Source organism: Dulcicalothrix desertica PCC 7102, from assembly GCF_003991905.1.
Lineage (GTDB): Bacteria > Cyanobacteriota > Cyanobacteriia > Cyanobacteriales > Nostocaceae > Dulcicalothrix > Dulcicalothrix desertica.
The window spans coordinates 115,344-230,686 of the sequence record NZ_RSCL01000010.1; the positions used below are offsets into that span (position 1 = coordinate 115,344).

The 115,343-nt window shown below is 38.6% G+C and carries 92 protein-coding genes and 1 tRNA gene; 44 read left to right on the top strand and 49 right to left on the bottom strand.

The annotated features are described in order from the left end of the window. Nucleotides 1-112: 112 nt before the first annotated feature. Together DSM106972_RS21590 and DSM106972_RS53650 are read right to left on the bottom strand one after the other, a co-directional pair. Nucleotides 113-592: a GxxExxY protein gene (locus tag DSM106972_RS21590; RefSeq protein WP_127082649.1), complete on the bottom strand. Its 480-nt coding sequence runs from the start codon at nucleotides 590-592 to the stop codon at nucleotides 113-115. A gap of 128 nt (nucleotides 593-720) precedes the next feature. Further along, complete coding sequence (locus tag DSM106972_RS53650; RefSeq protein ID WP_127082650.1) at nucleotides 721-930, bottom strand: hypothetical protein; 210 nt, start codon at nucleotides 928-930, stop codon at nucleotides 721-723. Nucleotides 931-1,150: 220 nt separating this feature from the next. Between DSM106972_RS53650 and DSM106972_RS21600 the strand changes: the two genes are divergently transcribed. Both DSM106972_RS21600 and DSM106972_RS21605 read left to right on the top strand, forming a co-directional pair. After that, nucleotides 1,151-3,022 carry a bifunctional serine/threonine-protein kinase/formylglycine-generating enzyme family protein gene (locus tag DSM106972_RS21600; RefSeq protein WP_127082651.1) on the top strand — a complete coding sequence of 624 codons (1,872 nt, stop codon included), beginning with the start codon at nucleotides 1,151-1,153 and terminating at the stop codon, nucleotides 3,020-3,022. Between the two features lie 165 nt (nucleotides 3,023-3,187). After that, nucleotides 3,188-4,927, top strand: coding sequence for an ABC transporter ATP-binding protein (locus tag DSM106972_RS21605; RefSeq protein WP_127082825.1), 1,740 nt, complete (start codon nucleotides 3,188-3,190; stop codon nucleotides 4,925-4,927). A gap of 41 nt (nucleotides 4,928-4,968) precedes the next feature. Here DSM106972_RS21605 and DSM106972_RS21610 read toward each other — a convergent pair whose 3' ends face one another. Then, on the bottom strand, nucleotides 4,969-5,724 hold the full coding sequence (locus DSM106972_RS21610; RefSeq protein WP_127082652.1) for an SDR family oxidoreductase: 756 nt from the start codon (nucleotides 5,722-5,724) through the stop codon (nucleotides 4,969-4,971). Between the two features lie 334 nt (nucleotides 5,725-6,058). Further along, on the bottom strand, nucleotides 6,059-6,607 hold the full coding sequence (locus DSM106972_RS21615; RefSeq protein WP_127082653.1) for a P-loop NTPase family protein: 549 nt from the start codon (nucleotides 6,605-6,607) through the stop codon (nucleotides 6,059-6,061). Nucleotides 6,608-6,844: 237 nt separating this feature from the next. On the opposite strand from DSM106972_RS21615, the gene DSM106972_RS21620 reads away from it, so the two are divergent. Next, nucleotides 6,845-7,051 carry a DUF6887 family protein gene (locus DSM106972_RS21620; protein WP_127082654.1) on the top strand — a complete coding sequence of 69 codons (207 nt, stop codon included), beginning with the start codon at nucleotides 6,845-6,847 and terminating at the stop codon, nucleotides 7,049-7,051. Between the two features lie 108 nt (nucleotides 7,052-7,159). On the opposite strand, the gene DSM106972_RS21625 is transcribed toward DSM106972_RS21620, so the two are convergent. The 3 genes from DSM106972_RS21625 to DSM106972_RS21635 all read right to left on the bottom strand — a co-directional run bounded on the left by DSM106972_RS21625 (nucleotide 7,160) and on the right by DSM106972_RS21635 (nucleotide 10,311). Then, nucleotides 7,160-8,398, bottom strand: a complete 1,239-nt coding sequence (locus DSM106972_RS21625; protein WP_127082826.1) for a DUF4336 domain-containing protein — start codon at nucleotides 8,396-8,398, stop codon at nucleotides 7,160-7,162. A 66-nt stretch (nucleotides 8,399-8,464) separates the two neighbouring features. Next, nucleotides 8,465-9,100, bottom strand: coding sequence for a DUF1294 domain-containing protein (locus DSM106972_RS21630; protein ID WP_127082655.1), 636 nt, complete (start codon nucleotides 9,098-9,100; stop codon nucleotides 8,465-8,467). Between the two features lie 263 nt (nucleotides 9,101-9,363). Continuing rightward, on the bottom strand, nucleotides 9,364-10,311 hold the full coding sequence (locus tag DSM106972_RS21635; RefSeq protein ID WP_127082656.1) for a ChaN family lipoprotein: 948 nt from the start codon (nucleotides 10,309-10,311) through the stop codon (nucleotides 9,364-9,366). A gap of 114 nt (nucleotides 10,312-10,425) precedes the next feature. Here DSM106972_RS21635 and DSM106972_RS21640 point away from each other — a divergent pair, with 114 nt between their 5' ends. Continuing rightward, a complete protein-coding gene (locus tag DSM106972_RS21640) occupies nucleotides 10,426-11,385 on the top strand; it encodes an MDR/zinc-dependent alcohol dehydrogenase-like family protein (protein ID WP_127082657.1) in 960 nt (319 codons plus the stop codon). On the opposite strand, the gene DSM106972_RS53655 is transcribed toward DSM106972_RS21640, so the two are convergent. The 4 genes from DSM106972_RS53655 to petP form a co-directional block, all read right to left on the bottom strand. Next, complete coding sequence (locus DSM106972_RS53655) at nucleotides 11,372-11,659, bottom strand: hypothetical protein (RefSeq protein WP_127082658.1); 288 nt, start codon at nucleotides 11,657-11,659, stop codon at nucleotides 11,372-11,374. The two genes, DSM106972_RS21640 and DSM106972_RS53655, sit on opposite strands and share 14 nt — an antisense overlap. Before the next feature lie 217 nt (nucleotides 11,660-11,876). After that, nucleotides 11,877-12,860, bottom strand: coding sequence for a chlorophyll synthase ChlG (gene chlG, locus DSM106972_RS21650; RefSeq protein ID WP_127082659.1), 984 nt, complete (start codon nucleotides 12,858-12,860; stop codon nucleotides 11,877-11,879). A 102-nt stretch (nucleotides 12,861-12,962) separates the two neighbouring features. Further along, complete coding sequence (locus DSM106972_RS21655; protein ID WP_127082660.1) at nucleotides 12,963-14,063, bottom strand: Get3/ArsA fold putative tail anchor-mediating ATPase NosAFP; 1,101 nt, start codon at nucleotides 14,061-14,063, stop codon at nucleotides 12,963-12,965. Nucleotides 14,064-14,205: 142 nt separating this feature from the next. Beyond that, nucleotides 14,206-14,397, bottom strand: coding sequence for a cytochrome b6f subunit PetP (petP, locus tag DSM106972_RS21660; protein WP_127082661.1), 192 nt, complete (start codon nucleotides 14,395-14,397; stop codon nucleotides 14,206-14,208). A 133-nt stretch (nucleotides 14,398-14,530) separates the two neighbouring features. On the opposite strand from petP, the gene DSM106972_RS21665 reads away from it, so the two are divergent. The 8 genes from DSM106972_RS21665 (at nucleotide 14,531) to DSM106972_RS21700 (ending at nucleotide 25,294) form a co-directional block, all read left to right on the top strand. After that, nucleotides 14,531-15,382, top strand: a complete 852-nt coding sequence (locus DSM106972_RS21665; protein WP_127082662.1) for an ABC transporter permease — start codon at nucleotides 14,531-14,533, stop codon at nucleotides 15,380-15,382. Nucleotides 15,383-15,487: 105 nt separating this feature from the next. Beyond that, nucleotides 15,488-16,765 (top strand): ABC transporter ATP-binding protein, encoded by a 1,278-nt coding sequence (locus DSM106972_RS21670; protein WP_127082663.1) that lies wholly within the window; start codon nucleotides 15,488-15,490, stop codon nucleotides 16,763-16,765. Between the two features lie 33 nt (nucleotides 16,766-16,798). Then, nucleotides 16,799-17,851, top strand: a complete 1,053-nt coding sequence (locus DSM106972_RS21675; RefSeq protein WP_127082664.1) for a class I SAM-dependent methyltransferase — start codon at nucleotides 16,799-16,801, stop codon at nucleotides 17,849-17,851. Between the two features lie 92 nt (nucleotides 17,852-17,943). Continuing rightward, entirely contained in the window at nucleotides 17,944-19,428 is a 1,485-nt protein-coding gene (locus DSM106972_RS21680) for a glycosyltransferase family 4 protein (RefSeq protein WP_127082665.1), read from the top strand. Next, the gene (locus tag DSM106972_RS21685; RefSeq protein ID WP_158632859.1) at nucleotides 19,404-20,414 is read left to right on the top strand and encodes a CgeB family protein; all 1,011 of its coding nucleotides are present in this window, start codon (nucleotides 19,404-19,406) and stop codon (nucleotides 20,412-20,414) included. The genes DSM106972_RS21680 and DSM106972_RS21685 overlap by 25 nt, the downstream gene beginning before the upstream one ends. A gap of 3 nt (nucleotides 20,415-20,417) precedes the next feature. Continuing rightward, nucleotides 20,418-21,392, top strand: coding sequence for a CgeB family protein (locus tag DSM106972_RS21690; protein WP_127082667.1), 975 nt, complete (start codon nucleotides 20,418-20,420; stop codon nucleotides 21,390-21,392). Nucleotides 21,393-21,674: 282 nt separating this feature from the next. Further along, a complete protein-coding gene (locus DSM106972_RS21695) occupies nucleotides 21,675-24,290 on the top strand; it encodes a glycosyltransferase (protein WP_127082668.1) in 2,616 nt (871 codons plus the stop codon). A 74-nt stretch (nucleotides 24,291-24,364) separates the two neighbouring features. Continuing rightward, entirely contained in the window at nucleotides 24,365-25,294 is a 930-nt protein-coding gene (locus DSM106972_RS21700) for a glycosyltransferase family 2 protein (RefSeq protein ID WP_127082669.1), read from the top strand. A gap of 246 nt (nucleotides 25,295-25,540) precedes the next feature. Here the strand turns inward: DSM106972_RS21700 and DSM106972_RS21705 are convergent, their stop codons facing one another. Next, the gene (locus DSM106972_RS21705; RefSeq protein WP_127082670.1) at nucleotides 25,541-27,124 is read right to left on the bottom strand and encodes a DEAD/DEAH box helicase; all 1,584 of its coding nucleotides are present in this window, start codon (nucleotides 27,122-27,124) and stop codon (nucleotides 25,541-25,543) included. Nucleotides 27,125-27,252: 128 nt separating this feature from the next. Beyond that, nucleotides 27,253-28,587, bottom strand: coding sequence for a 30S ribosomal protein S12 methylthiotransferase RimO (gene rimO, locus DSM106972_RS21710; RefSeq protein ID WP_127082671.1), 1,335 nt, complete (start codon nucleotides 28,585-28,587; stop codon nucleotides 27,253-27,255). A gap of 824 nt (nucleotides 28,588-29,411) precedes the next feature. On the opposite strand from rimO, the gene btpA reads away from it, so the two are divergent. The 4 genes from btpA (at nucleotide 29,412) to DSM106972_RS21730 (ending at nucleotide 34,758) form a co-directional block, all read left to right on the top strand. After that, entirely contained in the window at nucleotides 29,412-30,284 is an 873-nt protein-coding gene (gene btpA, locus DSM106972_RS21715; protein ID WP_127082672.1) for a photosystem I biogenesis protein BtpA, read from the top strand. A 108-nt stretch (nucleotides 30,285-30,392) separates the two neighbouring features. Then, nucleotides 30,393-31,430 carry a vitamin K epoxide reductase family protein gene (locus tag DSM106972_RS21720; RefSeq protein WP_127082673.1) on the top strand — a complete coding sequence of 346 codons (1,038 nt, stop codon included), beginning with the start codon at nucleotides 30,393-30,395 and terminating at the stop codon, nucleotides 31,428-31,430. A 321-nt stretch (nucleotides 31,431-31,751) separates the two neighbouring features. Further along, entirely contained in the window at nucleotides 31,752-33,947 is a 2,196-nt protein-coding gene (locus DSM106972_RS21725) for a CHASE2 domain-containing protein (RefSeq protein WP_127082674.1), read from the top strand. Nucleotides 33,948-34,512: 565 nt separating this feature from the next. Then, nucleotides 34,513-34,758 carry a hypothetical protein gene (locus tag DSM106972_RS21730; protein ID WP_127082675.1) on the top strand — a complete coding sequence of 82 codons (246 nt, stop codon included), beginning with the start codon at nucleotides 34,513-34,515 and terminating at the stop codon, nucleotides 34,756-34,758. Nucleotides 34,759-34,783: 25 nt separating this feature from the next. Here DSM106972_RS21730 and nadB read toward each other — a convergent pair whose 3' ends face one another. The 3 genes from nadB to DSM106972_RS21745 all read right to left on the bottom strand — a co-directional run bounded on the left by nadB (nucleotide 34,784) and on the right by DSM106972_RS21745 (nucleotide 37,880). Continuing rightward, a complete protein-coding gene (gene nadB / locus DSM106972_RS21735) occupies nucleotides 34,784-36,436 on the bottom strand; it encodes an L-aspartate oxidase (RefSeq protein WP_186538698.1) in 1,653 nt (550 codons plus the stop codon). A 115-nt stretch (nucleotides 36,437-36,551) separates the two neighbouring features. After that, entirely contained in the window at nucleotides 36,552-36,992 is a 441-nt protein-coding gene (psbU, locus tag DSM106972_RS21740; protein WP_127082677.1) for a photosystem II complex extrinsic protein PsbU, read from the bottom strand. Nucleotides 36,993-37,250: 258 nt separating this feature from the next. Continuing rightward, on the bottom strand, nucleotides 37,251-37,880 hold the full coding sequence (locus DSM106972_RS21745; RefSeq protein WP_411675326.1) for a DUF3120 domain-containing protein: 630 nt from the start codon (nucleotides 37,878-37,880) through the stop codon (nucleotides 37,251-37,253). 404 nt (nucleotides 37,881-38,284) lie between these two features. Between DSM106972_RS21745 and DSM106972_RS21750 the strand changes: the two genes are divergently transcribed. The 3 genes from DSM106972_RS21750 to DSM106972_RS21760 all read left to right on the top strand — a co-directional run bounded on the left by DSM106972_RS21750 (nucleotide 38,285) and on the right by DSM106972_RS21760 (nucleotide 43,653). Continuing rightward, the gene (locus DSM106972_RS21750; protein WP_127082679.1) at nucleotides 38,285-39,196 is read left to right on the top strand and encodes an undecaprenyl-diphosphate phosphatase; all 912 of its coding nucleotides are present in this window, start codon (nucleotides 38,285-38,287) and stop codon (nucleotides 39,194-39,196) included. A gap of 145 nt (nucleotides 39,197-39,341) precedes the next feature. Continuing rightward, nucleotides 39,342-40,664, top strand: a complete 1,323-nt coding sequence (locus DSM106972_RS21755; protein ID WP_127082680.1) for a TIGR03279 family radical SAM protein — start codon at nucleotides 39,342-39,344, stop codon at nucleotides 40,662-40,664. Nucleotides 40,665-40,869: 205 nt separating this feature from the next. Next, nucleotides 40,870-43,653 carry a family 10 glycosylhydrolase gene (locus DSM106972_RS21760; RefSeq protein ID WP_127082681.1) on the top strand — a complete coding sequence of 928 codons (2,784 nt, stop codon included), beginning with the start codon at nucleotides 40,870-40,872 and terminating at the stop codon, nucleotides 43,651-43,653. 107 nt (nucleotides 43,654-43,760) lie between these two features. Here DSM106972_RS21760 and DSM106972_RS21765 read toward each other — a convergent pair whose 3' ends face one another. The 7 genes from DSM106972_RS21765 to DSM106972_RS21795 all read right to left on the bottom strand — a co-directional run bounded on the left by DSM106972_RS21765 (nucleotide 43,761) and on the right by DSM106972_RS21795 (nucleotide 49,736). Continuing rightward, nucleotides 43,761-44,519, bottom strand: coding sequence for a HEAT repeat domain-containing protein (locus tag DSM106972_RS21765; protein WP_127082682.1), 759 nt, complete (start codon nucleotides 44,517-44,519; stop codon nucleotides 43,761-43,763). Between the two features lie 116 nt (nucleotides 44,520-44,635). After that, complete coding sequence (locus DSM106972_RS21770; protein WP_127082827.1) at nucleotides 44,636-45,112, bottom strand: GNAT family N-acetyltransferase; 477 nt, start codon at nucleotides 45,110-45,112, stop codon at nucleotides 44,636-44,638. Nucleotides 45,113-45,286: 174 nt separating this feature from the next. Further along, entirely contained in the window at nucleotides 45,287-45,496 is a 210-nt protein-coding gene (locus DSM106972_RS21775) for a DUF8624 family small hydrophobic protein (protein ID WP_127082683.1), read from the bottom strand. Between the two features lie 95 nt (nucleotides 45,497-45,591). After that, nucleotides 45,592-46,005, bottom strand: a complete 414-nt coding sequence (locus tag DSM106972_RS21780; protein ID WP_127082684.1) for an ABC transporter permease — start codon at nucleotides 46,003-46,005, stop codon at nucleotides 45,592-45,594. A 13-nt stretch (nucleotides 46,006-46,018) separates the two neighbouring features. Further along, nucleotides 46,019-47,302, bottom strand: a complete 1,284-nt coding sequence (locus DSM106972_RS21785; protein WP_127082685.1) for an AmpG family muropeptide MFS transporter — start codon at nucleotides 47,300-47,302, stop codon at nucleotides 46,019-46,021. A 586-nt stretch (nucleotides 47,303-47,888) separates the two neighbouring features. Next, nucleotides 47,889-48,194: a hypothetical protein gene (locus tag DSM106972_RS53660; RefSeq protein ID WP_233787905.1), complete on the bottom strand. Its 306-nt coding sequence runs from the start codon at nucleotides 48,192-48,194 to the stop codon at nucleotides 47,889-47,891. Nucleotides 48,195-48,260: 66 nt separating this feature from the next. Further along, entirely contained in the window at nucleotides 48,261-49,736 is a 1,476-nt protein-coding gene (locus tag DSM106972_RS21795) for a DNA phosphorothioation-associated putative methyltransferase (RefSeq protein WP_127082686.1), read from the bottom strand. 268 nt (nucleotides 49,737-50,004) lie between these two features. Here DSM106972_RS21795 and DSM106972_RS21800 point away from each other — a divergent pair, with 268 nt between their 5' ends. Both DSM106972_RS21800 and DSM106972_RS21805 read left to right on the top strand, forming a co-directional pair. Then, nucleotides 50,005-50,583: a Uma2 family endonuclease gene (locus tag DSM106972_RS21800; protein ID WP_186538700.1), complete on the top strand. Its 579-nt coding sequence runs from the start codon at nucleotides 50,005-50,007 to the stop codon at nucleotides 50,581-50,583. Between the two features lie 433 nt (nucleotides 50,584-51,016). Continuing rightward, nucleotides 51,017-52,357: a DNA sulfur modification protein DndB gene (locus tag DSM106972_RS21805; RefSeq protein WP_127082687.1), complete on the top strand. Its 1,341-nt coding sequence runs from the start codon at nucleotides 51,017-51,019 to the stop codon at nucleotides 52,355-52,357. Between the two features lie 65 nt (nucleotides 52,358-52,422). Here DSM106972_RS21805 and DSM106972_RS21810 read toward each other — a convergent pair whose 3' ends face one another. From DSM106972_RS21810 to dndC, 4 genes are all read right to left on the bottom strand, one after another. Continuing rightward, on the bottom strand, nucleotides 52,423-52,755 hold the full coding sequence (locus DSM106972_RS21810) for an acyl carrier protein (RefSeq protein WP_127082688.1): 333 nt from the start codon (nucleotides 52,753-52,755) through the stop codon (nucleotides 52,423-52,425). An 85-nt stretch (nucleotides 52,756-52,840) separates the two neighbouring features. Further along, on the bottom strand, nucleotides 52,841-53,224 hold the full coding sequence (gene dndE / locus DSM106972_RS21815; RefSeq protein ID WP_127082689.1) for a DNA sulfur modification protein DndE: 384 nt from the start codon (nucleotides 53,222-53,224) through the stop codon (nucleotides 52,841-52,843). A gap of 294 nt (nucleotides 53,225-53,518) precedes the next feature. Further along, entirely contained in the window at nucleotides 53,519-55,519 is a 2,001-nt protein-coding gene (dndD, locus tag DSM106972_RS21820; protein WP_127082690.1) for a DNA sulfur modification protein DndD, read from the bottom strand. Nucleotides 55,520-55,740: 221 nt separating this feature from the next. Continuing rightward, the gene (gene dndC / locus DSM106972_RS21825; RefSeq protein ID WP_127082691.1) at nucleotides 55,741-57,393 is read right to left on the bottom strand and encodes a DNA phosphorothioation system sulfurtransferase DndC; all 1,653 of its coding nucleotides are present in this window, start codon (nucleotides 57,391-57,393) and stop codon (nucleotides 55,741-55,743) included. A gap of 279 nt (nucleotides 57,394-57,672) precedes the next feature. On the opposite strand from dndC, the gene DSM106972_RS21830 reads away from it, so the two are divergent. After that, complete coding sequence (locus DSM106972_RS21830) at nucleotides 57,673-59,268, top strand: DGQHR domain-containing protein (RefSeq protein ID WP_127082692.1); 1,596 nt, start codon at nucleotides 57,673-57,675, stop codon at nucleotides 59,266-59,268. Nucleotides 59,269-59,612: 344 nt separating this feature from the next. On the opposite strand, the gene DSM106972_RS21835 is transcribed toward DSM106972_RS21830, so the two are convergent. From DSM106972_RS21835 to argF, 8 genes are all read right to left on the bottom strand, one after another. After that, on the bottom strand, nucleotides 59,613-60,086 hold the full coding sequence (locus tag DSM106972_RS21835) for a DNA phosphorothioation-associated protein 4 (RefSeq protein ID WP_127082693.1): 474 nt from the start codon (nucleotides 60,084-60,086) through the stop codon (nucleotides 59,613-59,615). Nucleotides 60,087-60,213: 127 nt separating this feature from the next. Further along, nucleotides 60,214-60,864, bottom strand: a complete 651-nt coding sequence (locus tag DSM106972_RS21840; protein WP_127082694.1) for a Uma2 family endonuclease — start codon at nucleotides 60,862-60,864, stop codon at nucleotides 60,214-60,216. Beyond that, a complete protein-coding gene (locus DSM106972_RS21845; protein ID WP_127082695.1) occupies nucleotides 60,854-62,929 on the bottom strand; it encodes an AAA family ATPase in 2,076 nt (691 codons plus the stop codon). The genes DSM106972_RS21840 and DSM106972_RS21845 overlap by 11 nt, the downstream gene beginning before the upstream one ends. Beyond that, nucleotides 62,926-63,141: a hypothetical protein gene (locus tag DSM106972_RS21850; protein WP_127082696.1), complete on the bottom strand. Its 216-nt coding sequence runs from the start codon at nucleotides 63,139-63,141 to the stop codon at nucleotides 62,926-62,928. The genes DSM106972_RS21845 and DSM106972_RS21850 overlap by 4 nt, the downstream gene beginning before the upstream one ends. A 421-nt stretch (nucleotides 63,142-63,562) precedes the next feature. Next, nucleotides 63,563-63,784 carry a hypothetical protein gene (locus DSM106972_RS53665; protein WP_127082697.1) on the bottom strand — a complete coding sequence of 74 codons (222 nt, stop codon included), beginning with the start codon at nucleotides 63,782-63,784 and terminating at the stop codon, nucleotides 63,563-63,565. 54 nt (nucleotides 63,785-63,838) lie between these two features. After that, the gene (locus tag DSM106972_RS21860) at nucleotides 63,839-65,350 is read right to left on the bottom strand and encodes a DNA phosphorothioation system restriction enzyme (protein ID WP_127082698.1); all 1,512 of its coding nucleotides are present in this window, start codon (nucleotides 65,348-65,350) and stop codon (nucleotides 63,839-63,841) included. A 275-nt stretch (nucleotides 65,351-65,625) separates the two neighbouring features. Further along, entirely contained in the window at nucleotides 65,626-66,234 is a 609-nt protein-coding gene (gene lexA / locus DSM106972_RS21865) for a transcriptional repressor LexA (RefSeq protein WP_073623552.1), read from the bottom strand. 340 nt (nucleotides 66,235-66,574) lie between these two features. After that, nucleotides 66,575-67,495, bottom strand: coding sequence for an ornithine carbamoyltransferase (gene argF / locus DSM106972_RS21870; protein ID WP_127082699.1), 921 nt, complete (start codon nucleotides 67,493-67,495; stop codon nucleotides 66,575-66,577). Nucleotides 67,496-67,878: 383 nt separating this feature from the next. Here argF and DSM106972_RS21875 point away from each other — a divergent pair. Further along, nucleotides 67,879-67,950, top strand: a tRNA-Thr gene (locus tag DSM106972_RS21875). 206 nt (nucleotides 67,951-68,156) lie between these two features. Here the strand turns inward: DSM106972_RS21875 and DSM106972_RS21880 are convergent. Continuing rightward, nucleotides 68,157-69,293 (bottom strand): cob(I)yrinic acid a,c-diamide adenosyltransferase, encoded by a 1,137-nt coding sequence (locus DSM106972_RS21880; protein ID WP_127082700.1) that lies wholly within the window; start codon nucleotides 69,291-69,293, stop codon nucleotides 68,157-68,159. A 266-nt stretch (nucleotides 69,294-69,559) separates the two neighbouring features. Between DSM106972_RS21880 and fraC the strand changes: the two genes are divergently transcribed. The 3 genes from fraC to DSM106972_RS21895 all read left to right on the top strand — a co-directional run bounded on the left by fraC (nucleotide 69,560) and on the right by DSM106972_RS21895 (nucleotide 72,206). Beyond that, complete coding sequence (gene fraC / locus DSM106972_RS21885; protein WP_127082701.1) at nucleotides 69,560-70,120, top strand: filament integrity protein FraC; 561 nt, start codon at nucleotides 69,560-69,562, stop codon at nucleotides 70,118-70,120. Between the two features lie 70 nt (nucleotides 70,121-70,190). Further along, nucleotides 70,191-71,276 (top strand): septal junction protein FraD, encoded by a 1,086-nt coding sequence (gene fraD / locus DSM106972_RS21890; protein WP_127082702.1) that lies wholly within the window; start codon nucleotides 70,191-70,193, stop codon nucleotides 71,274-71,276. Between the two features lie 150 nt (nucleotides 71,277-71,426). Then, the gene (locus DSM106972_RS21895) at nucleotides 71,427-72,206 is read left to right on the top strand and encodes an ABC transporter permease (protein ID WP_127082703.1); all 780 of its coding nucleotides are present in this window, start codon (nucleotides 71,427-71,429) and stop codon (nucleotides 72,204-72,206) included. Nucleotides 72,207-72,248: 42 nt separating this feature from the next. Here DSM106972_RS21895 and DSM106972_RS21900 read toward each other — a convergent pair whose 3' ends face one another. Together DSM106972_RS21900 and DSM106972_RS21905 are read right to left on the bottom strand one after the other, a co-directional pair. Further along, the gene (locus DSM106972_RS21900) at nucleotides 72,249-72,917 is read right to left on the bottom strand and encodes a pentapeptide repeat-containing protein (protein ID WP_127082704.1); all 669 of its coding nucleotides are present in this window, start codon (nucleotides 72,915-72,917) and stop codon (nucleotides 72,249-72,251) included. 785 nt (nucleotides 72,918-73,702) lie between these two features. Beyond that, a complete protein-coding gene (locus DSM106972_RS21905; RefSeq protein WP_127082705.1) occupies nucleotides 73,703-74,476 on the bottom strand; it encodes a superoxide dismutase in 774 nt (257 codons plus the stop codon). A gap of 150 nt (nucleotides 74,477-74,626) precedes the next feature. Here DSM106972_RS21905 and DSM106972_RS21910 point away from each other — a divergent pair, with 150 nt between their 5' ends. Next, complete coding sequence (locus DSM106972_RS21910; protein ID WP_127082706.1) at nucleotides 74,627-75,844, top strand: serine hydrolase; 1,218 nt, start codon at nucleotides 74,627-74,629, stop codon at nucleotides 75,842-75,844. 34 nt (nucleotides 75,845-75,878) lie between these two features. On the opposite strand, the gene DSM106972_RS21915 is transcribed toward DSM106972_RS21910, so the two are convergent. Next, entirely contained in the window at nucleotides 75,879-77,060 is a 1,182-nt protein-coding gene (locus DSM106972_RS21915) for an aldo/keto reductase (protein ID WP_127082707.1), read from the bottom strand. Between the two features lie 361 nt (nucleotides 77,061-77,421). Between DSM106972_RS21915 and DSM106972_RS21920 the strand changes: the two genes are divergently transcribed. Further along, nucleotides 77,422-77,649, top strand: a complete 228-nt coding sequence (locus DSM106972_RS21920) for a hypothetical protein (protein WP_127082708.1) — start codon at nucleotides 77,422-77,424, stop codon at nucleotides 77,647-77,649. 78 nt (nucleotides 77,650-77,727) lie between these two features. Here DSM106972_RS21920 and rpiA read toward each other — a convergent pair whose 3' ends face one another. Continuing rightward, the gene (gene rpiA, locus DSM106972_RS21925) at nucleotides 77,728-78,438 is read right to left on the bottom strand and encodes a ribose-5-phosphate isomerase RpiA (RefSeq protein WP_127082709.1); all 711 of its coding nucleotides are present in this window, start codon (nucleotides 78,436-78,438) and stop codon (nucleotides 77,728-77,730) included. 167 nt (nucleotides 78,439-78,605) lie between these two features. Here rpiA and DSM106972_RS21930 point away from each other — a divergent pair, with 167 nt between their 5' ends. Continuing rightward, nucleotides 78,606-79,283, top strand: coding sequence for an S-layer homology domain-containing protein (locus DSM106972_RS21930; RefSeq protein WP_127082710.1), 678 nt, complete (start codon nucleotides 78,606-78,608; stop codon nucleotides 79,281-79,283). A gap of 127 nt (nucleotides 79,284-79,410) precedes the next feature. On the opposite strand, the gene DSM106972_RS21935 is transcribed toward DSM106972_RS21930, so the two are convergent. Continuing rightward, a complete protein-coding gene (locus DSM106972_RS21935; RefSeq protein ID WP_127082711.1) occupies nucleotides 79,411-80,928 on the bottom strand; it encodes an NACHT domain-containing protein in 1,518 nt (505 codons plus the stop codon). A 366-nt stretch (nucleotides 80,929-81,294) separates the two neighbouring features. On the opposite strand from DSM106972_RS21935, the gene DSM106972_RS21940 reads away from it, so the two are divergent. The 3 genes from DSM106972_RS21940 to DSM106972_RS21950 all read left to right on the top strand — a co-directional run bounded on the left by DSM106972_RS21940 (nucleotide 81,295) and on the right by DSM106972_RS21950 (nucleotide 90,631). Then, nucleotides 81,295-83,640, top strand: a complete 2,346-nt coding sequence (locus DSM106972_RS21940; protein WP_127082712.1) for a tetratricopeptide repeat protein — start codon at nucleotides 81,295-81,297, stop codon at nucleotides 83,638-83,640. Between the two features lie 411 nt (nucleotides 83,641-84,051). Further along, nucleotides 84,052-86,136 carry an AAA-like domain-containing protein gene (locus DSM106972_RS21945; protein ID WP_127082713.1) on the top strand — a complete coding sequence of 695 codons (2,085 nt, stop codon included), beginning with the start codon at nucleotides 84,052-84,054 and terminating at the stop codon, nucleotides 86,134-86,136. A 79-nt stretch (nucleotides 86,137-86,215) separates the two neighbouring features. Next, nucleotides 86,216-90,631: a WD40 repeat domain-containing protein gene (locus DSM106972_RS21950; protein ID WP_127082714.1), complete on the top strand. Its 4,416-nt coding sequence runs from the start codon at nucleotides 86,216-86,218 to the stop codon at nucleotides 90,629-90,631. Here DSM106972_RS21950 and DSM106972_RS21955 read toward each other — a convergent pair. From DSM106972_RS21955 to DSM106972_RS21965, 3 genes are all read right to left on the bottom strand, one after another. Next, nucleotides 90,559-91,554, bottom strand: a complete 996-nt coding sequence (locus tag DSM106972_RS21955) for a M48 family metallopeptidase (RefSeq protein WP_127082715.1) — start codon at nucleotides 91,552-91,554, stop codon at nucleotides 90,559-90,561. The genes DSM106972_RS21950 and DSM106972_RS21955 overlap by 73 nt on opposite strands. 83 nt (nucleotides 91,555-91,637) lie before the next feature. Beyond that, complete coding sequence (locus tag DSM106972_RS21960) at nucleotides 91,638-92,105, bottom strand: hypothetical protein (RefSeq protein WP_127082716.1); 468 nt, start codon at nucleotides 92,103-92,105, stop codon at nucleotides 91,638-91,640. A 31-nt stretch (nucleotides 92,106-92,136) separates the two neighbouring features. Then, entirely contained in the window at nucleotides 92,137-92,340 is a 204-nt protein-coding gene (locus tag DSM106972_RS21965; protein ID WP_127082717.1) for a hypothetical protein, read from the bottom strand. A 472-nt stretch (nucleotides 92,341-92,812) separates the two neighbouring features. On the opposite strand from DSM106972_RS21965, the gene DSM106972_RS21970 reads away from it, so the two are divergent. After that, entirely contained in the window at nucleotides 92,813-93,085 is a 273-nt protein-coding gene (locus tag DSM106972_RS21970) for a hypothetical protein (protein ID WP_127082718.1), read from the top strand. A gap of 106 nt (nucleotides 93,086-93,191) precedes the next feature. Here the strand turns inward: DSM106972_RS21970 and DSM106972_RS21975 are convergent, their stop codons facing one another. From DSM106972_RS21975 to lepA, 3 genes are all read right to left on the bottom strand, one after another. Next, entirely contained in the window at nucleotides 93,192-93,626 is a 435-nt protein-coding gene (locus DSM106972_RS21975) for a hypothetical protein (RefSeq protein ID WP_127082719.1), read from the bottom strand. Between the two features lie 88 nt (nucleotides 93,627-93,714). Then, a complete protein-coding gene (locus DSM106972_RS21980) occupies nucleotides 93,715-93,900 on the bottom strand; it encodes a hypothetical protein (RefSeq protein WP_127082720.1) in 186 nt (61 codons plus the stop codon). A 122-nt stretch (nucleotides 93,901-94,022) separates the two neighbouring features. Beyond that, nucleotides 94,023-95,834, bottom strand: a complete 1,812-nt coding sequence (lepA, locus tag DSM106972_RS21985; protein ID WP_127082721.1) for a translation elongation factor 4 — start codon at nucleotides 95,832-95,834, stop codon at nucleotides 94,023-94,025. 896 nt (nucleotides 95,835-96,730) lie between these two features. Here lepA and DSM106972_RS21990 point away from each other — a divergent pair. The 6 genes from DSM106972_RS21990 to DSM106972_RS22015 all read left to right on the top strand — a co-directional run bounded on the left by DSM106972_RS21990 (nucleotide 96,731) and on the right by DSM106972_RS22015 (nucleotide 104,293). Then, a complete protein-coding gene (locus DSM106972_RS21990; protein WP_127082722.1) occupies nucleotides 96,731-97,897 on the top strand; it encodes an acyltransferase family protein in 1,167 nt (388 codons plus the stop codon). Between the two features lie 245 nt (nucleotides 97,898-98,142). Beyond that, on the top strand, nucleotides 98,143-98,379 hold the full coding sequence (locus tag DSM106972_RS21995; protein WP_019489176.1) for a hypothetical protein: 237 nt from the start codon (nucleotides 98,143-98,145) through the stop codon (nucleotides 98,377-98,379). Between the two features lie 180 nt (nucleotides 98,380-98,559). Beyond that, nucleotides 98,560-100,281, top strand: a complete 1,722-nt coding sequence (locus DSM106972_RS22000; RefSeq protein WP_127082723.1) for a GAF domain-containing sensor histidine kinase — start codon at nucleotides 98,560-98,562, stop codon at nucleotides 100,279-100,281. Nucleotides 100,282-100,404: 123 nt separating this feature from the next. Then, complete coding sequence (locus tag DSM106972_RS22005; RefSeq protein ID WP_019489174.1) at nucleotides 100,405-100,635, top strand: NifU family protein; 231 nt, start codon at nucleotides 100,405-100,407, stop codon at nucleotides 100,633-100,635. 106 nt (nucleotides 100,636-100,741) lie between these two features. Continuing rightward, the gene (locus tag DSM106972_RS22010; RefSeq protein ID WP_127082724.1) at nucleotides 100,742-102,976 is read left to right on the top strand and encodes a glycoside hydrolase family 57 protein; all 2,235 of its coding nucleotides are present in this window, start codon (nucleotides 100,742-100,744) and stop codon (nucleotides 102,974-102,976) included. Nucleotides 102,977-103,216: 240 nt separating this feature from the next. Beyond that, a complete protein-coding gene (locus DSM106972_RS22015) occupies nucleotides 103,217-104,293 on the top strand; it encodes a serine/threonine-protein kinase (protein WP_127082725.1) in 1,077 nt (358 codons plus the stop codon). 179 nt (nucleotides 104,294-104,472) lie between these two features. Here DSM106972_RS22015 and DSM106972_RS22020 read toward each other — a convergent pair whose 3' ends face one another. Then, nucleotides 104,473-105,945: a Fic family protein gene (locus DSM106972_RS22020; RefSeq protein ID WP_127082726.1), complete on the bottom strand. Its 1,473-nt coding sequence runs from the start codon at nucleotides 105,943-105,945 to the stop codon at nucleotides 104,473-104,475. Nucleotides 105,946-106,219: 274 nt separating this feature from the next. Between DSM106972_RS22020 and DSM106972_RS22025 the strand changes: the two genes are divergently transcribed. The 5 genes from DSM106972_RS22025 to DSM106972_RS22050 all read left to right on the top strand — a co-directional run bounded on the left by DSM106972_RS22025 (nucleotide 106,220) and on the right by DSM106972_RS22050 (nucleotide 113,360). Beyond that, nucleotides 106,220-107,377, top strand: a complete 1,158-nt coding sequence (locus DSM106972_RS22025) for a HesA/MoeB/ThiF family protein (RefSeq protein ID WP_127082727.1) — start codon at nucleotides 106,220-106,222, stop codon at nucleotides 107,375-107,377. Between the two features lie 30 nt (nucleotides 107,378-107,407). Next, nucleotides 107,408-107,962 carry a tetratricopeptide repeat protein gene (locus tag DSM106972_RS51495; RefSeq protein WP_127082729.1) on the top strand — a complete coding sequence of 185 codons (555 nt, stop codon included), beginning with the start codon at nucleotides 107,408-107,410 and terminating at the stop codon, nucleotides 107,960-107,962. After that, on the top strand, nucleotides 107,962-108,594 hold the full coding sequence (locus DSM106972_RS22040; RefSeq protein ID WP_127082730.1) for a hypothetical protein: 633 nt from the start codon (nucleotides 107,962-107,964) through the stop codon (nucleotides 108,592-108,594). The genes DSM106972_RS51495 and DSM106972_RS22040 overlap by 1 nt, the downstream gene beginning before the upstream one ends. Before the next feature lie 668 nt (nucleotides 108,595-109,262). Next, the gene (locus DSM106972_RS22045) at nucleotides 109,263-111,278 is read left to right on the top strand and encodes a WD40 repeat domain-containing serine/threonine-protein kinase (RefSeq protein WP_127082731.1); all 2,016 of its coding nucleotides are present in this window, start codon (nucleotides 109,263-109,265) and stop codon (nucleotides 111,276-111,278) included. Nucleotides 111,279-111,407: 129 nt separating this feature from the next. Next, nucleotides 111,408-113,360, top strand: a complete 1,953-nt coding sequence (locus tag DSM106972_RS22050; protein ID WP_127082732.1) for an ATP-binding protein — start codon at nucleotides 111,408-111,410, stop codon at nucleotides 113,358-113,360. A gap of 357 nt (nucleotides 113,361-113,717) precedes the next feature. On the opposite strand, the gene DSM106972_RS22055 is transcribed toward DSM106972_RS22050, so the two are convergent. Then, the gene (locus DSM106972_RS22055; protein ID WP_127082733.1) at nucleotides 113,718-114,887 is read right to left on the bottom strand and encodes a glycosyltransferase; all 1,170 of its coding nucleotides are present in this window, start codon (nucleotides 114,885-114,887) and stop codon (nucleotides 113,718-113,720) included. Nucleotides 114,888-115,343 lie beyond the last annotated feature (456 nt).

A 115,343-nucleotide genomic window follows, 5' to 3' on the forward strand; every position in this document is an offset into this window, starting at 1 on the left:
GTAACGGATGGGTTGTTCGCTTGGTTGTGGGGTGTGCTTGACAACGGATGAATTGTTTTTTGAATGTCACCCGTTGAAGTGTCTGCTGTTTAAGTTATTGCAAGCTTTTTTGCTATGAGCTTTGTCCTTGTTGTAATTGTTGACCAGTTTGGTGAGGTGTCCAGAGATAGGGTTGTATTTCTTGCTGCCAGTTGTCTAATGACTTTGGGGGTAGTATTCGCTTGTATTCTAAACGCTTCCTCCCAAAGTTTAGCAATAAACCTACTTTTGCGTGTGTAGCTGCTAAATAAGCAATTGTTTGTGCTATTTCCTTGTCTCCTAATGGATGAGAAAATGCTTTATCCTCAACAACTACACACTCATTGACCCAATGGTCAAGATACAATCTTCCTAACCATATTTGATCATCATAAATTTCAATATGATATTCTTCTTCTACAATTAACCCAGCTTCACACATCTCTTGAGTAAGCGCGCGCTGATAATGTATCTCCTTTAAACCACAAATCATCCTACGATGAACACGCATTGCGGCGCCGATAATAGCATAGGTAATATCTTGATGTGGGATATTAGTAAAAGTTTTTTCCATTTTTTATAATATCTTTATGCATTCTTAAAATACAACTATATAAACATTGACAAACCCTAGCATTTCCTAAATATATCAAATACAAAAAGTGCCAATTGCTTATAATCACTGCTTAGTACTAAAGTATTTTAAGTATTAGACAATGGCAATATATAAAAAATATTTTGTAACAAATCGAAAACGAATAAATCAAAGTAAATCTCACAGCCCCATCCGTTACATCCGTTACATCCGTTACATCCGTTACATCCGTTACATCCGTTGCCAATCACACCCCATAGTTGTACCTGATAAACCCATCCGTTACATCCGTTACATCCGTTGCCAATCCTTGACAAAACTTACCCTATTAAGGTAATATTCGCCCTATAATTCCAATAAAAGTGCCCATATTAAATTGATATTGTAAAGGAAATTGTTAAACTCTAATTACGGATAAATTAATAGGTAAAAAATATTTAATCGTACTTAGAAAAACTTCAAATTTAAACAATACACAAACACTTTCAAAATCATGATATTGGGGCTAACTTTGGACGATGCAACATCTCAATAACCATGCGAATCTGCCAAAATCCCAATTGCTCAAATCCATTTAACGCAGACGGTAATCGGTTTTGCACGACCTGCGGACATAGCAACTTTGGTGACTTGTTAAGAAACCGCTTTCGCGTTATCCGGTTGTTAGGTGAGGGTGGTTTTAGCAGGACATATTATGCTGAAGATGTTGATAGACTTGATGGTTCCTGTGTCGTCAAGCAATTTGTACCCCAAGTTCAGGGAACTGCCTCACGTGCAAAAGCTGCACAGTTATTTAAAGAGGAAGCGTTTAGATTATATGAACTAGGTGAAAATCATCCTTCTATACCTAGATTACTCGCTTACTTTGAACAAGGCGCCAGTTTGTACTTAGTGCAAGAATTTATTGAGGGAGATACTCTACATAAAGAGCTTCAAAACACTACATATACTGAAGCTAAAATTCGCCATGTTTTAATAGATATTCTACCTATACTTGATTTTGTCCATTCGCGCAACGTTATCCACCGAGATATTAAGCCCGAAAATATTATACGTCGTTATAGTGATAAAAAATTAGTGTTAATTGACTTTGGTGGCGCCAAACAAATCACTCAAACAAGTTTAGCTCGACAAGCAACAGTAATTTATACAGTAGGTTATGCATCAAGCGAGCAAATGGCAGGTTTTGCTTGTCATGCAAGTGACTTATATTCATTAGGTGTAACTTGTATACGTCTTTTAACACAATGCTTACCCTATCAAGATGCATATGGTAATATAACTGACCCTCTTTATGATGCAATTAATGCACATTGGAGATGGCGAGAATACGCAAAAACCAAAAATATCCAAGTCAGTGAACAGCTAGGATATATTCTTGATAAATTACTTAAACATGTAGTGCGAGAAAGATACCAAACAGCAGTAGAAGTACTACAAGATTTAAACAGTAATAACTTTAAAAGTTTGTTTGGAATGACCACTGTTCCTCAACTTGAGACAGCGCAAATACCCTCTCAAACAATATCAACTCCTCGCTCGAAATCAACCGAATCAAATTTATACCCAGAGTTCCACATTTTTGATTTTGATGTTGTTACATTAGATACACAAGGTCGAATAATTGAACGTACACGAGCAAACGCGCGTTTCTTTACCGAAGATTTAGGTAGTGGTGTTTTCTTAGAAATGGTGTCAATACCTGGTGGTAACTATATGATGGGTTCAATAGATGGTGAGGGTGATGCTGACGAGCGTCCCCAGCATAATGTTCAAGTCGAACCAATCTGCATCGGCAAATACCCAGTAACACAAGCGCAATGGCGTGCCGTCTCAAATCTACCTAAAATTAATCTATCACTAAACCCACATCCATCTAAATTCAAAGGCGCCAATCGTCCAGTAGAAAACGTATCTTGGCACGAAGCACAAGAATTTTGCGCGCGTTTGCATCAAAAAACCGGACGTAAATATCGTTTGCCAAGCGAAGCAGAATGGGAATATGCTTGTCGAGCAGGAACAACCACACCCTTCCACTTTGGAGACACGATTACCCCCGACCTAGCAAACTGTGGTAACAGTGAAACAAGAATGTTTGAATTTGAAACCAAAACCAAAATCCGTAAAGAAACAACTCCCGTCGGTAGCTTTGAAGTCGCAAACTCCTTTGGACTATACGACATGCACGGTCAAGTATGGGAATGGTGCGCTGACCCTTGGCACAATAATTATGTAGGGGCGCCGACCGATGGTAGTGTATGGGAATGGCAGGGAGACAAAAATCGTCGAGTATTGCGCGGAGGTTCATGGAGCTTTAGTCCCGTACTATGTCGTAGCGCTAGTCGCAGTTGGAACGAGTCAGACGGTGGTTTACGAATATGCGGTTTTCGAGTCGTAGTAAGCTTGTAATTTCAATGTTTTCTTGTGGGGTGGGCATCCTTGCCCGCCCTGAATATTGACGGTTCGGGATGCCCGTTCCACAAGAAGAGGGCTAATTTTTGTTTTAGGCTAGCCTATCAGAAACTACTCTTCATCTGGTAGCGTCTTAGAGAATAAAATATAGTGTGTGGTGTGGTGAAAAGCTCGAACCGTTCTAATTATTGGCAACTTCTACCGTATATACGTCCTCAATGGCGCCATATTGCCACGGGATTTATTGGTATTTTAGGTTATGTTCTCGCTACTTTAACTTTAATGCATCTGGTGCAGAAACTATCGGCGCCTTTTGGTAATGGTAACGTTGTTGCTATTGCTGAACTTGCTGGTATTTTGGGAGGTGTGTTTCTTGTACGCGGTTTCTTTCAGTCAGTGCAAGATATTTACATGGCAAAGGCGGCGCTGCGAGTATCTTTTAATCTACGTAAAAATGTATATGGGCACTTGCAGAAGCTTAATTTGAGCTATTTTGAGACTGCAAAAGCTGGTGATTTATCTTACCGCGTTACTGAGGATGTTGATAGAGTTGGCGAAGCGGTTCACAAGCTATTACATGATTTTATTCCCTGTGCGTTGCAGCTAGTAGCGATTCCCATATATATGGTGTATCTTAGCTGGCAATTAACATTGGCAACTTTATTAGTTGTACCAATTATGTTGGTGTTGATTGCTTGGTTTGGAGAAAGACTACAAAAATACTCGCGTCGTAGTCAAAACCAAGTATCAGATTTATCAGCGATTTTAACCGAAGTTTTTAATGGTATTAGAATAGTTCAAGCTTTTGCTGCGGAAGCATACGAAATTGCACGGTTTGGTAAGGAAGCAGAAGTTGCTATGCGCGCCAAGTATTCTACGGAGCGTTTGAAAGCTATTCAAGTACCAATTGTCGGATTTTTACAGGCTTTAAGTTTCTTATTGTTACTTTTCTTTGCAGCTTGGCAAATTTCTGCTGGTAATTTAACTACTGGAAAGTTTTTTAGCTTTCTAAGTGGCGCCGCATTATTAATAGACCCTGTAGGTCACACCACAACCAACTATAATTTATTCAAAGAAGCCGAAGCATCGGTAGATAGAGTATTTGAGTTAGTAGCTATTAAACCCGCAGTTGAAGAAAAACCCAATGCTGATATTCTCCCCACAGTTAGCGGTAAAGTTGAATATCGTCGCGTGTCTTTTGCTTATAAACCAAATGAACCTGTTTTAAATAATATTAGTTTATTAGCATATCCAGGTGAAGCAATTGCACTAGTTGGCGCCAGTGGCTCAGGTAAAACAACTTTTGTAAACTTGTTGCCGCGTTTCTATGACCCTCAAAGCGGTGATATATTTATCGATGGTGTCAATATTCGTGATGTGACATTAAATAGCTTGCGGCGCCAGATAGGTATAGTTCCCCAAGAAACTACAATGTTTTCTGGAACAATTGCTGAAAATATAGCTTTTGGACAAGAGACTTTTGATATGCAAGCTGTAGAGAATGCAGCTAAAATAGCCAATGCTCACCAATTTATCAGCCAAATGCCTGATGGTTATTATACTGTGGTTGGTGAGCGTGGTGTTAATTTATCAGGGGGACAAAGACAACGTATCGCTATCGCACGTGCAGTTCTCCTTGACCCACGTATTCTTATTCTCGATGAAGCCACATCCGCATTAGACTCAGAGTCAGAAGCTTTAGTACAAGAAGCACTCGAAAGATTAATGGAAGGGAGAACAGTATTTGTTATTGCCCACAGATTATCTACTGTGCGGAAAAGCGACAGAATATTAGTTCTAGAAAAAGGGCAAATTGTTGAATCTGGAACTCATGAAGAGTTATTAGATATTCAAGGACGCTACGCTAATTTATATACAAAACAATTTAGTGTATCAAGGTGAATTTAATCCTCCCAACTCTAGGGTCTGGGGGATTTTAATATTTACTGGGCAACAAAACCACCATCTATAGTTAACGTATGTCCAGTAATAAAAGATGATTGCTCTGAAAGTAGCCAAACAACAGAATTCGCAACTTCGTCAGGTGTACCAACACGTTTCATCGGATGCATGTTGTTTAGGTGTTCAATAAATTGTGGGTTAACTTCGCCTGCGCGCGTAACCATGTCTGTTTTAATTACACCTGGGCAAACTGCATTAATACGAATTTTTTGCGAAGCATATTCGACTGCTAAAGATTTGGTTAAACCGATGACAGCGTGTTTACTTGCACAGTAAATAGGTATTGTAGGACAGCCTATTAATCCTGCTGCTGATGCAATGTTAACAATTGCTCCTTTCCCATTTTCGAGCATGTAGGGAATCTGGTGTTTCATGCACAACCAAACTCCCTTGACATTTGTATTAATTACCTCGTCAAAAACTGTCTCTGTTTGCTCGCTTAAAGGAGTTGGTACTTGTTCAATACCTGCATTATTACAAGCAAAATCTAAGCGCCCATAATAAGCAACTGTTTTTTCTACTAATCTTTGTACATCCGCTTCTTTACTGACATCTGTTTGTACAAATATACCGTCTCCACCAGCTTCTTTAACTAGCTGAATTGTTTCTTCCCCCTCAGAAATACGACGACTTGCTGCCACTACTATGGCGCCTGTACTTGCTAAAGCTATTGCACAAGCTCTTCCAATTCCTGAACTGGCGCCTGTTACGATTGCAACTTTATCTTTTAAAAACATAATTTTAAAGAATTTGTAAAAATTTGACACTGTAGAGACGCGATATATCGCGTCTTTAGATCATTGATTATTTACACCTAATAAATTATTTATCAGTAAAAAGGCTACTAAAGCAATAGTTCTTTTGGTAGATACAATTATGAAATATTAATGGTATTGTCCATGCCAAGATAAATTTGAATATAGTTCTAGCCTTTGGACTCGCAGAAGTTACGAATTTTAATTGTTAAAGATGACTATACCTGCGTTTTTTGGCTGGCGCCTAACTAGAGCAACAGTCATGTTTTTGCCATAAGCTATTTATTTACTGCGTCCATTTTACCACGCGCGCATTTTATAGTCGCGGTTGCTGAGTGCTATTGAGATTATCATTTCCAATTAATTCAAAAAATTGCGAAATCTGTTTAGCCGAGCGAAAATGATAAACAGTTTTGATGCTTTGAGCTTGCTTGATATACTCACGATATTTTGGAGTCAAATGTTTATGACATAACCAAAGTACGCGGTAGCTGAGTAGTGAACTCTTTAATACTGGACTATTTTCAGGCCATCCTTCTGGTGGTTTAAAGTAACCTGTAATTAGTCGTTTTGTTACCCACCAGAAATGTACATATAGTGGAAAATCGACAAAAACTAGACTATCTGCCTCGTTCAGTTGTTGCCAGATGGTTTCCATGCAACCAAACCCGTCAATAATCCATCGGTCAGTAGCTAAAATTTGTTGATGGGCGCGCTTAAAGTCTTCTTGTGCAATCTCAGTGTCCCCTTCAGGATTTTTTATCTTGTCCAAGACGTAAAGTGGCAAACCAGTGATTTCTGATAACCTCTTGCTTAAAGTTGATTTTCCACCTCCAGCATTGCCAAACACCGCGACTTTTTTCATATAGTTACTTAAATTTCAAAATCTTAACGCATGGAAAGCCAGCAAAATATCTCTGTGTTCTCCGCGTCTCTGTGGTAAATGCTTCATGTCAATTAGTTTTTGTGCGTAAGACGAATAAACCACAAAGGTCACAAAGAAATCTATTAAGAAATCCATTATATCTAATGGCATAACCATAGTTTGCTTAGATAAAGTTACTATAGTGATAAATGCTCAATGAAATGTGGAGGTTTATAGATGAAACCTAATTTTCAAGAAATGAGCTTACTTGAAATCCGAATGTATGTTTTGGAACATCCAGATGATATGGAAGCTATTCGGTTTTTATTTCATCATCCTAGTTTGAAGTGGAAAACTATGCCTCGACTATTTAAAGAAGATGGCTCGCCTATAGAAGAAAATATTTTTATTGCAGAAGAAGAAATTCGGCGCCGTCTTTTTTAGGCAGTTAAAAAAATACATAACTTTTTCTTGTGGGGTAGGCCTGACTGCCTGCCCTGAATGTTGGACGGGCAAGGATGCCCGTTCCACAAGAGATAAGTGTAACAAACATTAAACTTTTTCTTTGGGTGGGGTAGCTACACCACGTTGGACGAGATTGGCTTCGAGTTCTTTAATAAATTTAAAGTCTTCTTCTACTAAGGGTTCATCTGCACATCCAAATGCTTGACTTGTGGAAGAATTTTGTTCGAGGAAGGCGAAGCTGTTGCGGAATTCGTGCGGTGTTGTTTGAATTGGTGAGTCAAAATGACAGGATATTATACGTGCGAAGTTCCATGTGGCTATTTTGTCTGCCCAGTCGAGTACTTGCTTCGGCGCCTGTGGTAAAATCAATGTTTGTAAAATGGGTGCGACAAATGGGCGCCCATAACCACGCAAAGCATTAAAAGATTCTTGCCAGTTGTCTTTCCACCGAAATGGAAAAAAACCGAAGTATGCTTTTCTAGATTTATCGGGTGCTTTTAAAGCATCGCGCAGTGACTCCCATGTTCCAGCTACTTGCAAAGCACTCGGACGGAAGTAAATTCCAAATAGTGCAATACGCTGCCATCCTTTGCGACGGTTTGCTGCGTTGTCTTCTATAACTTCAGTTGCATTATCTCGCGCGTGGAACAACAAAGCATATGGGTCTAGTTGAACTATTTCTGGTGGGTCTTCAGAAATAGATAATGCACAATCTGTTACAAGCAATGTGCGTGAGTTTTTATGAAACATTGCGACTTCGACGAAAGAACCACGTCCCAGGTTTATATCTAGCACCGTATAATCAAAATCGTCTTTAAAAGGCGCCATTTCTACATTAGTTGGTAGTTCCTGAGTTCTTTTTTGAGGAAACCCTAACCAACCAAGCGGTAAATTAAACGGAAAACTCCATTGGTGAGGGGCAACAAATACTTGTGCTGTAGGAAAACATCGTGCGAAGGGGCCGACAAATACTTTATGCTCTAAACCTGAACTGGTTGGTAATATTATGTATTTAACATCACCATGCTTCGCTACTATCTCATTAACCATACGGACGCATTCACGAGTTGGTGCCACAGGTGCATATACAAGAAGACCACCCGCTTTTAACTTTACAACCGTCATCCTAATTGGTGTAATCGTGTAAAGAATGCCATGAAGCTGGTCGAATGTCCAAATCGTATCTTTTATAACTTCGTTCTTTACAGTTCGGCGCCTGCCGTAAGGATAAAATGGTACGGCAAACCAAAATGGCCAAGACCAATCTTTAGAATCTTCGCTTTTAGATATTTGAGATTTTAAACTAAACTTATCTTGCCCTGTCATCATTGCCTTTGCTCAAACAACCACCTACTATCTATATTTCTATTTCTAGCAAAAGTTTATGGGTGGCTATCTTAATAAAGATTTACCAAAAAGCAGCCATATTAACCAAAGCGTGTAATGAATTACAACAATTGTCCAGAATACAGCCTGATATGAACTTTTACTGCTTTTGTGGTGTAGAGTTTGTTGAGCTATAAATCCTCCAAACCATCCACCTGTTAGTTCAAATAGATGTAAGGTATTTTCTGGAGTTCTCCATTTTCCTTTTTGGGCACGAGATTTATCGTCCGCGTACAGCCCGAAAGTCAATAAACTCATTACAGCATAAAGAATGAGTGGGAACACAATAGTAGTTGTTAATGCAAAATGGACTGCCCCAAATAACGGTATGCTAGATACTAAGATTGTTTTGAATACTGGGACTTTAGATAAAGACCTGGTTTTAAATGCACCTTTGCTATTAGAAGATACTGCGTTGGGTGTTCCACTCTCAATGTAAGCTTTGCTTGCACGAAGTTTTCCGCCTTTTTCTGGTACAACGTAATAGTAAATAGTATCACCTGCTACTGGGCGCCGATTTGTGTCTTTTAGTTCAGAGATGTGCAGAAAGACTTCTTTGCTACCGTCAGCAGGTTGTATAAATCCGAACCCTCGGTCATCTTTCCACCTTATCAGTTGTCCTTTTTGTAAACCGGGTTTCATGTACAAACCTTACGTGACGTATAATATCTCAAGCAACAAACTTCAATAACTGCCTAATTAGCAGCGTCAAATTGCCTAGCCACTTATTATACTCAAAAGTTTCTGAACAATACTTGAGATGCTACCCTGCGGGAAAACTGCGTTAACGTTCCTCAGCATGACAATAATGATTAATATAATACCTGAGATGCTACCCTGCGGGAAAACTGCGTTAACGTTCCTCAGCATGACAATAATGATTATCAATTTAATATATTACTTTTCTATTGGCGCCAGATAAAGTCAGCTATTTGCTTGTTACTGGGTAAGCTATCATCGTTTGGTGGACTTAATAATATTGAATGTTGAGTTATTTGTTTACCTTGCAGGCGCCGTTCTACACGACTAGGAATACCATAATCGTATACGATGTGTCCTTGTCCAGCTAAAACTACTACTTGATAATCGCGATTACTTTTTACGAAGTTGGCAATGCTTTCTGCCATTGTCTCATCCCATAGAACTTGGGCAAGAAAAAATCTTTCTGTACTTTTGCTATTTCCATGTCCCGCACTTTGATGCGCTTTAAATGCCGCTAAAACCATTTTGCGGTATTCTTCGGGAGAGGTGCGAATTTCTGAAAATGGTGGTATCTGCTTGCGTTCTTCGGGTGTTAAGCTTTCTAAACCTTGATGCGAAACTTTACGGGTAATTTCTGAGGGAGTGTTTGTTGCTATAACTGGTATTTTGTTCTCTTTCGCAAATCTAACTATGGGTGCGTATAATTCCCAGTTAAAACCCCAGCGTTGTTCATACTCTGTTTGCTTGACTAGCTCTGCTTCAGTTATCTTACCTGCTAGGTACTCATTGATAACGTTTTGGAAGGGACGCTGAAACATTTCCATTGCTATGGCAATTTTCTTGTTTCGTTTATGTAGTTCTTGAATAATTTTTAATTGGTTTTCATGGTCTTTAGCGCTATCGTGCGTTTCTCCTAGATATATTACGTTGGCTCGCGCAATTTGGGAAACTAGTTGAGTAACGCTGTTAACGCATTTACTTAGGGGAAAACGAGTTTCACAGGTTTTTGCATTTTCTTGTAAGGCGCCTGCTGGTAAAGTACAAAGTACAAAGCATCCTAGTGTTAGGGCAAATACTCGCGTTAAGTAGAGTGTAAAGTGCTGAGTGCTGAGTGCTGAGTGCTGAGTGGTAAGTGTGAAGCTTTTCTTCATTTTGTGCTACCGTTTAGAATAAGCATATAAGTAAATGCGCGCAATTTGCTACTTTAGTGCTAAAAGAAATTTGGTTTATAAAACTCAGCACTCAGCACTCAGCACTTTATACTTATGAAAGGACTTTGGTTAGAAAATCAACAGCTTGAACTACGTACTGATATACCAGTTCCTGAAGCTGCTTCAGAGGAAGCTTTGGTGAGGGTATGTAAAGCGGGTATATGTAACACTGACCTTGAATTGACGCGCGGTTATTATCCTTACAGTGGTATTTTGGGTCACGAGTTTGTGGGCGTCGTTGAGCAAGGACCCGATAATTTAATTAATAAAAGGGTTGTTGGCGAAATTAATGCTGCTTGTGGAAAGTGCCGTTATTGTCTCAAAGGAATTCCAACTCATTGTGAAAATCGCACGGTATTAGGTATTGTCAACCGTAACGGCGCCTTTGCTGATTATTTATCTTTACCTGTAGCAAATTTACATCTAGTTCCCGATAATGTTCCGACAGATGTGGCAACGTTTACTGAACCTGTTGCAGCAGCTTTGGAAATTCAGCAGCAAATCTCAATTTCTTCTGATGATAAAGTATTGGTTGTAGGGGATGGTAAATTAGGACAATTGGTTGCTCAAACACTAGCGCTTACTGGTTGCGATTTGTTGGCTATTGGGCGCCATGCCGATAAACTTGCTAATTTAGAAGCTAAAGGTATTAAAGTTGGCTATGCTGATGACGTACAAACACGTAGCTTTGATATTGCCGTTGAATGTACAGGTAATAGTGCAGGCTTTGATATCGCTCGTCGCGCTTTACGTCCGCGCGGAATATTAGTATTAAAAAGCACTTATGCAGGTAATCTTAGCTTAGATGCTTCTGCTTTGGTTGTTGATGAAATAACTCTAATTGGTTCACGTTGTGGTCCATTTGCACCAGCACTTGAACTGTTAGCAACAGAAAAAATAGATATTAAACCGCTCATTCATTCAATATTTCCTCTGGATGAAGGAATTACTGCATTTGAACAAGCGAAAACAAAGGGTGTTATGAAGGTTTTACTCGAAATTAGTAAAACATAGGATTTGTCTTGGGTTGATAATCCATACAACTAATCGCTTCTTCAGTGCTTGCGATAGAAGGATGAATAGTACATTTGAGTCGATAGTCAGCAGTAAAATATTGGCAACCAGTGCAGGGTATTTGATGCATCTGCTTTGCGGCCGATACACTATCACGTGCAGTTGTCCATAGACTCCATATCGCGAGTATTATAAAGCTCCAGGCGCCTACAAAGCAAATGGGGACGAGAAAAGGTTGAATGTGCCTAATTATGTTTAGAATTATTTGTAACACAGCAATATTTAGGTGAGTAGTTCTGAATACAAGCGCTTGACATACGTACTATGTAAACTGGATTATATATTTTTAACTTCCCACTAAAGAGAGATTGTCGTAATTTGTAATTTTTTAGAATTTATATACAAAAATATATACAAAAATGTAGAGACGTTACATGTAACGTCTCTACACAATCATGAATTACATCAATGATTCAAAGCAAGCCTAAAAACTACAATCCCGCATGACCAATTGCAATACCTGTCACCAACATCCCCAGAACGAGGAACGGTTGCGCTGATGCTTGGTATTTTACGTCGTTCTTTAATGGGTCACGTAAAAAGTACATGTCTTGGAATGTAATTTGCGGTATTACAAGCAGTAACAAAATTGCTGCGTAGAGTTGTTGATGAATAGAAATAAGGTAAACTGCAATTCCAGCTTGGAATATATCAATCATCAACACGCAAATCCAAGCGGCAGTTTTGGTACCAAACATTACTGGCAGCGATTTTAAACCGAGTTTGGCATCTCCTTCTACGCTCTTGAAGTCGTTGACTATGGCAATACCTAAGCCAGCTAAACTATAGAACATAGTCAAAACAATTATTTGCCAGTGCAGTTCGCCAAATAATGCATGACCTGTACACCAAGGAAATGTTATGTAACTGGCGCCAAGTGCATAGCTACCGAGCCAACCATTTTGTTTTAACTTTAAAGGTGGCGCCGAGTAGATATATGAAATAATGGCGCCTATAACGGCAATAGTTGTAATTGTAGGATAACTATTACCTGCCCATTTATCGAGAGCAAACGCTAATACCAAACCTGCTATTAACAATACCCAAATTTGCGTCAATACCTGGGGTATAGAAATTGCTCCAGAAGGTATGGGACGATAGGGTTCGTTTATTGCGTCTATTTCTCGGTCGTAATAATCATTTGTTATTTGACAATATCCTGCCATCAGTGGTCCCGATAGCAACATACAAGTCAATGACTTAAGAACGTTTTCCACTGTCCATGTAAATTCACCACTAGAAGCGGCGCCGCATATAACACCCCAAATTAAGGGTATCCACGTAATCGGCTTCATTAATTGCAGGCGAATTTTCCATATCGAACTTTCACCAGATGCGGCGCCTTTCATGCCCAGCAATTGTCTGGCTTTAGCACTACGGTCTTCAGTAGATGGGGTAATCGGTGTTTCTGACATAAGCTGTAATAAATAATTAGGAGTTAGGAGTGAGGAGGCGCGGAGTGAGGAGTTATTTTCAACTCAGTACTCAGCACTCAGCACTCAGCACTCATAACTTTCTTAAAATGAGATTATCAAATAACCATTCTGGAATTTGGCGCCAGTTATAGGTTTTCCACTCAATGGAGGTGGCAAAAGTATATTCCGACGCTGGTCTCCTGCTTCTATGGTTACTTCTGGACCATACTGAGTTAGTTTAACTTGCTTTTTGTCGAATCCTGGCAAAAATAAACGTACTTGACGGGCACCTGTATCTATTTCCATTGGACGAGGTGCAAGTGTTGCTTGCGCTACGAAGTCGGGTAATGTGTCTATCATTGATTGCCACTGCCCTTCGGTCGCATCGTTGACTGTGGTAATAGTTAAAGGCTCAAATTCTTCTTGTAAAGTTGGATTAGAAACGGCGCCTGTAAGTATAACACCCCCTATAGTTAACCCTATTAACTGTGCGCTACCCCATAAGTAACGGGCAGATGCAATTTCAACTGGGTCATCGTTTGTCACCAAAAAAGCAGCTATTCGCTTTGGGTCGGCAAGTGCAGCTTTACCCTTATCGAGTAAGTTATTTGCCATGTTGGTGGGTTGCGAAAAGTTATCTGATGTCCAGTTGATATTAAAGAATGTGCTGATTAAAGGTTGAATTAAAGGTGATTCAGAAATAGCTTTGCCTAAATCAGAGTTAACAAATAACTGTCTAAAGCGTCGCACGTACCAACTTAATGATTCAGGTAAACCGAGTAATCGTAAAGTTGTAGAGTCACCAGTACCATCGTAAACAATGGTATCATATTTACCGCTTTCATCGTACTGCCGTACTGCGTTGAGAGCCAAAGCTGCATCCATTCCTGGTAATACGGCAAGTTCTTGACCGTATACCTCTTTTAGGAAGGGTGTTCTGAGATACTGCGCTTCCAGTTTTTTTACCTCTTCCCAACTGCTTTCAAGTAGCGTACTAGCATGAAATTGCACTGCTTGTAAGTTAGGTGCAACTTCTTGAGGTTCGTTAGATAAAGTTGTTCCCAAAAGAATTTGCATAGCTGGTTCTGAATTTCCAGCTAAAAGTACACGCTTACCCTCACGCGCTTGTTTCATTGCAGCAGCAATTGCAATTTTAGTCCGCGCAGTACTGCTTTTACCTAAAAATGTTAATATCAATGCCATTGAAATAATTCCTATACTCGTAAATGTAGTGCAGCACTCACAACTTAGCACTCTTAATGCGCCTGTTCACTTCCCCCAAAGTTGTAAACCCGTCGTAGAGACGTGATTAATCACGTCTCTACATACGATGTTTCTCGCGCTTCTACACGACTTTGAGTTCATCCTCAAAGAACCAAGTAGAATAATTGTCATCAAACAACACTACAACACCAACACCCATACCATCCGTTATTTTGTAACCTTGAATTAAGCCAGTTTGTCCTAATTTCGCAGCAGTTGCAGCGCTAACGCGGTCGCGTAAACGATATATCTTTACTCTTTGTCCGATTTCCATGCCAAATATATAAACTAATGCAGTAAACCAAGACTCAGTTTATACGAATCTGCGACAATATAGGAACTTGTAATGATAACTAGCGTTCATTCGAGAAAAAAGCTTAGGTGTGTGTGAGGACTAGGAGATAATTATGGAAGTTCAGCGTATTAGTGGCAAACTTAAAAAGTTAAAGCGTTTGCTGCCTGTTAACGAGAAGTTTCTGGCAAAATATGATTTGCTACGAACGCTGGTAAGACGTGATTTGGAAGCACGCTATAAAGGTTCTGTGCTAGGAAATCTTTGGCCCCTATTAAATCAACTATCACAGCTATTAATTTATACATATGTCTTCTCGTTTGTACTTAAAGTCAAACTAACTCTCAAAGCTTTGCCTGATAATAACTTTACTTTTGGTTTGTGGTTGTTTGCTGGTTTGTTGCCTTGGATTGCTTTTTCTAGTGGTTTAGTACAGTCAGCAAACTCAGTAGTTGGACAGCCTAATTTAGTCAAAAAAGTTGTATTCCCGCTGTCTTTGCTGCCTTTAGTGCCAATTTTGTCATCTTTTATCGAAAGCTCTTTTGGTTTGATGATATTGATTGTATTCGTCGCTTTTACTTCTCATACCTTACATGCGACTTTGGCACTGTTGCCTTTGGTATGGTTGACGCAGTTGCTTTTAACCGCAGGAATAGGTTATTTAGCTGCTGGTTTAACTGTATTTTTACGAGACATTCCACAAAGTTTAGGTGTATTATTAAACATTTGGATGTACGCAACACCAATTATTTACCCTGCCACAGCAATTCCCGAAGGACTGCGAACTTGGATATTTTGGTTAAATCCAATGACCGCAATTGCCGAATTTTACCGTGATATCGTTTTAAATGGTGAAGTTAAGCACTGGGGAGAGTGGGGAGTTGCGACGACGATATCCTTTGTATTATTTTGCTGCGGATTGTGGGTTTATCGGCGCCTGCGTCCTGCCTTTGCGGATGTGTTGTAATTTCGTAGAAAAAGGAAAAAGGTAAACGGAAGTAGGACAGCGATGTCCTTTTCTTTTTGCTTTTTTCTTCAAATAATAGTTATATAGTCATCAAGGTATTGGTTAATGAGTGAGGAAATCGCAATTTCACTTCATTCTGTATCCAAGTGCTATAAGCGTTACGCACGTCCAATGGATAGACTTCAGGAATTATTATTGCCCCACTCCAATAAAGTTCAGGAGTTTTTCGCTTTGCGCGATATTAACTTGGATATCCCCAAAGGTCAGACAGTGGGAATTATTGGACGTAACGGTTCGGGTAAAAGCACAATGCTACAAATTATCGCTGGAACTTTGACCCCTACTACAGGAGAAGTGGTAGTTAAGGGTAGAGTCTCAGCGCTGTTGGAGTTAGGCAGTGGTTTTAACCCAGAATTTACAGGAAGACAAAATGTATTTTTTAATGGCAGGTTACTAGGGTTGAGTCAAAACGAAATTGACTCAAAGTTTGATGATATTGCTGGGTTTGCTGATATTGGTGATTTTATCGACCAACCTGTAAAAACTTATTCTAGTGGAATGTTTGTTCGTTTAGCGTTTGCAGTTGCAGTAAACGTTGACCCCGAAGTACTTATTGTAGATGAAGCGCTAGCTGTAGGTGATATTGTGTTTCAGCACCGTTGTATGCGACGAATGCGTGCGCTTATGGACTCTGGTGTGACTACACTATTTGTATCGCATGATTCCGGCGCCATTAAAACGTTATGTAACTCAGCCATTATGATTCATGATGGACAAATATATAGCAAAGGGGCGCCTAACGATATCACAATTACATATCTCAAATTATTAACAGACTTAGAATTAGGCATATCAGCAACCGAGTCTAAACAAACGCAGCAAGAAGAGAAATGTAATAAAGATACAACTATCGCACGTAGAGGAAGCGGTAAAGCCAGAATTGAATCAGTAAAAATGCTTAATCATTTGGGTGAAGATGCTGGTGAAACACCCGTGTTTGGCTTTAATGAAGAAGTAACGCTAGTTGTAGAAATAAAAGCGAATGAAAAACTCCTTAGCTGTATTTTAGGCTTTTATATTTGTGATAAAAACGGTAACGAGATTATTGGAACTAATACCTTTGAAGAAAATGTCAAAATCGATAAGCTAGAATTTAGACAACGAGTCGTTGTCAATTTTAAGTTTAAATTACCACTAAGACCCGCTTCGTATAGTTTAACTGTTGCAGGCGCCGAAAATAACGAAGCCTTAACTTTCGATTGGGTTGATAACGCAATGGTGTTTCAAGTTTTACCACCAAAAACAGGCAAACAAATTTATGCTCTAATTGACCATCCTATTAATGTAACTATTTGTACACCTTGTAGGTTGGGTTCCACGTAGCGCAACCCAACATTTATATATTTAAAAAGTATTATGGAAAAATATAAAGACTTGATTAAAGATTATCCTTCTTTTGATGGATTAACTGAGGAAGCTCTTGAGGATAATACCAGTTTAAAAAAGACATTACATTTCATTGGTAAGAACAAACGTGTAGTTGATTTTGGCTGTGCTACAGGTTATTTAGCTCAGTTACTTAAACATAATGGTTGTGTAGTTACAGGAGTAGATTATAATCAAGAAGCAGCTCAAGAAGCAGAAAAGTACTGTCAAGAAGTTATAATTGCTGACTTAGATTTTACCAGCATCACAGAAATATTCCCTAACCAAAAGTTTGACGTTGCTGTTTTTGGAGATGTTTTAGAGCATCTCCGTAACCCTTGGAAAGTCTTAGAAGATACAAAGAATATATTACAGCCTGGTGGCTATGTAGTTGCTTCTATCCCAAATATTGCTCATGGAGCTATTCGTTTAGCTTTACTGCAAGGTAAATTTGAATATACACAGTTTGGTATATTAGACAATACACATTTAAGATTTTTTACAAAAAAGACTATAAAACAATTGTTTGAAACAACAGGATATTTAGTTAAAGGAATTGATAGAACAAAATTAGATATTTTTACAGACGTTCATCTCGTTCCCTCTTTTCAGCGTGATGATTTCCATCAAGAAGTTATTGCCCAAATTGAACAAGATGAGGAAGCAGACACTTTACAGTTTGTTATTCAAGCATTTCCTTGTACAGTTGAAGACAAGTACATGATATTAGAAAAACAGTATACTTGCTTAAACGAGCAATATTCCCAGCTTCTTGAAAAAAATCAGCAACTAGAGTCTCAATTAAAATATACACAGTCAGAACTAGCACTCACAGAGTCTATATTACAAGAATTGCAGCAAGCTCGAACAGAAGCAATTACTGAACAAGCACAATCTTCGGTAAAAATAGATATTTTAAATTCTCAAATTCAACAAAAAGAGTCAATGCTACAAGACCTTGAGTATATGATTGTGGCAATGCAAACCAGTAAATTTTGGCAATTACGTGAAAAATGGTTTAAAATAAAAAGTTTTTTCAAGTAAAATAAATAAAAATATTACTGTTTACTGTCCATATTTTTGTATATGTAAATATATATAGAATTCATCATGTAGAAATAGCAAAATTGTTCGTAATGAACTTATTATTTGTCATACATAACTGGGTTGGTTATGCTCCACACGGAGGTACGGAAGTTCACGCTATAACTTTAGTTGAAGCATTAGCACAGACTGAAAATAATCAAGTGTACGTATTATTTCCTGACACGAAAACAGCTAGTGACTGCAATAATTATATATTATTCAATATAAAAAATAAAACTTTCAAGCAAATAAACTTAAGTTACCCTGTCACTTCCGATTGTTACTCACATCAAGAATTTTTCGCTAAGTTTGAATTCATACTTTTACAACAAAACATTGATATAGTTCACATTTTTCATCTAATTAGATTTCCTCTAAATACACCATTAATTGCCAAAAAAGCTGGTGCCAAGGTAATTATTTCTGTTTTTGATTACTATTTAATATGTCAACAATTTAATTTTTTGACAGAAAATAAAATTTTTTGTAATTATCCAAATATTACTATATCAACTTGTGATTTATGTTTAAAGCAAAATTTTAATTCTCAAGCAGGTACGCAAAATACCCGAAGAAATACAATCTCACAAATACTCTACTACGCTGATGCTGTCCACTATTTGTGTCACGACCAATATAATCGATTTATTATAGCTTATCCATATTTACAAGACAAACTTAACTTAATAATGGGTTTAGGCATCGGCGCCTTTTTTACAGAGCAAGATATACCCAATAAGTTAAATAACTTTGCATTACCTTTAAAAGTCGCTTGTGTAGGTAACTTTGATACGAACAAAGGAGCAGAATTAATTATACAAATTATCGATTACTATCAATCCACACAGCAAAATATTGAATTTCATATATATGGAGATGTTCGTTATCCTTACTCAGACATTTTACCATCAGCAAATAAAAATGTTAAAGTGCATGGACAATACACTCCTGAAGAATTACCGAACCTACTACAACAATGTCATATTGCTTTATTTGCCTCAATATGGCCTGAAACTTTTGTATTAGCTTTATCCGAAGTTTGGTCATGCGGCTTAATTCCAGTGGCGCCTAATATCGGAGCATTTCGTGAGCGAATTACTCATGGTAAAAACGGATTCCTTTACGAATTGACAGATTATGGTTCAATTATCACAATATTAGACAATTTTCTAAAAATGACTACAGAAAGTTTCCTCAATTTACTCAAACAAGTTAGTAAAGTACAATACCCCTCCTTAGAATCTAATATTAATCAATATTTAGCACTCTACACCCATATACAAAAAGCAAAATATGAACTTAACACTCTAGAACTACTATCGCGCGTCATTATCGAAGAACACCATATAGAAACCCGTCATATAGAAACATACCTAGAAATCCAACAATTACCAGACCCACAACAACCTATTCCTCCTATTCCTGAAAATAAACATCTTTTATATAAAGCATGGCAATACTACAAACAACAAGGATTACTCTCCACAATCAAACGCAGCGTGAATTACACTTGGCAACGGATACAAAAGATATAAATCAACCATCCGTTACATCCGTTACATCCGTTGCAAATTTTATCCTTCATTTTATTTGGATGCTTCCAGAACACTTAGATAGTAATCAACACATTCGTAAAATGCTGATATCAGAAGCAACACAATGTTATTTTACAATTCAATTTTATCAGAGCGAAACTTATCTAGACGAAGCACGTAAAACAAAACAACCAGATTTAATATTATTATTTGGCTCATTCTATAAACCCAATACAGATATATACAACCTCATCACACAAACAATTCGTTACTTAGGAACTCGTGTCGCTGCTTGGATAACAGAAGACCCTTATGAGTTTGATTGTAATTACTTATTACCAAAACTAGTTGATTTTGTATTTAGTAACGACAAAAACTCATGTAACTATTATCATTCTCAAAATGTTTACCACTTACCCTTAGCATCTGCATCTAATACATTAGAACCACTGACAGAACCTGAATGGGATTTTGTATTTTGCGGTGTAGGGTTTCCGAACCGTATTGATATTATCGAAGGATTGCAAGACATCCTGAAAAATTACTCAACATTAATTATCGGGTCAAATTGGTCAAAACAAATTACCGAAAACTTTTTCACACGTACTCAAGTTGATTACGACGAACTAATATCAATTTATAGAAATAGCAAAATAGTCTTAAACCTATCACGAAACCATAACATCGCAAACCACATCTATGAAATAGTACCATCCACAGTGGCGCCGAGAACATTTGAAGTAGCAGCAATGGGAATATTTCAACTAGTCTTCTTCGACCGACCAGAAATACACGAATATTTCACCGAAGAAGAAATAATAACCTTTAGCAGCAAACAAGAATTTGCATATCTAGCAGATAAATACATAAACAACCCTCAACTACGCCATAGCATAGCTAACAAAGCCAAACAAAAAGTAGATAAAGAACACCTATATAGACACAGACTACAAACACTAGTCCAACAAGTCCTCAATAATCTCTAATTCATGATAAATCGTATATTAATCCACAACACCAAAACAACAAATAACAATTACCACCTACTCCACTCCCTATGGCAAGCATTTAAAGAAACATCACTACAAATACAAATATCCCAACCACAAACACTACAGCTATTCATCAAAAACTTCCAACCCGAACTCATAATATGCTTCGGAGGAGAACAAATATCACCAACAATTGAACACCTCAAACTCCCTAACACCAAATGGATATTATGGACAACAGAAGACCCGTTTGAAATAAACTTTAACAAACAAATCGCAAAACACTTTGACATTGTACTAACATCAGACAAAGCCAGCCAAAACTTATACAGCCATCCTCATTGTTACTACCTTCCCTTCGCAGCATCCAAAAACTGGTTTTATCATCCAGTAATCAAACAACCCTCAAAACTACTATACGATTTAATTTTTATAGGTACAGCTTGGCCCAACCGTATTAGCTTCCTCAAAGAACTAATAAGCTTACTCAAACAAAACCATCTTACCAGTAGATTTATACTGCCAACAAATTCTCACATACCTCAAGACACACTATCAGATATAGACATTATCAAATTTGAACGTGACTTTCGACTGGCGCCTACTGACTTAGCCAACCTGCAAAACCATTCATTATTTGCGCTAACACTATTTCGAGACTTTTCCGGTGACGGCAACCCAAGACCCCAAAGTTCACCAACCAACAGATTTTACGAAACAGCCCTAGCTGGCACAGGACAGATAATTGTATCAAATGACATCAGCATACCAGAATTTTACCCAGAAATAAAAGACCATATTTTTCAACTACAAAACGCGCACGAAATAATAGATACAATAACCTACGTAAAAGAAAACTTTGAAATTAGGAATTGCGCGGCTTCATCTGTCCAGCAATTTGTTATAGATAATCACTCTTATTTACATCGAGTTAGAGAATTACTAAAGATAGTTGATAGTTTAAATAGCTAACATTTTATACAGTGATACTTTATACTTAATTAAAGCTCTTAGATTTAGAGCATTGAGCATCCTGATATCAATAATTTTTCAAGAATAAATAGTCAACCATTAAATAAATTTTATATCATTTTGATCCCCCCTAACCCCCCTTAATAAGGGGGGAACAAGATAAAAAGCCTTTCTTAAAAAAGGGAGAACTAGAGTTAATAGCAAAATAACTCTTAGCCCCCCTTATTAAGGGGGGTTGGGGGGATTAAACCCGCAGTTAAAGAACTATAGGAATTAATACAAATGGTTAGTGAATTTGAGGCAAAGCAAACACAAACTCAATTACGCACAACCCAGCTAGAATTAGAACACATCAAAGCGCAGTTACAAGCAACACAAGCCGAATTAGCACAATCACAGGGACTCGTATCCTGGATGCAGACGAGCAAGTTTTGGAAACTTCGTCTTCAATTCATAGAATCAAGAAATAAAATTAAACAAGTTCAACAAAAATTACAAGCAATATTACTTAAGAAACATTTTATACAAAATCAACTAACATCAACATCATCAGATATAAACTTTTATCATATCAACTTACCTCGCTATATACCAGAAAAGCCCACAGTATTACTAATAGTTGAAGAAACTTTACCGCAGTGTTTTCGCTATCGTGTTCAGCAAAAACTCGAACAATTACAAGCATTAAAATATCAAGTTAGTTGGGTGTCTTGGCGCCATTACAAACAAGCACAAGCGCAGTTACATTTTTGTCATATTGCCATATTTTATCGAGTCCCAGCATTTCGAGAAGTAGTAGAGACAATTAAATACGCAAAATCACTTAATAAAATTGTATTTTTTGACATCGATGACTTGATATTTAATGGTGATGCATACCCCGAACCATACGAGAACCTAGTAGGACAAGTATCACCCGATGAATACGAAGGTTTGGTGCAAGGAGTTAAATTTTACCGTGAAGCATTAACATTATGTGATTATGCCATCGCTTCTACTCCTGCACTTGCTGAAGAAATGGAACGTGTGATTGGTGAAGGCGCCGTTTGGTGTCACCGCAATGCAATTGACAGCACGCTACTGCAATTTATGCACACGCAGTCTCCTAAAATCACACGCGCTTACATATCGATTTTTTATGGCAGTGGTACAAAAACTCATGATGCTGATTTTTTAATAGCGGCGCCAGCAATTGCCCGCATCATGGAAAAATACCCAAACGTTCGACTAACTATAGTCGGATATCTAACGCTTCCAGATTTATTGGCGCCTTACCAAGATAGAGTAGACCGAATTGGACTATTGAGTAATCTAGAAGTGTATTGGGAATTTCTTTGTCAAGCTGATATAAATATTGCACCACTCAAATCAAACCTGTTTAACGACTGTAAAAGCGAAATCAAATGGTTAGAAGCAGCAATATTAGGAGTTCCTTCGGTTGTCACTGATACCAAAATGTATCTAGAAGTTTTACAAGACGGTGAAGATGTTTTAATTGCCTCTACACAACAAGAATGGTTTGAGAAACTTGACCAAATGATAGGTGACAGCCAATACCGTCTTTATATTGCACATCAAGCAAAACAAAAAGCCTTACGGGAGTATCATCCCACTGTAATGGCAGAAAATTTCCAAATTATTCTTGAAAACGCAATCTTAGAAGCAGTATCACAACACCGTGCAATACAAAAGCAAACTAAGACAAAATTACTATTTGTCAATGTCTTATATCCACCTCAAGCCCTAGGTGGAGCAACAGGTGTAGTCAAAAATATAATTGACACCCTAAAAGAAAAATTTGATGACCGTTACGAAATTTCTGTTTTTACCTACGACTTACACAACCCCAACGGTTATGAACTATGTGAATACCTTCAAGACTCAATTCACGTTACCCGTCTAAGTTTACCTCCCTATCCCGATATCGACTGGCGCTATCAAGACCAAAGGGTATACGAAATTTTTTCTCAATACCTTAAATTAACGCAACCAGACTTAATACACTTCCACTGTATACAGCGACTAACTGCATCAGTTCTCGAAGCCGCTAGTGACTTAAACATTCCTTCCATCGTTACCGTACATGATGCGTGGTGGATATGCGACCACCAATTTATGCTCGACCGTGATGGAGTCGAAAGGAATTTTCACCAAAATGACCCTTTAGTAGTCGCGCGTTACGCTGATGATTTAAATAAGTCACTTGCTCGGCGCCGCTACTTAGCACAACAGTTAAACCGTGCCAAACTAATCCTCGCCGTTTCTGACTTTCAAGCTTCCTTATATAGTCTTAACGGTTTTACTCAAATTCAAGTCAACCGCAACGGCATCAAACCCTTACCAGTTCTAGCGCGAACTCCATCAAAACGCATTCGCTTAGGTTTCGCTGGTGGAATTTGTGTCCATAAAGGATATTACTTTCTCAAAGAAGCCATCATAGCAGCAAATCTTTATAAAACAGAAGTCACAGTAATTGACTTATTTATAGACTCAGGTTTACCAAGACATGAAACCTGGGGTAGCACTCCAGTTCAATTGATACCAAAGCTGCCACACGAAAGAATGGCTGACTTTTATAGTCAAATTGATGTTTTAGTGGCGCCGTCATTATGGTCAGAAAGCTTTGGTTTAATCACGCGCGAAGCCACTTTAGCAGGAGTCTGGGTAGTCGCTTCCAATAAAGGTGGACTTGCAGAAGATATTTGTCCAGGTATAACTGGAGACATTTTTTCTCCTGACGATATAAATGAATTAATTGAGATTTTAAAACGAATTGAACAGGCGCCTGAAAAATACCAGAAGCAACTTGTACCTAATACTCAACACATACGAAGAATCGAAGAACAAATAAACGAACTAGAAACAATTTACGAATCTATCGTTTTAAATCATTCGTAACAAACCCAAATGTAGAGACGCGATTAATCGCGTCTCTACATCGCGTCTTATTTTATTAAAAAATAATCCAAAACGTGAAACAAATCAAAGTTTTAGTATACATTACAGCTTACGAAGATAATCAAGCTGTAAAAACTTGCGTTAGAGCTATTCAAAATCAATCATTTCCAATTGATAAAATTTTTATTATAGATAATTCCCGTATTGAGCCTGTTTCACTTAGTAACTCAAAAAATATTATTATCGAACGTCACCCAGAAAATATAGGTATCGGCGCCGGATTGAATATAGCTTTAAATTTAGCACAAGCTCAAGGATATGATTTTTTATGGGCTTTCGACCAAGATAGTGTACCTGCACCAGATTGTCTAGAGATACTTTTAGAAGCGCATCAAAGATTATCTGGACAATATGAAATTGGTATTATTGCTCCAACTGCAATTGATGTAAAAACTAATACTGTTGTTGAAGGCGCCGTATTTGCAAAGTACCGTTTTATTGGATGCCAACACATAAATCAAATAGACTTTTACAAATGTGACGCTCCCATTACCTCTGGCTCATTAATTTCTATAGAAAAAGCTAAAACAATTTCTCCTCCACGTGCCGAATTATTTATTGACGGAATAGACCTCGATTATGGACTGCGATTGAGATATAAAGGTTATTCTAATTTGATTATTACTAAAGCTACCATGCAGCATAACTTTGGTAATCCCTTAGCTGTCAAATTTTTATATAAAAAATATTATATACATAAATACTCTGTGCTACGCCATTACTACATTTGTCGTAATCACACATATTTAGATATTAAATACGCTCAAGGATGGTATCGTTTATTAAGTTTAAAATATCGCATTAAATACACAATTTGCACTGTTGTTAAAATTGTGTTATTTGATACCGAACAAAGACAGCTTAAGGTTTGTGCTTGTTTGGTAGGAACTTATCAAGGTTTGATAAAACAACTAGACAAAACATTAATTGACCCAATTAAGTAAAATACAAAGATTTAAAAGTTTTAAGTAACTTTTACAATAAACCTCTTGTAATAAACTTCTTGTGGGATGGGCATCGCAAGCCCTGTCCCTCTTCACAATCTAAATTAGTCTATCAAAATAAAAACATGGAAGCATGCTGCACCGCTAATCCTATCTAAGAAAGACCAAACCGGAAAAGCTTTGCAGCAGGCTGATGTTTTTAATTAGTGTAGGATGCGCCCTTTATTTAAAGAGGGCGCCTAAAAGCTATGAAGAAGCTGATTCTTGAGCAGCGCTAACAGAACCTATTTTCTTACCTGATGCTGCTGACTCACGACGAGGGGAAGAAGAACCTCCTTTAAGTTTGGGTTTAACGGAACGTCCACCTTCGCCACGTCCACCTTCACCACGTCCACCTTCGCCATTATCCCAGGAACGACCACCACGACGTTCTCCTGAATATTCACGACGGGGTGAACCACCACCTCCACGAAGTTTTGGTTTGGGTGTTGGGGATAGTAGTTCTTCTTCAGTTGCATCAGCTTCGGTTTGTAACCAAGCTGGACGAGTTTGGTCGTAAGCTAGTTGTAATGCTGCTGCGGCAATTGCGTGAGCATCGTATTCTTCGCTCAACTCACGAACAATTGGTAAGAAGGATGCCAATCTTTCGCCAGTTAGTGCTTCGCGCACTTGTTCTTGTAACTTTTGAATATAGCGTGCTTCTATTTGCGCGCGTGTTGGAATTGGCAGTACTTGCCAAGCTTGACGAACGTGACGCTCAAATATTTGCTGTTTGCGACGCTCGAATGGTTGTACTAAAGTAATCGCAGTACCTTCTTTACCTGCACGACCTGTACGACCAATTCGGTGTACGTAAGTTTCTACGCTATCAGGTAAGTCAAAGTTAATTACGTGTGATAGCTGGTCTACGTCTAAACCACGTGCAGCAATATCAGTTGCTACTACCCAACGAACTTGACGATTGCGGAATCTTCCTAATAAACGTTCTCTGGCTTGTTGCGACAAGTCACCGTGATATTCATCGACACTATGACCTGCTGATTGAAGCTGGCTGGTAAGTTCTGCTGCTGTACGACGAGTACGTACAAATATCAACGCTGACTCTGGGTCTTCCATTTCCAAAATAGGTTGTAATGCTCTGGCTTTGCTCCAGTTACGAGGCACTACATAAGCTACTTGGTTAATTTTGTTCGGCGCCGCTTTTGGTTGTTGTACGGTAACGGTAACAGGGTCATTCAAATAGTTGTTGACAAGCTGACGTATGCTTGGTGGCATTGTCGCTGAGAATAATGCCGTTTGACGCTCTGTTGGCGCCTGCGAGAGAATTTTCTCAACGTCATCGATAAAGCCCATGCTTAACATTTCATCGGCTTCATCTAATACAAACCAGCGAACATAATCAAGTTTGAGGCTACCACGCTCTAACAAGTCAATTACTCGTCCAGGTGTACCAACGACGATGTGGACACCACGTCGCAGTTGCATAATTTGACGGTCTATCGACTGACCACCATAAATAGCTGCTGTACGTAATCCACTGTTGCCGATAAAAGTAGAAACTGCATCGTGAACTTGAATCGCTAATTCACGAGTTGGCGCCAAAACTAAAGCTTGTACGGCGCGATGGTTAACGTCTAATCTCTCTAATATAGGTAAGGAGAAAGCAGCGGTTTTACCTGTACCTGTTTGCGATTGACCAACAACATCACGTCCAGATAGCAAATGTGGAATCGCTTGTGCCTGAATATTGGTAGGTTCGGTGAAACCAAGTGTTTCTAATTGTTGTACACGTTCTTCTGAGAGACCTAATTCTTGAAAGGAAGGATTCATTAATTCTCCTAAATCTTCTTATTTGGTAATGGGTAATTAACTTGATATGGATAATAAGGGCTAATAGAAAAGGGTAATCGTTGTAATCAGGATAATAATCTACTAGCCATAACGGGCAAAGTTAACAGCTAATTAACAGCTACTAACTGTTTAACAACTTGACCATAAAGGTCATATGCATCGGCGCCAGTAATTTCAACTTGGACGATGCTTCCTAAACTGGCTTGTCCACCAACGTATACAAGCCCATCAACTTCTGGAGCAAAACGACTCGAACGACCGATTAATTCACCTGTTTCTGGATTTTCCTGTTCAATCAGCACATCCACAACTTGATTAATAAGTTGTTGATTTTTATTTTCAGAAATCGGTTGCTGGAGTGCCATCAAGGCATCTCGTCTTGTATCCATAATTTCTTGCGGTACCTGGTTAGGTAAATTTTGGGCTGGTGTTCCCTCCTCCGCTGAAAATGTAAATACCCCAACATGGTCAAATTCATGACGCTGAACAAATTGCAACAAATGTTCAAATTGTTCATCAGTTTCTCCAGGAAACCCAACAATAAATGTTGTTCGCAGCACCGCGTTTGGTAACGCTTCCTTGATGCGCTCGATAATCGCATCGTTAACTCGTCCTTGCCAAGGGCGGTTCATTGCACGAAGAACATCGGGGTGTGAGTGTTGTAACGGTAAATCCAAGTAGGGCAAAACATTGGGTGTCTCTTGAATTGCTGCAATTACATCAGGGGTAAGTCCCGTTGGATATGCGTAATGCATCCGAATCCACGGTACATCAACTTTACCTAACGCGCGCAGTAACTCGGCTAACTTCGGTTTGCCATATATATCCATACCGTAGTTAGTTGTAATTTGAGAAATCAAGATAATTTCTCGCACTCCTTGAGATGCCAATTGTTCGGCTTCAGTAACAATCGATTCTATAGTACGCGAACGTTGGTTTCCTCTAAGATGGGGAATTATACAAAATGCACACCGATAATCGCATCCCTCGGCAACTCGCAGGTAAGCTACGCCCTCTGTTGTTGTTCGGTAGCGTGGTGTCAACTCATCCGCTATATAAGTTGGCTCGGCACTAACTTCTTTTACTCGCTCGCCACTTGATGCGCGCTCAATCACGTCTACGATTTTGTGATAATCGCCCGTCCCTACTACTGCAACCGCTTCGGGCAACTCTTCCAATAATTGCTCTTGGAAATGCTGCGCCATACAGCCGGTAATGACAATTTTCTTGTTCGCTTCTGCTAGTTCGACTAAAGTGCGAACCGATTCAGCGCGCGCCGCTTCAATAAAACTACATGTATTTACAATAACGTAATCTGCTAACTCTTCGTTACTATCTACGCCATAACCTGCTTCTACAAGCAGTCCCAGCATATGCTCCGTGTCAATTCTATTTTTCTCGCAGCCTAGATGAGAAATGGCGATCGTTGGCTTTTCACCCATATTTTAATATCATTCTTGCTTATTTTGTCACGTTTGTTAATTATCAAACAGTTAAGCATTATTTTCCCTTCACTATATCGTGGAATTTGATTTTACATTCGAGAGTGATATCCCTACAAATGCTTATCAAGCGTCTTTAGCCTCAACTAGGGGCTAAGACTGCTTACAGTAACGAGACATGCTATGATTGTGCTTGATTCTGTGTTTCCAGAGAAAAAACCAAATTTATTCTTAGGGCAAATTTAACACTCTTTACAATTCTACAACTTTATAGCTGTAGGTATTGTACACTACCGGAGCTAGCAAATGCGTTGTGAATTTACCCGTAGTCAAGTTCGCCCTCTGGATGACTGGTGTATACGAACTAAAGTTCGTTATTACTACTAGTCTGTGGCGTATCCAAAAGAAGTCGCAACCCGTAGGTAGTATCGCAAGCGCATTTTATGCTGCCGTGCGGTGGTGTTAGCTCGTTGCTCTTTTTAAAAAGCGCGGGAGCTGTGGGCTGCTTGTTATCTCACTTTATTCATCACGTCGCCATTATACAGGAAAGTGTACCGTTTGTGTAGACTTTTCCAAATAGTACGAGTCAGAGTGCATTTTATTAAGTGGCAGTCTCCTCTTGTAGCCACTTTCTATCTTAACATATCTTATGAAAGGTTTCACCTCAAATTATTCCTTAAGGAGGAGGCAGAAAACCGAACCATATAGCACATATTTGAGAAAATATAGCAAAGTCTACCCCTTTCACTTTCAGCACGGTTGTTTTTCAATAGAGAAGGCTGTGACATTAGATAGAGGACTCCGCGAAGCGGTTTAATTGAAGAGTGGACTTATATCAGTTATTTAAAACCCAAACCCCAATTATTGGCGTGGTTCACCTTTTGCCGCTGCCGACTTCTCCGCGTTGGGGGGGAAGTTTGAAAGCGGTTATTGACCGCGCCGAAAGAGAAGCTGCCGCTTTAGCCAGTGGAGGAGTTGACGGTATTATAGTCGAAAATTTTTTCGATGCGCCATTTACTAAAAACCAAGTTGACCCAGCTGTTGTCAGTGCCATAACGGTAGTAGTGCAGCGAATTCAAAATTTAGTTACACAACCCATCGGGTTGAATGTGTTGCGGAATGATGCCAAAAGCGCTATGGCAATAGCTAGCTGTGTTCATGCACAATTTATTCGCGTTAATGTTTTAACTGGGGTGATGGCAACCGACCAAGGATTAATTGAAGGAGAAGCACATCAATTACTACGCTATCGGCGTGAATTAGGTAGCGATGTCAAAATTATTGCTGACGTACTTGTTAAACACGCACGTCCCCTTAGTTCTCCCAATTTGACCGTTGCCGTCAAAGATACAATTGAACGTGGTCTAGCTGATGCTGTTATTTTATCTGGCTGGGCGACAGGTAGCCCACCATCTTTAGAAGATTTAGAATTAGCATCCGCTGCTGCTGATGGGACTCCAGTATTTATAGGCAGTGGTGCTAGCGTGGATAATATAGCTACACTAATGCAAGCTGCGGATGGTGTAATTGTATCCAGTTCGCTTAAACGTCAAGGGCGGATTGAGCAGACTATCGACCCCAACCGTGTTGCTACATTTGTCGAAGCAGCCCGAATCATCCGTAATTCTAGTAACAACTCTAGTAGTAATTCCAAAGGTGGCAAAAAGTCTACGTCTTCGGTAAAACTACATTCTTAAAATAAAAGTGAGGAGTGCTGAGTGCTGAGTGCTGAGTTTTAACTCATAACTCATAACTCATAACTTATAACTCCTAACTTATTTAATTCTAACCCCTTGATCAAAATTATGAGTCGCCGTCGTCCTATCCCTTGGATTCATCGCACTTCGCGCTTAAGTATTGCTGCGATAGCTGGACTTGGTGCTGTAAACACTGGCTATCTTAGCTACGTCAAGTTAAGCGGAGGCGCCGTTGCCTGCGTGAATAAAACTGCTGGTTGTGATAGTGTTCTCTCTAGCCCTTGGGCTACCATTTTTGGTGTCCCACTAGCTATATTTGGGTTTTTGGCTTATGCCAGCATGACTGGTTTTGCACTGGCGCCATTGGCTATTAAGCCAGAAACGAATAAAGAGCAACGCAAAAAATTAGAGAACATAACCTGGCTATTACTACTAGCTGGCAGCATCGCCATGACCGTGTTCAGCGGTTACTTAATGTACTTGCTCGCTTTCCAAATCAAAACTGTTTGTTATTACTGTATTGCAAGTGCATTATTTTCACTTAGTATATTAGTATTGACTATTATTGGTCGTTCGTGGGACGATATCGGTCAAATATTTTTTACAGCAGTCATTGTCGGTATGGTAACGCTAATCGGTACTCTTGCTGCTTACGCTCCCATTAATAACTTGGTTACAAATGGAAATAATGCTGACCCAACTAACCCAAATCGTGCTGGTGTAACTGTTGCACAAACTGGGTCTGGCGCCGGACAAATTTTCTTCGATGCACGCAAAGCTGGTGAACCTAACCCAAAATCAGGTTGGGAAATAACTACTACCAGTGGCGAAGCTGAAATTCAATTAGCAAACCACTTGGCTAAAGTTGGCGCCAGAGAATATGTTGCTTTCTGGTGCCCGCACTGTCACGAACAAAAATTACTGTTTGGTAAAGAAGCTTACAAAGTAATCACAGATAATAACGTTAAAACAGAATGCGCGCCAGAAAGCCCAGTTGGTAAACCACAAGACTGTAAAGCTGCTGCTATTCAAGGGTTTCCCACTTGGATTATTAATAACAAATCTTATAGTGGAGTCCAGAATTTGAATGATTTAGCAAACGCATCTGGTTACGCTGGTTCTCGTAATTTCAAATACTTCAGGTAATCATTTTATTTGTAAGGTTTTATAAAATTTACGCCTTCTCTAAGGTTAGAGGAGGTATTTTTATTTATAGAAAACTATATAGTATTTTAACGAATTATGGATAATTGTTGCAAATTGTAATAAATTGTTATCTAGTTAATATTTTAATAGCTGCTAAATAGGCTACTCTCATGGTTGCGATTTAGTTTTATCACAAATAACTACATTTAGAAAGAATTAGACTTGACAACTCGTTATAAATAGAAATATGCCATAGTAATGACTATAGCAGTAACTGTTTAAATAAGTTTTCTGTTTCAAAACTCGACTCGGTAATTGGGAATGAGTAAGCAGCGATATAAGTTTCTGCAAATGTTTCGGTTCAAGCAAAAACAACCTCTTTTAAATCGAAGAGAGTTACTCGTTTCCTTTGTAGTTGCAGGCTGCATTGTTGCTTTACGCTTACTGGGATTTTTTCAGCTTTTTGAATGGATTGCGTTAGATATATTTTTCCAGTTACGTCCATTGGAAACGTATCCTCAACCTATCACAATTATTGCTGTTGATGAGATATCATTGAGAACTATTGGTACGTGGCCTGTACCAGACCGTACAATCGCCGAGTTATTAACGAAATTGAATAAGTCTCATCCACACGCTATTGGCTTAGATATTTATCGAGATTTCAAAGTTGACCCTGGTCACGAACAGCTACTAGCTGCTTATCAAAACACTCCCAACTTAGTTGGTATTGAGAAGTTATCACAAAAGCAAGATAATCATGTTTTGCCACCAATTGGTTTAAATCGAAGCCAAGTAGGTTTTAATAATATAGTACTTGACAGTGATGCGAAAGTACGGCGAAGTTTACTATATTGGCATACATACAAGGAAAAGCACGAAAGTTTTGCGCTAAAAATTGCCAAGCTATATTTACAATCAACTGGTATTGTACCATTAGCAGCACAGAGTAATCCAGAGTATTTACAGTTAGGAAAAGCAGTTTTTTCTAGGTTTTTACCAAACGATGGTTCGTATGTAGGAGCGGATAACAGAGGCTATCAAATTATATCTAATTTCCCTAAACCTAGCTGCACAACTTGTTCTCGTGATAATTGGGGTTTTCGTAAAGTCTCATTACGCGAAGTTCTCAACGATAAAGTTCCAGAAAGCTGGATTAAAAACCGCATTGTCTTGATTGGTTCCACTGCACCTTCTCTACAAGATTATGTGCAAATACCATATTCTAGTCAATTTGTTGGTCAAGCTAAAACAATAGCTGGAGTTGAACTGCAAGCTTATTTTATTAGCGAAATAATTTCTGGCGCCTTATACTCAAGACCATTAATCAAAGTATGGTCAGACCCAATCGAATACTTATGGATTTGGGTGTGCGCGTATTTAGGTGTAGTAACACGATACCAAATTAAGAAAACTACCATAAGCTTTTTAATAATTATATTTTTTGGTTCTGTACTAGCTGGAAGCACATTTGTGATATTTCTTGATGGTTGGTGGATACCGATTATACCCGGATTAATTAGCTTATCTGCTTCAGCATTTGTCGTTACTTGCCAAATTAATTATGTTCAAGAAGAGTTAAAACGCTCTAAAGAGTTTCTATACCAAATTATAAACACAATTCCTGACCCCGTTTTTGTTAAAAATAAAAACTATCAGTGGATTGTTCTAAATGAAGCTTACTGTGAATTTTTGGGTTATCCAAAAGAAGTTTTGTTAGAAAAAAGTGACTACGAATACTTTTCTGACTCTCAAGCCAAAGCATTTCGCTTTCATGACGATTTAGTTTTTAGAACTCAAGAACCATGTGAAACCGAAGAACAATTTACTGACAAAAATGGTAATACTTATTCAATTGCCACAAAACGTTCGCTCCACAAAGACGCTGCTGGTAACTGCTACTTAGTGGGAGTCATTCGTGATATTACCAAACGAAAATTAATCGAGGAAGACCTCAAACGCGAGAAAGCAGAGTTATTTCGTTCCAATAAGGAGTTAAAAATCCGAGAAGACCGCTTACGTTACTTAGCCTATCACGACCCCCTTACAGGTTTACCAAACCGCAAACTATTCGCCGAACAACTCGAAGAATCGCTCTTATGGGCCCAAAGCAATAGCCTTATGGTTGGACTATTGTTCATTGACCTAGATGGGTTCAAAAAAGTTAATGATACTTTAGGTCACGAGATGGGAGACCGATTGTTAATTACTGTTGCTAGCAGACTCAACAACTGCCTGCGTGGAAGCGATACTGTAGCGCGGCTTGGTGGTGACGAATTTACCGTCATACTACGTGCAATACCCAAAAAAGAAGTCGCCGCCAAAGTCGCTGAAAAAATACTACTAACAATCACAGAACCAATTCTCTTAGAAGGTAACGTTGCCAGAGTATCTGCAAGTATAGGTATTAGCATATACCCTGTTAGTAGTCATGATACTGAAACGATAATCAAGCAAGCTGATGCTGCAATGTATCGTGCCAAACACATGGGTAAAAATCGTTATGAGTTTGCTTAAAGACTTCCAATAACCTTTATAACCTGAGTATTAATACTAAAGTATTAAATAACATAAGTGAAAATACTATTATGTCTATCTTATATTTGGTATCAGTAAAGCCTATAACTCTTATTTTTCGATTATTTAAACCAAAAATATAGATATTTCTACCATTGTCATAGCTTTGATTCTACTCATTGCTGCTTAAATATGGGTATTTTTTCATAAGCTTGTTATTTGATTTACACCGCATTTATACGTAAGCATATTAAAATATTGTCAAAGAAAGACAGGCTTGTAACCATTAACGTGTTATTTATGAAATAAATATATCGCTCTTTTGGGTGATGCGAGGAAAGATACAGCAGCAGTATTACTTGAATATTGCTTCAAATTTGTTATCCAGTTGGTTATACCTAATTGTCAACTGGTATTAATTTTAAGCGAACTTGTAACAACAAAGACTCGAATCTTTCTTAAATGTTTGTTAAAAGTTTATAGGGTTTTCACTTTTCAGAAAAAATTTCAGTAAAAACACTTACGTAATAATACTTTAGCCATACAAAGGAGTAATGCCGAGCTTATGGTAACTAGTTTAAAATTAGCAAGCGCGCTATTGTTCTTTGTCGGCGCCCATGTATTAGTTCCAAGAATAGCTGATGCAGCAGCAATGTTGAATCAACCTGTTGCCGCAGCAAATCGTTCGAGTAATATTGAGCTTAATAACCAAAACTTAAATCAAGTACAGGTGCTTCAAAATTCTTATAGCGAATATGAACCACCTAATTACGGTGGTCCTGACAGCGAACACGCCAGTGGAACAAGATAAAATGTAGAGACGCGATTTATCGCCTCTATTTAGATTTATACCAAAGTTGATTTTGCACAAGCGTATGTAATTCCCAGTCACTACTAGATGATGGAAAGTCCGTGCGATAATGTCCACCCCTGCTTTCAGTCCTAAAACCTGCACTCTTAAGAATTAAGTAAGCAACATCAAGCAAATTGCGGGTTTCTGCCCACAGTCGTAACAGCTTTTCCACGCTAGATATATTAAATACGCATTCAGTCGGACGCAGAGCAACTAAAAATTGACTAAGCGGTAAACTATTAAAATCACGCTGCCAAGTTTCAACAGTTGTAATAGCGCTTTCTAAAAGATTTTGTTCACGACATATCCCAGCACTTTGCCACATCAAACGCGGAATATTTTCGCGCAAGTCATTAAGATAAACTTGACAAGACTCAAGTTGCACTGCACTTAACGTAAAATCTACAGTATTTGTCTCTATTGTAGATATTTTTACCTGCTCTAATTTAATATTCGCCATTTGGGCGCCGAACACAATGCATTCGAGCAGTGAATTGCTTGCTAAACGGTTTGCTCCATGAACTCCGGTACTAGCTGTTTCACCAACAGCATATAAACCATTTATGTTAGTACTATTAGTTAAATCACTGACAATGCCACCCATCCAGTAATGTGCAGCAGGTGCAACAGGAATTGGTGTCGAGAATACGTCTACTCCCCAGAACTGACATATTTTAACAATGTTGGGAAAGCGATAACGAATAGTTTCTTTGGGAATAGGGCGCATATCTAGCCATACATTTGCCGTTGATGGGTCAGAGGCATTTTTTTGTAGGTGGCTATAAATTGCTCGACTAACAATATCGCGTGGCGCCAGTTCACCAGCTTCATGATAATCGAATGCAAAGCGCCGTCTTTGATCATCAATTAAATGGGCGCCTTCACCTCGAACAGCTTCGCTAATCAAAAAACGGTCTGCACCAGCTTTAGTCAAAGCAGTTGGATGAAACTGTACAAATTCTAAATCGCGTAAAATGGCGCCAGCTCGCCAAGCAATAGCGACACCATCACCAGTGCTTACCGCTGGGTTGGTTGTCTGTGCAAATACTTGACCTCCACCTCCTGTTGCCAACACAACAGCAGCAGCATGTACCCAAGTAATTTGATTATTGTGAAATAAACTAATACCGCAGCAGCGCTGTGTTTCTGGTTCAAGCCATAAATCTAATGCCAGCGCTTGTTGAATAACATGAATATTAGGACGTTTAAGAACTTGATTTGCTAAAGTCGTCGTGACTTCGCGTCCTGTTGTATCAGCAGCATGAAGAACACGATGCCTAGAGTGAGCAGCTTCTAGAGTTAGCGCCAAATTATTACCGTGACGGTCGAAAGCGACACCTAAATCTACAAGCGACTTAATACAAACTGAAGCATTAGTAGCCAGAAACTCAACTGCCGCTACATCACATAACCCGGCGCCAGCTTTTAAAGTATCTTCTATATGTAACTGCGGAGAATCTTCGGGTGAAACAGCTGCCGCTATACCACCTTGTGCCCAATCACTAGCAGATAATGAAATAGTTTCTTTAGTAATTAAGCCAACTCGCGTTTCTTTAGGTAAACACAGTGCAGTATAGAGTCCAGCCGCACCGGCGCCTACTACTAAAACATCAAATTCATTCTTAACAGCGTTCAATTGACAAACTAAATAAAGTGGTGAGTGCTGAGTTCTGAGGAACGAGGAACGAGGAATTAGGAATGAGAAGTGAGGAATTCTTAACTCTTAACTCCTAATTCCTAACTCCTAACTTCTATCTATAAATACCGTTATTGTAACGGTCGTCACCTTCGGTAAAAACAGACTCAACTTCATTAACAACGAAGTTGTTGAGATTAGCTTCCAGAATTTGCTTTTGGCGTTCGCTAAGTCCTTTCAATTGCAAAACGTCCTGAACATCTTTGTATGGAGCATTTTGAACGATTTTACTTGCAAGCGTTGGGTAAAGTCCTGGGAAACGCTGGAAAGAAGCAATATTGGTATTATTTAAATCTATTTTTTTACCATAAACTTCAGCCAGTCTGTCATCTGCACGGTTACGATACGTTTCGCTAGTTTCTGCCGCGAATACAGGAACCGACCGAAAAGCAAAGCTATTCAATGTACTCGCTTGAACTGGTTGAGAAGTGCCCAACCATCCTAAACAAGCTACTAGCAAGCTAAATACTGATAATATACGCGCGAATCGTTTCACGATACTTTCCACCTTTCATCATCGAACAAATATCACTGTTATAAGAAGTCAATAGTCAATAGTTAAACTTTAACAACTGACAACTCATAAACCAACACAGCAGTTATCAGAAACTAATATACAGCGTATTAACACTCAAAACTCTGATGCCTTATGGGTTTGGTAAAATTTTTACTAAAACTAACGAAAATGGTTAATTTACCGTGAATTTTTTCATGAAGTAACGATACAAATCTACACAATGTCCTTAAGTAAAGTTTAAGCGAACATGGCAGCAGCCAAAAACAACATATCAACCAAAATAGTACTTAACACGGCGCCACCAAAGGCAAACCAATGATTTCGGTGTCTTGCCAGTGGCAAAATTCCCACCGTTAACAATACAGCTCCAAGAATTACTCCCCATAACTGACCGATTGGTGTTTCCACCTGAACCAAAGCTGCCTGTAAAATCCCCGGTACTGCTTCTGGCTCCACAATCATAATTTGGCGCCAATAAGGTATTAAGTTTGTTAAATAAAAATAAATATCTGTGACAACAGTGCCAAAAAGCGAACCTAAGTAAAACCAGTTGCCAACTTTACCCCAATTGCGCTGCAAACACCATATCGCAAAAGGTAAACCAATAGCTTCTACGGGTAAATGCCATAACGGTTCCCATCGTAACCAACCCCAATAAATCGAACCAGCCAACCAACTCCAGCTAAAACCATAGAGTAAATCACCCCATATATAAGTTTTGTGATGCGACATTAAGCTGAAACTTAGCCACATCCAAAACCCAGTTAGCCCCAAGCTTAAAGCTGGCAAAGCTCTAACTAAAGGCGCCTCAATAAATACTGGAACCGACACTAAAAATACTGCCGCACCAAAAATGAGAAGCGTAATCGGAGGTACTAACGATACAGGTGCCGTAGACGTATAAAGCGTAAAATCACTTGTTAAATCATTCTTTAAATCTAGAAGTTCGGTTTGAGTAGCAACGGTGCTGGATACCTCTTGCGTGTCTAGTGTTTTTAATGATTGGGTAGAAGCTGCGCGTGCAGGCAAAAGTGTGTTAACCAAGGCTGTATTAACCAAAATTTTAATTTTAATATTTGTTACTTAACTTTATCTTATTTAAAGTAACATAACAATACATCCCCCCCTAGGGCATTTAAAAAACATTATACCCCGTAGAGACGCGATTAATCGCGTCTCTACATTTGAAATAAATGTCACCCGGAACCGCTGACGCTGGTAACGTAAAGTTGGATAATTCGTAAAACGCGGCAACTTCGGGAGTCTGGTTAATGGCAACAATGTTTATAGGTGTAGATTATTTGCCTGCATTCACCTATTTGATGCAAGAAGCAGGTAATACTGCTGCGGGTAATTCCAACTTAATTTGGCAGGTTATACAAGGTATCGTTTTAGGCATAGTGCAGGGCATTACAGAGTTTTTGCCCATCAGCAGCACAGCGCACTTAATTATCTTTCGTGATGTTTTGGGATGGAAAGCGACATGGAATAAAGCCGCAATCGATGGAATTCAACTAGGCAGCGTTTTTGCAGTTGGCTGGTATTTCCGTAAAGATATTTTTAGTATTTTAGAAGGCGCCTGGGCTGCATTTCAACGCAAACAGTGGCAGCGTGAGGAATGGAAGATATTTGTTGGAATTATAATTGGTACGGCGCCAGCGCTTTTGGGTGGGCTGGTGTTAAAAATATTAAAAGTCGAATTAGAAAGTCCATTAACAATTGCTGGTATGTCGATAGTAATGGCAACACTATTGGGGTTAGCGGAAAAAATAGGTTCACGCAAGCGCGGGTTTGAAGAGTTAGAAATTAAAGATGGAATTCTCGTTGGTTTAGGACAGATGATAGCCTTATTACCAGGTGCTTCGCGTTCTGGCTCAACACTGACAACTGCTCTGTTTTTAGGATTAGAACGTCAAACTGCGGCTAGATTCTCGTTTTTACTGGGATTTCCCACCCTTGCTATTGCCACATTAGTTCAGACTAAAGACGTTCTTGAAGTCTCAAATATGTTTGTGCCAATGATTGTTGGCATTATTTCAACCTTTATATTCTCTTATTTATCCATCGCTTGGCTGCTCAAATTCTTACAGCGCAATAGCAACTGGGTGTTCGTTTGGTATCGTCTCGCTTTTGGTGCAGCTATTTTAGGCGCCATTGCCACAGGAGTAAAAGGGTTGCAGTAGATATTAGCTTTGAAATTATGTCATGCTGAACGTAGTGAAGCATCTAAATAAATATCGAAATAATAGAGATTCTTCGCTACGCTCAGAATGACATGTCATGCTGCGCGACTAATGACATTAATGTAGCTAAGTATTAGTTTCTCGTATGTCCGTTATTAAACCTGCTCTTATAACAAAAGTATTATCTGACTCGATAGCTGCTGAAATTGGCTTTGAAGCAGGAGACGCAATTGTCAGCATCAATGGTAGTCATCCACGCGATTTGATTGATTATAGATTTTTGTGTGCCGATGAGGTACTCGAACTTGAAGTATTAGACGCATCGGGTAAAACTCACTGCTTTGAGATTGAAAAGGATTACGACGAAGATTTAGGGTTAGAGTTTGAAACTGCGCTGTTCGACAATCTGATTCAGTGCAATAACAAATGCCCGTTTTGTTTTATCGACCAACAACCACCAGGTAAACGCGAGTCTTTATATTATAAGGACGATGATTACCGTCTTAGTTTTCTTTACGGTTCGTATTTGACGCTGACCAATTTACCTGCTCGCGAATGGCAACGCATCGAAGCAATGCGACTTTCGCCTTTATTCGTATCAGTACACGCCACGGAACCCGATGTTAGAATTAGACTTCTAAAAAATCAGCGTGCTGGTGAAATATTAGAACAAATCAAGTGGTTTCAAGAACGGCGCCTGCAAATTCATGCCCAAGTAGTAGTGTGTCCGGGTATAAATGATAGCAAGCACTTGGAACAAACAATTCATGATTTAGCGTCGTTTTATACAGGTGATGTGCCTGCGGTAGCATCAATTGCGGTGGTACCTGTAGGATTAACGCGATTTCGACCAGAGTACGACGAACTTGTACCTGTCACCCCTCAAAAAGCTAGAGAAGTGATTTCACAAGTTAAAAGTCTACAAGAGGAGTTTCGCAAAAAGTTGGGTTCTACTGTTGTTTGGTTAGCTGATGAATGGTTTTTGATTGCTGGTGAGGAGTTACCATGTGAAGTTGATTACGAAGATTATCCCCAAATTGATAACGGTGTTGGTTCAATTCGCTTGTTTATCAAAGAATTTACAACCACAGCATCGGAATTATTACCAGCAAAAGTCAAACCCAGAAAATTGACTTGGGTTGTGGGTAATGCTGTAGAAAAAGCATTTCAACCTCTAAACCAACAGTTAAATTCGGTTGAAGGATTGCAAGTGAATATACAAGCTTTATCAAGCGAATACTGGGGGCAAGATATAAGTGTCACTGGATTACTTACTGGTCATGATTTGTTATCTAAGTTACAAGGTGTTGATTTAGGTGATGGAATTTTATTACCAAGCGTCATGCTTAAACACGGTGAACTAATCTTTCTAGACGATATTAGTGTCGAGGAAGTCGCTTCTAGACTCAATACCAAAATTTTTCCAGTCACTGGAGTTAATGAGTTAATAAACACCTGTATAAATTAGGCTATTAGTGATAAGCTACCTTTAATTATAAGCGTCTGCTTTTTTCACTAGCAAACCCAGGAATTTTTGTTCCTTCCATTTCGTGCGTTCGTTAATTTTTTAATGAACGCAGAATGGTTTTGACTCGATTGCTTCCGCTGATAATGCCAATTATGTATTGGCTAATAACTATTTTAATCGTAAACAACCAACTGAGGATTAGGGCGTGATAAAACGGGCTAAATTAGTTAAGGAAGAAATAATTAAGTCAACCAAGGTAAACAGCATTACAAAATTTGGCTTATTTTTCTTTAATTTACAATTTATTATTTTTCATTTGTTGAGTATTCCGGCAACGGCAGCCTCGGATACGAATTTAACTATTATTTATAGTCAAGACAACGCTAATCAGTGGTCGGGTATTACCAGCCGCTTACAGGCAGCAGGCGTTAATTATTGTGTTGTTTCTCTAGATTCAATTAGAACTGCTACTGACTGGGGAGAACGTAAAGTTTTATTTTTACCCAATGTTGAAACCTTAAGCCCCGCACAAGCGATTGCTTTGGAAGAGTGGATGAGTAAAGGTGGGCGCCTAATCGCATCAGGCCCCGTTGGTACTACATCGGCGCCAGGAGTGCGGCAGTTAGTACGGGCATTACTGGGTGGTTATTGGGGGTTTAGCCTGAATAATATTCAAAAAATCCAGCCAACAAAAGTTAAAGTTACTCAAGATTGGGCAAAAGCTGGTGTTTTTGGACAAGTGCGGGGTGGAGTTGTTATTTCCGACGAATCTACTGGACAGCCAGCAGCAATATGGGATACAAAAGATAATTCAACAGCGGTTTTAACGACCGACCGTTCGACCTTTTTTGGTTGGCGTTGGGGTGTTGATACAGTAGCTGCTAGTGAATTAGATTCGAGATGGTTGCAAGCAGCAATTAACCGTCATATGCAGTTACCACCAGGCGCCTCTAGAACAGTTTCAGGTGGTGCCAAAAATTGTGTCACATCCGTCGCAAAACTTCCCAACTCATCGAGGTCTACATCTATAAATAGTGCCGCTTCAAATACACAGCAATTTGGAGCAATAAGAGTTGACCCTTCAATATTTACCTCTCCAACAGCAAGGACAACGGCGACAGCTACAAACTCTCAAAGTGGTTTTCCTAGAAATATACCCAGAAGCGACGAAGCAATTGACCAACTCGAACAAAATGTGCGCCTAGACGTAGTGCCAAATTCGACTAAGCCCATAAGTGCTTCAGAAGCAGCAGCATTACGTCAAGAACTGCAAAATTTGATTGGACGAGTCGAAAGTTCTCAATTATCAGCATCAGCAATTTCTGGTAAAGCACAGCCACTAAAAGCGCAACAAGCAAGTTTTGCATCCGTTAGACCTGGGGCGCCAACTTTTAGTAACTCCCAAGCGCGTCAAGTTGCAGACAGCATCCCTCAACTTGTTGCCAGAGGACAATATGCTCAAGCTCGTTCTGCATGGTTAGCAGCACGCAGTTCCTTATGGAAGCAGTTTCCTGTTGACCAGCGAATGGCACAACCAGAAATTCGGTCGATGTGGCTAGATAGAGGTACAATAGTTCGAGCTGGAAGTGAAGCAGGACTTGCACGTGTTTTTGATAGACTCGCCCAAGCTGGAATTAACACAGTATTTTTTGAAACACTCAACGCCAGCTATCCAATTTACCCAAGTAAAGTGGCGCCGCAGCAAAACCCATTAATTCGAGCTTGGGACCCCCTTGCATCTGCTGTAAGACTAGCAAAAGCACGTGGTATGGAATTACACGCTTGGGTTTGGGTATTTGCAGCCGGAAATCAGCGACATAACGAATTGTTGGGTATAGATAAAAACTATCCAGGTCCAGTATTAGCAGCAAATCCTTCTTGGGCGGGATATGACCATAGAGGTCAAATGGTACCTCAAGGACAAGGTAAACCATTTTTCGACCCAGCAAATCCCCAGGTAAGGCAATATTTGCGGCTGTTATACGAAGAAATAATTACCAAATATGATGTAGACGGGTTACAGCTAGATTATATTCGTTACCCATTTCAAGACCCCAGTGCAGGAAGACTTTATGGGTATGGAACAGCGGCACGTCTTCAATTTCGGCAAATATATGGTATTGACCCAGCAACCATTTCACCAAGTCAAACAGATTTATGGCAGAAATGGACGGCATTCCGCACAGAGCAAGTTAATAGTTTTGTGGCAGAAGTTTCACGTTCCTTACGGGCCAAGAAACCTGATTTAACTATATCAGTTGCCGTGTTTCCCTTACCTGAACAAGAACGAATTCAAAAAATTCAGCAAAACTGGGAAGTTTGGGCGAGACGAGGTGATATAGATTTAATAGTGCCAATGACTTATGCGCTAGATACTACACGCTTCGAGCGACTCGCACAACCGTGGATAGCTTCCACACAATTTGGGCAACTTGGCGCCGCATTATTAGTACCAGGTATACGCTTACTAAACCTACCAACACCAGGAGCATTCGACCAACTTCAAGTTATTAGAGACTTGCCTGCTGTTGGTTATGCATTATTTGCAGCAGAAAATTTAACAGGTGAATTGCAACAAGTATTTAATAATACCCAAGGTAATTCAGCTACCGTTAAATCATCTACAAGCGCCTCTGAACCAATACCACATCGTCAACCCTTCAAAACAGCAGCAGTACGTTACACAGCGCTACAAGCAGAATGGAAATGGATTGAGCAAAACAATCAATTAAAATTAACACCAACAGGGCTATCAGCTTTCAAAGAACAAGCAAATGTCTTAGAAACAGCATTAAATCAACTAGCAGAAACACCCAGTGCTTCACGCTTAACCACAGCAAAGTCATCACTCTCGCGTTTCCAATCACAATTTAGAGGGTGGATGCGTCAACATTCAGCAGAAAATCCCTACCAAGTGCGCGTCTGGGAAAATCGTTTAGGAGCAATTGAAAAATTGTTACGCTACGGTGAACGCTCGCAACGGATGTAACTATTTATTTATAATTCCTAACTCGTAAGGTGGGCACTGCCCACCCTACTCCTAACTCCTAACTCCTAACTTTACTCAGCACTCAGCACTTTCCACTCAGCACTCTTTTAAAACCATCCTTCTTGTTCCAGCGTTTCTATTATTTCAAGCCCGCGCGTATCTCCAACACCTAAAATAGCGGCTTTTGCATCTTCGCGTACTCCCAAGTCGGTGTCTTCGGCAAAGGTTTGGATTAAGGCATCAATTGCAGTCGCGTAAACTACATTGGAAGGTAGCTCACGACATAATTGTCCAATAGACCAAGCGCAATTACTGCGAACTGCTCCAACAGGGTCTTGAACCAAAGCCGCAACTAAGCTTGGCATGGCGCCTACAACAGCGTCATAACCTATGTTTGCCATTTGAGCAAGTGCGCTAGCTGCCCACAGTCGTACAGCCGAAATATCTGTTTTGAGTGCATTAGCTAAGGGGGCTAAACTTCTACGGTCGCGACAGTTTCCTAATGCCCAAACTACGCCTTTACGCACGTAGCCGTTCCAGTCGCGATTTAACTGATGTATCAGTGGTTCTACTGCTTCGGAACTAGGGTTACGTCCAATTCCATAAGCTGCACTTACCCTTACTAAAGGACAAGTGTCTGTTAATAAACGTATTAAGGGAGAAGTTGCGCGCGCATCTTCTATGTCACTAAAAGCACGTGCCGCTAGCATTCTTTGCTGTGGCACAGGGCTATCAAGAAGCGCGAGCATCTCATCCGGGTCAGGTAATTGTGCCTCTGATTCTTCAGTCAGCGGTTCAATACTGTCGAGAGGACTTTCTAGCTCGGCTTCTGGGTCGAGTAGGCTGAGGTCATCTTCATCATACATAAATAAAAAGTACCATTACAAGCGGTCATCTTCCACACCTTTTTGATTTTAATTTGGGGAAGGGGCAGGTTCACCTCAATTTCCGATTATTTACCAGGATATAGCTAAACCCGCCTCTACTCCCCGTTCTCTAATGGTTTTATCATCCACAAAGATTGTGTTTGAAAACCGAGTTGATTATATAAGTTAAGCGCAGGTGTGTTTGAAGAAAACACTTGTAAACCAATTTGCTTGTCTCCTCGCGCTCTTGCCCAGGTTTGTGCATATTCCATTAATGCTCTACCTACACCTCGGCGCCGATGTTCAGGAACAACATACAGTAAAAATAAGTGGGCATGACGCTGACCTGTAATTTGGTCGATAGCATTTCCCATCCAAAGACAAGCTACAGGAGAAGTTTCTTGGGTTACAGTTTCGGTGTCTGTAAAGTTTACCCACCACAGAGGGGTTTCGCTAGATAGATATTGCTCAACAGTCTTCGACAAATGTGAAAAATCTTGATTCGGAAAAATGTCTTGGTAAGTCCGTTGCATGAACTTTACCAGTAATGCTCTATCTAGAGTTGAGCCTTTGCGAATTTTATATGATGGTATTAAAAAGGAATTCAAAGCTGTTTAAGGGAACTCAGTAAGTACAATCTGACACAAAAACTCACTGAAAAAAAATAACCTTTGGTAAATTTTACTTCGGATATACCAACTTTTTAGAATCGTAGGTTGGGTGTAGCGCCAGCGAAACCCAACAATAACAAGAGTTAATACTATATTTCAACCATTAGCATCAAAACAAGGCGCCTTCATCGAAACAAAAGTACTGCTTTGATTATGTAACTCACTACCATTAAATCCAACACCATCTATAGGAGCAGGCGCCGACATATCGGACGGTAAGAAGATACGCGCGCTGGTTGCTGCCAAAGCAATGAAGAAAATAATAACTGCGATTAGAGGAGCTATGTATTGGCGAATAATATTCATAATTTTACTCGTATAAACAAGGGTGGTGACTAACCCTGGTTAATATATTTTAGCGTTAAAGGACAGGCAGGATGCCTATCCTACAAGAAATGGTATTATCGTCTATCGCGTTCTACATCGGCGATAACTCTTTCCCAGTACCAATGTTCTGGCATTTTGGGGTAGGTTTTACGCGCTTGGGCTACAAGACGCTCGGCGCCTTCGCTATCTCCTCCTAACAAATTAACAAGTTGGTTTTTGAGTTGGGCGATGGGGGGTGCAAATTCATCTGCGCTGTATTGTTGATTTAACGGTTGGCGCCCTACAGGTTGTGCTTGCTGTCTGCGGAACTCCCAAAATAATACGTAGTAAAGGGTCGCAAAGATAACAATTAAGCTAAATGTTCCTAGGAAGGTGACGATATTAAGTGCCAAGCGTCCGAGAACAAGTTGTGAGAGGACATAACCGAGTAAAAGACCTGTTAAGAAAAGGATGGTCGTAGAAATAACAACGACAACTCTTTGCCCCATAGATTAAATTTCCTTATATTTCTTCATCTAGTCCGGGTCGATTTATTGATACTGGTTTGGGATTCCAAGGTGCAAAAAATGGTAGTAGGATTACTCCTGGTAAAGCAGCAATTGCGGTTATTAGGAAGAAAGTAGGCCAGCCTGTTGCTTCTGCCCACGTTCCAGCAGGTGCGGAAAGAATATCTCGACTGAACGCTTGCAGGCTTGAAAGTAGAGCGTACTGCGTAGCGGAAAAACCCTGGTTACAAAGACTCATCATAAACGCGACAAATGCCGCCGACTCCAAACCAGCACAAAAATTTTCGATATTTAGTGCAGCGACCATCAAGGGGTAGTTTTTACCGACAACTGCTAATGCAAAGTAAGTTAAGTTGCCAGCAGCTTGTAGTATAGCGAATATCCATAGAGCGCGGTTAACTCCAATCTTAGTCATGATGGCGCCACCGGCTAGAGTTCCGACAATAACGGCAAAAATTGCCAGAGTTTTTGGAAATCCTAACTCAGGTGCAGTAAAGTTTAAACCTTTTTCTAATAAAAATGGTGTAGCGACGTTTCTAAGTAAAGAGTCTCCAAGTTTATAAATAACAATAAATACCAAGATTAAAATAGCTTGTAAAGTGCCATTACGTTGGAAAAACTCAAGAAAGGGTAATGTTACAGCGTCATATAATGATTGAGGTGGACGCGCGCGCAGTCTTGGTTCGGGAGCAAAAAACGAACCAATTATACCAATTCCCATTAACAGCGCCATTGCCACATAAACTGCTTGCCATGACTGAAGAACACCTACTAGAGAAAAACTTATCCCTCCAGTAATTAGAAGGGCAAGACGATATGCCATTAAAAACGTCGATGCACCTGCACCTAATTCTTTTTCTTCGAGAACGTCAGCACGGTAAGCATCAACGACAATATCTTGGCTAGCGCTAAAAAACGCGACTACAACCGCAATAATTGCTAGAACTTGTAACCCTTGAGAAGGCTTTTGTGTTGCCATTGCTAGAATACCCAGCAACAAAGCAACTTGAGTTATTAACAACCAACCCCGGCGCCTTCCCAAAAACGGTGGTACAAAGCGGTCAAGAATAGGCGCCCACAAAAACTTTAACGAATACGGTAAACTCACAAGACTAAATGCTGCAATGGCGCCTAACCCAACTCCCTCTTGACTAAGCCAAGCTTGTAAAGGGTCTTTACCTGTTAGATAAAGTGGTAAACCTGACGAAAAGCCCAGCAACAATAAAGCCGCCATCTTGCGACTAACAAACACCTGTAATATAGACGGATTTTCTTTCATCGCTTAAAAAATACCTTTTCTTGTTTAGTTCATACATATAGATACCGCACCCGGTTAGTTACACGGAAAGTACCACTATATTTGTTATTTGTACTTATTTGTTATTAAACGTATTACATATAAGTAAGTTCATGGCAACCCATACAACGGATGTAACGGATGTAACAGATGTAAAACGTATAAATCTGTGCTTTGGTTCCTGAACTTGGCTAAATATCTGACACATGTATGAACGGTCAGTCACTACTTATAATGCAAACGCGTAAAAAGTGAACTTTGTCATGCTGAGGGACGTTAACGCAGTTTTCCCGCAGGGTAGCATCTTAAAGATTTACGTTTGCTTGAAAAGTATAGTTTGAAGCCGTTTTTAGTATAATTACAATATCTTGCTTTCATGGTATTTAATATTACCAAGCTTCTTTTCTAATTGATGACGTTGCCAGATAATTTGATAGTGCCGTAACACAAAAAGAACGTGTTTGTTGCACGTAGCATTTTTAGGTGGTATATGACAGACTTAACTTTACAGCAACAAAATTTTACAATTAATGATATATCTACTCGCTTGCAACAAGTAGGCACCAACTTAGCTTCCATTCAAACCTTTTTTTACTGACGAATCGCAACAACAAGCAATATTAAATCTTGCTAAAGAAAACAGGTATTTTATTGAGTGGACTGTTCCGGATATAGTCAAAAACGATGACATCGACCAAGCAGCAGAACTAGTTGATTTAGGACGTGTTCTAACACGTTGGTTATTTGATAAGGAGAAAATCTGGTCTAATTCAGCAGACAATCTAGAGACGCGAACCCAGGCATCTTCACAAGCACAACAATGGTTACAAAGAGTGTCAGAAATCTCACAAGCATACGAACGGTCAGTTGGCAACGGATGATAAACAGATGTAGCGGATGGTTGATTTTAGATAACAAGTTTTTGTTGATAACAAATAACTTATCCGTTACATCCGTTATATCCGTTGCCAGGTACTACTTGATGGTCTTGAATGTTCACTTTATGTTCAGCAAGACACTTTAACCAACCATCGCGCGTGCCAATTTCATTTTTATTTTTGAGCAACCCTAATTCTACCTCTTGCTGAGTCAATTTAGCGAATTTATCATAATCAGGATAAGTTGATACAACAAATGTTTCTTTACGGTGTAGAACAGGTGGGTTTGCTCTATCTGAATAATCGTAGTGAGTAACTCTAAGTGTTTTTAAGTCAATATTAATACTTGCTTTTAAAGCTGGATGTGGGTCTGTGTCGAAATCTGGATAGTATAGGTAGGATATTCGCGGTTCATCGATGTAAAATTTTATTAAAGTGGCATCATCAACACGTCCAATAAAGCGGGTTGCACATCCTTCGTATATTCGTAGTAGAGGGTCAAGTTCTTGGAGTGCGGAAGTGTGAACGTAAAGTGCGCTACGGGTACGTTTGCCGACTTTGCTTTTATTACACGCGGTTTTGACGACTCCAGCTTGTCCTAAGCTAAATAATTTTCGGTCAGCAACATCACAAGCGTCTTCATAGTCACCAAAAAAGGCTTTAATATCTTGGCGCATTTCTAGTGGAAGCTTATAGAGCGAACGATTACCTTCGAGTTGCATTAATGCTAAGTATACTTGAATATCGAGTGACCTACGGTAAGCGATAGCATCCCATTCAGCTTCATCGGTTGCTTGGAGGATAACAGCAAACGCGCGTTTAAAGTTACTAAACTCGATTAATAATTGTTCTTGGTTAGCTAATTCTCCTTTTATAGGTAATCTACCGCGTTGAGTATAAAAGTCCATAAGCGGTTGCAGTATTTCTTGGTAGTCTTCAAAACGCTTAGTAGGAATGCGAACGCGCGGTGTGGAGGTGCGGGAGAAATATCTAATAGCTTTAAAATGTTGTTTCTCTTCTTCGTCGCGAAAGACAAAATAAACACCTAATGCTACGGGTACAGCATCAACGTTTAGTGTCTCATCTATATACTTTTTAAGTTCTTCTTGCTCATAATATTTCTGAAACGTATTTAAACGAGTAACTATTCCATCACCGTAAGATATTTGATGATGACTTGCAGCATTAACTAATACTTGTGCTGAGACAACGAGTACTTTTTGCGTAAGGTTCCAAGCTTTAGAAAGAGCTTCTGCACGTTCGGTAGTATCTTCAATAACATTAAGAACATAACCAATATTAACGACATCCGCAGCAATTAGCGTCTCATTAGGGAAGTAATAAGGGTCCCAACCAGTACTTTGATACCCTAACCTAGTAGTGCGCTGAACATCACCACCGTAACCACAACCGTAGTCAAAAAAGCTTTTGCTGAGAGTAAGAATATTCCACTCAAGGGCAAGTTTCACAGGACGTGATATATCAACACGCTGTATCGCAGCACGGTGACGTTCAATTTCAATGTAACTCCCAGTCATAGGAAGAAAGAAGCGCAGAGGAGGACTATATACTATCTATATATATTTTTTGCTGTAATTTAGACAAAATCTTCAACTTTCTTGATATTTCAGGCGCCTTAACTTGCTTCAAGTATTATATTTGACATAAAGACAATTCCTCTTTCTTTGTGTCCTTTGTATCCTTTGCAGTTCGTACTGTAAGTTTCAATTGTTACAACTGCTCTGAAATTACTCTAAATATATTTATAATATAAGGTAATAACTTGAATGCTTAGGCAATAATCAAATGATTGTACAAGCTAACAAAAAAGAATATTATACTCTTGACGAATATTTGGAATTAGAAATTAATTCACAGGAACGTCATGAGTACATTGATGGTGAAATTATTCTTATGACTGGTGGAACGCCGAATCACAATAGAATAGCTTTAAACTTTAGCGCAGCATTGAATTTAGCCGTGAAACAGCAATCATATGAAACCTTTGTTTCAGATCAAAAACTTTGGATACCTAAAAAACGCATTAACACTTATCCTGATGTAATGGTAGTTGAAGGTGAGATAGAATTACAAGAAGGGCGCCGAGATACAATTACTAATCCTTTAATAATTGCTGAGGTATTATCAGAATCTACAAGGGCATATGATAAAGATCAAAAATTTGCTGCTTATCGTACTATACCTTGCTTTAAAGAATATATTCTAATAGACCAATATAGCGTACATGTTGAGCAATATTATAAAACTAACAGCAAAACTTGGACATTTACAGAATATGATGATTTAAATCAAACTTTATCTTTGAACTCAATGCCCTTCCAAATAATGCTTGCTGATATTTATAGCAAAGTTAAATTTGAGTAACTTATAATTTTTGTCTTGTGGAGCGGGCATCCTTGCCCGCCTTTAATATAAGCATATTTAATATAAGACGGGCAGGATGCCCATCCCACAAGAGTATTTATATCCTACAAGAGTATTTATAATCTTATTTGTGTAACTTCATTTGTTTTAAACACATAAAAGTGCTTAGGTATGTAAAATTACTGTAAAGCCAAGCTAATTTACATACAAATTATTTAAGTATTTGTTATAAAAGTTGGAGTTAACCTTTTTTAATATCGCCCAGATTATTTCCATACTCAAATCAGTTAATTAATTTGTAACTACACCAAGCTAGTGTCGGATTGATGAATAGATGCGGGTTTTTATGAGAATGAGAACCTTGCTTAATTTTGTCATAAGCGCCGCACACGAAATATAAATAGTAAAATCATTTAATTAGGGAAGCACTACTATGGCAGATTATGTACCAGCATTAAAAGCAAAAATGGGTGATTGGGATTATTATGTCACCGTGATGAAATTAGGTAAAGTCTCGCGTGAATGTAGATTAGCAGAAGAGATTCACGCAAATCAACATTTAGACGAATTAATTCAAAGAGAAATTCAAGACCGTGTGCAAAAGGAAATGGTTCCTTATCTTTTAAATGCACCACAAAGATTTTACGGCGCCTTAGTGGTAGCTGTATATGGAGGAGAACCGATGTTTTCCCACGTTAAAGTAGATGAACATCATTTAATTGATGATAAAGAAGACCGTTCAAGTTATGGATTTGGTTTATTGCGGTTTGATGGTAGCCAAATATATTATGCTTTAGATGGTCAACACCGATTAAAGTCAATTCAAGAAGCATTGAGACAAAATCCTGAGCTAGGCAAAGAAGAAATTACTGTTATTATTTTAAAGCATGAGAATACAAGGGAAGGGCTTGAGAGAACTCGGAGATTATTTTCTACTTTGAACCGTCGAGCTAAACCTACAAGCTCAGGTATGAATATTGCTATCGATGAAGATGATGCAGTGGCAATTGTTTCACGTCGTTTAATCAAAGAGAATGATACGTTAAAAATATTAGTTTTAGGTAACTTAGGTTCTAAGCAAATATCACCAAAGAAAGTACATGACCCTTATATTGCGACCTTGCCAACATTCTATGAGACTAATGAAGTATTGCTTAGGGCTTATAATGGTGGGTTAGAAATTGATGCAAAATTTAAACAGTTCCGACCTTCTGATGAAGAATTAGACGATTTTTATAAGTATCTAGAACATGTTTGGATGTGTTGGTTACATAAATGTCCAGGTTTTGATGATGTTCTTAGGGGTAGAAAAAAAGCTGGAGATATTCGCAAACGCGCGGATGCTGATGGTGTGCTTATTTTTGATGATGGTGGAAAACCAATTGCTGGGGGAAATGTTTATGCTCGTCCTATCGGTCAGTACATCTTAGCTGATGTGTTGAAACTAGTCAAAGTTCAAGGTAAATCTATCGAAGATGCGATTGATGCTATTATGACTCACGTACCTGCGGATATAGATAAGGCGCCTTGGGTGAATGTAATTTGGAACCCAATTAAACAGCGCGCGGACGCTGGTAGGGAGTCAAGAAAATTAATTGCCGACATCATCAGCCACGCTTTGGGACTAAAAATAGATACCAGAATTAGAGACTTGAAGCAGAAGTATCGTGATACCGTTGAAGATTTTAGAGCAAATTTACTAGAACCAATAGATTGGTCAGGTAGACCTAACCAGGAACATCTAGAAAATGAGCAAGAAGACACTCCTGAGTAAGACTATAGTAGGTTGGGTGGAGGCTTTGCGGAACCCAACATATAAAAGCATCCCAACGTTAAAAATCAAACACTAATTATTGAGCTTGGTTTTTTAACACTACTAATTCCGCGAGGTGAGACAATAGCATCTGGCGCCTGAATTACTTCTGCTAGTGCATCAAGTTCTTCGCCAAGGTAATCTGATTGCAATATATCAGGATTTATATGCTCGTGCTTGAGTAAAGCGTAAACGGAAATACTACCATCTTTAGATTGCCGATAACGTAGAGTTGGATTGTAGCCCATATTCTCTAATCGGTTTAGAGTTTCAGCAACAGTCATATTTTGTATAGCACTTAATTCAACGGCTAAGAAAACTTCGCCAACTTTGGGGATAATTGGAAGTTCAAGCATCATTAACCTCGCTTTCAAAAATACATTCGTAGCGTTTCCCTTTACCTACTCTAGACTTCCCCTGATTTTTCTGGGTCTTCTAACATAGCTAATTTACTGTTAATTCAATTAAATCTTCAATTTTCTTAATTTTTTGGTCGCCAGCCAAATAACCTATGCCACGATGTAGGTGTAATGTTAGCTGTTCTGCTAAAACTTCTTTTGTAGTGCCGAAACCATCGTTATAGCAGCGCTGTTTAAGGGCTATTAACAGCATATCGGAAATCTCACCACCAAATACACGCCAATTCATCTCAACATTACTATCTAATTTTATAGGTACTGGAGAGGGAGGTGTTGGTTCTGCTAGCGAACGACATAGTGCCCAACGGCATAATATATTCCATTGGTCTATTTTTGTAATACGCTTGAGCTTAATTAATTGCTCTTTTGCCGTTTGCGATATTTTGACACGTTCAAGAGGTGGTTCCATAATAAGTTAAGAGTTAGGAGTTAGGAGTTAGGGGTTAGGAGTTAGGAGTTAGCCATAACTGTCATTCTGAGCGAAGCGAAGAATCTCACCACTCATTGTCTAAAAATTTTACCTTGTGTAACCCAAATTATGAGTAAAGATAAAGCTTATTAACATAAAACCGCTTCTTCATTTTCTAGCTGAGTTTTAAAATATTCCTTCATTGAACTATGAGAAATTTCTGCACTCAGAAGCTTGAGCCAAAAAATATTTAGCTACATCAAAACAGCTTAACATTGCTCCTATCATCCTCTATTACCAGAAATATCCATCAACTACTGATGTTTGACGCTTTTCTGAGTCATATTTAAGTAAATACTCGCGCGCGATAGCTTCGTTTTCTCGAAGTTTTTCAACTTCGGCTTTACCTATTTCTGTATCTGTAGAAAGTAATATTACTTGGTGACTTGCTGCTGGGAAGTATCTTTCTACTAAGTTACCTCGGTGCGATGAGTCAAGGCGCCCTAATGGTGTGTCAATGGCAACAGGTAAACGGCGCCCAGAAACACGCGCGAGTCCCCATAAAAAAGCTATGGCTAAAAGTTGCTTTTCTCCTGCCGATAAACGATGTTTGGGAACAGCTTTACCCCGCACGTCATATAGTGAAAGCCTAAAGTTATCGGTATTAATGGCTACACGATGAACTAAGTCTGATTTGTGCAGCAAATAGCGAAAGCATTCAGTTATTTCAATTTCTAGCTTATTTAATTTTTTTAATGTCAGCTTTTCTCGAAATAGTTTGAGTGTTTGTTGTACTTTTGCCGATGCAGCAATAATATGCTCGGTATTTTTCTTATCTATTGTTTGTGTGGTGTACTCTCTTAAATCTTTCTTTGTGCTTTCAATTTCTACCTCTAATTCTCTAATACGTCCTTTAATAGATTCGCATTTGGCGCCTGCTTCAGTAACTTTTTTCTGAGCATTTTTTAAAACATCTACTAAATAAGTATATTCTTCAGGAGAAGCCGCAGTTTGGATTTGACGTTCTAACGTAATTATCTCGTCTTCTTTTTGCTTTAAAATCTTTAATTGCTGTTTGGCTAAGGTTTTTGTATTTTGTAACTGATAGAATATATTACTTAACTGGCTTAGACTATCTGCATCTGGTAATAACCAAAGTTCTTCCGGCTGTATTAAATTAGCATTGAGAGTTGTAATATCCTCATCTAAAAAACTTTTGATTTTTTTTGACTTTTCAGATGATATATCTAATTTTGATATCAAATCGAGTAAACGTTTATCGCGCTCAAATAATATATCGCTAGCAATTTGCGCTTGCTGAATACGATATTCTTTTTCTCCTTGTGTTTGTCCCTGGATAAGTAAATTTTCTACTAAAGCTAAGGGTAATACGTTTGCTGAAATATCACACATACCCAAGCGTGCTTCCTCGACTTCTAATACTTTTTGGTCACGCTGCTTTTCTAATTGACTACGCTCTGCGGCTATTTTCCCACCTTCTGCAACAAATTTATCCAGCGCATCTTTTTGGTCTTTCTCCGCTTGATTAAAATAATTTATATACAAAGCTTCTTCTTCTTTAATTTTTATGTGTTCTTCTTGTAAAGAACTTAGCTTTTCTTCAATTTCTTCAAGGTTTGCTAAATCTTGTGTATCAGCTAATTCTTTACGCTTGCGGTTTACTATAATTTCAATGTCAACTGCTAACTTATCCGCAAGTTCTAATCCCAACATTGCTCGTATTGCGTCTGCAACAGGGGGAGGTGGAATTTCTTGTTCTGCTAACTCTTTAACTTGCTCACCATCAAATAAAAATAAGTTAGAAATTCCTACGGGTAGTATATTTTCAATATAATCATCCCAGGTATTTACTAATTCTTCTCTTGTCAATCCATCAGGTACTTTGGGGTCTAATTCTATAATACCTAATGAGTCTTTGCCTTCTTTAGGAATACTATCCCAATAACGTACAATTTTATATACTACAGGTTTATTCTCTTGAATATGTTCAAAAGTTAATTCAATCCTTGTGTTATCAACAGGAGTCGCACGATTATTAACACATTGACTCAAAAAATCACTGTAGCTTAAGTTTCCGCGAGTTGAACACTCCGCACGATGTCCGTATAGTGCCAGACGTATCGCGTCCATAAATGTTGTTTTTCCACCACCATTCATTCCACCAAGTAATAAAATCGGACGTGAAGTATCTTTATCAACTTCTGTATCAAGATTGATAACGTTTTTTCCGCTATATGGTCCGAAGTTTTGTAATACTAGTTCAATAAATTTCATAATAGTTTTTTATTTACAGCTTTGTAGAGGCATACAATGCAAGATTAGTGATAGCCTTTTATTCCTTGGCACATGAAGATTATAGTTCAAATAGTCGCGAAGAACACAAATAAATAATATGTGAGGAGAAGAAAATGTTTATAATTTGTTTAGAGACATTATAAACATTGTCTCTAAACACGTATTGTTTAATGAATTTTTAGCGATTGGGTAATGCTAAATCAATCTTTAGATTTGTACTTCTTTTTCCCCCAATTTATTGAAGCAATTGAATCATCTTTGTCGTTTGAGCTTAAAGATACATCATTGGAAGATGAATTTTTTGCTTCCTCAGAGAGTAAAGCATCTCCTATGGTTAATTGTTTGACCTTCTGAATGTTACCCTCGCTAACTGCGTCTTTTAAATCTCGCTTGAAGTGAGCGTTTTTAATAGCTTCTTCTTGTGAGCGCGAACTTGTATCAAAGCACTTTAACAACTCATCATATATTCCAACACGACGCGCGCGCTTACGAAACTGATATTCGGTGTTTAATAGCTTTGCAATTAGTTCTAAATGCATAGCATCACCTTCACAAACTTCTTCGAGTACTTCCCATTCATCGCTACCAAGTAAACTATAGCCAGCACCTGGACGCGGGTCTTTAAATTCTTCTCCAGTCACTTCTTTATAAATGCGAGGTAAACTATCATCAAACTCGTGTCTTTCTTCTAACCAGATACGGCGAATTTCACTTAATTCTTCAAGAGAAATCAAGTTGATTTCATTCATATCTTTTGGTGCATCGCGTCGTAACTGTTGCTCAACAGTTAAAAGTGTTCTGAGCCAATGCTCACGAGCTTCTTTAATATATGGACCAGGAATTGGTTCTACAGAAATTTCACCTTCTATATTGCGCTCATACAGTTGAACACCTCCAGTTCTGCGTCTAAAATCTCTCCAAGAACGGTCTTCTTCCTCTACATCTAATTCTCTACGAAGTTCTAAAAGTGGTTGTAACCATTCTTTCTCTTCGTCGTTGTGAATCATTGCCGAAAGTGAACTATCTTCGCTTACTAATGTACAAACCCAGCATCCAAAACGAGAACTTCCACAACTCGGTGTTGATGTATCTACAACCAGTGGACATTCGTTATCAGCACTGGCGCCTCTGTACATATTAAACAAATCCTTGTTACTATATCCCCAAGGATTTTCCCACTGCATTAAATAAAGCCAAACTTCGTCATTACGCCAATCTTCAATTGGACTATACACTAAAGAGTTTGGTAAGTTCATATTAGGACTGAGATGGTCGCGAACTCGCTTTGCCTCCCACTCCTTCATCCGTTTTGCACGTGGAGCGCTTTCTGCTTTCCGAATCCCTAAAACTACAATAGCTTCGCCAAAGGAGCGAATTACATCTCGAATAAAACGGTTTGATGGGCTAATTTTTAAACGCTCCGTACACCAACGAAATTTTCTTCTTGGTGCAGGGTACCCTTTCCCAATTAGTCCAACCCAAAATGTCTCTTTCCATTCTGGTTGTAACAAATGAGGTTCCATAGGCATTTGTTGCTCTTTAGCAGCAATTTTAATTTGCTCTAAAGATTTGCGTACCCAATTGGAAACATAAGGATTTTCTACAAGAGTATCTGTTGTAATTACGTGGATGGTTTTTGTACGTTTTTCTAGTGGAAGTTGGGCTATAGCATTCCATATTAACTGTAAAGTCGCAGTACTATCTTTGCCACCACTGTAACCAAGACACCAAGGTACAGCGTCCAAGCAGTACAAATCTTGAATTTCTTTTGTCAGAGCTTGAACATCTTCGATAAACTCTGGTAATCCACGCTTTTGCTGACCTTTACTGTCTGCTGTTTTTACTTTTGCCATATGAGTTCCCCATCTAACACAAAATTACACCTCACAAATAAAGTCCGCTACAGAAGCGGACTTAACAACCGTTAAACTTATATCACATATTATTCTTATCATTTCTTTACAATAATGCTCCAAAATAGCTGTAACGTGATTATAACAATTGTTACTACACATTAAGTAAAAATATTTATAATAAAATATAGCATTATATGGTTTTTAAAAACTACACTACAGACATATAATTGTTAAAAAATTTGACTCTTATGTCAACCCTAGTTTTTAAAAATTCATATGGGCGCCAGAACATCTAAGCAAGTTAAGGATACTACAGGTTCTTACTCATTGGGAGGAACCACCGATAAACAGGTGCTTTCTCAACTCCTCGATGAGTGTTTCGACAATAAGAATCAAATTCCAGTGCAAAAAGTTGAAATGGGAGGTACAGAAGCATATGTAGGCTCTGTTACCCTCGAATGGTTTGCGAACCGAGTTAACTTTGCTTCATATTTACCTTTGCTTCGTCACAAGTATAATCCTCAAACGGGCAATATTGAGATAGATGCCGAGAGTATCGACGAAATTCAACAGCGTCCTATCGACTGGTCACGTCAATCAGCTTTAGTACAATATCTTGTATCCCGTAAGCACCATAAGTTTCCCCCAGTTTTGGTAGTTGTTAACCAACCTTGGGTAGACATTCCCCACGCAGAAGAGTGGGATAACAAAGGAAAAGCAAGAAGGTCTGCTATAGAATTTACCCCATTAGATAGCAAAAACAAATTTGGCTTACTCAATATTTCGGACGAAGATGTAACTATTTATGCCTTAGACGGACAGCATCGTTTGATGGGCGTGCAAGGTTTAATAGAGTTGCTTTCCGCACGTAAGATTCAACGTTATAAAAGAGACAAAACTCCTTATGATTCATTCATAACTATCGATGATTTAGTCGAACAGTTCGATATTTCACAAAGTTACCTGAAAGACATACCACAAGAAAAAATTGGTATCGAGTTTATATCGGCAGTTGGGATTGGAGAAACCCGCGAAGAAGCAAGGCAAAGAGTACGCTCGATTTTTGTCCATGTCAACCTAATGGCAGTACCTTTGACCAAAGGTCAGCTAACACAGTTAGATGAGGATGATGGTTTCTCTATCGCTGCCAGAAAAATTGCTGTTACTCATCCCTTGCTAGAACAGCGAGAGGATAGAAAAGCGCGCGTAAATTGGAATAGCGCAACAGTTGCCACAAAATCTACAGTCTTAACGACGCTGCAAGCACTCAAAGAAATGTCAGAGCGCTACTTAGGGCAGAAATATCCACATTGGAAACAAGAAAAAGGTTTAGTCCCCAAACGTCCTGAGAGCGATGAATTGTCCGAGGGAATTGCTGAGTTTCATAAGCTGTTTGATTATTTAGCCAGTCTATCGAGCTATAAAGTTTTAGAAGAAGAGGACACACCATCACTACGACGCTTTAGCTTCGAGAAAGAGAGTGGAGAGGGAAACATGCTTTTCCGTCCAGTTGGTCAAGTTGCAGTAGTTCAAGCGCTAGGTGTTTTAGTCTTCAAAAAAGAACTTTCGCTCGAAAAGATTTTTAAGAAGCTCCGCAAATTTGACCGTGAAGGTGGTTTTAATAACATCGAGTTTCCAAAATCCATATGGTACGGTGTTTTATATGACCCTAACCGCAAGCGAATACTTGTAGCTGGAAAAGACTTAGCTGCAAAACTACTAATATATATTTTGGGTGGAGTCCAAGATTCAGTCGAACGCGCGAAATTACGCTCAAGTCTCGCAAAAGCAAGAACCTTCGAGAATAAGACAGTAAATTTTGAAGGTGATTTTGTAGACTCTAAAGAAATTGCACTTCCACCCATTTTGTAGTTGTATTTTAGGGTATGCTTACAATTTTTACGTAAAATAAAATACAATTATTAAAGTTCTATTACTGTGCTTTGGCAAAAGCAAGTTGCACAGTAGTAGTGTTTCAATGTGTCTAGCAAAGCTAGCTAAAAATTTTTGTTGATAATTTGTTACATACACCATACTAGTATTAACTACTCAGATGTTAGAGAATGATTATGTTACCCTTTTACTCAACGTATAAGGAGAGTTTAATTTGTGACATGGTTACAGAGCAATTATTAAAAATTAATTTACAAGTTGTATTAATCCAATTAAAATCAATTTTATTGCCTCAATCTCACACTTTTTTACAAGTCTTGCAATTACGGTAAAAATCTACTTAAATCAAATTCTCCATCTGTTCTGTCTTTGCTTGTACGTTCGTAGCTGAGTAGTAATAATATTCGTTCTAAATAATCTACGGCGCCAAGTACTTCATTTTGAATTATTTCTAACCCTCCGTTGGCGTACTCTTCAAATATTTGATGGCGCTGTTTCTCTAACTCTTCTTCGGTTGGTGACAGTATTTCTACATCTTGAGTTTCGACGACTGCTAATAATTTAATTACTACGTCATATCCCATTGATATAAATTGCTCTATACGTATCGGGCCTGGTTCTTTTTTAGATACTCCTTCTAATGGAACGCGCTTTTTATGTTTGGCGCCTAGTGTGGCTGCAAATACAACTACATCAGCATAGGTTTGAAATGCCCCTGTTTTACCACCTGAAATTGTTAGAGATTTTACTAGTTCGGCTTTATCTTTTGCGATTCTAATTTTGCCTGTTTCTGTCATAATTTTAGTAAGTCTAGATTTTTCGTGGTGTTGAGAAACCGGGTTTCTTTTCGTTTTTATTGTAGATTTTTGTGTTCAGTGAGAAAGAAACCCGGTTTCTGCGGGCTTTGCTCGTGTAGCCTACCCTTTAGGGTATGGGTGTTGTCGGTGGTGTGGGTGGTGTTGGTGTAATTAACGGTTCAAATAAATATTTAATTTCAATTTCAATATCGCGAAAAGCAACCAGTGATAATTTGGCATTTTTATCTAAAATAGTTTGTTGCGTATAGTTGTCTTTTTCTGGTTCGCGAAACACATACACTTGTTGAGATTTAACATCTAGAACAAAATATTCTGGTATTTTGGCTTTAGCGTAAGTACGTGCTTTTGTTTTGCGGTCTTTATTCAAAGTTCTGTCTGCGACTTCTATAAGCAAGTAAATATCTTCAGGTGCGGGATGAGCAGTAGCGTATCCTTGAGGTTCGATGCGAACAACTGCTACATCTGGTTCAGGTTCTGAGTTAGGACGTAACGTTACTGGCGCCTGCACTCTAATAGTTGCCTTTTGTCTTAACAAATCCCTAATATAATCAGATGATATTTGTGTAATTGAAGCATGTGGAGGTTTGTGGGCACTCCGAAGTATAATTTGACCTTCGAGTAATTCTACTTTGTGTTCTTCCGTAATAATTTCAGCGTCAATCATGCGGTGATAGTCTTCCACAGTCCACAAATGTAAACTTGTTTCTGGTGTTGTATCTACTGCTGTTGCTATATCCTCAAATGCTTTACTCAACATCGGGGTTAACCTCCACTATTTCGGTATACTCGAATTCGTTGGGACTTTGCCTAATTAAAGGATATCTAACTCCCCTTAGTTCTATATAGTCTTGTTCGCAGTCAGGTTTAGATGAATGGTAAGTTAAAACGTATTCTTTACCTACGCGGTTCGCTATTTCTTCTTCTAGTTCTCCTCTCCACTGGGTTTTTGTCACTAACACCACTAGTTGGTTCGCCATTTCTGGAACTATTTTGGCTATATGGCGCCGTGATATCTCATCTAAGCTACCAAATGGGGAGTCCATAACTATTGGAAATGTGCTGCTTTCGGGAAGCATTAACATTTTTTTCTTTCCGCTCCACTCACGCACTTTATCGATAATGCTACTAATAAACGAAAGGCTGAGTATTTGATTTTCTCCGGTTGATGCCGCAACGGGCATTTCTACACCAAGACTATTTTCCATTAGTGTTAGCTCGTATTTGTCGCTTATTTTTGGAATATACGGCGCCGGAGATATAGCACTAAATATTTCTTGAACTCGCTTTTCGAGCGAATAACGAAAATGATTCTCTTGCCGGGTTTTTACTTCGCTCAACCTGTCAATGGCATCAGTAGTGGCAGTAATACGACGCTGTGCAAGCAGTTGCCGTTCTTCGTTCAGCTTTTGCTTGGCTATTTGTTTATTCAAATCATCTAATTCGATATTTAAAGTATCGGTTTGCTGCTGGTTACGACCTTGTTCAAAAATTAACTCAGAAATCTTCGCTTCAATATCTTCCACACGCTGCTCAATATCGCGAATTTCTTCGCTTGGATTTTTTCGCAGTTTTTCTTTAATTTCTTGCAATTCTGTTTCAATTTGACCAAGTGTTTGCCTGGTCTCATTTATTCTTACTTGCTCTGTGTCTACTGCCTGCCAAAATAACACTGCTTGCTTGTCAATTTCATCAACTTGTGCAGTCATCCGAATAGCTGTTTCTTCTACTGTGGAAGAACCCGCTTTTTCTAACCATTGTTCAACATGCTTACGTGCTTGACTATGTTCGTGTAAATAACTACCGCAAATGCATTTACTGCCATTGAGTAAATTAATCACAAATTCCCTTGATATACCAGACTTTAAGCCACCAGCATCTTTAAGCTTCTCAATAATATTACGGAACTGTATATTTTTTTCTGAAAGTAATACACTATAACCTTGATTAGATATAAACCTTTGTAAGTTATCTTTACTTTTTGCTAACTGCTTCTGTAATGAACTTTTTTGTGACTCCAAATGCTGGCGCCTTTCTTGCAACTCCTTTACAGCACCCAGTTCACGTAAGCGACCAGCAACTTCTTGCTTAAATATATTTTGATATTCTATCTCTTGCTGAATCTCAAAAGAGCGTTTGCTAATTGCCTCAACCTGAGACTCAATATTATTATGCTGCTTCAGCAACTTCTTAATTTCCAAGTCACCTATAGTGCGTAGTTCAGCTTCTAACGAACGTTTCGCTTCTGCCAAATGCCTTATAGAACGGTTTATTACCTCCACTCCCAAAAGCATTTTCGTAGCTTCGGCAATTTCAGCTTTCTTATCATTGCGAACAATTTTCTCTATCCGTTCACCATCGAAAAAGAAGTACTGGTGCAAACTACAAGGCAAAATTTGATTAATAATATCGTCTGGATGTTGGTCGGGGACAAACCACCTTCCATCACCTGCCGTCACCAACATAAACATATCAGTCTTACCCGCTTCCACATCAGACTCAGTTCTATACACCCGGCTCTGACGCTTCGCACGATAACGTTTACCATCATGTTCCCACGTTACTTCTACATAACACTCCACCGCTTGCCCAGGAGATGCTTCTGCAACCGCGCGTTTATTCACTAACTGTTCTGCCGACGCAAATGCAGCGCTAAATTTTTCATAAAGCACCCAAGTAAACCCATTTAATATACTCGTCTTACCAACACCATTATTTCCATGAATCACTGTTGTATTTTTTACTTCGTCAACTGCGAGAAACATTTCTGGTGTTCTACCATAAAACGAGCGAAAGTTACAAAAACTTATCGATATCAGCTTCATTGAACTACACCCTTAATAATTGTTAAAATATCGTCACTTATATGACCAAAACTTTTTCTATCAAGTCGGTTTTTTTCCAACTGCCATACCATTTCGATTATCTTTCTCACTTCTTCTGGTGCTGTGGATATAGGCGCCTGTACATCCTCAATATCGTCAAAATTATTTTCTGTATTTTCTAAGTTACTACTTACCTTACTTTGCTTTTCCATCAGTAGTTATTCCAGATATATTTAAAGGATGTTTAAAAAGTGTGTGTAAATGTCATGCTGAGGAACGTTAACGCAGTTTTCCCGTAGGGTAGCATCTCAGTATATAGGCTAAACCCTAGATTCTACCCTGCGGGAAAACTTCATTTACGTTTACGTTCCGCCTCTCTCCACTCAAAATGACAATTTATACCTTATTTGACTTTTCAAATAACCCCTTAGATACGATTGTACTTTTTCGTATCATATTTTTCTATCCGTGAACGCACTGTATTTAAATTGGCAAGGCAATCTTACAAAAGTCTTTGTATATATAGCTTTACACAATTCTTATGTAATATTAAATACTGGCAACGGATTATAACGGATGTAACGGATAGGTGATTTAAAAAAACTATACTAAAAATTGGTTACAACTTTACTTTTAAACAGGAGTGAAAATCCTGAAGATGCTACCCTGCGGGAAAACTGCGTTAACGTTGCTTGGCATGACAAAGATGCTTCGTTCCTCAGTATGACAAAGATGCTTCGTTGCTTGGCATGACAAAGATGCTTCGTTCCTCAGTATGACAAAGATGCTTTGTTCTTCAGTATGACAAAGATGCTTCGTTGCTTGGCATGACAAAGATGCTTCGTTGCTTGGCATGACGAAGAAAGAGCAACAACCCATCCGTTACATCCGTTGCATCCGTTGCCAAGATTATATACTGAGTAACCCGTAGCGCTTCTGTAGCTCAAGCAATTTAATCCTAGCTTCTCCGGCATTATCAGCTAAATCAGCAAATTCAATAAACCGCTTTAGTTCCTTCCTCAGTAAATTACGCTCAACTTCCAGCGTATTCCTATCCAAATCTGGCGGTAAAACAATCATATCGAATACCGTTGCCCTTTCTTTTCCAGGGTGTGGACGTAAAACTCGACCTCGACGCTGAATAAACTGACGAGGATTACTTGAACTCGCGAGTATTACGGCTGTTTGAATAGCTGGAATATCAACCCCTTCATCTAAACATTTTATTGCGACTAAACCTTGTAGTTCTCCACTTTCAAACTGGCGCCGCAATTTTTCTCGTTCTTCTAAGGGTGTTTGTGCTGTATATGTAGTAATACGATAATTTAATTCAACGCCTAATATTTGAGTAACTGCCCTAAGTTGACTCAAGTCAGATTTTGAGTCCGCTTGAGGAGAACCATCGCCACAGTAAAATAATGTATGAGTAGTTTCTCGGCGCCGCTGCATGAGTTCGCGCAATGCGTTAAGCTTATTTTCGGCGGCACCAACAAGCCTTGCACGTCGCATTAACAGGTGTGTAATATCCTCGTTATTCTCAATATCGGTTAAATTGGCGCTTTCTTTGTTCTTAAACAAAAGTTTACGTCCAATTTTCTGGGTAATCTTAGAATACGCAATGCTTTCTGTCTCAGTTAGCTCTACAAGAACTGGGTAATATAAATAGTGAACTAATGCCCCTTGGCCAATTGCATCTTTTAATGTAAACTCCGGCTGAATAACTGCCCCAAAGTAGCTAAGTAAAGATTGAGTACCGTCATCATCGTAATATCTTTCGGGTGTCGCTGAAAGCCCTAACCGTAACCCCACTTGCCTGGGTAAACTTTCTTCGACTTTTGCGGCGCCTAAATTATGCGCTTCATCTCCAATAATTAAAGTACGTTCAGGTAAATATCTAAGCTGTGATTGAAAACTGTCTGTATTTAAAGTCGCGTTAGTCGTAATTATAGTTAAAAATTGTTGCGTGCCTGAATGTATATTATAAAGTTGTGTTGTTAGCTGACTTTGCCAACTACTTACACTTTCAAAAGCTAATATCGGCTGTAAGTTAAATTTTTCACATTCCCGTCCCCACTGCGTCACTAAATGTCGATAAGGACATACTACAAGTAATACTTGAAGTTTAATTTGTTTGTAAAGTTCACAGGCTATTGATAATGCAGTAATAGTCTTACCGCTACCTGTCGCCATTTTCAATGTACCCCGACCATTACTTTTAAACCAGTTGGTAATCGCTTGGGTTTGATATGGACGTAATACCAACCATGATGGTATATGGGGGCGCCCAGGTGATGGTTTTACATGGTAGTTGTTGGTTGACTCCCTGACGGAACGAAATAATTTTTTCGTTGAAAGTTGAAATTTATTAGATAAGTTAATTTGCCCAGATGTTTTTTCTACCCTGGTTTTGGTTAAATACATATATTAGTTGATTTTATATTTGAGTTTTGATCCCCCTATAAAGGGGGATCAACTTGAACTTGTTATACAAATTACGGTGTGACTGGGTGAATTTGAACAGCACAACTTGCACAACAAACAAGTAATCTGTCATACCTATTTTGGTAAATTTTTTTAACACGCTATCGATGACCGCAGAGACGTGCTAACACGCACGTCTCTACAGAATTATCTATAGCACCTTGTTTCGTCAAAAAGGTACAAGTTTTGCATCGGCGCCAGAAAGCCGATGCGGTCTACTGAATTTCAGTGCGCCATACAGCTACAAGTGAACCTTGAACTTGAACGTTTGAAGCAGTTACTTCAATTGGGTCATATTTACGGTTTGCGGGTTGTAAAGTAACCATTTCTCCTTCGCGATAAAACCGCTTCAGAGTTGTGCCATGACCTTCAACGCGCGCGGCAACAATTGTGCCATTCTTCAAATAGTCAGGCTCAAGCACAGGACGTAAAAAGACTAAATCACCATCAGCGATTAAATCCTCAATCATGCTGTCACCTGTGACGCGCAACGCATAAGTTTGTAACGGCAATGCTAAGTTCATAAAGTCAATATGCTCTACTGCATCGCTGTAAGGCTCAATCAAACCACCTGCGGCAATTGTTCCTAAAACTGGGATACCGTGTCTTGACGCACGCAATACCCTGATTGTACGGGCTTTACCCTCATTCCACTCGATGTAGCCCTTTGTGCGTAAATGCTCAAGACGACTTTGAATTGGCGCCGGCGATTTTAAGTTCATCGCCTGCATCATCTGTCTAATAGAGGGCGAATGCTGGTGCATACGGATATATTCCGTTAGCCATTCGTACAATTCTTTTTGCGCTTCCGTTAATCGTTCCATATAACCTAGATTTAAGGAGGTGAAATACAAATCTCCCTTAGAACATTAGTACTACAAAATTTACAAAAGCACCATACTTTTTGAATATTTGATCAAAAAATTTATATTCGTAAGAAGAATGATGGGGCGTAGGGAGATTCATAAATCCTATTAATAAGTAAGTATACTCGTTTTTTGTCAGAAAAAACTTAAAGTAACAAAAATTTAGTAAACATGAACCTGGTAAGCATGAACTCGAACCAAATCGGCGCCTAGATTTGAAGTTACTTGATAAGATTTTAAGATTCATTCTCATATACCTTACCTTTTTTTCGTAATTCCCTATCGAATGCCCTTATTTTTATTCTGCCCCTAAAATGCTAGCAAGCAAAGCTTTTTGAGCGTGCATACGATTTTCAGCCTGTTCCCAGATTCGCGATTGTGAACCCTCCATTACAGCGTCGGTAATTTCTTCATCGCGATGGGCTGGTAAGCAGTGTAAAACGATTGCGTTAGGGTCAGCAAGACTTAATAATTGCTCATTAATTTGGTAAGGTTGGAAAATTGGTAGTCTATCTGAGGCTTCCTCTTCTTGCCCCATGCTTGCCCAGACATCGGTGTAAAGTACATTTACTCCTTTTACTGCCGCTTCGGGGTCATTAGTCAAAATAACTTCGGTTTTGTCCCGCGCAATTTTGCGGGCAATTTCCACGACACCAGCATTTGGTTCATACCCTTCGGGTGTGGCAATTCTCACATTCATACCCACCAACGCACAACCTAACATTAAAGAGTTGGCGACATTATTACCATCTCCGACATAAGTCAAGGTTAGCCCATGAAAACAGCCGAAAGATTCTTGTATCGTCATCAAATCAGCTAAAACTTGACAAGGATGTTCTAAATCAGTAAGCGCGTTAATAACAGGAATTTTGGCGTAATTGGCGAAAGTTTCAAGTTCTTGTTGAGCAAAAGTGCGGATTGCCAAAATATCTAAATATCTATCCAACACTCGAGCTGTATCTTGTGTTGGTTCACCACGACCCACCTGAGTCACATTTGGGTTTAAATCAATTACCTGTCCACCTAATTGATACATTGCCACTGTAAAACTCACCCTAGTCCGAGTCGAAGCTTTAGAAAATAAAAGTCCTAAAACTTTATTACACTGTGGCTTCACCTGTTTTAATTTCAACTGGGTTGCTAGTTTTAGCAGAGACTCAACTTCCTCACCAGTCAAATCAGCCAAACCTAATAAGTCTCTTCCAATCAACGCTGCCATGCTTTCTCTGCCAAGAAAAATAGTACTATAATCATTTTCATACCCAGCAATGCTTTCATGGGCGCCACCGCAGTTTACTAGTGCTAGCTAGCCAGTCAAACATTTATCTAGATATTTCTTTGGTTTAACCAAGATTTAGGTTAACTGTCAACAGTTGCATTGCTACCAGTGGACATATTGACCCTTTTACAGATAAACCACATTCGCAGAATTTTATAAATCATTCTTCAGACAGAGAAATTACATTATTCTTGTGGAACGGGCAGGAAAGCCCGTCCTTAAAATCAAAACCCCAATTAAAATAAATTTTTTAACTTACCTATTTACAAAAAAATCTACTATGCTATAATCAATGACTGTTGAGCAAAAAAACAAAACACCTCGCCGGCATAGCACAGTGGTAGTGCATCCGACTTGTAATCGGAAGGTCGTTGGTTCAAATCCTACTGCCGGCTTACAAATAAAAACCCTTTAATTAAAGGGTTTTTGTTTTATTTACAATTATTCAGATTTGGTACTACCTCTTGGTTGTGAAAATGGTTGTATACATCATTAGCATTCCACCAGCAAGAATAGTTACTGCTAGTCCGGCTGTTATTAAGTCGAGTGTACTTTCGTTCATATGCTTAGTTTTTAATGGTTAATTGAAGATGTTATGAGTCTAAAAATCAACTCCGCGTTTGAGTTCTACACCTTGGTTGGCGTAGTGTTTATGGCAGTATACTTCTGAGTGTACTGTGGCTAAGTCGAAATAGGCTGGTTGATTTTGACAGCGACCTGTAATAATAATTTCAGTATCGCGCGGTTTGCGAAGCAGTGCCTGAACTATTGGTTCGACTGGAAGTAATTCTAAATCGACTGTGGGGTTTAGTTCATCGAGAATGATAGTCTTATATAGCCCAGAAGCGATGGCTGTTTTGGCTATTTCCCAACCGCGTTCAGCTTCTACATAATCTAATTCCTGTCGCGAGTTACGCCATACAATTGCGTCGCGTCCGCAACGCTGATGGTCTACTACTTCTGGATACGATTGCTGTAATGCTGCTATTGCTGCGTCTTCGGTGTAACCACTGCCCCCTTTGAGCCATTGCATGATTAACACGCGCGTTGAACCAGGATGGTTTATACCTCGTCCAATCGCTTGTAAGGCTTTACCCAAGGCACTCGTAGATTTACCTTTTCCGGCGCCTGTATATATTTCTATACCATCTATTCCTTGTAATAATGCTGATTCGTGATGATGGGGTTTCATCTCGGAATGTAAATCAGATATATCTAAAAGCTTTTGCGGCGCCGCACGTCCTGTAGCTATGATTTCTAAGTCGTGTGGTTTAGACTTGAGAACTCGAACGACTTCATCTATATCTAGCAAACCTAAGTCAAGAACAGGATTGATTTCGTCGAGTACTACAACTGAATATAGTCCAGAAGCAATGGCGCCTTTTGCAACGTCCCAACCACGTGCTGCCTCTTGTCTATCGAAACTGGTAACTTGTTCAGAACTAAAAAACTCTGCCCTACCAGTACGAACTTGGTCTATTAAATGCGGAAAACCACTTTGCAAAGCCGCTATGGCGCCGTCTTCATCGTAGTCACGCTCAGGCCCCTTCAGAAATCGTAGCAGTAAAACACGATTGTAATTATTCGGAGTATTTATACCTAAACCTATCGAGCGTAAAACTACACCCAAAGCGGCTTGAGATTTACCCTTACCTAAACCATCATAAACATGAATTTGTCCCGTTACCCTTTGAGAAAGCACACTAGCTGTGCGAATACCAATGCCGTTCCTTGTCATTTTACCCAGAGTTATTAGTTCGCAGTGTTATATGGTAGCGCGTTTCGACGTTCTTGCTTGTGTAATATTTTTTGTAGACCCTCTCCCAACTAAATTACTTATTACCAATAGTTTTAACTATGTGCCTTATACTATGTCTTGGTTAAATCGTATGGAAAGTTCTGTATCAAACAGTGTTAAACAACGCTTGAGAATGCGATAATTTCCCCCAACAGGTGTAAGACACGCTGTTACACCTTTACTCAAACACTACTATCAACACTCGTATGCTAGATTTTGTTAGTTTCCCGTTTTTTGATGTATCCCCTGTTTTGCCGCTTGGTGCAATTCTGTTCAATTTTCTATTTTTTACGCTTGCGATACCGATTGAAGCGTATATACTTACTAATAGACTCAAATTTGACAAGCGCACTAGTATATTTTACTCGATAGCTATCAATCTATTTTCCGGTGCCATTGGGTGGTTTGTCTTTTTCTTGGTTGAGCCAATCTTACTGCCCGAAATCAGATCAGAAATAGTTAGCTACTTTTTCTTTAACCGACCAGGTGGTAATACTAGTTTGTTAATTTTAATGATGACTGCTTTCATCATTTTCTTCTCGACTTTTCTAGTCAAATTTTTCCTGCTAAAAATGGCATTGATGTCACTACGCGAACCTGGACAAGTAAAACAAGAAGCCCAAATTATTGGTCGTAAAACTTCGCGGCGCCTAGGTCGAATGAAGTTGCAAAATACAAGCATACTAACAACTGTTCTGATCGGAAACTCGCTGAGTTATACTGCAATAACTATTATCATTTTATTAATCACTACACTTTTGAAGTAATTGAGTTAAAATTATATCCTCAAAACAGACTCACAAACTATTAACCATCTACAAATGAGTAGAAAATACTATGCAAATAACAAAAGACTTATTCGGCTTACTAGGTATTGTTGAAAGCATTTATGAACGACTAAAAAAGATATTCATTCCACCTCGCGCTTATTCTTGGCAAACTTTGATTTATCTGAGTTTATTTTCTTGGATAATGTCGTCCTTAGCTGGATACCCAATTAAAAACGTAATTGCCTTTTTTGGCTGGGCATTTTTAATCGCAGGTACATCTTGGTATACAACCGACCAGCCTATACTAATCCCTGGTACCAATATGCCAATTGGTGCTGTGATTACAGGATTTTTAGTTAGCGTTTTTGCTTTCGGTCATGAGGAAGATATAATCACAACAAGAACTATTGTGTTGTGGCCTACCATTAGTGCGCTAATTACGGCGGTTCCAGAATTCTTTGAAGGTAGTGGTATCGATTCTAAACGTCAAATACCCAAAGCTGAAGTACGCCAGAGAATTATTGTTTTAGTTGGCTGTTGTTTGATATTGAGTGCTTGGATACAACTTTATTTTACTGTTGACAAATGGGCAAGACAATATCCGACCTTATTATTTGAAGATTTTAGTCGCAGTGCTTTTGTTATTAAAACCGAAACGCGCAGACAAGTTCCTGAAAACGGCGCCAAAATCTTAAATAGAATACAGCCATTAGTTCAACAACAACTCGAAGCAACACCTTGGTCAAATGTTGAACGCTGGCTAATTGAAGCGCCAAATACTAAAAACTCTTTAGGTAGAGTAAATGCTTTAGGCAGACAAGTTATACAAGATTTAAGTCGTCAAAGCGGTAAAAAAGTTCGAGAAAATCAAGTAGAAAGCCTTGAAGAATTGAGATATTGGAATGTTGATGCGCGCGTAATTAATAGAAAAGGTGGCGGGTATCGTTTAGATTTATTAGCCTCCTGGGATGGTCCAAGGTCTGCCAACAAGAGCTATTACCTACGTAAATCTTGTCAAATTGACCCCATCTCCCGACCAGCAGATGTGTCAACAGTAAATATCAAGAAGCCAGGAGAAAGAATCACTGTTGCAGAAATTCAATGCGATCAGGCGCCTAAACCCGTCCCCGAAAGTCTTCCACCAAAGCAATAATTATTTCGGGCTTCATGGTAAGGGGTAAAAGGATAATTATCAACTTCATAGTGGGCAGATACCCAATCAAGCGGGTATAAAGAATTTGGTATACCTTGGATAAACCATTTGTACCTTTTCCCTTTACCCTTACCCAATTATTCTTAACTTATGAACTTTGGTAGAATACTAGTACTATCGTTAAATGTATTTCGCGAAGTAGTGCGTGACCGCATACTTTATATTATTGGTTTCTATGCCTTGATTGTTGTTGCTTCAATGCGTCTGTTGCCTGAATTTGCCGCTGCCACTGAAGACAAAATGCTTCCAGATTTTGCTTTAGCTTTTATGAGTGGGTTAGGTGTGATAGTGGCAATATTTATTGGCACAAGTTTAGTAAACAAGGAAATCGAAAAGCGCACGATTTTGATGTTGATAGCCAAACCGATTAGTCGGAGTGAGTTTATCGCTGGTAAGTTTCTGGGATTATCAGCGGTGTTAACTGTGTTGGTATTGGCAATGACTGCTATAATGTTAGGCTGTTTACAAATTGCTAAAGTATCTTACTCGGTACAAGCTATAACAATTGCGTTGATATTTTTATTGTTACAGCTTTGTTTAATTGCTGCTGTTGCAATTACCTTGGGTGTTTTCACTAGTTCGCTATTAGCAACAGCTTTGACTTTCGGTATATATCTCATGGGCAGTATTACTCAAGACCTTCTCAAACTTGGTAATATTAGTCGTAACCCTGTAATTGAAAGAATAACGCAAGCTATATATTTGATACTGCCCGATTTATCGCGGTTAGATTTTAAAAACGAAGCTGTTTACGGTTTACAAGCTTTACCATCATCTATGACATTGGTTGCCAATGCTGGTTACGGTATATTTTATAGCGTTATGCTATTGAGTTTAGCTATTCTTTTAATTTCTAAGCGCGAATTTTAATTGGGGGTCGAATGGCACCCCCATTATTCGCTATTTTAATATTTAATCAAACAATACATGTGGTTGGTCAATTGTCCCATCGGGCATAATTGTATCTGTTAACTTAGCATTATAGAAATTGGCGCCGCTGATATTTGCTTCAAACAGATTTGCTTGAATCAAATTTGCCCAACTTAAATTGGCGTTTGTCAAATTAACCTGATTTAGATTAGCTTCAACAAAATTGGCGCCGCATAACTTGGCATTACTAAGATTAGCTTTAATCAAGTTAGCTTCGATTAACGAAGCTTCAACTAGTTGAGCATCACGAAAGTCAGTCTTTCGTAAATCTGCACCACATAACGAAGCTGCCCAGCAATTAGCACGCTTTAGCTTTGCACGCCATAAAAAAGCACCACATAAATTAGCTCGCGATAAATCCGCGTCCATTAAATTAGCCTCACATAGACAAGCCTCATGTAAGTAAGCTTCCCTCAAATTAACCTTGACAAGGTTTGCACCACTCAAATTTGTACCTGTAAGGATTGAACCACTCAGATTTGCACCGTTCAGATTCGCACCTACAAGATTAAATCCACTCAAATCAATTCCAGATAAATCAATCCCAGCCAAATCACACCCACTTAAGTTCTTATGCTGAAGCGATTTGTCCGTAGTTTGATTAAAGATTTTTCTCAGGAGCGATTTTTGTCTATCCAGTTGATTACTCATAATTTTCCTCGGACTCTTAGGGTGCAAATTTCTTTGTATTTTAGGTTACACTGACTAACCAGGTCATTTAAGTAAAGAAAAACACAAAACATAAAAATATTTAGGAGAGCGTTTGTAAACAAGTAGACAACACACTGAACCGTAAATCGGAAATTAACTAGCTGAATATATACTTTATCCAGAGTATAATTTTTTTGCTGGTAACAACAGTTATGTGTGTTCACAATTTATTGTGTCACAAAACCTTGACACAAGTCATAAATATTTGATATGTGATTTTAGTCTCTAAATCTTTAGATTTTCTTTATAGTTTTAATCGGGTTTAACGTTACTTAAAATACAAATATAAACATTCACCTCTTCACGAACAATAAAATTAATTAAATTATAACTTTGACACAAATTGTTAATACGAGTTAATAAATCTATCTTTAGATAGGTTTAATCAAAATCAATTAAAATTTTAATAATACAAAACCACTATTTTAATCAGATAGTGTTTAAATAGCTATTAAAGTGTAAATAGTCACCTGAATTGATGAATCTATCTTTAGATAGGCTTATTATTGATTAACGTGCAATAGTACTATTTTACTGCATTAAAAAGTATTTTGTTTAATGTATAAGTTATCAAAAAGATTAGATATTATTTAGAAATATATTTTGGTTGAAAAAATAATCTTTCCTTACATATGCTTGTCTTGAAACATAAATAATGCACCACGACAAATGCCTTACCAATAAAGTCAGGTGGGCACTGCCCACCATACCTTGTACCCTGCTTATTAAGCAATCTTACTTGCTTGTTCAAAGCGTTTATTTATTTCATTCCAGTTAAGAACGTTCCACCAAGCTTCTAAATAGTCGGCACGCTTATTTTGGTATTTTAAATAGTAAGCATGTTCCCATACATCATTTCCCATAATGGGATACTTACCTGCGCTAATGGGACTATCTTGATTTGCCGTGCTGACAACTTCCAACTTGCCGTCTTTATCACGAACTAGCCATACCCAACCGCTACCAAACCGCTTACCACCTTCAGTGTTAAATTTATTTTTGAAATCAGCAAAGCTACCGAAATTTTCAGCAATAGCTGCTGCTAAGGCGCCAGTAGGTTCACTACCACCTTTGGGTTTCATAATTTCCCAAAACATTTTGTGGTTGACATGACCACCACCGTTATTACGCACGATATTACGAATATCTGCTGGTATGCCGTCAAGATTTTGTAGCATTTGCTCTACTGTTTTGCCTTTTAGCTGTGGATGTTTGTCTAAAGCTGCATTTAAGTTATTTACATAAGTAGCATGATGTTTATCGTGGTGGAAGCGCATTGTCTCTGCATCGATGTGCGGTTCTAAAGCATCATACCCATATGGTAATGGTGGAAGTGCAATAGCATATGACGGCGCCTGACTTTTCTCTGTTGGGGAAGGCGCCGCAGTTGAGGTATTCTGAGGTGACGGATTATTTTGGGCTAAAGCACACCCCTCTAAAGTTAACGAGCCAACACTGGCGCCGAGTAAAAGTAAGAAATGACGACGGTTTAGAATCATAAAATGATAAGACAATTAATAATGAGATATGGTCTCTACCTTATTTTCTGGGATTTGAGCAATAAATCATCAGTTTTAGTAAAAAAGATGACTTGATAATTTACACTGTAGTGATGAAGTATTATAAATTACATACGTTTGAAGAGTATTATGACTTATTTGATAAATATAAACTTTATTCAAAATCTAAACTGGTTAATTAGTACCGTTTTAATAATTGGTTTAATTGGTGTAATATTTTGGCAAAAACAAGCGATACTTAGTATCTTTGATATTTTTAACGTCTTATCTGAAGGTAAAGAATGGGCATCACAACTTAAAACACCAGAAGACGTACTTGAATACATAATTATGCATCCCAATGATGTATCTCTTGTCGCGCGCGATACTGGTAATTCTGAACAGGAAATTTTTTACAATGCTGATACTCCAAGACCTTTAGCTTCGACAATAAAAATTTTAGTGCTGGCTGAATATGCGCGTCAGGTAGAAAACGGGATAATATTACCTGAAGAATTAATAAATCTTGATGATATTGATTTATATTATTTGCCTCGTACTGATGGAGATGCTCATCCAAGTGCAATTACTGAATTTAGGCAAAAACAATATATAAATTCACACAATCAAGTTGAACTGCGTCATATTCCTAGGGCAATGATTAAACATAGTGATAATGCTGCGACCGATTATTTAATCTTACGGTTAGGGCGTAAAAATTTAGAAAATTTAGTTTCTGGTTTAAGTCTCAAAAATCAAGATGTCCCGGCACCAATTATTGGTCAAATATTAACCTGGAGTAATCATACATTCACTGACACTCCAACCGAAAGATTAAATAAATACCTAGCATCACAAAGCACTTACATAGAAGAAGTTTATCGCTGGACAGAAGTATGGCACCATTCAGAAGAATTTCGCGATAAACAAATTAAGCACATTACATCGCAGCAATGGCTAAAGCTTAAAGAACAGCAAGCAATGGCACAAGCTTTGAATGGTAAAGGCACAGCTAGCGCTTATGCTCAAATCATGGAAAGAGTATATCGTGGTTTACTAATTTCTCCAGGCGCCGACAAAATTATGCGTCAATACTTGGAATGGGCAATGGAATTACCCTCTAACCAACAGGAATTAGACACATTCGGTGCCAAAAACGGTAGTTTAGCAAGTATTCTCACAGAAGCATGGTATTTAAAACCAGCCAGAACAACAAACGCGCGCGTCGCAGCACTATTTTTTGAAAACATTCCAGCAGGCGCCTGGTTTAGCTTAGTACAAACTTACACACATCAAGCCTTTTTATACCGACTCTTAACAGACGAAAACTTTTTTAATATCGTCAGAGAAAAATTATTAGAACTGTAGGTTGAGTTCCGCTCCTCCACCCAACCTAAAAATTTTATTTACGCGATAACCTTTGCACCGATTCTCCACTCAACATATTATGTGCTTCAGCTAAAACATTGGGAATTTTCTCCGCGTGAGGACTTTTGACCAAACAGGAGCGCAAGTCAAGATTCTCTAACTTATCAGCTTTGGCGCCAGGAAACCAATGACCACCGTTACCAAGCAAGTTATAGCGCATTTTGGCATAATCTACCATGTCGTAAGCCACAGCTAAATTTCGTAGCCATAAAATTGTTGGTATATTTATATTACCGGGTGTTTGCTCATAAGTTGGTAAATTCAGATGCCAAGTTTTCGCCCATTCTTCACCCAAAGCTTTGATAGCTTCTTGCTCGAATCTTTCCAATATAGGTGGTAAAATTTCGTCTGAAAAATCAAGTAAATCTAATACTTTGAGGTGTTCGTCAAAATCACTTGGTCTTGCGGCGCCTAAACTGAGAGTATGTAATTGCGGATGGCTCAAACAAAATAAGTCATTAAATACCATCGGACTTAAGGGGGCACAAAGTTGTTCTAATTTAGGTGGGGGACTATATAACTTACCACCTTTGTCTGATGGGCTGATAATAAATACTCCCATATCATGACGTGTGGCAGCTTCTATTGCACGCCAGTTGTTTTGATTTATGTAGTACCAATGTAAATTTACGTAATCGAAGTAATTAGTTTCTATAGCTTGAATAATAGTGTCACAGGCGCCGTGAGTTGAAAAACCAATAAATTTAACTTTGCCTTGTGCTTGGAGTTTGCGAGCAACATCCAAACAGCCACCTGAACGAACACTTTGATTGAAGGTTTCAGAATTATTAATACCGTGAATACTCAGTAAATCTACGTAATTCAAATTTAAATATTTAAGAGACTTGTCGAAGTCGCGCGCAAAATCTTTCGGGTTTGCGGTAGGTCCTATTTTGGTTTGAACAATTAACTCAGCGCGCGGTAGCATCGGTAATATTTGACCTAACTGCATTTCAGAACTACCGTAACCGCGTGCAGTTTCGATATGATTAATTCCAAGCTCGAACGAGCGTTTAATCGTCGCTTCGAGATTCGCTTGATTATCAACAGGAACCTGTGACTGTGAAACATCTTGCCATTTGAACTGGTATCGCATTCCACCACAGGAGAAAACGGGCATTTGTAACTCAGTTCTTCCAAATCTTCGGTACAGCATTATATCACTAGGGTTGAAAAACTGGGGTTGTAAGTGAATCTATTGATATCATTGTAATTTAATGATGCCAAATGATTCATGTTTCGGTTAGAATTTATAGGTGTTTCTACATCCAGATGTAATCCCCTTTTAGGTAGATTGTCTTGTCAGGTATTGCCTTGTGCGAATAGCTGCATATCACATATTTAGTTTCGTGCGTACAGAAATGTTACGTAAAGTCGCGTAATTAATTACTGATTGTTGCGGAATAAAATTGTAGCCTGACATAAAAAATTTACAGTTATCTATCAGGAAATTAGGGAATAACCCCTGAAGTAGTTGTCTGTACACGTTGCTAGTAGATAGATAGTTAGAGGTTAAAATGCGCTCCCAGCAAATTTCACAGTCTGTAAGTCCATCGGCGCCAGTTCCAGCTAAAAGTCATTCTGAGTCGATATGTAATTACGCAGGATATTTTGTCATCGCAATTCCTGTAGTAGTATTATTAAGTATTATTGGTTTCAAAAAATATAAAATCACCACACACCGTAATCGCATCGCTAAGTTAGAAAGGTTGTGGCATATAAATATTGACGAGAAAACACATTAAATAATCAATGTAGAGACGCGATATATCGCGTCTTAATGCGCGCGATATGAGAGACGCGATGTATCGCGTCTCTACAATTTATAATTGTCTGACGACAGGTTGGTTATCGACAACTTCGCCAACTAAGACGATATCCGCACAGTTAACAAATATTCCATTTTCTAGAACACCAGGAATATTATTGAGTGTTGTCTCTAAGTTAACTGGGTCGGGGATGTCGTCAAATCTAACATCAATAACCATATTGCCTTGGTCAGTAATAACAGGTCCCGCTTTTTTCACACCCATACGAAGTTCAGGTTTGCCACCAAGCTTTTTGAGTGCATTCATTACAGGAGTCATTGCCATTGGTATGACTTCTACAGGAACAGCGAATATAGAACCAAGCTTATCAACGACTTTACCGCCATCAACTACGACTATAAACTGGTTTGCTAAATAGTCTACAACTTTCTCGCGTGTATGAGCGGCGCCACCACCTTTGATTAAATTTTTCTGTGGGTCAACTTCGTCGGCGCCGTCAATGGCAATATCAATATGGTCAATAGCATCAAGGGTAGTCAAAGGAATGCCATATTCTTTTGCCAAAACTTCAGCTTGAAACGAAGTGGGGACTCCAACAATATCCTTCAACTCGCCCGACTTAAGACGTTCGCCGATATACTGAATTGCAAACGCCGTAGTTGAACCCGTACCCAACCCAACTATGGTACCAGACTTAACCAAAGCTGCGGCGGCTTTACCAACCTCTTGCTTCATCAACTTCACGGGGTCTGCTGCTGCCGTCATTCCCAAAACTCCTAATAATCTACATAATCCACCATCCTACCACTCAGCACTCAGCACCCAGCACTTTCTACTTTTTTGGAACGAAATCGGTTTGAGTTGGTCTTACTATTTAGGTAGGATGTTTTTATTTTTTCGTATTTTAAATAGCAGTAGAAAGTAAAATAACCATGCGTAAGCTTATTAGTACACTTTCGTTTGTTGCATTACTATTATCACTGCCTATCAGTGTTAATGCGGAAGTAAAAGAGATTCAAACGGCAGCAACACAGCCTACAGACCCAATTGGACAAGTAATTGCGTCTAATTTAATGACTAACTTTTCTGATGGTAAATTTTATCCCGAACGATTGATTAGTCGGGCTGAGTTAGCATCGATAATGGTGAAAGCATTTAGACTTAACAAGCGTATAAATTTACCAAAAGAGAGTATAACAGTCGCCGACGTACCTCCTTCGCACTGGGCTTACAATGATATTCAAACGGTTTTAAAAACCGACATCATGCGTGGATATCGAAACAACTTATTTTTTCCCAACCAAAGGGTAACACGCGCCGAAGCAATGGCAATATTTGCCCAAGCATATGGAGTATTCCAATTTCCTGACGAAACAGTAAACGAAATTTTAGCAGCATATCCAGACAAAGCCTCAATTCCAGAATGGGCAAAAAGAGCAATTGCCACAGTTATCTCCGAAGGATTTGCCAGCACCGACGCACAAGGTAATCTTCTACCCTTAAAACCCATGACACGCGGTGAAATGGCATATTTACTCAGTCAATATCTACAGCGTCAACAAAAACTACCCGACACACCCATTGCACCAGAGGCGCCACCCACACGTTAATTATTAACCGTGGGATACCTTGAATGTGATGAGTCCCGAAGTGAAGCATCTCAATCTACAGCGAGATTACAGATTCTTCCCTGCGGGAAAACTCCGTTTACGCTACGCTCAGAATGACAACTTATAATCATGATGAAAGTAAACTCAAAATATTTTGGCGCCCATACCCTTGAAATCTATTCTCTTCAAGTAAAGATAAAATTGTATTTAATTCGTTTTGAACGCTTTGCTGACTCCCTAGCTTAAATAATAACTTTTCTTGAATTATTTTAACAATCCGCCTAGTCTGTTGTTGAGTAAGTTCTTCATCAGTATTCTCTGTCAAAAAGCTATGGGTAATAAAAAGTTCTGAGCCTTGAATAATTTTAATTTTTATAGTTTGAATTATTTGATTAAATACCTCTTCGACAAAACGGTTAGTTATGTATTTTAAAATTACTAATTCTAAAGTGTAAAGAGTTGGTTTATCTTCCACATTTTTATCAACTAAAGAACGACATTGAATTAAATAATTTAAAGTTGATAAAAGTTGACTAGAGGTTAAAAAACCATCTGTATCTTTTAAAAGTTGATGCCATGAAGCGGTATTACGTCTAATTGCAATCCAATAGATAACATTTTTTTCCAATGCTGATAACTGTTGAAATTGATTATCTAAAAAATCAGTAATTACATTATCAACAAAAATGGATGGATTTTCCATAAAATCTGATACTTCACCTGCAAAGACTGTATGAACCATCTTTACGACTTTCTTAAGTATCCACGGGTTACTATAGCGTCTACTAAATTCTTCTAATTTTTCCGGTGTACCAGAAAGACCCTCAGCTATTAAAATTTCCTTCGCTTCTTCATACGTTAAAGACCCTAACCTTTGTAAGCGAACAAATCCTCCCTCTAACGCTTCAATATTCCGAGGTCTTTCTCGACTGAGTAATAAAATACAGCTTTGATGAGACTCCCTTGCAACTCGTTTTAACAAATCGCAGTAATCGTTATAATCTGGGCTATTATTACTTGATATTTCTTCCCACGCATCTAATACAAGTATACACTTTTGTTGACGCAAGTACTGAATTAATTGTGATACTTTAACTTCAGTGTTTTGCCCTTTGGATAAAAATTCCATTAATTCCGTCAATAGTTGTTGAAATGGTGGTACTGATTCTAACGAACGCCAAATTAAGTAACTATATTTATCACCAATTTGCTCTATCAACTGTCGAGCTAAAGCTCTTTTGCCAATTCCCCCCATTCCATGAATAACTACTAAGCGACAACGCTCTTGAATAACCCATTGCTCAAGTTCTGCTAATTCTTTTGTCCGACCACAAAAATTTGAAAGAGGAGGCGCCTCACTTAAATCTATATTACTATCGACTGTATCTTCTACCACATCTTCCCAATCTAAACCTAACACTTGACAGAAAGCCTTAAAATTATCAGGTTCAATACGATGTTTAGCTTCCAAAAAGCGTCTCCATGTAGCTGGCGAAACACCTGCACCCTTAACACCACTAAGCTTTAGAATTTCTGTAGCTTCATTAATCCATCTAACGTCATCTCTAATCCAACCCCTGTTCATTCTAGCCTGTTTAATTTTACTTTTTCCTGATTCGGAAGCTTTTAAAGTGCGCTGACTCATATAATTAAAATCAAATAATAATAAAGTGTTAACTGTACATGAAAACTTGACTTTCTCAGAATTATTACTTAAGTAATCATTTTCAGTTAAAGTAATTATTTTTGCAATAGGATGAAACTTATGATTACATTATATAGCTAAAAAATCTATGATACATAGATGATGCTCTATGAATTTTGCTCAGAAGCTTTGTTCATAAAGTATCGAAAGCATCATTCATTTTGTATCATAAACTTCATTTTTATATTCAACTGTCCAGTTCAATATATTCAACATTTTCAGTTTGTTCGCTCAATATACTCAAGGTATAAAATTATTACAAATTTAGGTTAAGCTCACTACAAGGAGTTATAACGGTGCTAACCGATGGGTACTGAAACAATATCGGAGCTTGTGAGGGCAGCTAATACATTAGTTCTTTTTAAAACTGAAAGACCTTTGAATGATGTACAAAAGTGTATCCTTGAGCAAGTTTTACAAGGAAAAAAGCTTAAAGATATTCAGGTGACTGGGTATTCTGACAGCACAGTACAACGAGTCTTTTGCCCAAAGCTTTGGGAGCTATTGTCAGACGCAACAGGACATAAAGTACGTATTAATACTGTTAATCTAATATTAGAAAAAATACAGACGCAATCTAGTTGTAGTACAAGTAATCAAGTTGAAATGACTTCAACGGAACAACCTCCAGTACCTTTCCCTATCCCTATCAAACAGTTACGTCATAATTTACCTGCTGCAAGTTGCACTAATTTTATTGGTCGAGAAGAGGAAATAGCTAGACTTTTAGAGTTGTTATCAACCCGACATGCTGCACATTTGGTTAGCGTCGATGGTACTGGAGGTGTGGGCAAAACTACGCTTGTGGTAGAAGCTGCTTATCGCTGTTTGCACGCTAGTTACAATAATGAAGCTTTTTTGGGTGTTCCTACCTTTGATGTTATTATCTTTACTTCAGCCAAACGATATTATCTTACACCGTTTGGTTTTTTGCCTAGTCTGGCGCCGCGCAAAACTCTGCTAGATATTTTCCAACAAATAGCGCGCGTGTTGGGTTTAGAAATTACAGGGGTAAGTTTTGAGGAGCAATTAGATTTAATTAAAGATGCTCTTTCTTGCCAACGCACGTTACTTATTGTAGATAATTTGGAAACGGTTGAAAACCAGCAAGATGTTCTAGCGTTTTTGTATGAGTTACCACCAACCGTTAAAGCTGTAATTACAACGCGCGAGCAAATAGTTTTTGTTCCCGTGCGGTTAACATCGATGCCAGAAGAGGATGGTCTTTGTTTAATTCGACACGAAGCTAAGGAAAAAGGAGTATCACTTAACACCCAAGATTCTCAAGCATTATATAAAATGACGGGTGGTATTCCAGTTGCCATCAGCTACGCAATTGGACAGTTAGCAAACGGCTATCCTATTCAAGAAGTATTGGGAGGAGTGTCTAAGTCTACAGGAGATGTTGCCCGTTTTTGCTTTGAAACTTCAGTGAAACCACTCGAAGGACAAACGGCACACAAGTTATTAATGGCACTTGCATTATTTCCTATACCTGCTTTGCAAGATGCCCTTGTCCAAGTAGCGGCGCCTGACACTGAAAATAATACAATAAATAGTGACTTAGCTCGGTTACGAGGATTGTCTTTAGTTAGACAAGAAAATAACCGCTACAGTATCTTGCCATTAACTCGTGAATATGCGATGTGCGAACTTAACGCACGTCCAGATTTTGAAGCAGAAGCGAGAGAAAGGTGGATTGGTTGGTACTTAAGCTTTTCTCAAAGGTTTGCTCAACAAGATGCAAAAGAATGGCAAGGGGAATTTGACGGTTTAGAAGAATGGCAAAATTTGCAAGCCGTGATTGAGTGGTGTATGGTTAAGGGTCGATACACCGAGATGTTGCAGTTTTGGCAAAATATTGAAGCATATACCCATATTATGGGCAGACGTGAAAGCCGTTTACAGTATTGGGACGACCGCATAACTTGGACAGCGTGGTTAATTAAAGCAGCAGAACAACGTGGAGATTGGGCAGTAGCAGCAAAAGTAATGGTAGACCGTGCTTGGACTCTCACCTCGATGGGTAAGCAAAAACAGCTAGAAGAAGCTTGGGAACTATTTACAAAAGCTTGGGAACTTCGTCATCATCAAGAACCATTATTTGTATTGAGTTTAGCTAAAGATATAGGAGTTTTATACATTCAACAGCAAAGATACGAAGAGGCAGAAACTTGGCTTTCTCAAGCAATCGAACTATTTGAGCATATACAATTAGATGAAAATCAACGACTACGGCAATTGACAGAAATTCGCTATTATCAAGGTGAAATTATCTTCAAAAATCAAAATTACGACCAAGCATTGACTATCTTTCAACAAGCTTTAGAACACGCACAATTATTAGACTGGCGCCGCGCTATATATTGTATACAAAATTGGTTAGCCGAAATCGCCATTAAACAAGGGCGCCATAACGAAGCAGAAATATTATTAACAGAAGGACTGCGGGTAGCAGAAGCAAATCAAGATAAAAGTCGCACTGCATTTTGTCAACGCTCATTATCTAATTTAGCAAAAGCACAAAATAATTTACCACAAGCTAGCGATTGGGCAATTAAAGCATTAGAAAATTTTGAAACATTAGGAATGCTACCAGAAGCAGAAGAAACACAAACTCTACTTCAAGAATTAGATTCTGATCCCCCCTAACTCCCCTTAATAAGGGGGGAGAAGAAGTAGTTTTTTAGCTGTTATTGAAAAAAGGGGGGACAATAAGCAGTTTTTTAACTTCTATTAAAAAAGGAGGTAAAAAGTAAATTCTTAGCCCCCCTTATTAAGGGGGGTTGGGGGGATCAATCAATTGTTACAAAAAACAAAATAAATTACCCTAGCATCAGCTTTCGCGGTAAACTTATTATAATTACATACACTTAGCAATAAAATAAATATTTTCTTAAACTCCAAAACATACACTTTGAAGTAAATATTTAGCGCTAATAAAACTTATAGACAAAAAACGAAAGAGAGCGAAAAAATAGATAAAAAATTATATTTATTTATTTTATTTTTGTATCGCTTTCTATGCTTTGACCAACTGCTAGTCTCTAGGATAAAAAGTGAATGAGTACAAATACTTTGATTAGTAGAACACTTAATAATCGCTACAAAATCTCAGCTTATTTAGGAGGGGGAGGTTTTGGTGATACTTACCTAGCTAACGACTTATTCTTACCAGAAAAACCTGTTTGTGTTGTTAAACATCTCAAAATACGCAACCTAAACCACGCGCGAGCAGCTTTAGTTAGTAAATTCTTTGACAAAGAAGCAAAGTTTCTATACCAACTAGGTAACTCACATCCTCAAATACCCCAACTGCTCGCACATTTTCCAGAAGACGAAGAATTTTACTTAGTCCAAGAATTTATTGACGGATATGATTTAACAAAAGAAATTATCCCAGGTGTAACTCGAAGTGAGGCTGAAGTATCAAGTCTTCTTATCGATATTCTAGAGGTTTTAGCATTTGTTCATGACAAAGGTATTATACATCGAGATATAAAGCCACAAAATTTGATGCGGCGCCGCGATGGCAAGATTGTATTAATTGATTTTGGAGCAGTTAAAGAAATTGGCACGCTGGGAGCAAATGCTCAAGGGCAATCAAGTAGCACTGTTGTAATTGGTACTCTTGGATACATGCCAGCCGAACAACAGAATTCTCATCCTCAGTTTAGTAGTGATGTTTATGCTGTAGGAATTATCGCATTTCAGGCATTAACAGGGTTGGACGTATTTAAGTTGCCACGAGATAAAAATAATGGAGAATTGCACTGCGCTTTGTTTCGCGACATTAATATTAGTCCAAGTTTTGCTCAAATTTTGGATACGATGGTACGTTACGACTACCGTCAGAGATACCAAAATGCAGGTGAAGCTTTAAACGTTGTGCAGCAATATCTAAGTATTTCTCAAGCACGTACTGTTAATGTATCGCCAATATCGGCTCAAACACCACCAACAGTTATACCAAACACCCAGCAAAAGTCTGAGCAGTCAGTTAGCGTTAGCGAAACCTCGATTTTTCAAAAGATTTTGCAATTCTTCCAGCAGTTATTTAGTGATACACCTAACACTTCATCGACTACGACTAACCAGTATGTCTCTACTACCCCCACACATCCAACAAATTTAGAGCAACCAGAAGGGCAAGTTAGCTTAAAATCTCCTCTTTATATTGAGCGGGCGCCAATAGAAAATGATTGTTATGAAGAAATTTTACAACCAGGAGCGCTGATTCGGATAAAAGCACCGCGACAAATGGGTAAAACTTCACTTCTAACGCGCGTTCTCCATCATGGTAAGCAACAAGGGTTTTCGACAGCGTACTTAAATTTTCAGTCAGCAGATGCAGAGTTTCTCACCAGTTTAGATAAATTCTTGCAGTGGTTTTGCGGCAGCATTGCTCAAGAATTAAACCTTAAAGATAAGCTAAGTCAATACTGGCAAGGTATTTTGGGTAGTAAAGACAAATGTACAAACTACTTTCAAAGATACTTGTTATCTGAAATAAATACTCCAATAGTTTTGGGCTTAGACGAAGTAGACCAAATATTTCAATATCCGCAAGTTGCCTCAGAATTTTTTGCCTTATTACGCGCGTGGCATGAAACGTCTAAGAACAAAGAAATTTGGAAAAAACTGCGATTAGTAATTGTGCATTCAAAAGAAGTTTACATACCATTGAACATCAACCAATCACCATTCAATGTTGGATTACCTATCGATTTACCAGAATTCAGCGAGTCACAAATCAAAGATTTAGTACAACGACATAAATTAACATGGAGCGACACAGAAATAAAACAACTTATAGCAATGGTAGGAGGACATCCTTATTTAGTCAGAAAAGCACTTTATGAAATCGCGCGCGGTAAAATAACCTTATCGCAACTATTGCAAATAGCACCAACCGAACAAGGAATGTACAGCGACCATCTACGCAGGCACTTGTATAATTTACAAGAAGATGCCAAATTACTTGCAGCAATCAAACAAGTAGTAGCAGCAACACAACCTATACGCATAGAATCAAGTTCAGCATTTAAATTACGCAGCATGGGATTAGTAAAATTTCAAGGAAATGATGTAATGCCATTATGTGATTTATATCGCCTGTATTTTCAAGAAAGTTTACGAATGAATTAGAACCCATATATGTAGAGACGCGATACATCGCGTCTCCACAACGCGCGATTCCACAAAAAATTAAAATCACCAACCTTCCATGACGCAACTTATCTACCCACCATATCAATATCAAGTAGGGGGAAGCTTACCGACTAACTCCCCAACTTACGTAGAAAGACAAGCAGATATCGACCTCTACACAGCCTTAATAAAAGGCGAATTTTGCTATGTTCTTAACTCTCGGCAAATGGGTAAATCAAGCCTAAAAGTGCGAACAATGAAACGTTTACAGTCAGAAAACTTTGCTTGTGTTGATATTGACATCACAAGCATTGGAACCGCTGATATTACACCTGAGCAATGGTATGCAGGAATAATTAATAGTATTATTAATAGTTTAGAAATCTACAATGATTTTGATTTAAATCAATGGTGGTTAAAAGAAGTCTTACTATCTCCAGCTAATCGATTAAGTAAATTTATCGATACGGTTTTGCTCAAAGATATAACTAAAGATATTGTGATTTTTGTCGATGAGATTGATAGTGTTTTAAGCTTGAATTTTCCCATTGATGATTTTTTCGCTTTGATTCGGGAATGTTATAATAGTCGCGCATCAAAACAAAATTATCGACATTTGAGCTTTGCTTTATTTGGAGTTGCCACACCTTCAGATTTAATTCAAGATAAACGACGTACCCCTTTTAATATTGGTAGAGCGATTCAATTAACAGGTTTTCAATTATCGGAAGCTGAACCCCTTGCCAAAGGATTGGGAATTAAAACAAATCACCCCATGTCAGTCATGGCAGAAGTTCTAAACTGGACTGGGGGACAACCATTTTTAACCCAAAAACTCTGTCAAATTATTCTCGACCGCACAACCGAAATTCCCAGCGATCACATCACCGAATCGATTCGGGAATTAGTGCAGCAGAAAATCATCGACAATTGGGAATCGCAGGATGAACCAGAGCATTTAAAAACGATACGCGATCGCATACTGCAAGGTGGAGGACAAAAAGCAAATCGGCTTTTAGGGATATATAAGGAGATTTTAAACCATTCAGTAGCAACCCCACCCCAACCCTCCACCCTTGCAGGGAGGGATTCAGGGAAAGGGGTTAGGGGGTTAGGTTCCGATATTGCCGAAGAAATGGACTTGCGGTTATCGGGGTTGGTGGTTGAGCAGCAAGGAAATTTGCAAGTATATAACCGAGTTTATGAGTTGGTATTTGACCGCAATTGGGTGGATGGAGAACTCAAAAAACTCCGTCCCGACTTTTACGAAGAACAATTTAATATTTGGTCAAAATCTAACGAAAATCCCCAAGATTTATTACAGGGGGAAAAACTGCGGGATGCTTTGGCATGGGCAGAAGGTAAGAGTTTGAGCAATCGGGATTATAAATTTATTTCCGCTAGCCAGCAATGGGAATTTACCCAAGCCAAACGCAAAACCCAGCGACAATTGGCTGTTGGAGGTGGTATTTTGGCTGTGTCAATTGCCGGAGTAATTTTAGCAGCTACAGCCGCAGGTATTGCGAACAAGCAACGACAGACAGCAGTAGTAGATCGAGATAAAGCCAGCCAAGAAAAAACCATAGCAATATCTGACCGGGATAAGGCAAACCAACAGGCAAATAAAGCAAGTCAGGATTTAAACACAGCTAAACAAGGTATCGTAAAAGCGAATCAGGATTTAAATAAGGCAAAAAAAGAAACTACCACAGCCAAACAGCAGTTAACAACCGCACAACAACAAGCGAATAGAGCCAAACAGCAAGAATTATTAGCAGAAAACAACCAAAAACAAGCCGAAACGAAACAAAAAGCAGCAGAACAGAAAGTTATCAAAACAGGACAGGATTTAGCCCAAGCGCAAACTAATTTACAGATAGTGCAGCAAGACGCAGCCAAAAAAACCCAAGAAGCACAGCAAAAAGTCGGTTCGGCAAATAGACAAGCCAGCGTAGCGCAAGTAGAAGCGAAAAAAGCCCAAGATGCGGTGAAACAGGCACAAATAACCCTGAAGCAAGCACAAGAAGCTAGAAAACTAGCTTTGCAAGAAGCCCAAGTAGCACAGGAAGGAACAAGGCTGGAACAAACAGGACTTTCGGCGTTAAACCAGTTTCAGAAACAAGGTGACGAGATGAATGCTTTATTAGTGGCGATGGAAGCAGGGCAAAGATTGAAAGAACTGGTGAAAGATGGACGAAAATTAGATAAATATCCGGCTGTAAGTCCAATTTTGGCTTTGCAGACAATTGTCGATCAGATCCGTGAACACAACCAACTTCAGCATTCAAATGTGGTCTTCAGCACAGAATTTAGCGCAGATGGGCAGCGTATTGTCACTGCATCACAAGATAATACCGCCAAGGTGTGGGACACCAAAGGCAACTTGCTAGCTGACCTCAAAGGACATCAGGGAGGAGTCTACAGTGCAAAATTTAGCGCAGATGGGCAGCGTATTGTTACCGCATCATTTGACTATACTGCCAAGGTGTGGGACACCAAAGGCAACTTACTGGTTGACCTGAAAGGGCATAAGCTGCCAGTCACCAGTGCAGAGTTTAGCGCAGATGGGCAGCGCATTCTTACTGCATCACAAGATAATACCGCCAAGGTGTGGGACACTAAAGGCAACTTGCTAGCTAACCTCAAAGGATATAGTGGGTATCGTGAGAAGAAAGGCAGCCCAGAATTTAGCGCAGATGGGCAGCATATTGTCGCTGTATCTGGCGATACTGCCAAGGTGTGGGACACCAAAGGCAACTTGCTGGCTGATCTCAAAGGGCATCAGAGTTTGCTCAGAAGTGCAAAATTTAGCGCAGATGGGCAGCGCATTGTCACTGCATCATTTGACAATACTGCCAAGGTGTGGGACACCAAAGGCAACTTACTGACTGATATCAAAGATGATATCAAAGAGCATCAGGGTGGGGTTAACAGCGCAGTATTTAGTCCAGATGGGCAGCACATTGTTACTATGGGTCACAAAACCGTTAAGGTGTGGGATGCCAAAGGCAACTTATTGGCTGAACTAAAAGGGCATCAAAGTGGTGTCTACAGTGCAAAGTTTAGCCCAGATGGGCGGTATATTGTCACTGCATCAGAAGATAATACCGCCAAGCTGTGGGACACCGAAGGCAACTTACTAGCCGAACTCAAAGGGCATCAGGTAGGAGTCAACGGAGTCAGTAGTGCAGTATTTAGCCCAAATGGGCAGCACATCCTCACCGCATCATTCGATGATAATACGGCCAAGCTGTGGGATATAGACATAAAAAGTTTAAAAAGCAATTTACTCGCTGACCTTAAAGGGCATCAAAGTTCATTAAACAGTGCAGAATTTAGCCCAGATGGGCAGTATATTGTCACTGCATCAGATGACAAAACCGCCAAGGTGTGGGACACCAAAGGCAACTTACTCGCTGAACTCAAAGCGCATCAATATGAGGTCAGCAGTGCAAAATTTAGCCCAGATGGGCAGCGTATTGTTACTGCATCATGGGACATTACCGCTGAGGTATCAGACAAAACTGCCAAGCTGTGGGACACCAAAGGTAATTTACTCGCTGATCTAAAAGGTCATCAGGATTGGGTCACAAGTGCAGAATTTAGCCCAGATGGGCAGCGTATTGTTACTGCATCAACTGACAAAACTGCAAAGGTGTGGGACATCAAAGGTAACTTGCTAGCGGATCTTAAAGGGCATCAAAATTGGGTCACCAGTGCAAAATTTAGCCCAGATGGGCAGCACATTGTCACTGCATCACAAGATAATACCGCCAAAGTTTGGGATACCAAAGGTAACTTACCAGCTGACCTCAAAGGACATCAGAGTTATGTCAACAGTGCAGAATTTAGCCCAGATGGGCAGCACATTGTCACTGCATCACAAGATAATACCGCCAAGGTGTGGGATATCAAGGGCAACTTGCTGGCTAACCTTAAAGGGCATCAGGGTAAAATCAACAGTGCAGAATTTAGCGCAGATGGGCAGCACATTGTCACTGCATCAGATGACAAAACTGCAAAGGTGTGGGACACCAAAGGCAACTTACTGGCTGATCTCAAAGGGCATCAAAATTGGGTCGCCAGTGCAAAATTTAGCCCAGATGGACAGCACATTGTCACTGCATCAAGGGACAAGACTGCCAAGGTGTGGGACACAAGAGGCAACTTACTGGCTGATCTTAAAGGGCGTCAAAATTGGGTCACCAGCGCAGAATTTAGCCCAGATGGGCAGCACATTGTCACTGCATCAATCGACGGTACCGCCAAGGTGTGGCGGGTTGATAATTTGGATGGGTTGCTGTTGCGGGGTTGCGATTGGCTGCAAGATTATTTTGTCACCCATCCAGAAGCGCGGGAAAGGTTGAAAGTGTGCAAAGTCAAGGGGTTAATGTTGCCCTACCCCCAAGCGTTGCCAACCTACGGGACTTGTCGCTGCGAACCAAAGCGAGAATTAATTCGCAAAGATTCTCCATCTTTGGAAACATCATAAGTCAAAGGTTGAGGATTGAGACGCAAACGAGTTTCACCCTCAGCAACTAAACTCGGCGCCGGATATTTATTCATAAACTCTTTGATAGCATTAAGTCTATCAAGAAAAGATGGATGAGTACTATCATCTGTATCATGGTAAGGTAAACGTGACATCAAATTTAGCACACGCAAGGCGCCTTCTGGACTGTAACCTGCACGTACCATATACATATAACCAAATTTATCAGCTTCGTATTCTTGCTGACGACTTAGCTTTTTAATTTGACTGTATAATTCTGGTTCTCTTTCGGCAGTAATTTGCTGTTTGAGTTGTTCAATTTTATCAGAATCTGGTTTTCCTTGGCAATTAAGAGCTACGTATTCTGGAATTGCTGATAATGAAGTTTTTTGAGCAGTATTTTGAACTGGACACAATGACTTACCACGACGCTTAGTACTTCTAGCAGTCTCAAATTTTTTTGTTTCCGTTGCAATTATACTTTGAACTTTTGCGTCAACCTCTGCCTGCAACTGCTTATTTAACCTAGCAGCATAAGTAGTATATGAGTATATATGTTTTTGTGTATGGTGAGCAATTTCGTGCCCAAGAATAAAAGCTATTGCAGCTTCATCACCATCTACTTTATCTAGTAATCCTTTCAGAAGTACGATTTGGTTAACATCTGTAGCAGAAGCATTATCATCATACTCATTTTCTACTTTCAGGCGCCACGGGTTCTCATCTAGCCCATTTGCGCGAATAATCTTTTCTGCTACAGAATAAATTGGCTTTTCATCTTCAATATCTACTGAATTAGATTTAGATGAACTTTGAGTTGGTACTGGCTGGGTGCCGTATGCAATATCTCGGTATGAAACTAAAGAAAGAAAAGCTGCTGTAACACCAAGAGTGTGACAAAGTAATTTTTGGGATGAAATCATAATAAACCTCAATTTGGTATGGCACAGATTCAGAAAAAGTTATTGGTGCTGAGTGGCAGTAATAAAACACTGCCAACAGCTTGTTATGTAAATCTCAAAAGTAATTCACAGCAGGCAGGTATTGAACTAGCTATCGCATCTTGCCCAAAGTTTCGCTGGAATAATGAATGAGTTTGAGCAAAAGCGAGTAACCATTCTTGCCGTCCTTCTGCTTTAGTCCCTACTTCAGCAACATGTACAAGCTTGGTCTCAAACAGATTAATACAGTCTTTTTCAAACTGCTCAGTATTTGCAATGTGAGCATGTAGAACTACATCCATTTCCTCGTTAGGAATCATCTTTTTATGTGGATACTTGCTAATTAAGTGTAGAAGTAACCCATACTGCTCAATTGCAAGAATTGCTTGAGATAAGGTAAATTTACTACCTTCATTAGAACTGACTAGTCTCAAAAATATTGCTTGCCAATCAATAAACATAAGTTTGTTGATAAAAGTTTGGTCTGCAATATACTGCCAATTCTTCATAAGTGGTGTTTTTGGTATATTCAACTTGTTACTCCTTCAATAAACTTTTTGCTATTTAACGCGAAATACGAGGTTGCTTTGGTTGGCGAAGCAACTTAAACACATTAAAGGTTTTTCGAGGTTGCTTATTTGCTGTAACCAATGCTGAATTCGTTTTAGTAACTTGTTTTGCCAATGTTGATGGAGAGTTATGCATTTCCATAAATACAGTTGATAATGTAATCGCAATAATAATTTTTAGTGTTTTGATAGATAGCATGACTTTATAGAAATAACGATTTATCTACAGTAGTAAACCTTGTGGGTCTCTCTGTAATAAATGTACCGAGAGTCTACAAACGCTACAAGCCACAGTTATGGCTCACTAAAAAGTTCAGTTATGGCTCACTAAAAAGCTCAGTCATATTTAGACGCTTGAAAATCGTGGCGCCATCTGAAACTAGATGCACCCATTGGCGTGAAGTTATAAAAAATAAGCTTTAAACGTAATGTCTTAATTTGATTCCATATTTAATGTAATCACTGGCTTATACTATGTATTCTTTTACTAGGCTTAGTATTTATGCAAGTTCACTAATAATTTTGGTTTTTCATACAAAATTCTATTTATAGCCGCTTTATATGTTAATTGTATAGTATATATATGCTATATAAAGTTTAAACTGTAGATTTTAACCTTGAAAAAATGAGATACGATTAAGTAAAGATTCTGTCACCATAGAGAGAAGCATATGCAAACTATACTTCTGAGTCGAGAAGAAGTTGCACAGCGTGCAAAATTACTATATGAGGAAAGTATTCAAGAAAAGGTCGAGCAAGAAGAGAACATCGGGAAGATGGTCATCATTGATATAGAGACAGGAGAGTATGGCGTTGATACAACTGGTTTAAAATCAGTAAAGATTTTGCGTCCAAAGAATCCAACTGCCCGACTATTCGGTATTAAAATTGGATACAATGTTGCAGTTTCATTTGGTGGTGTTATGGAGCGCGTTAGTAAGTGATTTCAGGTTTAGCAAAAAATAGACGCGCAATTGTGTTGGCGCCTTAGTTTAGCGCTTTCTATTTATAGTTTGATTATCAATTATCTACTTACTATTGAGAAAAAGACTACTTAATTAGCACATTTTGAACAATTTCTATTCTACTTACTGGACAGTCCCACTCAAACGACCATATTTCATCGTTATCTGAAACTTTTAAATTTTTATAGGTCGAGAAGGCAGTTAGATAAGCTCTGTTATTGCCTTTTACTGTCATAATAGCAAACCAATCTTTTGTACCAACAGGGTAAATGCAGGCATCTGGCTCAGAAAAATCAATAACTTTTTGATCATCTTTGATTTCAACAAGCCCATCGAAGATAATTTGCATCTTTGGGTCAGATGTGATTAAAAAAGGTGTTTGAGGAAGATGTTTAGTACCCTGTATAAGCCACTGAAATCCCTCACGAGAAAAGTGAGTATTTGATATTGATAAGCGTTGAATAATTTTATTGTCTAAGAGGATGTTTGAAAAGTATCTGTGAATGTCATGCTGAGGCACGAAGCATCTCAGTATATAGTTTGAAACCCTAGATTCTTCGTTCCGTAAGACTCCACTCAGAATGACAATTTATACCTTATCCGACTTTTCAAACATCCTCTAAGGATAACAATACAGCTTCTCCATCAAAATATCGAGTTTCACTGTCTCCAAAACCATGATAAGCATCAATGGCAATGCCGTCGGCTTTCCAAACAGGAGGCAATACTTTATACAGATTATACTCTGTAATCCAAATGGCTAAACCTGGGTTAATAACCTCTTGCTGTACCATATTGTCTTAATTGATTAATTTGATGCTGAGGGAAATGAGGAATGATGCAATAAAGGGCAGGCAAGGATGCCCACCCCACAAAATTTTTGATTATTCTAAGAATTAATCAATCTAGAGGTCTACTAAGATTGGTCTAAACGTAATACAGCCATAAAAGCTTCTTGTGGTACATCTACCGTACCAACAGATTTCATGCGCTTTTTACCTTTAGCTTGCTTTTGCAAAAGTTTCTTCTTCCGGCTAATGTCACCACCGTAACATTTAGCAAGTACATCCTTCCGCAATGCTGGAATATGTTCACTGGCGATAACTTTGCTACCAATGGAAGCTTGAATAGGTACTTTAAATTGGTGACGCGGAATTAGTTCTTTGAGCTTTTCAGCCATTGACCGCCCTACATTATAAGCTTTATCACGATGGACAATCATTGCCAGCGAATCTACAGGGTCGCCGTTAATCATTATATCTAGCTTGACTAGTGGGTTTTCACGGTAGCCAATCAGGTGATATTCCATACTTGCATAACCGCGTGACCTTGATTTCATTTGGTCGAAAAAGTCGGTAACAACCTCTGCCAGCGGCAATTCATAAGTTAAAGTCGTGCGTCCTTGGGTGAGATATTTCATGTCTTTGAATATACCTCGGCGGTTTTGCGATAACTCCATTAATGTCCCAACATAAATTTCTGGTGTTATCATCTCCACTTTTACATAGGGTTCTTCAATTCGCTCGCGTTCGTTAGGAGATGGCAAGCGACTGGGGTTATCTATATATAGCTCTTCCCCTTTAATAGTTATGACTTTATAAACCACCGAAGGCGCCGTGATAATTAAATCAAGATTGTATTCGCGCTCTAAACGTTCTTGCACAATTTCCATGTGCAGTAGTCCCAAAAATCCGCAGCGGAAACCAAAACCCATTGCACTCGAAGTTTCTGGTTCAAAGTGTAACGCTGCATCATTAAGACTTAGCTTATCTAAAGCTTCGCGTAAGTCCTCAAATTGGTCAGCGTCAATGGGAAACATACCGCAAAAAACCATTGGGTTAGCTTCGGTGTAACCTGGTAATGCTTCCTTTGCCTTTGCGTTAGAAAGAGTAATTGTATCCCCAACGCGCGCATCACCAACAGCTCTAATTGAGGCTGACAGATAACCTACTTCCCCAGCGTGAAGTTCATCGACGGGCTTTTGACTAGGTGATAACACACCTAAATCGTCAATCTCAAATTCGCTACCCGATGCCATCAAGTAAATTTTGTCTTTCTTCTTAACAGTACCGTCCATGACTCGGAAGTATACAATTACGCCTCGGTAGCTGTCGTAATAGCTGTCGAAAATCAGCGCACGCAATCTTTCGTCAACAGTATTTTTTGGCGGTGGTACTCGTTCTACAATCGTTTCGAGAATTTCGTCAATGCCTATTCCCTCTTTTGCAGAAGCGAGAATGGCGCCACTACAATCCAAACCTATTATTTCCTCAATTTCTCCAGCGACTCGACTCGGTTCGGCGCCAGGTAAATCGATTTTATTTAAGACTGGGATAATTTCTAAATCATGTTCTAGGGCAAGGTAAACGTTTGCCAAGGTTTGTGCTTCGACACCTTGAGAAGCATCTACAACTAATAAAGCCCCCTCACAAGCGGCAAGACTGCGGGATACTTCATACGAAAAATCCACGTGTCCAGGAGTATCAATCAAGTTGAGTACATACTCTTGACCGTCTTTTGCCTTGTAGTTCATCCGGGCAGCTTGCAGCTTAATTGTAATGCCGCGCTCCCGTTCCAAGTCCATGTTGTCAAGAAATTGCTCCTTCATTTGCCGCTGTTCCACAGTCCCGGTGGCTTGCAGTAAACGGTCGGCAAGGGTGGATTTCCCGTGGTCGATGTGAGCAATAATGCAAAAATTGCGAATGCGCGCTGCGGGAACGTCAGTCATATACTTTTATTTGCCGTTTTTAGCAACCAAGATAAAAAAGAAGATACTTAACGTATTTTAATGCTTTATTTGCCCAAACGCTGCTATAAGCAATTTAATAGCTGGAGCTAGGGCGCCTCGATTCAAGATTGGCACTTAGCAAGCAGGGAACAGCGGATAATAGTATTCATGCTTTTCGCTAGCTGATACTACCTTGTTTTTATCTATGCTTAGAGGTTGTTTGAAAAGTGTCATGAGCGTGTCATATCATGTCCGGCTGATTACCGATAATTACCACATAATTTAGAGACGCGTTCACGGAGTGTACCGAAGGTAAATTTTGCGTCTCTACAACGATTTTATTATGGTTACGTTCCGGGACATGATATCATGAGTCCCGCAGTGAAGCATCTCAGTATACGTGTAGAACCCAGATTCTAGCCTGCGGCAAATGCTCCGCATTACGTTCCGCTTCGCTCCAATCACAATGACAATTTATACCTTATCCAACTTTTCAAACATCCTCTTAGTTATACAATTTGCAATAAATATTAAAAAATATCAAAATTTCATAATAATTTATTAGTGCTTTATAAAGGCTTTATATCTGTTGAACGAATATTTGATAAATTTACTAATAAGTTACCTAATTAAATTTGACTTCAAAATCTAAACAATTAATTTATAGATATTATTTTTTCTGCGTATCATGATTACTGCAAGAGCTTATATAAACCTGAATATATATTTGGTTTGCTCCCTTAGCAATAACTTATTATCGCAACTATAAAAAAATACGAAATAGATATTCACGTAGAGACGCGATTAATTGCGTCTCTACAAAGCGCGGAAACTGGAGATTTTCACGCAGGGATTTTACGAATGATTTAGGACTTTTGTATATCAGGGTTTGTTAGATGAATCAAACAGTACAAAAAACAAAAAGACTTCACCTTAGTTATTTAGATGGCTTGCGTGGATTAACTGCTTTGTATATAGTGTTAGTTCACGTGGAACCAAGCATAGAAGCAAGTTTACCTTTATTATGGTCTGCATTTGTAAAGCTTTTAAGGTACGGTGGTTTCGCTGTTGTAATTTTTGTTGTGATGTCAGGGTATGTGCTTATGCTTCCTGTCTCACGGTCGGAGGAAGGCTATATTCCAGGTGGTTTAAGCGATTTTTTTAAAAGACGTGCGCGACGAATTTTACCACCTTATTATGCTGCTTTAATATTTTGCTTTCTGTTAGCGCTGGTAATTTTTATACTAGAAACGTTTAATGGTTTTATTTGGAATAGTGTTGCAGGTGCGGGACCATTTCATCCCAAATTTGACTTAATTGATATCTTGTCTCACCTGTTTCTAATTCATAATTTAAGTTCTGATACTCACATGTCAATTAATCCACCAATGTGGAGTGTGGCAACTGAGTGGCAAATATACTTTATATTTCCTTTGTTATTACTGCCTGTAAGGCGCCGTTTTGGTATTGTTGCTACTATAGCTGTTGCTTATATAACTGGCTTAATCCCAACTATTGCTTTTGATGGATTTTTTGAGCCTGCTTTTTATATAGGTATATTTAGTCTGGGAATGCTGGCAGCAGAAATTTCATTCTCTCAAAACCCCAAATTTATCTCAATCAAAAATTCTTTGCCGTGGAACTTACTTAGTATTATTTTTGTTGTAATCGGCTTTATTACCGAGTGGAGAAAACTAGGTTTACATATCTGGGTTGGTTATAGTTTTTTTGGATTAGCCGTAGCTTGTCTATTTATTTCTTGCACAAAGTCGATAGTTGATGGAGAAAAGGCGCCCAATATTTTATTAAAGCTTTTTCAACAGCCAAGGCTAGTGGCATTAGGTACTTTTTCTTACAGCTTATATTTAACTCACGGGCCAATACTCGTTTTAGTTCGATACTGGCTTTTCAACCAGAATTTATCCCCATCAATGTTCGCAGCAGCATCTTATATTGTAGGGTTGGGCGCCTCGTTAATATTCGCTTATATGTTTTATCTGGCTTTTGAACGACCCTTCATGTCGAATTTCCTCAAAAAACGCAAAATAGAAAATTTAACATAATCCTCTCTCCTTTGGGTGAGTTTGGATAAAGTTAAGTTTTTCAAATCTGTAGCAAAAGTTACAATTTGAACGGTAATATCAATGAAGAGTAGAGTTCTACTCTTCATTTGCATGACTTTGGGGGGTATATTAAACCTAGCCTATGGATTCTGGCATTTGCCAAGTAGAGGCGTACAATAAACATTGAATGTCCGCCGCTTGTAACAGCATTTATATAGTAAAACCAGTTTCAGGTACATCAACCTATGAATATGAAAGATAGACCAACAGATGTTGACCAGCGACCCGCTGAGAAAGTTGAGATAGCAATTCGTCTTGACTCAGAATTGCTTGAGCAAATTCAGCATCTGACTAATGACCCTAGTAAAGTCATAGAAGTAGCCATTCGTCAGTGGTTACGTGGGGATGTGCCAAGAGATGACGAACTAACGCGCAACCCTGTGCGTCGAGCCATACCCCCACGTGGTGAGTGGAATGATTAAACTCCTTAATTTTTATTGAAAGGAGAATATTATTTACATTTAAACCGTGTAATGCTTGATTCAAGAGCAACCAAAATTTTTCAGCTTTACCATACCTCATCTGTAAAAATTTATGCCAAACTTTAGGGAGCTATCTAGCTAAATAACCTTTGGTTGCCGTTAAACTATTGAACTTGAGCCATGAGCATTACTGCCAATTCCCAACTCTCAAAAGTATTGTCAAGAAATTTGGAATCAATTGCTAGTAACACTGATGGCTCATGGGCAAATTTAGGAGCCGAACTTGTTTATACCCAAGATTGGGCAGGACGCTTTTCAAGCTTTTATTGGCAGCCTTCGGATAGTTTAAGTATTAATACTGAACAAATTGTTGCTTCTTTGAATCAAGATGATTCATTAACTCCTGTTGATAAAGTTACTTATTTACAATATTTACAGCGAGTTATGACCGCACTAGCGCCTGAGCGGTGTCAATTTTGGTTTGCTTATCGACAGTATTTATACGAGTTCGATTTAACAATCACTCCTGTAATGCCATCATTAGGTGATGCCGCGACTACTGTGTTGGTAATGGGAAGACTTTTACAAGTGGCAGAAAAAAATTATGAAGCATTACCGCCATTATCAGCGACATCCATATCAGATTTAGCGTTACGCTCACAACAACACCAAAAAATACTGAATCGTATTACAAGTAGTATACGTCGTACTCTTGATTTAGATGTAATTTGGCAGCAAACTGTTGATAGCTTAGGTGAAGCGTTACGGTTGGACAGGTGTATTATTTGTCCTTACAAACCCGGCGCCAAGAGTGTTAAAGTCATAGCCGAGTATCACAAGCCAAATATCACTTCAATGTTGGGTTTAGAAATCGATATTAATTCTGAACCTGGACTGGTAGAAACACTCTTAACGCTCAAACCAGTTGTCGTTGACTCTCAGCATCCATATTTTCGACAGGGACGTATTTTGGTTGCTGTTACATGTCACCAAGACCAGCCAAACGGAATTATTGCCATAACTTTGCGTGACGAGTGTAAATCTCTAACCGCTGAAGAACTTGAATTAGCTAAAGAAGTAGCTGACCAACTAGGAACTGCAATCGCACATGCAACATTATATCAAGAACTAGGTGCCGCTCGATTCCAGGCAGAAGAAGCTACGCGACGCAAAAGCGAATTTTTGGCAAACGTCTCTCATGAAATTAGAACTCCCTTAAATGGAATAATGGGTTTTCTAAAGCTTATCCTTGATGATATGACTGACAGTGTTGAAGAAGAACGAGAGTATTTACAAGAATCTCATAAATTATCATTACATTTGTTTGATATAATTCAGGATATTCTTGATTTTGCCAAAATAGAAGCAGGAAAAAACGATTTAGAGCTAAGTTCAGTCAATATAGACGAATTATTCACAGACGTGAGTAATTCAATGCGGTTGCAATCTGAACAAAAAAATCTTAGCTTCCAAATGCAATTGCCTGATACGTCCGATAAAATTGTGGTTTTTGGCGATTATTTGCGCTTAAAGCAGGTAATGATTAATTTGGTCGGAAACGCGATTAAATTTACTCATGAAGGTGGTATAACACTGAGTGCGGATGTTGTGCGTAAAAAAATGCGATTCCAAGACCGAGAATTTCCAGGCATTGTAAAAGTTCGAGTTGCTGACACTGGTATTGGTGTATCATTGGATAAGCAAGATAAACTATTTCAATCATTCTCACAAGTTGATGGCTCACGTACCCGTCAGTATGGTGGTACAGGTTTAGGACTTGCCATCTCTCAGAAACTTGTTGAAGCAATGGGTGGAGAGGTTCATTTTTACAGTCTAGGTGAAGGATTAGGTTCTACCGTGACATTTACAGTTCCTTTGTACCAGCAGCCAGTATTAAGTTGAACTGCCAAAAATCGTTGATATTTCCATAGAATGGAATATGGAACTTAGAATATCAATTGTCATCAATTCCTGAAGAGATAATTTTTGTTAAAGCACCACAATTAACTTACCAGGTCTAAAACTATGGAACTTACAGTTGAAAACGTTGAAACAGTACTAGATGAAATGCGCCCCTACCTGATGTCAGACGGTGGTAATGTAGAACTTGTAGAACTCGATGGCCCTATTGTTAAACTGCGGTTACAAGGCGCCTGTGGTAGTTGTCCCAGTTCGACAATGACCCTGCGTATGGGTTTAGAGCGTCGTCTTCGAGAAATGATTCCCGAAATTGCCGAAGTAGAACAAGTCATTTAAAGGTGTAGAGACGCGACATGTCACGTCTAAAATTAGGAGTTAGGATTAATCAGCTCTGTATAGACGTGATTAATCACGTCTCTACCCCCAACTCATACAAATTTTTATGCCTCATCCTCTCCACGTAGCTTTTATCTGGCATCAGCATCAACCTCTGTACAAATCCCCTCAGATTGGTATTAGTAGTACCGATACTCAAAAATACCGCCTTCCTTGGGTACGATTGCACGGTACAAAAGACTATTTGGACTTAGTGCTGCTTTTAGAAAAGTATCCAAAGTTGCACCAAACTGTCAATTTAGTACCGTCATTAATATTACAACTCGAAGATTATATCGCGGGAACTGCATTTGACCCCTATTTAGAAGCGACTCTCACACCTACAGAAAATCTTAGTCGCGAACAGCGCGCGTTTATTATTGAACATTTTTTCGATGCCAATCACCACACCCTAATTGACCCTCATCCTCGTTACTCAGAGTTATACGAGCAACGTAATAACAATGGTGTAAATTGGTGTTTTGAAAATTGGCAAGAATCAGAATATGGTGATTTGCTAGCTTGGCACAACTTAGCGTGGATTGACCCTCTATTTTGGGATGACCCCGAAATAGCTGCTTGGCTAAAGCAAGACCGTAATTTTACATTGAGTGACCGTCAGCGCATTTACTCGAAACAACGCGAAATTTTAGCTCAAATTATTCCTCAACATCGTAAAATGCAAATGGCGGGACAGTTGGAAGTTACAACTACTCCCTACACTCATCCAATTATGCCCTTGCTTGCTGATACAAATTCGGGACGTGTGGCAGTTCCAAATATGACACTACCGCAATCTCGGTTTGAGTGGGCAGAAGATATTCCTCGACATTTACGTAAAGCTTGGGATTTATATTTAGACAGATTTGGACGTGAACCGCGTGGTCTATGGCCCTCAGAACAATCGGTTAGTCCAGCAGTATTGCCTTATATCATAAAACAAGGCTTTAAGTGGATTTGCTCGGATGAAGCAGTTTTAGGTTGGACTTTAAAAAGATTTTTCAACCGTAACGCAGCAGGAAATGTCTTAGAACCCGAATTGCTATATCGACCATATCGCTTGCAAACACCTGCGGGTGATTTAGCAATAGTTTTTCGTGACCATCGCTTATCAGATTTGATAGGTTTTACTTATGGTTCAATGCCTCCTAAAAAAGCAGCAGCAGATTTAATAGGACATCTTGAAGCCATCGCCAAAATGCAGCGTGAACGGCAACCTGAACAGCCTTGGTTGGTGACAATTGCCTTAGATGGTGAAAATTGTTGGGAATATTACCAGCAAGATGGTAAACCGTTTTTAGAAGCTTTGTATCGAAGTTTGAGTAACGAACCCCATATCAAACTTGTTACCGTCGCCGAATTTTTAGACCAATTTCCTCCAACTGCTACAATACCAAGCGCCCAACTTCATAGTGGTTCATGGGTTGATGGAAGTTTTACCACTTGGATCGGCGACCCAGTAAAAAACCGTGCGTGGGATTATCTTAAAGAAGCGCGTGCAGTATTAGCAAGCCATCCAGAAGCAACCGAGGAAAGTAACCCCGAAGCTTGGGAAGCGCTATATGCTGCTGAGGGTTCAGACTGGTTTTGGTGGTTTGGTGAAGGACATTCCTCGAACCAAGATGCCATTTTTGACCAGTTATTCCGCGAACACCTTTACGGTATATACAAAGCACTCAATGAACCAATACCCTCTTATTTACGCCAACCACTAGAAAGTCATGCAGCGCGAGGTGACTGTCGTCCTGCCAGTTTTATCCATCCAGTTATTAACGGCAAAGGTGACGAACAAGACTGGGACAAAGCTGGACGCATGGAAATTGGTGGCGCCAGAGGTACAATGCATAACAGTAGTGCAATACAAAGATTGTGGTATGGCGCCGACCACCTTAACTTTTACTTACGCTTAGACTTCAAAGTTGGAGTACAGCCAGGACAAGATATACCCGCTGAATTAAACCTACTGTGGTTTTATCCAGACCGCACCATGCACAACAGCCCCATACCCCTAACATCCGTTCCAAACACGGAGCCATTAAACTACCACTATCACCACCATTTAGAAGTTAACTTAATCACACAATCAATTCAATTCCAGGAAGCTGGAGAAAACTTTCAATGGCACAGTCGTAGCAGTCGAGCGCAAGTAGCAATGGATAACTGCTTGGAAATCGCAGTACCTTGGGCTGATTTACAAGTACCCCCCGATTACCCTCTACGGCTAGTATTAATACTTAGCGAAGAAGAAAAATTTCACAGTTACTTGCCAGAAAACACCTTAGTCCCAATTGAAGTCCCATAAAAAGTGGAAAGTGCTGAGTGCTGAGTGCTGAGTTTACTTATTACTCAGCACTCAGCACTCATTACTCAGCACTATTCTCTTGTTGTATAATTTACATTTTAAAAGTACTGAAATCCGGATACTTCGGAGAAACATTAGGTTTTTGCAAAGATACGGTAATGCTACTGGCGCCAAGCTCGAATCGCGGATAAATTAAAGACATTGCAAAGTAGCTGTTAACTTATTACCAGCAATACTCTAATGAATCGTTTATCTCACAAAGTGTCTGATTTTCACGATGATGTTTTGCACGAAACCCAGCTTGGACAATTATGCGGTACCAAGCAACTGTTTCGTGACCGCTACGAAATTCAACGAGTTTTAGGTAGAGGTGGTTTTGGAGTCACATTCTTAGCTAAGAATATGACTTTACCAGGAAACCCACTTTGCGTAATTAAACAACTTTGCCCAAAGGTAACAAAACCAAAAAGCTGGCAACGTGCTTGTGTTCGGTTTGAGAAAGAAGCGAAAGCTCTCGGAAAACTTGGTAATCATTCTCAAATACCAATGTTATTAGATTACTTTGACATGAATGGTGAGTTTTTCCTCGTGCAAGAATATGTACGTGGTTCAACACTCGCACGCGAAATTCGTAGAACTGGGCCAAAAAGCGAAGGAGTCGTGAAACAATTTTTACGCGAGTTACTGCCTGTATTACAGTACATTCACAAACACAAAGTAATTCACCGTGATATTAAACCACACAACCTACTGCGATGCGATGACGATGGTAGATTGGTACTAATAGATTTTGGCGCCGTAAAAGAGGAGCTAGCAAAAAGCAGTGATGGTAACTCTAAAAGCGCAACGACAAATTTTGTTGGAACAATGGGTTTTGCACCACCAGAGCAATTTTCGCTACGTCCGGTTTACGCAAGCGACGTTTACGCAGTTGGGGTAACTTGTTTATTCATGTTAACAGGCAAGGCGCCGTTAGAGTTTGATTATGATGCCCACAATGGAGAAATAGCTTGGCAAAAAGAAGTACAAATTAGTGACCACTTCGCCAAAGTATTATCCAAAATGGTAAAAATACCTCTTGAAGAACGTTACAAAAACGCAGAAGACGTAATGTGGGACTTAGGGATGGAATCGTATTTACCAACCTTAAACAACTGTATGACAAGCCAACGTTTAGGCGCCACTAGCAGCAGTAACAGCTTAGAAATTCCAGAAGGATATAAAACACATGTGACAAGAACAGCAATAGCCATACGTGAATGGCGAGAAAAATTAAAACAAAAACAAGCCATGCGAAAGCGAAACCACTTACCGTAATAACATTAACTCCTTGCTAACTAAATATAATAAAATTCAAAAATTAAATACATTGTGGATTGTAATTTGCATGTAAAATTGTGGAACAGGCATCCCTGCCTGTTCTTCATATCAGGACGGGCAAGGATGCCCATTCCACAAGACTTCTATTAAACATTATAGGAATAAATTATAATCAATTAAAGTTGTTTTCTCCATTGGTCTATTCCCACTAAGAGAACATCTTCTAACCAAACATTGAAGCGTTGAATAACAGAATCTTCTTGCTCAATATGCGAGAATTGAAAAACTTCATTACATAAAACGTGCGGACTAACCACTAAAATTTCTTGTCCCTCACTTATATCCCGATACTGAATAAAAGCAGATGCTGCCAATAGACCGAAAAACTCAAACCCTAATGCATGAAAAGAAATAATAATTTCAGTTTGCCTATCCTCTTTGATTTTTAACCTTACCCAAGAACAATAAGTTCTAGTATCTGCATAATATTCTAAAGAAGACGCAGTTTGAATAACTTGTTGTCTAAACCAGTAATTGTTAGTTTCATTACTTTTCTCAGCATCTGCAAAATAAATTTCTTCTAGTTGTTTTAAGTTATGATTTAATTCTAAAGCCACTAGTCCAAACTTTTGTTCTGCAATATTTTCTAGTTTGTGAGCTAGTTCAAACAACTGACTCTGTGTTAGCGTAATTGTTTTTTCTTTTCTAGCTTTAATGCGTGTAATTCCTGCTATAATAGCTTGTTGAACTACTTCATTTTCAATAACATTATTTTCTGAAAGGCTTAAAACCTTAGTAAACAACTTCTTTTGTAGTTTTGTAAATAAATGAACTAAATTAGATAAATTTCCCCTATCTGCTGCTTCTAAGGCATCAATATATTCGTCTTTTACATTGCGAGTAATAACTAAAGGAAAGCAACCAGCTTGAATAAAAACTAGTGATGCTAATGCCCGTGCTACCCTTCCATTCCCATCTTGAAAAGGGTGAATTTGCGTAAATCGGTGATGTAACCAAGCAGCTTCAATTTCTGGTGTAACTTGTTCTTTAATATGCTCCAAATGCATATTAATTAAACGCTCCATCTCAGTTTGAACTTGTAAAGGAGGACAGTATTGATGATATGCTCCATCTTTCCTAGTTGGATTATTAGAATGTTTTTTCCACTGTCCTTGTAATAAAGTGACCTGTACTTTACGCCCAAAAGCATCGACCGAATCAACCGTTTCTTGATGCTGCGTTATAATTTGATGTAGCTCTCGAATAAAGAAAATTGAAAGTGACCGCTTTTGCTGTACTAAATTAAACAGCGCTTCTAAAGCTTCTTGATGAGCATTCAAAAGTGGAACAATTTCTAATGCTAGTTTGTCCGTTGTACCAAAGGGCATTAAATCAACATTAATTCCTTTTTCAATTAAAAGCTGTGTTGTTGGTTCATCAATATAATAAATGTTCTCAATGATACCAGTCTCAATTGCCCACTCTCGACTCAGTTTTTCATTAAAATTATTTAACGCATTAGATTTTTGAAGTTTACTAGCCTGAGCTTTCCATATTTCAGCAAGACTTTCTAACTCAGTAGAAGCAAATTCTGTCCAATCTTCTGGTAAATTCTCAATTGGCTTCCAAACATAAGTAGCTTGTACCATATTTTCCTCGCTTTTTTATGATTTACGCAGTTAATCCTAATCCTTTAATCCGTAAGGTGGGCACCGCCCACCACATCCAGGTCTTGGTGGGTAGTACCCACCTTACGTAGTATCTCAAAAATCAAAAAGGAATCTTATATATACACAAATTACGCATATTCACTTAATATTTTTTGCAAGCCAATCTTAAAATAATAGAAAATTTCAGTATATTTATTGTAATTTTATTATTTGATTTTGGGAACTGTATAAATAGAAGTTTCCGGATGTAAATATGGACTCTTTTGTAATAACAGAAATTCAAGAGAGCCGCTACGATAGGCATCATCTAATTGACTGGTGGGAGCAAAACACACTCAAAGGTTCAAAAGTATTAGTTGCAGGAGCGGGTGCTTTAGGCAATGAAGTATTAAAGAATTTAGCTTTGCTGGGTGTTGGTAATATTACCGTAATTGATTTTGATACGGTTTCAGTTACTAACCTTACACGCTCTGTTTTGTTTCGCGAGTCTGATATTGGTTTGCCAAAAGTAGAGGTTGCTCGTCAGCGGGTGCTAGAAATTAACCCAGAAATACAAATTCAAGCTATCCACAGTGATTTAGAGTTTGGTTTGGGTATTGGAGATGTCCGCGCGCATGATGTAATAATTGGTTGTCTCGATAGCATCAATGCTCGCTATTACATTAATCAACTAGCTTATCGCGCGGGAATTCCTTGGATAAATGGGGGTATTGGTGTAGCTGAAGGGGAAGTAAGTTTCTTTGACCCCAATACAGAAGCAGCTTGTTACGAGTGTGGCATTTCTAACCAAATGTGGGAACGACGTAACCAGCGGTACTCTTGTCAGGGTTTAAAACGCAATATCCCAGATGTAGCAATGCCCACAACGGCGCCAATAGCTTCAATAGTTGGCGCCATGCAAGTGCAGCAAGCTCTTTTATTTTTGCATGGTAAACCTGGTTTACTCAATCCAGGTGAAAAGGTTTTTCTTGGCTTAAATCCTTGGATGGCTTTTAAAGTGCAAATTCAACGTCAAGAAGCTTGTATTGCTCATGACATAAATATTGCTCCAACAATCAGTGTTGAATATAACGAAAATCTCAGTGTCCAAGAAATTTTAGAAAACCTGGAAAAAGACGGTTTCAAAGAACCATTACTTTGGCTGCGAAACGAAGTTATCGGCTTGATGCAATGTCTAAATTCAGATTGCGGTTATCAAGAGCAAGTAAATACTCCCCTGCGCCAATTTCCAGAATCCAAGCTGGCTTGTCCCAAGTGTAGCCATGAAAGAGATTTTGAAGTCATCAGAAATTTCTCCCTCACTAGTTCTGGGTTAAATATGACCCTCAAAGATTTATGTCTACCCAAGAACGAGATATTACACTGCGAAACAACGAAAGGTCAAATAGCAATTCAATTTTGCCAAACATAGGAGTAACAATGTCAGATTCAGTTTCCTTAATTGTCCGTTCAGCAGACCAAACACGTAAAGCTGCAGTTTCATTACCTGCTGCTCTTAGCGTCGAACAGTTTTAATATAATAGGAAATTTACAAGAAGCAATAAGCGATTATAATCAGGCTCTTAATATCAAGCCTAATCATTTTCGAGCAGCCAAAAATTTAGAATTAGCGTATGCAAAACTTAATAGCATACAACAGGTAAAAACAAGCTCTCGCAATTTGACTAACTATTTACAAACTGAGATATATGAAGAATATATTAGTGCTTTAGATATAGAAAAGATACGTAGGTATGTAAATCACACAATCAGTGTCAAAGGAAAAATTAAAGGCGTTTATGTTGATAAAGATAATTTTATAATTTACTTTTATTTTACAGAAAATGCCTTAAATGGATTTTATGCTTACGTACTTAGAAACAGTTATAACAAATTTATAAATCCAACATCTTATTTAGAAATAAATGTAGTTGTTTCTGGAATAGTGAGCTTAAACAACAAAAATCAACCTCGTATAAATATAAATAAAGATTCGCAGTTAAGGAGTATAGATTAATGAAAATTTTATACGGCATTGAACCTGATTTATGTATGGAATATGCCGAAATTTTAACATTTTTTTGTAAAGATGTTATATTACCAAAATTTTTTTATATTCAACTAACATACCTCAGTCAGGCTAACTATCAAGTGGTTACAGATGCGGCAAGCACAGTTATAAATTCCTTGGTTAAATCAATAGAGTCAAATGATTTATTATTTTACACTTCTTACAATGGAAGTGTTTATTTTGTTGATGAAGCTATTTATCATGTGAATAATAACCAATGCTTTATTGATGGAAATAGTTTGTTAGAACGCTACCTCTTAAGTTTACTAAAAATTTCGGAAATATTAGAGTCAAAGGTAATTTTTATTACCTCATCTCCTGAAGTTATCAGAAAGTGTCGTATCCTAAATTTTGAAATTGGAACTTTGGAAGATTTTTCCAGTAGTGGAAAATCATGGCTTGAGCCAGAGATGCTGTCAGATATACAAGCTAGTATAACAGAGGACAGAAACGAAATAGAATCCGCAGTAACGCAGGATAATAATACTGGTGTGCTAAATAATTATGAAGAAATTCAATGGCAAGACATTAGAGTCATAGAACAGTCTAGCTATATTCAATGGATGGATATTAATTGAATGTCATAACTACTACTATTACTGAGTTTAAACAAAGGCTTTTACTCTACATTATTAATTATAATGATGGCGCCTTAATATGACAAAATATACAATTAATCCCCCCAACCCCCCTTGATAAGGGGGGCTAAGAATTGGCTTATTTTCGTCTTTTTTACTAAGGCTGAGAATTAACCTCTTGTTCCCCCCTTATTAAGGGGGGTTAGGGGGGATTTCCACTTTTATACTTAGCGCCTCTGTGGTAAAAAGATTTACTTTCAAGCTTATTGATTTAAAATTAATGTTCTTTTAATTTAAACTTTGCTGATGAAGAGCAATAAAATAAGAATATAATGGGAATTAAATATAGTAAAAATAAAATCAAACCTTTGGAGATGCTTCGTACCTCAGCATGACATGATTCTATAATTTTGTTGAATTAGATACAAAATAAATATGAAAATGTGAATAAAAGATTGTGAAAATTGTACAAAGAAAAACACCTCATTTTTAAAATGTCTTTGTATAATACGGGAATAATTATCTTAGCTAACAGATGTCGCCAATGTATGTAATTTGGCACATATAAAGTTAATTTAACAACATGGGATAGGGAATATTCAATGCCCTATTTTTTGTTCTCCGCATTTACATTTCAATTGCCCAAAGTCAAATTTTAATAAATTCAAATGACAATCTGCTGCTTAAATCCCGATTGTCCTAACCCGCTAAATCCGAATAGTGAGAAGTTTTGCTTAACTTGCGGCGCCCCGCTAGTGGAATTATTACGCTATCGTTACCGTGTACTACGGGTACTTAGTAATGAAGGTGGATTTGGTAGAACTTATTTAGCAGAGGATATCGATAAATTACATGAACTGTGTGTTATCAAGCAATTAGCACCAAAAGCTGATAGTAGTTGGGCATTGAAAAAAGCAATTGAATTGTTTCAACAAGAAGCACAACGTTTACAACAGTTGGGAGAACACGGACAAATTCCAACGTTAATTGCTTATTTTGAAGAAAAAAGTTATTTATATTTAGTTCAACAATATATTGATGGGCAAAATTTATTACGTGAGTTAAATTCACGGCGCCAAGCAAAAGCATCAAATTCGCCTTATAATGAAGAAGATATACGTAGTTTATTGCTAGATTTATTACCGATTCTCAAATTCATTCACGAACGCTCAGTAATTCATCGCGATATTAAACCGCAAAATATAGTGCGTCGTCAAAGTGATGGAAAGTTAATATTGATAGATTTTGGTTCGTCAAAACAATTAACAGCACGAGTATATTCTAAAACAGGAACTTCGATAGGTTCACATGGATATTCCCCTATTGAACAAATTCGCGATGGAACAGCACATCCAGCAAGTGATTTATTTAGCTTAGGTGCAACAGCTTTTCACTTGCTAACAGGAATTTCTCCTTTTAAGCTATGGTCAGAACATGGTTATGCTTGGGTCGGTAGCTGGCAGAATTATTTAAAAGCTCCTGTTAGTAATAATTTTGCAAAGGTGTTAGAGAAATTACTGAAAAAAGATATACATCAGCGTTATCAATCTGCTGATGAGGTTCTTCAAGATTTGCACTCTAAATCACCTCAATTAAAACCAACTTCTCCATCAATATTTTCAACTCGTGATATTAAGCTTCAACTTGGCTTCACAATTGTTGCTGGCGTACTGCTTTTAGTACTAGGACAATTCTGGTACAAGCAGTTTTCTTTTAATGCGCTTAACCCATATAACAGTCAGCCAAATCAAGCATTAACAGAAGGACAGCTAGACTCGATGAGCAGTGTTATGCCCAATTTTTATCTTGCTGTGACAGTTAGGGGTTATGAAAGTAGCGTTATCTCAACAGCAATAACACCAGATGGTAATACTATTGCTAGTACAAATGACCGGACAGTACAGCTATGGAGTTTAGCAACAGGACAAGCTATTTCAACATTGTTCGGTAACAATAACCGTGTCAATGTCATTAAAATTAGTCCTTCTGGACAAACTTTAGCTACAGGTAGTGAAGACAGTACTATCAAACTTTGGAATTTAGGCAATGGTCAGGAAATCAGCACATTAACTGGACATGCTGCTTCAGTTAAGACTTTATCTATTAGTCCAGATGGAAAAATACTAGCTTCAGGGAGCGATGATAAAACTATTAAATTGTGGAACCTTTCAACACGTGAACTTATTCGTACTATTAATGGACATACTCAGGCAGTACGGGCAGTAACTTTTAGTCCTGATGGTAAAATTTTAGCTAGTGGTAGCAATGATTCGAGTATCAAACTCTGGGATACTGAAACCGGGCGCCTCATTCATACATTTACAAGCAACAGCGCTAAAATAAACTCACTTGCTTTTAGCCCCAATGGTAGATACCTGGCAAGTGGTAGTGACAAAACGATTAATATTTGGAACGTTGAAACCTTAAAATTCGCTCGTAGTTTAGAAGGACACACAGGAGAAATAACCGCACTCAATTTTAGCCCTGATGGGATGATACTCGCGAGTAGCAGTACCGATAAAACCATCAAAATTTGGAACTACATCACAGCAAAGAATATTCGTACCCTTGCCAAACACGGAGATACTGTAGAAACATTCGCATTTAGCAAAGACGGTAATATATTAATTAGTGGTGGCGCCGACAGAACGTTGCGGATATGGCGCCGAACTAAAAATAATTAATCTACAATGCGCGTGCTTGACTTGCAAGTCTAAGATTTGTAATATACATTTCTTTACAATTGGAGCCGGTCACAGCTTGTGTGAAAACGACATAATATATTAAGAAGCGCACAAATTTAAGGTTTATGCATGAGTATTAATTGGCGCTGCGTTTTCGCTGTTCTTGACCCGCGCAGAAATTTTAGGCTGCGTCTAGGTATAGCAATTGGCAGTGTAGCATTAATACTTTCAATTTTGCTCAGTTTACTTGTTGGCTACACTGCGAGTAAGCAGTTAGAAGCTTCGACAGGAAAATTTTTTACAGATTTATCTTACCAAATGTCAGATAAGCTTGACAGAGGAATGTTCGAGCGGTATCGTGATATTCAAATTGCGGCTACTTTAGAAACATTATATAAATCTGATTCGAGTCAGGATGCCAAGCACGCGCTTTTAGAAAAATTACAAAATACCTATAACGATTATGCCTGGATTGGTCTGGCAAGTCCAGATGGTAAAGTCCTTGTCAGCACTGGTGGAATTTTAGAAGGTCTTGACGTTTCAACTCGTCCTTGGTTTATCAACGGCAAAATGCAAAATGCATATGTAGGAGATGTTCACCAAGCTTTGATGCTAGCTCAAATTTTACCTAACCATACTGGTGAACCACTACGGTTTGTTGATGTAACTGCACAGGTTAAAGAGCAAAATAATTTTATTGGAGTTTTAGGAGCGCATCTCAGTTGGCAGTGGGCAAAAAAAGTTCAAGATTCAGTATTACGCACAGTTGCCCAACGCGACAAGGTAGAAATGCTTGTTTTGAGCAAAAATGGTGATATATTACTGGCGCCACCTAGTTTTAAACAACAAGGAAGTCAGCTAAAAAGTTTTCAGTTAGCCCAAACAGGTAAAAATAGTTACACAGTAGAAACTTGGTCAGACGGGAAGCAATATCTAACTGGGTTTTCTCCGAGTATAGGTTATCTAGATTATCCTGGTTTAAATTGGGTAGTATTGGTACGTCAAAGAACAGATATAGCATTTGCAGGCGCCATTACACTACAAAGACAAGTTTTAATCTATGGTGTAGTACTTGGAATAGTATCTGCTCTCTTATCTTGGTTAGTTGCGAATCGTATAGTAAAACCTATTTTGGCAATTTCTAGTGCTGCTGAAAAAATTCGTGCTGGTCATAACCAAGTTAACATTCCTGTAATACGAGGACGTGATGAAATAGCAACTCTTTCTGTTTCGCTTAATCGACTTGTTAATACACTTGAAAATCAGCAATTTTCCTTGCAAAATCTCAACGAAGAATTAGAAAAAGATATTATTGCGCGTCAACAAGCAGAAACAGAGGCACGCATTTTAAATCAGGAATTAGAAAAACGAGTACAACAGCGAACAATACAGTTAGAAGCTGCAAATCAAGAACTTGAAGCTTTTTCTTATTCAGTTTCCCACGATTTAAGCGCACCTTTACGTCGAATTGAAAGTTTTAGCCAAATTTTGCTCAAAAAATGTAGTAATCAATTAGATGCAACTAGCAATGTTTATTTAAATCGCATTAGCTATTCAGTAAAGCAAATGCAACAACTTATTCAAGATTTATTGTTTCTTTCACAAGCTAGTCGAAGTGAGATACACTTACAAAAAATCAATTTAAGCGAGATGGCATATGCTATATCTCAAGACTTATTTGTAACAGAACCAAAGCGCCAAGTTTTATTTTGTATTCCCGAAGGTGTTACTGCTTTCGCTGACAAACGCCTAATTTACTCTGTGTTAGAAAACTTGATTGGTAATGCCTGGAAATATACTAGAAACATTGAATACGCGCGTATCGAGTTTGGCATTGTTGAAAATAAAGACGGCAGCGCATCCAAATCACCAATCTACTTTGTCCGCGATAACGGCGCTGGATTTAATATGAAATACCACGATAAACTATTTTCACCCTTTCAAAGATTGCACTCCGAAGCAGAGTTTGAAGGTACTGGTATCGGTTTAGCCACAGTACAGCGAATCATCAACCGTCATGAAGGTAAAATTTGGGCTGAGAGTACTGTGGGATTTGGCGCCACTTTTTATTTTACTGTTTAAATTTCAACCTCTTTATTTGTTAAAACAGTCTGACTTTTATGTGGTTGAATTATTGCGTAAATACCTACAACCCAAGCAAGCGCAACCAACCTGCTATAATATCACTCGGAAAATGAACTCCTAAATATAAGTAATCGAACGTCTCTGCTATAAATCACTATTAATAAATTTTGTTTATCGTTTGAACAAAAAATAATATTTGCTGTTATCGAAGTGTAATCACTAAGGAGCAGATATTGAAGACGCAATAATACTTCAAAGAATGATGTAGGGTGCGTGACGTTACCAAAAAACTTCAACGAAGTTATAAGACTCGTAGCGTCACGCACCAACTGCCAATTATAACTCCGATAAAAATTAGCTCAAAACAAGCTGTGGCTCATAATTCCCCAAATCTGATGTACTCACAATTTGAGCTAATTTCTGAAGAGTAGCTTTACGCACTTGCATTTGAGGAGTTGTTTCTAACCTTACCGTTTCAAGGATTTTTTCCCAACGGTACACCCAATCATGTCTAAGCAAAGAATTAGTAATATTATTTTTACGTATTCTTTCGCTGAGAGTGCTTTGTTGATTTAATTCAGTGATAACCTCAGCAATATTAGAGCAATCAAAAGGAATTTCAATTACAGCATTCGACCAATCAAAGTTTTGTGTAAAAGCTGTACATTTGGGAGGTACGCCTAACATAATAGTTCCAGCCGCTGCTCCTTCATAGAAACGTGGTCCCACCTCCTCTTGAGGATTAGATTTACCAGTTAAATCAAATTTTGCTTTATTCACTATCATGTAGCGACTTCTTTTCAGAAAATTGGTATAAAGACTACGATGGCTTCTATAATCAGCCATGTATAAATCTTGGATAGTGTCATAAATATAAAATAGATTCTTATGCTTCACTAAATCCAACAAAGCATTATGAGTAACTGTAGAACGGCGCCCAATATTCAATACATCAACACATCGTTCGGTAAAATTAGGATAAGGGCACAGTTTGATAGCGTCAACAGCATAAGCTAGTGAGTGACAAGGGCGGCGAACAATATCAGCGACCGGACTAATACTACCATCAAAATTTAGAAAAATCTCATCAAAATTTTGTAAAACTCGTAGCTGCGGTAGCCAACTATTTATATCTTTTGCCCAAAGTTCGTCTAGCCAACAAACAGCGTAACGGCACCTTTCCCGCCAGCCTTTGATAGAATTTAAAACTAGAACATCCTGAATGGACTGACAGAAAAAGAAAAATAAATCGTAATTTTTATTTACTTCAATTTTTTGATTAACTAGTGATTGTACATATTTTCCATTTTTGAAAATATTAGCTGTGCAATTAGCTATTCTATTAGTAGCTTTCAAAAAAGTTGGATTAAACTTTGGTGCAATTACATCAACTGCATCACATTGTTGTATTACATCCTCAAGCTCATAAACTGCTCCGCGAGAAACATGGTATTTCAAATTACGCATTGATAACAATAAAACTCGCGAATCTGGATTACTGGGAGCAGATATTTTTTTCAGCATAAAAATATTGATCTTGTTACATGTCAGCCGCAGATGCAAAAAAGATGAACCTTTCAATTATATTTATAGAAATTATCAGCTATATATGACTCAATATTTAATCATAAATAGCAATTAACACAGAACGTTTATTAGTGAATACAATTATTAAATCCTTCTATGTTTGCTATTAGGATTTATATATTGTATAAGAATGCCTTTTTTTGCGTCTTGTATCACAATACACGTAAAGTTGTAGAGATTGTTAAAGATGTTGTAAATACTTTTCGAGCAAATTATGAAGTTTTAGTTTTCTCAAGGATTACACTGAGAACAAAAATATTATTTTTGCTGTTATTGAATTATAGGTTGGGTTCCGTACCTCCACCCAACCTATAATTTGTTAAATATTATCTGGGTTAATGTATTGTGACCGTGAAGCGATTTTGCAAGAGCGAACTTAGAGTTAGGTATTAA

Excerpts from the sequence above, each read along its gene's own strand:
- DSM106972_RS21860 (WP_127082698.1), bottom strand. The coding sequence starts at position 65,350 with ATGTATTTAACCAAAACCAGGGTAGAAAAAACATCTGGGCAAATTAAC.
- rimO (WP_127082671.1), bottom strand. The coding sequence starts at position 28,587 with ATGGGTGAAAAGCCAACGATCGCCATTTCTCATCTAGGCTGCGAGAAA.
- DSM106972_RS21850 (WP_127082696.1), bottom strand. The coding sequence starts at position 63,141 with ATGGAAAAGCAAAGTAAGGTAAGTAGTAACTTAGAAAATACAGAAAAT.
- rpiA (WP_127082709.1), bottom strand. The coding sequence starts at position 78,438 with ATGACGGCAGCAGCAGACCCCGTGAAGTTGATGAAGCAAGAGGTTGGT.
- DSM106972_RS21635 (WP_127082656.1), bottom strand. The coding sequence starts at position 10,311 with ATGAAGAAAAGCTTCACACTTACCACTCAGCACTCAGCACTCAGCACT.
- DSM106972_RS21795 (WP_127082686.1), bottom strand. The coding sequence starts at position 49,736 with ATGACTGGGAGTTACATTGAAATTGAACGTCACCGTGCTGCGATACAG.
- DSM106972_RS21775 (WP_127082683.1), bottom strand. The coding sequence starts at position 45,496 with ATGAATATTATTCGCCAATACATAGCTCCTCTAATCGCAGTTATTATT.
- DSM106972_RS21955 (WP_127082715.1), bottom strand. The coding sequence starts at position 91,554 with ATGATTTCATCCCAAAAATTACTTTGTCACACTCTTGGTGTTACAGCA.
- DSM106972_RS21750 (WP_127082679.1), top strand. The coding sequence starts at position 38,285 with ATGGCAACAATGTTTATAGGTGTAGATTATTTGCCTGCATTCACCTAT.
- lepA (WP_127082721.1), bottom strand. The coding sequence starts at position 95,834 with ATGACTGACGTTCCCGCAGCGCGCATTCGCAATTTTTGCATTATTGCT.
- DSM106972_RS21905 (WP_127082705.1), bottom strand. The coding sequence starts at position 74,476 with ATGATTCTAAACCGTCGTCATTTCTTACTTTTACTCGGCGCCAGTGTT.
- DSM106972_RS21840 (WP_127082694.1), bottom strand. The coding sequence starts at position 60,864 with ATGTTGAGTAAAGCATTTGAGGATATAGCAACAGCAGTAGATACAACA.
- DSM106972_RS21690 (WP_127082667.1), top strand. The coding sequence starts at position 20,418 with ATGATAAATCGTATATTAATCCACAACACCAAAACAACAAATAACAAT.
- DSM106972_RS53665 (WP_127082697.1), bottom strand. The coding sequence starts at position 63,784 with ATGCCAAGCAACGAAGCATCTTTGTCATGCCAAGCAACGAAGCATCTT.
- DSM106972_RS22055 (WP_127082733.1), bottom strand. The coding sequence starts at position 114,887 with ATGCTGAAAAAAATATCTGCTCCCAGTAATCCAGATTCGCGAGTTTTA.
- DSM106972_RS21600 (WP_127082651.1), top strand. The coding sequence starts at position 1,151 with ATGCGAATCTGCCAAAATCCCAATTGCTCAAATCCATTTAACGCAGAC.
- DSM106972_RS22025 (WP_127082727.1), top strand. The coding sequence starts at position 106,220 with ATGGACTCTTTTGTAATAACAGAAATTCAAGAGAGCCGCTACGATAGG.
- DSM106972_RS21910 (WP_127082706.1), top strand. The coding sequence starts at position 74,627 with ATGACTTATTTGATAAATATAAACTTTATTCAAAATCTAAACTGGTTA.
- DSM106972_RS21705 (WP_127082670.1), bottom strand. The coding sequence starts at position 27,124 with ATGAATCCTTCCTTTCAAGAATTAGGTCTCTCAGAAGAACGTGTACAA.
- DSM106972_RS22005 (WP_019489174.1), top strand. The coding sequence starts at position 100,405 with ATGGAACTTACAGTTGAAAACGTTGAAACAGTACTAGATGAAATGCGC.
- DSM106972_RS21965 (WP_127082717.1), bottom strand. The coding sequence starts at position 92,340 with ATGCTATCTATCAAAACACTAAAAATTATTATTGCGATTACATTATCA.
- DSM106972_RS21780 (WP_127082684.1), bottom strand. The coding sequence starts at position 46,005 with ATGGGGCAAAGAGTTGTCGTTGTTATTTCTACGACCATCCTTTTCTTA.
- dndC (WP_127082691.1), bottom strand. The coding sequence starts at position 57,393 with ATGGCAAAAGTAAAAACAGCAGACAGTAAAGGTCAGCAAAAGCGTGGA.
- chlG (WP_127082659.1), bottom strand. The coding sequence starts at position 12,860 with ATGTCAGAAACACCGATTACCCCATCTACTGAAGACCGTAGTGCTAAA.
- DSM106972_RS22045 (WP_127082731.1), top strand. The coding sequence starts at position 109,263 with ATGACAATCTGCTGCTTAAATCCCGATTGTCCTAACCCGCTAAATCCG.
- DSM106972_RS21590 (WP_127082649.1), bottom strand. The coding sequence starts at position 592 with ATGGAAAAAACTTTTACTAATATCCCACATCAAGATATTACCTATGCT.
- DSM106972_RS21920 (WP_127082708.1), top strand. The coding sequence starts at position 77,422 with ATGCGCTCCCAGCAAATTTCACAGTCTGTAAGTCCATCGGCGCCAGTT.
- DSM106972_RS21725 (WP_127082674.1), top strand. The coding sequence starts at position 31,752 with ATGAGTAAGCAGCGATATAAGTTTCTGCAAATGTTTCGGTTCAAGCAA.
- DSM106972_RS21995 (WP_019489176.1), top strand. The coding sequence starts at position 98,143 with ATGAATATGAAAGATAGACCAACAGATGTTGACCAGCGACCCGCTGAG.
- DSM106972_RS21900 (WP_127082704.1), bottom strand. The coding sequence starts at position 72,917 with ATGAGTAATCAACTGGATAGACAAAAATCGCTCCTGAGAAAAATCTTT.
- DSM106972_RS21720 (WP_127082673.1), top strand. The coding sequence starts at position 30,393 with ATGAGTCGCCGTCGTCCTATCCCTTGGATTCATCGCACTTCGCGCTTA.
- fraD (WP_127082702.1), top strand. The coding sequence starts at position 70,191 with ATGCAAATAACAAAAGACTTATTCGGCTTACTAGGTATTGTTGAAAGC.
- DSM106972_RS21680 (WP_127082665.1), top strand. The coding sequence starts at position 17,944 with ATGAACTTATTATTTGTCATACATAACTGGGTTGGTTATGCTCCACAC.
- DSM106972_RS21640 (WP_127082657.1), top strand. The coding sequence starts at position 10,426 with ATGAAAGGACTTTGGTTAGAAAATCAACAGCTTGAACTACGTACTGAT.
- DSM106972_RS22015 (WP_127082725.1), top strand. The coding sequence starts at position 103,217 with ATGAATCGTTTATCTCACAAAGTGTCTGATTTTCACGATGATGTTTTG.
- DSM106972_RS21730 (WP_127082675.1), top strand. The coding sequence starts at position 34,513 with ATGGTAACTAGTTTAAAATTAGCAAGCGCGCTATTGTTCTTTGTCGGC.
- DSM106972_RS22010 (WP_127082724.1), top strand. The coding sequence starts at position 100,742 with ATGCCTCATCCTCTCCACGTAGCTTTTATCTGGCATCAGCATCAACCT.
- DSM106972_RS21835 (WP_127082693.1), bottom strand. The coding sequence starts at position 60,086 with ATGACAGAAACAGGCAAAATTAGAATCGCAAAAGATAAAGCCGAACTA.
- dndE (WP_127082689.1), bottom strand. The coding sequence starts at position 53,224 with ATGGAACCACCTCTTGAACGTGTCAAAATATCGCAAACGGCAAAAGAG.
- DSM106972_RS21880 (WP_127082700.1), bottom strand. The coding sequence starts at position 69,293 with ATGACAAGGAACGGCATTGGTATTCGCACAGCTAGTGTGCTTTCTCAA.
- DSM106972_RS21950 (WP_127082714.1), top strand. The coding sequence starts at position 86,216 with ATGACGCAACTTATCTACCCACCATATCAATATCAAGTAGGGGGAAGC.
- DSM106972_RS21990 (WP_127082722.1), top strand. The coding sequence starts at position 96,731 with ATGAATCAAACAGTACAAAAAACAAAAAGACTTCACCTTAGTTATTTA.
- DSM106972_RS21630 (WP_127082655.1), bottom strand. The coding sequence starts at position 9,100 with ATGAAACCCGGTTTACAAAAAGGACAACTGATAAGGTGGAAAGATGAC.
- DSM106972_RS21980 (WP_127082720.1), bottom strand. The coding sequence starts at position 93,900 with ATGGTACAGCAAGAGGTTATTAACCCAGGTTTAGCCATTTGGATTACA.
- DSM106972_RS21895 (WP_127082703.1), top strand. The coding sequence starts at position 71,427 with ATGAACTTTGGTAGAATACTAGTACTATCGTTAAATGTATTTCGCGAA.
- DSM106972_RS21805 (WP_127082687.1), top strand. The coding sequence starts at position 51,017 with ATGGCAGATTATGTACCAGCATTAAAAGCAAAAATGGGTGATTGGGAT.
- DSM106972_RS22050 (WP_127082732.1), top strand. The coding sequence starts at position 111,408 with ATGAGTATTAATTGGCGCTGCGTTTTCGCTGTTCTTGACCCGCGCAGA.
- DSM106972_RS21665 (WP_127082662.1), top strand. The coding sequence starts at position 14,531 with ATGGAAGTTCAGCGTATTAGTGGCAAACTTAAAAAGTTAAAGCGTTTG.
- DSM106972_RS22000 (WP_127082723.1), top strand. The coding sequence starts at position 98,560 with ATGAGCATTACTGCCAATTCCCAACTCTCAAAAGTATTGTCAAGAAAT.
- DSM106972_RS21675 (WP_127082664.1), top strand. The coding sequence starts at position 16,799 with ATGGAAAAATATAAAGACTTGATTAAAGATTATCCTTCTTTTGATGGA.
- DSM106972_RS21935 (WP_127082711.1), bottom strand. The coding sequence starts at position 80,928 with ATGAGTCAGCGCACTTTAAAAGCTTCCGAATCAGGAAAAAGTAAAATT.
- DSM106972_RS21655 (WP_127082660.1), bottom strand. The coding sequence starts at position 14,063 with ATGGCATTGATATTAACATTTTTAGGTAAAAGCAGTACTGCGCGGACT.
- DSM106972_RS21945 (WP_127082713.1), top strand. The coding sequence starts at position 84,052 with ATGAGTACAAATACTTTGATTAGTAGAACACTTAATAATCGCTACAAA.
- DSM106972_RS21615 (WP_127082653.1), bottom strand. The coding sequence starts at position 6,607 with ATGAAAAAAGTCGCGGTGTTTGGCAATGCTGGAGGTGGAAAATCAACT.
- DSM106972_RS21765 (WP_127082682.1), bottom strand. The coding sequence starts at position 44,519 with ATGTATGATGAAGATGACCTCAGCCTACTCGACCCAGAAGCCGAGCTA.
- dndD (WP_127082690.1), bottom strand. The coding sequence starts at position 55,519 with ATGAAATTTATTGAACTAGTATTACAAAACTTCGGACCATATAGCGGA.
- DSM106972_RS21930 (WP_127082710.1), top strand. The coding sequence starts at position 78,606 with ATGCGTAAGCTTATTAGTACACTTTCGTTTGTTGCATTACTATTATCA.
- fraC (WP_127082701.1), top strand. The coding sequence starts at position 69,560 with ATGCTAGATTTTGTTAGTTTCCCGTTTTTTGATGTATCCCCTGTTTTG.
- DSM106972_RS21695 (WP_127082668.1), top strand. The coding sequence starts at position 21,675 with ATGGTTAGTGAATTTGAGGCAAAGCAAACACAAACTCAATTACGCACA.
- lexA (WP_073623552.1), bottom strand. The coding sequence starts at position 66,234 with ATGGAACGATTAACGGAAGCGCAAAAAGAATTGTACGAATGGCTAACG.
- argF (WP_127082699.1), bottom strand. The coding sequence starts at position 67,495 with ATGGCAGCGTTGATTGGAAGAGACTTATTAGGTTTGGCTGATTTGACT.
- DSM106972_RS21940 (WP_127082712.1), top strand. The coding sequence starts at position 81,295 with ATGGGTACTGAAACAATATCGGAGCTTGTGAGGGCAGCTAATACATTA.
- DSM106972_RS21610 (WP_127082652.1), bottom strand. The coding sequence starts at position 5,724 with ATGTTTTTAAAAGATAAAGTTGCAATCGTAACAGGCGCCAGTTCAGGA.
- DSM106972_RS21830 (WP_127082692.1), top strand. The coding sequence starts at position 57,673 with ATGGGCGCCAGAACATCTAAGCAAGTTAAGGATACTACAGGTTCTTAC.
- DSM106972_RS21800 (WP_186538700.1), top strand. The coding sequence starts at position 50,005 with ATGATTGTACAAGCTAACAAAAAAGAATATTATACTCTTGACGAATAT.
- DSM106972_RS21670 (WP_127082663.1), top strand. The coding sequence starts at position 15,488 with ATGAGTGAGGAAATCGCAATTTCACTTCATTCTGTATCCAAGTGCTAT.
- DSM106972_RS21970 (WP_127082718.1), top strand. The coding sequence starts at position 92,813 with ATGCAAACTATACTTCTGAGTCGAGAAGAAGTTGCACAGCGTGCAAAA.
- petP (WP_127082661.1), bottom strand. The coding sequence starts at position 14,397 with ATGGAAATCGGACAAAGAGTAAAGATATATCGTTTACGCGACCGCGTT.
- DSM106972_RS21620 (WP_127082654.1), top strand. The coding sequence starts at position 6,845 with ATGAAACCTAATTTTCAAGAAATGAGCTTACTTGAAATCCGAATGTAT.
- DSM106972_RS21785 (WP_127082685.1), bottom strand. The coding sequence starts at position 47,302 with ATGAAAGAAAATCCGTCTATATTACAGGTGTTTGTTAGTCGCAAGATG.
- DSM106972_RS21755 (WP_127082680.1), top strand. The coding sequence starts at position 39,342 with ATGTCCGTTATTAAACCTGCTCTTATAACAAAAGTATTATCTGACTCG.
- DSM106972_RS21845 (WP_127082695.1), bottom strand. The coding sequence starts at position 62,929 with ATGAAGCTGATATCGATAAGTTTTTGTAACTTTCGCTCGTTTTATGGT.
- DSM106972_RS21810 (WP_127082688.1), bottom strand. The coding sequence starts at position 52,755 with ATGATGCTTGAACTTCCAATTATCCCCAAAGTTGGCGAAGTTTTCTTA.
- DSM106972_RS21625 (WP_127082826.1), bottom strand. The coding sequence starts at position 8,398 with ATGACAGGGCAAGATAAGTTTAGTTTAAAATCTCAAATATCTAAAAGC.
- DSM106972_RS22040 (WP_127082730.1), top strand. The coding sequence starts at position 107,962 with ATGAAAATTTTATACGGCATTGAACCTGATTTATGTATGGAATATGCC.
- DSM106972_RS22020 (WP_127082726.1), bottom strand. The coding sequence starts at position 105,945 with ATGGTACAAGCTACTTATGTTTGGAAGCCAATTGAGAATTTACCAGAA.
- DSM106972_RS21915 (WP_127082707.1), bottom strand. The coding sequence starts at position 77,060 with ATGCTGTACCGAAGATTTGGAAGAACTGAGTTACAAATGCCCGTTTTC.